General features: G+C 66.4%; 94 protein-coding genes (1 of these 94 running past the window's edge). 64 read left to right on the forward strand and 30 right to left on the reverse strand.

The window, feature by feature from the left end; translation table 11 throughout:
- The 6 genes in view from J2P76_RS17695 to J2P76_RS17720 are tightly spaced (at most 36 nt apart) and all read left to right on the forward strand, a layout consistent with a single transcriptional unit that may run on beyond the window.
- On the forward strand, positions 1 to 42 hold the 3' portion of the coding sequence (locus J2P76_RS17695; RefSeq protein ID WP_207408976.1) for a glycosyltransferase. It extends 936 nt beyond the left edge of the window; 42 of the gene's 978 nt are visible here — the last part of the coding sequence; the start codon falls outside the window, past its left edge; it ends in the stop codon at positions 40 to 42.
- A complete protein-coding gene (locus J2P76_RS17700) occupies positions 39 to 1,034 on the forward strand; it encodes a UDP-glucuronic acid decarboxylase family protein (RefSeq protein ID WP_207408977.1) in 996 nt (331 codons plus the stop codon). Before J2P76_RS17695 ends, J2P76_RS17700 begins: the two co-directional genes overlap by 4 nt.
- 16 nt (positions 1,035 to 1,050) lie before the next feature.
- Entirely contained in the window at positions 1,051 to 1,749 is a 699-nt protein-coding gene (locus tag J2P76_RS17705) for a PIG-L family deacetylase (protein ID WP_207408978.1), read from the forward strand.
- Positions 1,746 to 2,624: a glycosyltransferase family 2 protein gene (locus J2P76_RS17710; protein WP_207408979.1), complete on the forward strand. Its 879-nt coding sequence runs from the start codon at positions 1,746 to 1,748 to the stop codon at positions 2,622 to 2,624. Before J2P76_RS17705 ends, J2P76_RS17710 begins: the two co-directional genes overlap by 4 nt.
- Complete coding sequence (locus J2P76_RS17715) at positions 2,624 to 3,211, forward strand: hypothetical protein (protein WP_207408980.1); 588 nt, start codon at positions 2,624 to 2,626, stop codon at positions 3,209 to 3,211. Before J2P76_RS17710 ends, J2P76_RS17715 begins: the two co-directional genes overlap by 1 nt.
- Before the next feature lie 36 nt (positions 3,212 to 3,247).
- Positions 3,248 to 3,523, forward strand: a complete 276-nt coding sequence (locus J2P76_RS17720; protein ID WP_207408981.1) for a hypothetical protein — start codon at positions 3,248 to 3,250, stop codon at positions 3,521 to 3,523.
- 9 nt (positions 3,524 to 3,532) lie between these two features.
- Here J2P76_RS17720 and J2P76_RS17725 read toward each other — a convergent pair whose 3' ends face one another.
- A complete protein-coding gene (locus tag J2P76_RS17725; protein WP_347565331.1) occupies positions 3,533 to 4,525 on the reverse strand; it encodes a DNA topoisomerase IB in 993 nt (330 codons plus the stop codon).
- A gap of 82 nt (positions 4,526 to 4,607) precedes the next feature.
- On the opposite strand from J2P76_RS17725, the gene J2P76_RS17730 reads away from it, so the two are divergent.
- Entirely contained in the window at positions 4,608 to 5,180 is a 573-nt protein-coding gene (locus J2P76_RS17730) for a type 1 glutamine amidotransferase domain-containing protein (RefSeq protein ID WP_207408983.1), read from the forward strand.
- Here J2P76_RS17730 and J2P76_RS17735 read toward each other — a convergent pair.
- From J2P76_RS17735 to J2P76_RS17745, 3 genes are read right to left on the reverse strand one after another with little or no spacing between them, the layout of a single operon-like run.
- The gene (locus J2P76_RS17735) at positions 5,177 to 5,884 is read right to left on the reverse strand and encodes a nicotinamide-nucleotide amidohydrolase family protein (protein WP_207408984.1); all 708 of its coding nucleotides are present in this window, start codon (positions 5,882 to 5,884) and stop codon (positions 5,177 to 5,179) included. The two genes, J2P76_RS17730 and J2P76_RS17735, sit on opposite strands and share 4 nt — an antisense overlap.
- 56 nt (positions 5,885 to 5,940) lie before the next feature.
- Positions 5,941 to 6,699 (reverse strand): alpha/beta hydrolase family protein, encoded by a 759-nt coding sequence (locus J2P76_RS17740; protein WP_207408985.1) that lies wholly within the window; start codon positions 6,697 to 6,699, stop codon positions 5,941 to 5,943.
- Positions 6,686 to 7,831, reverse strand: coding sequence for a DUF3182 family protein (locus J2P76_RS17745; protein WP_207408986.1), 1,146 nt, complete (start codon positions 7,829 to 7,831; stop codon positions 6,686 to 6,688). Before J2P76_RS17745 ends, J2P76_RS17740 begins: the two co-directional genes overlap by 14 nt.
- A 347-nt stretch (positions 7,832 to 8,178) precedes the next feature.
- On the opposite strand from J2P76_RS17745, the gene J2P76_RS17750 reads away from it, so the two are divergent.
- From J2P76_RS17750 to J2P76_RS17760, 3 genes are all read left to right on the forward strand, one after another.
- Complete coding sequence (locus J2P76_RS17750; RefSeq protein ID WP_207408987.1) at positions 8,179 to 8,907, forward strand: TerC family protein; 729 nt, start codon at positions 8,179 to 8,181, stop codon at positions 8,905 to 8,907.
- Positions 8,908 to 9,167: 260 nt separating this feature from the next.
- The gene (locus J2P76_RS17755; RefSeq protein WP_207408988.1) at positions 9,168 to 11,594 is read left to right on the forward strand and encodes a mechanosensitive ion channel domain-containing protein; all 2,427 of its coding nucleotides are present in this window, start codon (positions 9,168 to 9,170) and stop codon (positions 11,592 to 11,594) included.
- Positions 11,595 to 11,650: 56 nt separating this feature from the next.
- Positions 11,651 to 12,127 carry a DUF411 domain-containing protein gene (locus J2P76_RS17760; RefSeq protein ID WP_207408989.1) on the forward strand — a complete coding sequence of 159 codons (477 nt, stop codon included), beginning with the start codon at positions 11,651 to 11,653 and terminating at the stop codon, positions 12,125 to 12,127.
- A 92-nt stretch (positions 12,128 to 12,219) separates the two neighbouring features.
- Here the strand turns inward: J2P76_RS17760 and J2P76_RS17765 are convergent, their stop codons facing one another.
- From J2P76_RS17765 to J2P76_RS17795, 7 genes are read right to left on the reverse strand one after another with little or no spacing between them, the layout of a single operon-like run.
- Positions 12,220 to 13,608 carry a M20 family metallopeptidase gene (locus J2P76_RS17765; protein WP_207408990.1) on the reverse strand — a complete coding sequence of 463 codons (1,389 nt, stop codon included), beginning with the start codon at positions 13,606 to 13,608 and terminating at the stop codon, positions 12,220 to 12,222.
- Positions 13,605 to 14,576: an ABC transporter ATP-binding protein gene (locus J2P76_RS17770; RefSeq protein WP_207408991.1), complete on the reverse strand. Its 972-nt coding sequence runs from the start codon at positions 14,574 to 14,576 to the stop codon at positions 13,605 to 13,607. Before J2P76_RS17770 ends, J2P76_RS17765 begins: the two co-directional genes overlap by 4 nt.
- A complete protein-coding gene (locus J2P76_RS17775) occupies positions 14,576 to 15,553 on the reverse strand; it encodes an ABC transporter ATP-binding protein (RefSeq protein ID WP_207408992.1) in 978 nt (325 codons plus the stop codon). Before J2P76_RS17775 ends, J2P76_RS17770 begins: the two co-directional genes overlap by 1 nt.
- A gap of 28 nt (positions 15,554 to 15,581) precedes the next feature.
- On the reverse strand, positions 15,582 to 16,496 hold the full coding sequence (locus J2P76_RS17780; protein ID WP_207408993.1) for an ABC transporter permease: 915 nt from the start codon (positions 16,494 to 16,496) through the stop codon (positions 15,582 to 15,584).
- Positions 16,497 to 16,499: 3 nt separating this feature from the next.
- Positions 16,500 to 17,417 carry an ABC transporter permease gene (locus J2P76_RS17785; protein WP_207408994.1) on the reverse strand — a complete coding sequence of 306 codons (918 nt, stop codon included), beginning with the start codon at positions 17,415 to 17,417 and terminating at the stop codon, positions 16,500 to 16,502.
- 34 nt (positions 17,418 to 17,451) lie between these two features.
- Complete coding sequence (locus J2P76_RS17790) at positions 17,452 to 19,005, reverse strand: ABC transporter substrate-binding protein (RefSeq protein WP_207408995.1); 1,554 nt, start codon at positions 19,003 to 19,005, stop codon at positions 17,452 to 17,454.
- The gene (locus J2P76_RS17795) at positions 18,998 to 19,822 is read right to left on the reverse strand and encodes a GntR family transcriptional regulator (RefSeq protein WP_431603423.1); all 825 of its coding nucleotides are present in this window, start codon (positions 19,820 to 19,822) and stop codon (positions 18,998 to 19,000) included. The genes J2P76_RS17790 and J2P76_RS17795 overlap by 8 nt, the downstream gene beginning before the upstream one ends.
- Before the next feature lie 239 nt (positions 19,823 to 20,061).
- Here J2P76_RS17795 and J2P76_RS17800 point away from each other — a divergent pair, with 239 nt between their 5' ends.
- Both J2P76_RS17800 and J2P76_RS17805 read left to right on the forward strand, forming a co-directional pair.
- On the forward strand, positions 20,062 to 21,264 hold the full coding sequence (locus J2P76_RS17800) for a pyridoxal-phosphate-dependent aminotransferase family protein (RefSeq protein ID WP_207408997.1): 1,203 nt from the start codon (positions 20,062 to 20,064) through the stop codon (positions 21,262 to 21,264).
- 32 nt (positions 21,265 to 21,296) lie between these two features.
- Complete coding sequence (locus J2P76_RS17805; RefSeq protein WP_207408998.1) at positions 21,297 to 22,346, forward strand: serine hydrolase domain-containing protein; 1,050 nt, start codon at positions 21,297 to 21,299, stop codon at positions 22,344 to 22,346.
- Here J2P76_RS17805 and J2P76_RS17810 read toward each other — a convergent pair whose 3' ends face one another.
- Positions 22,347 to 23,072: a phosphatase PAP2 family protein gene (locus J2P76_RS17810; RefSeq protein WP_207408999.1), complete on the reverse strand. Its 726-nt coding sequence runs from the start codon at positions 23,070 to 23,072 to the stop codon at positions 22,347 to 22,349.
- 189 nt (positions 23,073 to 23,261) lie between these two features.
- On the opposite strand from J2P76_RS17810, the gene J2P76_RS17815 reads away from it, so the two are divergent.
- From J2P76_RS17815 to J2P76_RS17835, 5 genes are all read left to right on the forward strand, one after another.
- Positions 23,262 to 23,699 carry a universal stress protein gene (locus J2P76_RS17815; protein ID WP_207409000.1) on the forward strand — a complete coding sequence of 146 codons (438 nt, stop codon included), beginning with the start codon at positions 23,262 to 23,264 and terminating at the stop codon, positions 23,697 to 23,699.
- 134 nt (positions 23,700 to 23,833) lie between these two features.
- Positions 23,834 to 24,625 carry an amino acid ABC transporter substrate-binding protein gene (locus J2P76_RS17820; protein ID WP_207409001.1) on the forward strand — a complete coding sequence of 264 codons (792 nt, stop codon included), beginning with the start codon at positions 23,834 to 23,836 and terminating at the stop codon, positions 24,623 to 24,625.
- Between the two features lie 29 nt (positions 24,626 to 24,654).
- Positions 24,655 to 25,308 carry an amino acid ABC transporter permease gene (locus tag J2P76_RS17825; RefSeq protein ID WP_207409002.1) on the forward strand — a complete coding sequence of 218 codons (654 nt, stop codon included), beginning with the start codon at positions 24,655 to 24,657 and terminating at the stop codon, positions 25,306 to 25,308.
- Positions 25,309 to 25,339: 31 nt separating this feature from the next.
- Entirely contained in the window at positions 25,340 to 26,092 is a 753-nt protein-coding gene (locus J2P76_RS17830) for an amino acid ABC transporter ATP-binding protein (RefSeq protein ID WP_207409251.1), read from the forward strand.
- Between the two features lie 197 nt (positions 26,093 to 26,289).
- Positions 26,290 to 28,698 carry a penicillin acylase family protein gene (locus J2P76_RS17835; protein WP_242697602.1) on the forward strand — a complete coding sequence of 803 codons (2,409 nt, stop codon included), beginning with the start codon at positions 26,290 to 26,292 and terminating at the stop codon, positions 28,696 to 28,698.
- A 164-nt stretch (positions 28,699 to 28,862) separates the two neighbouring features.
- On the opposite strand, the gene J2P76_RS17840 is transcribed toward J2P76_RS17835, so the two are convergent.
- The gene (locus tag J2P76_RS17840) at positions 28,863 to 29,888 is read right to left on the reverse strand and encodes an amidohydrolase family protein (RefSeq protein WP_207409004.1); all 1,026 of its coding nucleotides are present in this window, start codon (positions 29,886 to 29,888) and stop codon (positions 28,863 to 28,865) included.
- A gap of 17 nt (positions 29,889 to 29,905) precedes the next feature.
- Complete coding sequence (locus tag J2P76_RS17845) at positions 29,906 to 30,910, reverse strand: Bug family tripartite tricarboxylate transporter substrate binding protein (protein ID WP_207409005.1); 1,005 nt, start codon at positions 30,908 to 30,910, stop codon at positions 29,906 to 29,908.
- 154 nt (positions 30,911 to 31,064) lie between these two features.
- Here J2P76_RS17845 and J2P76_RS17850 point away from each other — a divergent pair, with 154 nt between their 5' ends.
- Complete coding sequence (locus J2P76_RS17850; RefSeq protein ID WP_207409006.1) at positions 31,065 to 32,000, forward strand: LysR substrate-binding domain-containing protein; 936 nt, start codon at positions 31,065 to 31,067, stop codon at positions 31,998 to 32,000.
- Here the strand turns inward: J2P76_RS17850 and nhaA are convergent.
- The 8 genes from nhaA to J2P76_RS17890 all read right to left on the reverse strand — a co-directional run bounded on the left by nhaA (position 31,993) and on the right by J2P76_RS17890 (position 38,790).
- Complete coding sequence (gene nhaA, locus J2P76_RS17855) at positions 31,993 to 33,372, reverse strand: Na+/H+ antiporter NhaA (RefSeq protein WP_207409007.1); 1,380 nt, start codon at positions 33,370 to 33,372, stop codon at positions 31,993 to 31,995. The two genes, J2P76_RS17850 and nhaA, sit on opposite strands and share 8 nt — an antisense overlap.
- A 117-nt stretch (positions 33,373 to 33,489) precedes the next feature.
- Positions 33,490 to 34,140: a LysE family translocator gene (locus tag J2P76_RS17860; protein ID WP_207409008.1), complete on the reverse strand. Its 651-nt coding sequence runs from the start codon at positions 34,138 to 34,140 to the stop codon at positions 33,490 to 33,492.
- A 25-nt stretch (positions 34,141 to 34,165) separates the two neighbouring features.
- Positions 34,166 to 34,357 (reverse strand): YqaE/Pmp3 family membrane protein, encoded by a 192-nt coding sequence (locus J2P76_RS17865; protein ID WP_012249333.1) that lies wholly within the window; start codon positions 34,355 to 34,357, stop codon positions 34,166 to 34,168.
- A 70-nt stretch (positions 34,358 to 34,427) separates the two neighbouring features.
- A complete protein-coding gene (locus J2P76_RS17870) occupies positions 34,428 to 35,165 on the reverse strand; it encodes an ABC transporter ATP-binding protein (protein ID WP_207409009.1) in 738 nt (245 codons plus the stop codon).
- Between the two features lie 4 nt (positions 35,166 to 35,169).
- A complete protein-coding gene (locus J2P76_RS17875; RefSeq protein WP_207409010.1) occupies positions 35,170 to 35,877 on the reverse strand; it encodes an ATP-binding cassette domain-containing protein in 708 nt (235 codons plus the stop codon).
- Positions 35,878 to 35,889: 12 nt separating this feature from the next.
- Complete coding sequence (locus tag J2P76_RS17880) at positions 35,890 to 36,771, reverse strand: branched-chain amino acid ABC transporter permease (RefSeq protein ID WP_207409011.1); 882 nt, start codon at positions 36,769 to 36,771, stop codon at positions 35,890 to 35,892.
- A gap of 9 nt (positions 36,772 to 36,780) precedes the next feature.
- Positions 36,781 to 37,770, reverse strand: a complete 990-nt coding sequence (locus J2P76_RS17885) for a branched-chain amino acid ABC transporter permease (protein ID WP_207409012.1) — start codon at positions 37,768 to 37,770, stop codon at positions 36,781 to 36,783.
- Between the two features lie 120 nt (positions 37,771 to 37,890).
- Complete coding sequence (locus tag J2P76_RS17890; RefSeq protein WP_207409013.1) at positions 37,891 to 38,790, reverse strand: LysR family transcriptional regulator; 900 nt, start codon at positions 38,788 to 38,790, stop codon at positions 37,891 to 37,893.
- A gap of 133 nt (positions 38,791 to 38,923) precedes the next feature.
- Here J2P76_RS17890 and J2P76_RS17895 point away from each other — a divergent pair, with 133 nt between their 5' ends.
- From J2P76_RS17895 to J2P76_RS17975, 18 genes are all read left to right on the forward strand, one after another.
- Positions 38,924 to 40,153, forward strand: coding sequence for an amino acid ABC transporter substrate-binding protein (locus J2P76_RS17895; protein ID WP_242697404.1), 1,230 nt, complete (start codon positions 38,924 to 38,926; stop codon positions 40,151 to 40,153).
- A gap of 22 nt (positions 40,154 to 40,175) precedes the next feature.
- Complete coding sequence (locus J2P76_RS17900) at positions 40,176 to 41,585, forward strand: amidase (protein WP_207409015.1); 1,410 nt, start codon at positions 40,176 to 40,178, stop codon at positions 41,583 to 41,585.
- Positions 41,586 to 41,941: 356 nt separating this feature from the next.
- Positions 41,942 to 42,493, forward strand: a complete 552-nt coding sequence (pagP, locus tag J2P76_RS17905) for a lipid IV(A) palmitoyltransferase PagP (RefSeq protein WP_207409016.1) — start codon at positions 41,942 to 41,944, stop codon at positions 42,491 to 42,493.
- Between the two features lie 113 nt (positions 42,494 to 42,606).
- Positions 42,607 to 43,713, forward strand: a complete 1,107-nt coding sequence (locus tag J2P76_RS17910) for an efflux RND transporter periplasmic adaptor subunit (RefSeq protein WP_242697405.1) — start codon at positions 42,607 to 42,609, stop codon at positions 43,711 to 43,713.
- A 12-nt stretch (positions 43,714 to 43,725) separates the two neighbouring features.
- On the forward strand, positions 43,726 to 46,929 hold the full coding sequence (locus J2P76_RS17915) for a multidrug efflux RND transporter permease subunit (RefSeq protein WP_207409017.1): 3,204 nt from the start codon (positions 43,726 to 43,728) through the stop codon (positions 46,927 to 46,929).
- Positions 46,930 to 46,931: 2 nt separating this feature from the next.
- Positions 46,932 to 48,341 (forward strand): efflux transporter outer membrane subunit, encoded by a 1,410-nt coding sequence (locus J2P76_RS17920; protein WP_207409253.1) that lies wholly within the window; start codon positions 46,932 to 46,934, stop codon positions 48,339 to 48,341.
- A complete protein-coding gene (locus J2P76_RS23680; RefSeq protein ID WP_242697406.1) occupies positions 48,334 to 49,104 on the forward strand; it encodes an alpha/beta hydrolase in 771 nt (256 codons plus the stop codon). Before J2P76_RS17920 ends, J2P76_RS23680 begins: the two co-directional genes overlap by 8 nt.
- Before the next feature lie 144 nt (positions 49,105 to 49,248).
- Positions 49,249 to 49,785, forward strand: coding sequence for a hypothetical protein (locus tag J2P76_RS23685; RefSeq protein ID WP_242697407.1), 537 nt, complete (start codon positions 49,249 to 49,251; stop codon positions 49,783 to 49,785).
- Positions 49,782 to 50,840 carry an AI-2E family transporter gene (locus J2P76_RS17930; RefSeq protein ID WP_207409018.1) on the forward strand — a complete coding sequence of 353 codons (1,059 nt, stop codon included), beginning with the start codon at positions 49,782 to 49,784 and terminating at the stop codon, positions 50,838 to 50,840. Before J2P76_RS23685 ends, J2P76_RS17930 begins: the two co-directional genes overlap by 4 nt.
- Positions 50,841 to 50,908: 68 nt before the next feature.
- Entirely contained in the window at positions 50,909 to 52,336 is a 1,428-nt protein-coding gene (locus J2P76_RS17935) for a basic amino acid/polyamine antiporter (RefSeq protein ID WP_207409019.1), read from the forward strand.
- A gap of 16 nt (positions 52,337 to 52,352) precedes the next feature.
- Positions 52,353 to 53,597 carry an arginine deiminase gene (arcA, locus tag J2P76_RS17940; RefSeq protein ID WP_207409020.1) on the forward strand — a complete coding sequence of 415 codons (1,245 nt, stop codon included), beginning with the start codon at positions 52,353 to 52,355 and terminating at the stop codon, positions 53,595 to 53,597.
- 1 nt (position 53,598) lies between these two features.
- Entirely contained in the window at positions 53,599 to 55,020 is a 1,422-nt protein-coding gene (locus tag J2P76_RS17945) for a basic amino acid/polyamine antiporter (protein ID WP_207409021.1), read from the forward strand.
- A gap of 25 nt (positions 55,021 to 55,045) precedes the next feature.
- Complete coding sequence (locus tag J2P76_RS17950; RefSeq protein ID WP_207409022.1) at positions 55,046 to 56,593, forward strand: SLC13 family permease; 1,548 nt, start codon at positions 55,046 to 55,048, stop codon at positions 56,591 to 56,593.
- A 30-nt stretch (positions 56,594 to 56,623) separates the two neighbouring features.
- The gene (locus J2P76_RS17955) at positions 56,624 to 57,073 is read left to right on the forward strand and encodes a hypothetical protein (protein WP_207409023.1); all 450 of its coding nucleotides are present in this window, start codon (positions 56,624 to 56,626) and stop codon (positions 57,071 to 57,073) included.
- 48 nt (positions 57,074 to 57,121) lie between these two features.
- Positions 57,122 to 57,619 carry a glycine zipper 2TM domain-containing protein gene (locus J2P76_RS17960; protein ID WP_207409024.1) on the forward strand — a complete coding sequence of 166 codons (498 nt, stop codon included), beginning with the start codon at positions 57,122 to 57,124 and terminating at the stop codon, positions 57,617 to 57,619.
- Between the two features lie 46 nt (positions 57,620 to 57,665).
- Positions 57,666 to 59,021 (forward strand): metal-dependent hydrolase family protein, encoded by a 1,356-nt coding sequence (locus J2P76_RS17965; RefSeq protein ID WP_242697408.1) that lies wholly within the window; start codon positions 57,666 to 57,668, stop codon positions 59,019 to 59,021.
- Positions 59,022 to 59,073: 52 nt separating this feature from the next.
- Positions 59,074 to 59,988, forward strand: a complete 915-nt coding sequence (locus J2P76_RS17970) for an aldo/keto reductase (RefSeq protein ID WP_207409025.1) — start codon at positions 59,074 to 59,076, stop codon at positions 59,986 to 59,988.
- 10 nt (positions 59,989 to 59,998) lie between these two features.
- A complete protein-coding gene (locus tag J2P76_RS17975) occupies positions 59,999 to 61,348 on the forward strand; it encodes an NTP/NDP exchange transporter (protein WP_207409026.1) in 1,350 nt (449 codons plus the stop codon).
- Here J2P76_RS17975 and J2P76_RS17980 read toward each other — a convergent pair.
- The 6 genes from J2P76_RS17980 to J2P76_RS18005 form a co-directional block, all read right to left on the reverse strand.
- A complete protein-coding gene (locus J2P76_RS17980) occupies positions 61,345 to 62,826 on the reverse strand; it encodes an aldehyde dehydrogenase family protein (protein ID WP_207409027.1) in 1,482 nt (493 codons plus the stop codon). The two genes, J2P76_RS17975 and J2P76_RS17980, sit on opposite strands and share 4 nt — an antisense overlap.
- Positions 62,827 to 62,863: 37 nt before the next feature.
- On the reverse strand, positions 62,864 to 64,657 hold the full coding sequence (locus J2P76_RS17985; protein WP_207409028.1) for a thiamine pyrophosphate-binding protein: 1,794 nt from the start codon (positions 64,655 to 64,657) through the stop codon (positions 62,864 to 62,866).
- 18 nt (positions 64,658 to 64,675) lie between these two features.
- Positions 64,676 to 65,656, reverse strand: a complete 981-nt coding sequence (locus tag J2P76_RS17990) for a tripartite tricarboxylate transporter substrate-binding protein (RefSeq protein WP_207409029.1) — start codon at positions 65,654 to 65,656, stop codon at positions 64,676 to 64,678.
- A gap of 126 nt (positions 65,657 to 65,782) precedes the next feature.
- A complete protein-coding gene (locus J2P76_RS17995; protein WP_347565332.1) occupies positions 65,783 to 67,051 on the reverse strand; it encodes a citrate/2-methylcitrate synthase in 1,269 nt (422 codons plus the stop codon).
- A gap of 8 nt (positions 67,052 to 67,059) precedes the next feature.
- Positions 67,060 to 67,635 (reverse strand): YSC84-related protein, encoded by a 576-nt coding sequence (locus J2P76_RS18000; protein WP_207409030.1) that lies wholly within the window; start codon positions 67,633 to 67,635, stop codon positions 67,060 to 67,062.
- 103 nt (positions 67,636 to 67,738) lie between these two features.
- Positions 67,739 to 68,386, reverse strand: a complete 648-nt coding sequence (locus J2P76_RS18005) for a DsbA family protein (RefSeq protein WP_207409031.1) — start codon at positions 68,384 to 68,386, stop codon at positions 67,739 to 67,741.
- A 129-nt stretch (positions 68,387 to 68,515) separates the two neighbouring features.
- On the opposite strand from J2P76_RS18005, the gene J2P76_RS18010 reads away from it, so the two are divergent.
- The 6 genes from J2P76_RS18010 to J2P76_RS18035 all read left to right on the forward strand — a co-directional run bounded on the left by J2P76_RS18010 (position 68,516) and on the right by J2P76_RS18035 (position 75,827).
- Positions 68,516 to 69,460 (forward strand): LysR substrate-binding domain-containing protein, encoded by a 945-nt coding sequence (locus J2P76_RS18010; RefSeq protein ID WP_207409032.1) that lies wholly within the window; start codon positions 68,516 to 68,518, stop codon positions 69,458 to 69,460.
- A gap of 195 nt (positions 69,461 to 69,655) precedes the next feature.
- Positions 69,656 to 70,513, forward strand: coding sequence for a hypothetical protein (locus tag J2P76_RS18015; RefSeq protein ID WP_207409033.1), 858 nt, complete (start codon positions 69,656 to 69,658; stop codon positions 70,511 to 70,513).
- 91 nt (positions 70,514 to 70,604) lie between these two features.
- Positions 70,605 to 72,200: a sulfatase family protein gene (locus J2P76_RS18020; RefSeq protein ID WP_207409034.1), complete on the forward strand. Its 1,596-nt coding sequence runs from the start codon at positions 70,605 to 70,607 to the stop codon at positions 72,198 to 72,200.
- Positions 72,201 to 72,235: 35 nt separating this feature from the next.
- Positions 72,236 to 73,696: an NAD-dependent succinate-semialdehyde dehydrogenase gene (locus J2P76_RS18025; protein WP_207409035.1), complete on the forward strand. Its 1,461-nt coding sequence runs from the start codon at positions 72,236 to 72,238 to the stop codon at positions 73,694 to 73,696.
- Between the two features lie 71 nt (positions 73,697 to 73,767).
- The gene (locus tag J2P76_RS18030; protein ID WP_207409036.1) at positions 73,768 to 74,712 is read left to right on the forward strand and encodes a tripartite tricarboxylate transporter substrate binding protein; all 945 of its coding nucleotides are present in this window, start codon (positions 73,768 to 73,770) and stop codon (positions 74,710 to 74,712) included.
- Between the two features lie 131 nt (positions 74,713 to 74,843).
- Entirely contained in the window at positions 74,844 to 75,827 is a 984-nt protein-coding gene (locus J2P76_RS18035) for an autotransporter domain-containing protein (protein WP_207409037.1), read from the forward strand.
- Between the two features lie 36 nt (positions 75,828 to 75,863).
- Here the strand turns inward: J2P76_RS18035 and J2P76_RS18040 are convergent, their stop codons facing one another.
- Positions 75,864 to 76,844 carry a helix-turn-helix domain-containing protein gene (locus tag J2P76_RS18040; protein WP_207409038.1) on the reverse strand — a complete coding sequence of 327 codons (981 nt, stop codon included), beginning with the start codon at positions 76,842 to 76,844 and terminating at the stop codon, positions 75,864 to 75,866.
- 341 nt (positions 76,845 to 77,185) lie between these two features.
- On the opposite strand from J2P76_RS18040, the gene J2P76_RS18045 reads away from it, so the two are divergent.
- From J2P76_RS18045 to J2P76_RS18065, 5 genes are all read left to right on the forward strand, one after another.
- Positions 77,186 to 79,135 (forward strand): alkyl/aryl-sulfatase, encoded by a 1,950-nt coding sequence (locus J2P76_RS18045; RefSeq protein WP_207409039.1) that lies wholly within the window; start codon positions 77,186 to 77,188, stop codon positions 79,133 to 79,135.
- 248 nt (positions 79,136 to 79,383) lie between these two features.
- On the forward strand, positions 79,384 to 79,743 hold the full coding sequence (locus J2P76_RS18050; RefSeq protein ID WP_207409040.1) for a hypothetical protein: 360 nt from the start codon (positions 79,384 to 79,386) through the stop codon (positions 79,741 to 79,743).
- Between the two features lie 70 nt (positions 79,744 to 79,813).
- The gene (locus J2P76_RS18055; RefSeq protein ID WP_347565333.1) at positions 79,814 to 80,461 is read left to right on the forward strand and encodes a glutathione S-transferase family protein; all 648 of its coding nucleotides are present in this window, start codon (positions 79,814 to 79,816) and stop codon (positions 80,459 to 80,461) included.
- A 164-nt stretch (positions 80,462 to 80,625) separates the two neighbouring features.
- A complete protein-coding gene (locus J2P76_RS18060) occupies positions 80,626 to 81,624 on the forward strand; it encodes a SphA family protein (RefSeq protein WP_207409042.1) in 999 nt (332 codons plus the stop codon).
- Between the two features lie 16 nt (positions 81,625 to 81,640).
- Positions 81,641 to 82,768, forward strand: a complete 1,128-nt coding sequence (locus J2P76_RS18065; protein WP_207409043.1) for a BamA/TamA family outer membrane protein — start codon at positions 81,641 to 81,643, stop codon at positions 82,766 to 82,768.
- A 12-nt stretch (positions 82,769 to 82,780) separates the two neighbouring features.
- On the opposite strand, the gene J2P76_RS18070 is transcribed toward J2P76_RS18065, so the two are convergent.
- Positions 82,781 to 83,761, reverse strand: a complete 981-nt coding sequence (locus tag J2P76_RS18070) for a helix-turn-helix domain-containing protein (RefSeq protein ID WP_207409044.1) — start codon at positions 83,759 to 83,761, stop codon at positions 82,781 to 82,783.
- 97 nt (positions 83,762 to 83,858) lie between these two features.
- On the opposite strand from J2P76_RS18070, the gene J2P76_RS18075 reads away from it, so the two are divergent.
- From J2P76_RS18075 to J2P76_RS18155, 17 genes are all read left to right on the forward strand, one after another.
- Complete coding sequence (locus J2P76_RS18075; RefSeq protein WP_207409045.1) at positions 83,859 to 84,128, forward strand: H-NS family nucleoid-associated regulatory protein; 270 nt, start codon at positions 83,859 to 83,861, stop codon at positions 84,126 to 84,128.
- A gap of 208 nt (positions 84,129 to 84,336) precedes the next feature.
- Positions 84,337 to 85,479: an SUMF1/EgtB/PvdO family nonheme iron enzyme gene (locus J2P76_RS18080; RefSeq protein WP_207409046.1), complete on the forward strand. Its 1,143-nt coding sequence runs from the start codon at positions 84,337 to 84,339 to the stop codon at positions 85,477 to 85,479.
- A 56-nt stretch (positions 85,480 to 85,535) separates the two neighbouring features.
- On the forward strand, positions 85,536 to 86,504 hold the full coding sequence (locus tag J2P76_RS18085) for an AAA family ATPase (RefSeq protein ID WP_207409047.1): 969 nt from the start codon (positions 85,536 to 85,538) through the stop codon (positions 86,502 to 86,504).
- Positions 86,505 to 86,512: 8 nt separating this feature from the next.
- Positions 86,513 to 87,454 carry a DUF58 domain-containing protein gene (locus J2P76_RS18090; protein ID WP_207409048.1) on the forward strand — a complete coding sequence of 314 codons (942 nt, stop codon included), beginning with the start codon at positions 86,513 to 86,515 and terminating at the stop codon, positions 87,452 to 87,454.
- Complete coding sequence (locus J2P76_RS18095; protein WP_207409049.1) at positions 87,451 to 87,954, forward strand: DUF4381 domain-containing protein; 504 nt, start codon at positions 87,451 to 87,453, stop codon at positions 87,952 to 87,954. Before J2P76_RS18090 ends, J2P76_RS18095 begins: the two co-directional genes overlap by 4 nt.
- Positions 87,941 to 88,969 (forward strand): vWA domain-containing protein, encoded by a 1,029-nt coding sequence (locus tag J2P76_RS18100; protein ID WP_207409050.1) that lies wholly within the window; start codon positions 87,941 to 87,943, stop codon positions 88,967 to 88,969. Before J2P76_RS18095 ends, J2P76_RS18100 begins: the two co-directional genes overlap by 14 nt.
- On the forward strand, positions 88,954 to 90,462 hold the full coding sequence (locus J2P76_RS18105) for a VWA domain-containing protein (protein WP_207409051.1): 1,509 nt from the start codon (positions 88,954 to 88,956) through the stop codon (positions 90,460 to 90,462). Before J2P76_RS18100 ends, J2P76_RS18105 begins: the two co-directional genes overlap by 16 nt.
- Positions 90,459 to 91,835 carry a BatD family protein gene (locus tag J2P76_RS18110; RefSeq protein WP_207409052.1) on the forward strand — a complete coding sequence of 459 codons (1,377 nt, stop codon included), beginning with the start codon at positions 90,459 to 90,461 and terminating at the stop codon, positions 91,833 to 91,835. The genes J2P76_RS18105 and J2P76_RS18110 overlap by 4 nt, the downstream gene beginning before the upstream one ends.
- Positions 91,835 to 92,869: an HAD family hydrolase gene (locus J2P76_RS18115; RefSeq protein ID WP_207409256.1), complete on the forward strand. Its 1,035-nt coding sequence runs from the start codon at positions 91,835 to 91,837 to the stop codon at positions 92,867 to 92,869. The genes J2P76_RS18110 and J2P76_RS18115 overlap by 1 nt, the downstream gene beginning before the upstream one ends.
- Before the next feature lie 45 nt (positions 92,870 to 92,914).
- Positions 92,915 to 94,543 (forward strand): arylsulfatase, encoded by a 1,629-nt coding sequence (locus J2P76_RS18120; protein WP_207409257.1) that lies wholly within the window; start codon positions 92,915 to 92,917, stop codon positions 94,541 to 94,543.
- Positions 94,544 to 94,621: 78 nt separating this feature from the next.
- Positions 94,622 to 97,150: a fused MFS/spermidine synthase gene (locus tag J2P76_RS18125; RefSeq protein WP_207409053.1), complete on the forward strand. Its 2,529-nt coding sequence runs from the start codon at positions 94,622 to 94,624 to the stop codon at positions 97,148 to 97,150.
- A gap of 10 nt (positions 97,151 to 97,160) precedes the next feature.
- A complete protein-coding gene (locus J2P76_RS18130; protein ID WP_207409054.1) occupies positions 97,161 to 97,955 on the forward strand; it encodes a hypothetical protein in 795 nt (264 codons plus the stop codon).
- Positions 97,956 to 98,015: 60 nt separating this feature from the next.
- Positions 98,016 to 98,999, forward strand: a complete 984-nt coding sequence (locus J2P76_RS18135) for an autotransporter domain-containing protein (RefSeq protein ID WP_207409055.1) — start codon at positions 98,016 to 98,018, stop codon at positions 98,997 to 98,999.
- A gap of 76 nt (positions 99,000 to 99,075) precedes the next feature.
- Positions 99,076 to 100,260, forward strand: a complete 1,185-nt coding sequence (locus J2P76_RS18140; RefSeq protein ID WP_207409056.1) for a hypothetical protein — start codon at positions 99,076 to 99,078, stop codon at positions 100,258 to 100,260.
- A 97-nt stretch (positions 100,261 to 100,357) separates the two neighbouring features.
- The gene (locus J2P76_RS18145) at positions 100,358 to 101,653 is read left to right on the forward strand and encodes a DUF3300 domain-containing protein (protein WP_207409057.1); all 1,296 of its coding nucleotides are present in this window, start codon (positions 100,358 to 100,360) and stop codon (positions 101,651 to 101,653) included.
- Positions 101,650 to 102,501 (forward strand): DUF2950 family protein, encoded by an 852-nt coding sequence (locus tag J2P76_RS18150; RefSeq protein ID WP_207409058.1) that lies wholly within the window; start codon positions 101,650 to 101,652, stop codon positions 102,499 to 102,501. Before J2P76_RS18145 ends, J2P76_RS18150 begins: the two co-directional genes overlap by 4 nt.
- A 572-nt stretch (positions 102,502 to 103,073) precedes the next feature.
- On the forward strand, positions 103,074 to 114,231 hold an 11,158-nt coding region (locus J2P76_RS18155), incomplete at its 3' end, for a VCBS domain-containing protein (protein ID WP_207409059.1).

The following is a 114,231-nucleotide window of genomic DNA, read 5'->3' on the forward strand; positions in this document are numbered from 1 at the left end:
GACTGGAACCGGATATTTGCCACGTTGACGGAGGCATCATGAAAGACAGTACGACGATATCGCCGCGGGCCCTGGTGGCCGGCGGAGCCGGGTTCCTGGGTTCGCACCTGTGCCGCAAGCTGCTGCTGCAGGGCTGGGAGGTGATCTGCGTGGACAATTTCCACACCGGGCGCAGCGAAAACCTGGCCGGGCTGGCGGCGCATCCCGGCCTGACCGTGGTGCGCCAGGATATCGCGCTGCCGCTGCCGGCCGAACTGCGCATCGACCGCATCTACAACCTGGCCTGCCCGGCGTCGCCCGTGCATTACCAGGCCGACCCGGTGGCCACCTTGCAGACCTGCGTGCAGGGCGCCGCCCAATTGCTGGAACTGGCGGCCCGCACCGGCGCCCGCATCCTGCAGGCATCGACCAGCGAAGTGTATGGCGACCCGCTAGAACATCCGCAGCGCGAAGGCTATTGGGGGCACGTGAACCCGGTGGGGCCCCGTTCGTGCTACGACGAGGGCAAGCGCTGCGCCGAAACCCTGTTCACCGAATACGGACATCGCCGGGGCGTGGTGGTGAAGATCGCGCGCATCTTCAATACCTACGGTCCGGGCATGGCCGCCGACGACGGCCGGGTGGTGTCGAACTTCATCGTGCAGGCCCTGGCCGGCCGGCCGCTTACGGTGTATGGCGACGGCAGCCAGACGCGTTCATTCTGCTACGTGGACGACCTGGTGGAAGGGCTGGTGCGCCTGATGGAAAGCCCCGCGCAGTTCAGCGGGCCCGTCAACCTGGGCAACCCGGCCGAGATCACCGTCTTGCGCATGGCGCAGCTGGTGCGCGAACTGACGGGGTCCCGGGCGCCCCTGCAATTCCGCGACCTGCCGCGCGACGACCCCACGCATCGCTGTCCCGATATCGCGCTGGCGCGCGACCGATTGCGCTGGCGCCCCGCGACGCCGCTGCCCGCCGGCCTGGCGCGCACCATCGACTACTTCCGCTGGCATCCGCGGCGAGCCCCGGCGCCCGCCGCCATGGCCGCGCAGTGAATGGCGAGGATATGAGATGGATCCGAAAGGCAGGCTGGTGGTGATCTCGCCGCATTTCGACGATGCCGTGTTCAGCTGCGGCGACTGGCTGGCCGCGTGTCCCGGCGGCACTGTCCTGACGGTGTATTCGGGGGTGCCGCCCAGCACCGCGCCCCTGCCTGACTGGGACCGCCGCTGCGGGTTCGCGCGCGCCGACCAGGCCGTGCTGGCGCGCCATGAAGAAAACCGCGCGGCCATGGCGGTGCTGGGCGCGCGCGGGCTCGGGTTGGGGCTGCTGGACGATCAGTATCAAGGGGCCGCCACCGTGGCCGGGCGGATCACCGGCATGCTGGCCTCGGCGTTGACCACTTTGCAGCCGGCCGTGGTGCTGATGCCGCTGGGATTGTTCCACCGCGATCACCTGCGCGTGTCGGACGCGGCCCTGACGGTGTGGCGGCTGTTCCGGCAGGCCATGAACAATACCTGGCTGGCGTATGAAGAAGCCTTGTACCGCCGCAAGCCCGGCCTGCTGCAGCAGCGCCTGGCCGAGCTGCGGGCGCAGCATGTGCTGGCCACCCCCGAAGCGGGGCCGCAATACCGCGGCGATCGCAAGACGCGCGCGGTCGCCGCCTATGCCAGCCAGCTCGGCGCGCTGGGACTCACGCCCGGACAGGGCGATGATGCCGCCCCGGAACGTTACTGGCTGCTGGCGCCTGAAAGCGGGGGGCAGGAATGATACTGGCCCGCCTTTCCATTGTGGTCCTGACACACAATCGCCGCGCTGAATTGATGCGCACCCTGCACGGCCTGGCCCGGCTGCCCGGCCGGCATCCGATCATCGTGGTGGACAACGGCAGCACCGACGGCACGGCCGAAGCGGTGCGCCGCGAATTTCCGGGGCTGGCCCTGGTGCGCGCGCCGGCCAACCTGGGCGCGGCGGGGCGCAACCTGGGAGTGCGGGCCGCGCAGACCGAATACGTGGCGTTCTGCGATGACGACACATGCTGGGAACCGCGCGCACTGGAAACCGCCGTGGGCATCCTGGACGCGGCTCCGGAAATCGGCGTGCTGACCGCCCGCGTCCTGGTGGGCGCGGAAGGCCGGCTGGACCATGCCTGCGCGGCCATGCAGGAAAGCCCCTTGCCCGAGCAGCCGGGGGTCGGGCCCTGCCTGCTCGGTTTCATGGCGGGCGCATGCGTCATGCGCACGGAAGTGTTCCGCGGCGCCGGCGGCTATTGGCCGCCGCTGCTGATCGGCGGCGAGGAAGAGCTGCTTGCGCTGGATGTCATGGAGCAGGGCTGGCGCATTGTGTACGCGCCGGCCGTGTGCATCCGCCACTGGCCGTCGCCGGCCCGCGATGCGCCGCTGCGGCGGCGCCTGCTGGCCCGCAATGCGGTCTGGACGGCCTGGATGCGGCTGCCGGCCGGCATGGCCTGGCACGCCACGGCCCGCGAATTCCGCCTGCAGCGCTCGGCCCGAGAGCGGCTGCGCCTGGCCCGCGACGTGGGGCGCGGCATGGCGGCCGTGCTGGCGCGCCGGCGGGTGGTGTCGCCCCAGGTACGCGAATTGCTGGCCTGCGAAGAACGTCAACGCCACAGCAGGAGGCCGTGATGTCCCTGATTGTCGCAGCCCGCTTCCAGACCTTCGAGCAGGCCGAGAGCGCCGCGCGCAACCTGTATGCCACAGGGTTCCGCGACGAAGACATGCATACCTTCTACGTCAACACCGCGGGCGAGCACGCCCGCTATCCTTTGGGCGGCGACCGGAAGGCCGATCCCGATTCGCGCGGGGCCTCGGTGGGCGCGCTGGTGGGGGCCGCGTCGCTGGGCATTCTGTTTGCCCTGGTGTGCGCCGTGATCGCCTGGCAGATCAACCCGTCGGCCGTCGCCGTGACCGCGGCCGGCGGGGTAGGGGCCTATATCGGCGCCCTGGCGGGCGCCCTGTGGGTCACCGGCCAGGGGCGGCGCCTGAGCCGGGGCACCTGGACCGAAGATATCCACCCGGAAGTGCGGCAAGCGGGCGTCCTGCTGGCGCTGCACATCCAGCCCGACCAGGAGGCCCGCGCCGTGGCCATTCTGCGTGAAGCCGGCGGCATGGACGTGGAACGGGCGAATGGCCGCTGGGCCAACGGCAACTGGCAGGATTTCGACCCGCTGACACCGCCCCAGCGCGAACCCGAGCCGGCGACTCATTCCTGACCCGGGCGCCGGATGCCGGCCCGAAGGAGCATGCTCATGCCGAACACACCGAAATCCGCGCCGCCGCCCGCGGCGGGCAGCCCCGGCGGGCGGCGCAAGACGGACCGGCCGGATGCCGCCGCCAAGGGCAAGATGCTGCCGCCGCGCGATACCGTCGAAGTGCCGCGCCAGCCGCCCAAGCCCATCGCCGGCACGCCCGACGAGGCGGCCAAAGACAGCCGGCCGGCGCGCGACAACCAGGACGAATCCAACTGGGCCGACGGCTCCAGGCCCCGGCCGCACGCCAAGAACGCGCGCTCGCACCTGCTGTAGCGCGCGGCCTCAGGCGCGCGGCGCGTGATGGCAGGCGCGCAGGAAATGCCACAGGCGCCGTTCATCGGCCAGCAAGCCGCGCGGCGCGGCCGCCGGCGCTTTGCGGGCGGGCAGGGCGCCGCGCCGATAGGCCTGCAGGATCGCCGGATGGATGTAGCACTGGCGGCAGACCGCCGGCGTATTGCTCAGCCGCGTCGCAACCTGTTTCACGACCTCGGCCAGGATGCGCCCGGCTTGGGCTTCGTCGTCCGCCGGCCGGGCCTGCAGCAGCGAGAAAGCCATCACCGAGCCCGCCCAGGTGCGGTAGTGCTTGGCGGTGAACCCGCCGCCGCCGGCCGCTTTCAGGTAGGTATTGACCATGTCCGAATCGATCGGCCGGGCCTGGCCGTCGGCGTCGCGATAGTGGAACAGCTGCTGGCCGGGCAGGTCCATGCAGCGCTTGACGGTGCGGGCGATCCGCGCGTCGTTCACGGTCACGTCGTGCGCCACGCCGCTCTTGCCGGTGAAGCGCAGCCGCAGGCGGTCGCCCGCCACGGCGGTGTGGCGGCGCTTCAGCGTGGTCAGCCCATACGAATGATTGGCGCGCGCATACTCGCGCGTGCCGATGCGGATCAGGGTGATTTCCAGCAATCGCACCAGCACGGCCAGCACCTTGTCCTGCGACAGGGCTTGCTGCCGCATGTCGCGCGCCACGCGGCGGCGGATGCGCGGCAGGCTGGCCGCGAATTCCAGCAGCTGGTCGTACTTGCCGGCGTTGCGCACGGCCTTCCAGTCCGCATGGTAGCGATACTGCTTGCGGCCGCGCGCATCGCGCCCGGTGGCCTGCAGGTGGCCGTTGGGCGACGGGCATATCCACACCTCGGTATAGGCTGGCGGAATGGCCAGCGCCTCGATGCGCGCGATCACCTGCGCATCGACAATCGCCTTGCCGCGTGTATCCAGATAGCGGAACTTGCCCGACCGGGTGCGCCTGCGCGTATAGCCCGGACGGCCATCGTCCACGTACGCCAGGCCGGCTTGCGCCAGCGGGAACGCGGGTTGCTGCCGTACGGCGTGTTCAAGCGATCTGGAAACGGAGGTGGTTATGGAAGGCTCCTTGAAAGATATCAGCGTGGCCATGCTGGTGGTGGACGGCTTCGAGCAGGCCGAGCTGACCGGGCCGCGCGACGCGCTGGCGGACCAGGGCGCGCGCACGGTGCTGGTTTCGGCCAGGCGCGAGCCGGTGCAGGGCATGCATCACGACCAGAAAGGCAATACATTCGAGGTCGACCTGACCTTTGCCGAGGCGCAGCCCGCCGAATTCGATGCCGTGCTGCTGCCGGGCGGGGTCGTCAACGCCGACGAGATCCGCATGCACCCCAAGGCGCGCGAGTTCGTGCGGGCCATGTGGGAGCAGCACAAACCCGTTGCCGTCATTTGCCACGGGCCATGGCTGCTGGCCTCGGCGGGCCTGCTGAAGGGGCGCACGCTGACCAGCTGGCCTTCGCTGCAGGACGACCTGCGCAACGCCGGGGCGACATGGGTGGACCAGGAAGTCGTGGTCGACGGCATGCTGGTCAGCAGCCGCAAGCCCGGCGATATTCCCGCCTTCAATCGCGAGATGCTGCGGGTCATCCGGGCGGCCGCCGGCGCGGCGGGCGGGGGCCAGGCGCACTAGGCGCGCCGCGCCCCCGCGCCGCGATTGCGCTGGCTCTGCTGGTCCTGGCCCGAGCCGACCTGGGTGGCGTGGCCGTCTTTCTTCGAGCGGCGCTGCGTGTCTCCATGGCTTTTCTGCATCTCGCGCGGCGTGTCGTCTTTCGAGGCGGCGGGGTGAGGTTGCGGTTTCATGGCGGGCTCCTTGGCTGGCGGACTGGCGGCCGGCGGCTCGCCGGCCAGCCAGGCCTGGTAGTAATGGGGCAGGCGGGACAGCGCATAACGGGCGCTGGCCTGCCGGATGGCATTGCGCGCACCGGAAAAGCGCTGCGTTTCGGTATAGACCACCGGGCGCGCATCGGCGGCGCCGGCCCGGAACAGCCACGCATAACACTGCGTGCCGGGTTCGATGCCATCGTCCGTGTCGTCGGTGACGCCGGTATTGGCGATGGCCACCGACGCCGGGCTGCGGCGGCTGGCGCCCAGCGCCATGGCGCGGGCCACGGGCTCGCTGGTCAGATTGCAGCGTTGCAGCAGGCCGGCATCCAGGCCCAGGCAGCGCAGCTTGGCTTCGGGCGCGTATGTCACGAACGCGCAGTCCAGCAGGCTGCCGGCGCCGGGTACGTCGGCCAGGGTGGCGGCGATCAGGCCGGCCGTGCAGGATTCGGCGGTGACCAGCACCAGCGACTGCTCCGACATAAAACGCGCCACGCGCTCGACTTCGTTCATGCTGCGATCTCCCATGGCCTGCCGCGTTCCCGCAAATGGCGTGCCCGCACCATGGCCTAATGCTCGACGGGCTCGCCGCCGACCCGGGCCCCGACGATCATCTCGGTGGTCCAGTTCAGCAGAATCGACGTGTAGGCCTGCTGGGCCGCCTTGTCGGTCAGGCCGTGGTCGGCGCCGTCGACGATGCGGTGGGTCATCGAGTGCGCGCGCAGGAAGGCCGAGCGGTAATTCATGATGGTGGAATGGGGAATGAAGGTGTCGTGCTCGGACTCCACGATCAGCACATCCCCGGTAAAAGCCTCGCAGGCCGCCAGGGCGCGGTTCTCGTCCGGGCCTACCCGCGTCAGGCGGTACGCCGCCAGGCTTTCGCGGCTGAGCGAACCCTTGGGCAGGTCCCATTCCTCGTCGCGGTACAGCGCCGGCACATGCAGCGCCAGCCATTTCACGGGGCGCATCGTCGACAAAATGGCCGCCAGGTAGCCGCCATAGCTGCTGCCCACCACCGCGATCTCGCTGCTGTCGATGGACGGGTGGTCCAGCAATTGGTCGTAGGCCGCCACCACGTCGCGCAGATTGTCGCCGCGCGAGACGCGCGAGCGCTGCGCCTCGGTGGCGGCGTGGCCGCGCAAGTCGAAGGTCAGGCAGATGCACCCCAGCCCGGCAATGCTGCGCGCGCGCATCAGGTCGAACCGCTGGCTGCCGCCCCAGCCATGGATGAACAGCACGCCGGGAATGCGGGTCTCGGGCGACAGGAACGTGCCCGACAGGTCTTGCCCTTCTACCGGAATAGAGGTGGCCTGGCTATGCGTCGCCATGCTGCACGACTCCCGCGGATTTGCTGATGCGCCCCACCTGGGGGTCGTCATCGTCATACACGATTGTGGCTTCGGGCAGCCGCGCGTCGTCGTCGCCGTAGCTTTCGTTGGTGCGCGCGCGCACTCTCGAACGGCCGGCGTCGCGGCTGAATGCCTCCAGCGCGCAGACTTCCGCCATGCTGGCGCCGCCGGCCCGCCATGATTGTTCCAGCACGCCGCGCCGGCAGTCGCCCGCGCGGCCCCGGCCTTCGGCCACGTCATAATTGCGGCGCGAAGCGAAGAAATCCGGGTAGCACTCCTGCACGGCGGCGTCGTAGCGCCGCGCCAGGTCGATGGCAGCCTGCAGCGCGGCCGGCCAGTGCTGCGCGGCCAGCGCGTCGAAGCCGCCGCGCACGAACAGGATGTCCGAGCCGCCATAAACAGCGTTGCCGTCGTTGTCGCGCGTCAGTTGCTGCGTGCCGACGTAGCTGGCCGTCATGCCGGGCAGGCGCACTGTGCCGACGCTGTAGGTCGTGACATCGTCAAGATGCTCTTCCAGCACCAGCCCGAACTGGGCCATTTCGTCCTTGTCTTGCGCGCGCAGCGCGTCGCGCAGCTCTGCTTCGTCGCAAACCCTGGCCTGGCCGCGCCCGGCCGTGGCCTGCACCGGCTTGACGCGCACCGCGCCGTGGCGCAGCAGCAGCGCGCCGGCGCGCAGCGCGTCTTCGGCCGAGAACACGGTGTACCCGGCCAGCACGGCATCCTGCAGCCGCGCGCCCATGCGCGCCGACCAGCCCGCGGGCGCCGGGGCCCGCGCGCCGTCGAGCAGGGGGTGCGTGATGGCCTTGCTGGCGACGAAATCGTGGGGCACCACGCCGCCATACAGGTCTGATTCCTGGCGGATGCCCAGGCGCGCCGCGGCCGGGCTGCCCAGCGTCATGGCGGGCACGTAATAGATGCGGCGCCCCGCCAGGCTGGCGGAGCCCGGCGCGGGGTCATAGTCGGCCGAGCAGGGGCAGCCCAGCAGGGCGGCGAGCCTGGCGGCCAGTGTGCGATGGCTGGCGGTGTCATGGGCCGAGGCGCCCAGGCGGCGGGGGTAGGCCACCACCAGGTCGGGGCGTGGTTCGGGGTTGCTGCGGGGCAGGGTCGGCATGGGCAGGCCTTGTCGTGATCGGCGGCCGTCAGCTACGCACATAACGTGCCTGAAGCCTTTCAGCCATTCAGCCAGCGCATGACCAGGGCCAGGGCGGTCAGCAGCAGGGCCGCGCCGATCCAGGCGGCGGCAATCCGCGCCAGGCGTTTCAATCCCTGGTTCTGCATCTTCAACTCCTTGATTTAAATGGGTTTTGTTTTAACGGTTGGGGGGTGGCATGGCATCGCAGCCGCAGTTTTCATGCCCGCGTGCGGGGCGGGGAACTGTAATTTGGCTGTCAGGTCTATTCAGGTTGTTGTAAGAAATGCTAAAACACCGTTTTCGTCCCTTATTCACTCGGAGATTGCATGCTTGAGTTTTTCCAGACCCTCAGCTGGGCCGCCGTGTTCCAGATCATTCTTATCGACATCCTGCTGGGCGGCGACAACGCTGTGGTCATTGCGCTGGCCTGCCGCAACCTGCCGGCCAAGCAGCGCATGCAGGGCATCCTGTGGGGGACGGCGGGCGCCATCGGCCTGCGCGTGGTGCTGATCGCGTTCGCGCTCACACTGCTGGCCATTCCCTACCTGAAAATCGTCGGCGCGCTGCTGCTGCTGTGGGTGGGCGTGAAGCTGCTCATCCCCGAAGGCGACGGGCACGGCAACATCAAGGGCGGGGCATCGGTGTGGGCCGCCGTCAAGACCATCATCGTGGCCGACTTCGTCATGAGCCTGGACAACGTCATCGCCATTGCCGGCGCCGCGCAAACGGCCGACCCGTCGCATCAGATCGGCCTGGTGGTGTTCGGCCTGGTGGTCAGCGTGCCCATCATCATCTGGGGCAGCACGCTGGTGCTGAAGCTGATCGACCGCTACCCGCTGGTGGTTACCTTCGGCGCGGCGCTGCTGGGCTGGATCGCGGGCGGCATGCTGGTTACCGATGTGGCCATCGTGGAACGCACGGGCGAAGTGTCCGGCGCGATGAAAATCGGCGCCGAGGTGCTGGGCGCGCTGCTGGTGGTGGGCCTGGGCCGCTGGTTCGCCGCGCGCAAGAAGGCTGCCGCGCCTGCGCTGGAAACCAGCAACCAAGAGGGCTGAAGCCGGCCCGCGCGCCACGGCGCCTGACGCCGGCACGGCGCCGCGCAATGCCTGCGGGCAGGCGCGGCCCGTGCCGGCGTTTTTCATTGCGCGTTGCAGCCGGTCCGGGCGGTTTGTCGCACTGCGGCAACGGGCTTTATCATGGCAGCGGCTCCCCGCCCGCGGGGCGCCGCGTTGCCGCGGCCCGCGCACCAGTGGCCGCCCGTCTCTCAGGAGGCCGCCACGTGGCTCGGCAAGCACGTCACACCAGACCCTTGGGCATGTATCTCGAATCGGCGCTGCCGCGTGCGTGGTCAGCCGTACCCTGGGCCTTGCAGGCGTGCTGCGCGCTGCTGTTGCTGGCGGCGCTGTGCCTGGGCGGCGCGGCGCGCGCGGCCGCCGCGCCCCAGCCCGCGCCCGAGGCGGCCGCCGAACTCACGCCCGCGCGCCTGGCAGACCTGCTCGACGATCCCGCCACCCGGCAGCAACTGATCGAGCGGCTGCGCAGCCAGGCTCCCGCGCCGGATGACGGCGCCGCGCCGGCCCAGGCAGCCGAGGCCCATCCGTCATTGCCGACCCGCATCGCGCGCAGCACGCAGCTGTTCCTGGCCGGCATGGCCACTGATGCCGGCCGCGCCGCAGACGAACTGAGCGCGCTGGCCAGCGGCACAGGCATGCCGCCGCAGCGGCGCGACGCACTGGTCGCCGAGCTGCTGGGCCTGGCCGCGGTCGCCGCGGCCACCATCGCCGCGTTCCTGTTGCTGCGTGCCCTGGCGTCGCGCGCCTATGCGCGCATCGACCGCTGGGTGGCCAATCCGCCGCCAGCCGCCGGCACGGCGGCGCGGCACGGCGCCGCCACGGCAGCCATGCTGCGGCGCGCCGCCGCCATGCTGGGAGCCCTGGCCATCGATGTCGCCATCGTGCTGCTGGCGGGCCTGGCCGGCTACCTGGTGGGGCTGTACGGATCGGGGCAGCGTGGCGTCATCAGCACCGCGCAGTCGCTGTTCGTCAATGCTTTCGTCGCCGTGGAAATCGCCAAGGCGCTGATCCGCGGGGTATTCGCCACGCGTTATCCCATGCTGCGCCTGTTCACCATGGCCGACGACGTGGCGCATTACTGGAACAGCCATCTGGGGCGGGTGGCGGCTGTCGTCGGCTACGGCCTGCTGCTGGCCGAGCCGCTGGCCAAGTCGCTGCTGTCGCCGTCCATCGGCGAACTGCTGGGCCTGGTCATCATGGTGGTGGCCTATGTCTACGCGGTGCGCATCATCTGGCGCAACCGCGTGGTGCTGCGCCAGCGGCTGGAACAGCGCGCCGCGAGCGCGTCGTCGTACTTCGGCACCTGGTTCCGCCTGCTGGCCCGCACCTGGCACGTGCTGGCGCTGGGCTATTTCACGGTGCTGCTGGTGGTCAGCCAGGTAGACACCGAAAGGGCGCTGCCTTTCATGGTCGAGGCCACGGTCCAGTCGCTGGTGGCGCTGGGCGTGGGCGCGCTGCTGATCGCGGCAATGGCCGGCGTGCTGGCGCGCCGCATCAGGCTGCCCGAAGACGTGCGCCGCAAGCTGCCCATGCTCGAAGCCCGGATCAATGCCTACGTGCCGGCGGCGCTGCGCGGCCTGGGCGTGCTGATCCGCATCGTGGTCGCCCTGTTCGTGCTGGACGCCTGGCGGGTCTTCGACCTGTCCAGCTGGATCGTGTCGGACGCCGGCGCGGCCGCGGTGCGCATGGTGGTCAACGTGGCCATCATCCTGCTGATCGCCGCGGTGGCCTGGACAGTGATCGCCAGCATCATCGAGCACCGCCTCAGCCTCAGCGAAGGCAACGGCATGCCCACCGCGCGCGAACGCACCCTGCTGGCGCTGTTCCGCAACGCCGCGCTGATCGTCATCGTCACGCTGACGGTGCTGGTGGTGCTGTCGCAGATCGGCGTGGACATCGCGCCGCTGATCGCCGGGGCGGGGGTGGTGGGCCTGGCCATCGGCTTCGGCTCGCAGAAGCTGGTGCAGGACATCATCACGGGCGTGTTCATCCAGCTGGAAAACGGCATGAACCAGAACGACGTGGTGCAGGTGGCCGGCATTTTCGGCACCGTGGAAAAAATCACCATCCGCTCGGTCGGGATACGCACGCTCGACGGCGGCTATCACCTGATCCCGTTCTCGTCGGTGGATGTGGTGTCCAACCACATGCGCGACTTCTCGTACCACCTGGGCGAATACACCATCGCTCACCGCGAGAGCGTCGACGACGCCATACAGCACCTGCGCCACGCTTATGAAGAGCTGATGCAGGACGAGCTGCTGGCGCCCGAGGTGCTGGAAGAAATCAGCATTCCGGGCGTTACCGCGCTCAGCGACAAGGGCGTGACCATCCGCGTGCTGATCAAGACCACGCCGGGCATGCAGTGGGCCGTGCAGCGCGGCTACAACCGCCTGGTCAAGAAGCACTTCAACGCCGCCGGCATCGAGCTTCCGTACCCGCACACCGTGGTCTATTTCGGCCAGGACAAGAACGGCTACGCGCCGCCGGCCAACCTGTTCATGCAGACCGACCGTCCCGACGAGCACGGCAATGCGCGGGCCGCCGGGCAGATGCGCCGCCGCCTGTCCAAAGAACAGGGCACGGCGGGCGAAGATGTGCTGGGCAACGAGCTCGACCGGGTGGCAGAGGACGCCGACGCGCCCGACGCGCCGCGGCCCGCAACCTGAGCCGCGCCATCCGCTATAGTCCGACAACCTTCCATCACGCCCTGATACGCACCGCCATGTCATCGACCATACGCCTGCCTTCCTTCACGCGCCGCCGCCTGCTGGCGGGCCTGGCATTGGCGCCCGCCGCCGCATGGGCCGCGCCGTCGACGCCCGTGATCCAGGTCTGGAAATCGCCCACCTGCGGCTGCTGCACCGACTGGATCGCACATCTGCGCGACCACGGCTTCCGGGTCGAGGTGCAGGAAGTGCAAAGCACGGCCGAGGTGCGCAGCCGGCTCGGCATCCCGGCGGAATACGGTTCGTGCCATACCGGGCTGGTCGACGGCTATGCCCTGGAAGGCCACGTGCCCGCCGGCGACATCCAGCGCATGCTGCGCGAGCGGCCGGCGGCCATCGGCCTGGCCGTGCCCGGCATGCCGCTGGGCGCGCCGGGCATGGACGGCCCCGAATACGAAGGCCGCAAGCATCCGTACGAGGTGCTGCTGGTCCGGCGCTGGGGGCTGACCCGCGTTTATCAGGCGTATTCGTGACGGCGCGATGGTAAGCAGGTGTCTGGCGCTCTGCGGGAGCCAGACACCTGGGGTGCCGGCCTGGCCCCTGGCGGCGCTGCGGCGATCGCCGCTCAGCGGGCCGGCGTGTCGCCGGCGCCCAGGTCCCAGTACAGCCCTGTCATCAGGGTCAGGCCCTCGCGCAGCAGTTCCGGCGGCAGGTGTTCGTTGGGCGCGTGCTGCGAGCATCCCGGGTACGAATGCGGCACCCAGACCGTGCGCAGGCCCAGCACTTCTGTGAAAATGTCGTTCGGCAGCGAGCCGCCCAGGTTGGGCAGGATCGCCGCCTTCTTGCCGCTGGTCTGTTCCAGCGATGCCACCGCCCAGCGCACCCAGGGGTCGTCCGGATCGATGCGGGTGGCGCGGAACATGGTTTCGCGCGTGGTCTGCACCTTCACCATCGGGAAGCCCTGGCGGTCCAGGTGGCGGCGCAGCGCGGGCAGCAGGTCGTCCGGATCCACGCCCACCACGAAGCGCAGCTGGCAGCGCGCCCAGGCGCGCGGCGGAATCGCATTGACGGGGGTTTCCGGGTTGCCGGTCTTGTAGGCCAGCACTTCGAAAGAGCACCAGCCGAATACCCGCTCGGCCGGCGACAGGCCGGGCTCTCCCCAGTCCGGTTCAATGACCGGCCCGTCGGCGCCGCCGTCGACCTGGCAGTCGGCCAGCGCGCGGCGCACGCCGGCCGGCAGCTCGGACGGCACCCATTCGGGCACGCGGATCTGGCCGGTGGGCGATACCAGGGTGGAAATGGCATGGGCCAGCTGGATGCCGGGATTCGAGATCAGCCCACCCCAGTTGCCCGAATGGTGGCCGCCGGCGCGGGCCTCGATGCTCAGGTCGAAATTCAGGCTGCCGCGCGCGCCCAGGAACACCGTGGGGCGCTGCGGGCTCAGGCGCGGCCCGTCAGAGGCGATCAGCAGATCGGCCGAGAAGCGGTCTTTGTGCTCGGCGCACAGCTCGCGCAGGCCCATCGAGCCGGTTTCCTCGCCCATCTCGATCAGGTACTTCACGTTGAAGCCCAGCTTGCCGCGCGTTTCCAGCACCAGGCGCAGCGCCTCCATGTTGACGCTGTGCTGGCCCTTGTTGTCGGCAATGCCGCGCCCGTACCAGCGGCCGTCCTGCTCGGTCAGTTTCCAGGGCGACAGCCCGGGATGCCATTCCGGCTCCAGGCCGCGGATGACGTCGCCGTGGCCGTAGCCGAACACCGTGGGCAGGGCCGGGTCTTCGATGCGCTCGGCATACAGGAAAGGGGCGCGCGCCTTGTCGTGGGTCAGGGTGCTGCAGGTGAAGCCCATGGCCTCGAACGCGGGCCGCATCTCCGATTCCAGGTAGGCCGCCAGTTCGCCGGCGCGCTCCGGGTTCTGGCTTTCGGTCGGCACGGCCAGCCGGCGGGCCAGCAGCGCGCGGAAGGCGCCGGAATCAAAACATTGTTCGGCATTGGCGATGGCGAGGGCGCGGCTCATGGCTGGAGGGTTCCTTGGGAAGACGGCGGATAAAGATGGCAGGCCACCAGCGCCTGTTCCTGCCGCAGCAGGCCGGGGCGGGCCTGCCGGCACTGCGGCATGGCATGCTTGCAGCGCGGGTGGAACGGGCAGCCCGGCGGCGGGTTGATCGGGTCGGGAAACGACAGCCCCAGCCCCATGTCGGGTATGCCCAGCCCCGGCTCGGGCGTCAGGACCGAAGCCAGCAAGGCTTGAGTATAAGGATGGCGCGGCTGGCGGAACAGTTCGGCGGCGGGCGCCGCCTCGACCACCCGGCCCAGGTACATCACCGCCACGCGGGTGGCGATATGTTCCACCACGGCCAGGTTGTGGCTGATGAACACGTAGGTCAGGTTGAATTCCTGGCGCAGCGCCATCAGCAGGTTCATGATCTGCGCCTGCACCGAGACATCCAGCGCCGACGTGGGCTCATCGCAAATGACGATCTCGGGGTTCATCACCAGCGCCCGCGCAATCGCCACGCGTTGCCGCTGGCCGCCCGACAGCTGGCCGGGCGTGTTGCCGGCCAGGCGCGCCGGCAGGCCCACCCGCTCGAGCATCTCGATAGCCTTGTGGCGGCGCGGGTTGGCAATGCCATGCACTTCCAGCGGCAGCGATACGATCGAGGCGATGTCGCGGCGCGGGTTCAGCGAAGAATAGGGGTCCTGGAACACCGGCTGCACGCGGCGCGCCAGGCTGCGCCGCGACATGCCGCGGATGTCCTGGCCGTCGATGCTGATCGTGCCGCCGGTGGTGGGGATCAGCCCCAGCAGCAGGCGCGCCAGGGTCGATTTGCCGCAGCCCGATTCGCCCACCACGCCCAGCACGCCGCCGCGCTCGACGCCCAGGTCCACGCCATTGACGGCGTGCAGGGTGCGGCGCGGCTGGAACATGCCGGTCTTGACGACGAAGCTGCGGCTGACATCGTGGGCCTGGATCAGCGCGTCCATCAGGCGGCCTCCCGTATGCAGCGCCATTGCCTGCCGGGCGGGGCCTGGTGCACCGGCACGTCCTGCCGGCACACCGGCTGCGCGTGGCGGCAGCGGTCGTGGAAGGCGCAGCCCCGCAGCTCGCCGGTCAGCGCGGGCACCACGCCCGGGATAGTGCCCAGCGGCGTGCCCGGCGGCGTGCGGCCCGGCACCGGAATACAGGCCAGCAGGCCCTCGGTATACGGATGGCGCGGCGCGGCGAACAGCTCGGCCACCGGCCCCTGTTCGACGATCTGGCCGGCGTACATCACCGCCACCTGGCGGGCGATGCGCGCCACCACGCCCAGGTCGTGGGTGATCAGCACCATGGCAATGCCCAGTTCGGCCTGCAGGTCGGCCAGCAGGCGCAGTATCTGCGCCTGTATCGTCACGTCCAGCGCGGTGCTGGGCTCGTCGGCGATCAGCAGCTCGGGGCCGCACATCAGGGCCATGGCGATCATCACGCGCTGGCGCAGGCCGCCGGACAGCTGGTGCGGATACTGGCCCAGGCGCTGCCCGGCCGAGGCGATGCCGACCTTCTCCAGCAGCTCCACGGCGCGCTCGCGCGCCTGCGCGGCGCTGGCGCGGCGATGGTGGCGGTAGTGCTCGGCCAGCTGCTCGCCGATGTTGTAGGCCGGGTTCAGCGCGGTCATGGGTTCCTGGAAGATCATGGCCATCTTGTTGCCGCGCAGCGTGTTGATGCGCCGCCGGCCGGCCCGCGACAGGTCTTCGCCCAGCACCGCCAGGCGCGTGGTGCTGCGCCGCGCCGCGCGCGGCAGCAGGCCCATGATGGCCAGCGATGTCATCGACTTGCCGCAGCCGGACTCGCCCACCAGGCACAGGGTTTCGCCGCGCCGCACCTGGAACGACACGCCGCGCACGGCATGCACGGGGCCGCGCGGCGTGTCGATGTCGACCCGCAGGTCCTGTACGTCCAACACGATATCGGAAGCGTTCATGCGTGGCTCTCTGTAGTGTTGAAAGACGCTAGGCTTTGTCTTCGGGCGTCAGCCATTGATGCAGGCCGTCGCCGGCCAGGTTGATGGCGAAGATCAGCAGCGCCAGCGCGCTGCCGGGAATGGCGATCAGCCAGAACGAAAAGAACATGTAGGCCTTGGCTTCCGAAATCATCAACCCCCACGAGGGCAGCGGCGGCTGCACGCCCAGCCCCAGGAACGACAGGGCGGCTTCCAGCAGGATGGCGCTGGCCGCCTCGAGCGTGGCGATGACGATCAGGTGCGGCACGACGTTGGGCAGCACTTCGCTGCGCACGATGCGCCAGGTTGACGCGCCCGCCGCCTGCGCGGCCGAGACGTATTCCAGCGAGCGCACCTGCTGGGTGGCGCTGCGCATCACGACGGCGAAGCGATCCCATTTGAGCAGGCCCAGCACCATGATCACTACCCACAGCGAACCGCCCACGATGGCCACGGTGGCCAGCGCCACCAGGATCACCGGCATCGACAGCCGGGTGGTGACCAGGAACGACACCACCATGTCGATGCGGCCGCCGAAGTAGCCGGCCGCCATGCCCAGCGCGGTGCCGATCAGGCCGGATATCAGCGCCACGCTGGCGCCGATCAGCAGCGAAATCCGCGCGCCGTAGAACAGGCGCGACATGTAGTCGCGGCCCAGCTGGTCGGTGCCCAGCGGATGCAGCCAGGTGCCCTTGTCATACCAGACCGGCGGGGCGGTGCGATGGGTCAGGTCCTGGAAGTAAGGGTCGTGCGGCGACAGCCAGGGCGCGAACAGCGCCACCAGGATGATCAGCAGCAGGATCGCGCCGCCCACCAGCAGCGCCTTGTTGTGGCGCAGCCGCCGCCAGGTCAGCCGGGCCGGCGTGGCGGCGGCGGGAACGGGAACAGGCGCTTCGGCTAGCACGGGGGGAATCGGCGCGGCCATGGATCAGGACACCCGGATGCGCGGATCGAGCCACGCGTTGGCCACGTCGGCCGCCAGGGTCAGCAGCACGTACAGCACCGACAACAACAGCACGATCAGCTGCATGACAGGGTAGTCCTTGAAGGTGATGCTCTGGTAGGCCAGATAGCCCAGCCCGTCCAGCGCGAAGATGGTCTCGATCACCACCGAGCCGCCCAGCAGGTAGCCCAGCTGCACGGCGGCCAGCGCCACGACCGGCACGATGGCGTTGCGCAGCGCATGCTTGAAAATCACCTTGCCGGCGGGCAGGCCCTTGGCGCGGGCGGTGCGGATGTAGTCGGCGCCCAGCACTTCGATCATGCCGGCGCGGATCAGGCGCATGAAGGCGGGCGCCACGTAATAGCCCAGCGCGATGGCCGGCATGACGAAGTGCTGCCAGGTGCCGCTGCCCGACACGGGCAGCACGCGCCAGGTGATCGAGAACAGCATGATCAGCAGCAGCGCGAAGAAGAAATTGGGCAGCGCCTGGCCCAGCACCGCAACGGCCAGGCACAGGCGGTCGGCCAGGCTGCCCTTGTACAGCGCCGCCAGCACGCCCAGCGGAATGGAGATCAGCAGGGCCACGCCCAGCGCCGCCAGGCCCAGCACCAGGGTGGTCTGCAGCTTCGAGAAAATCAGCGGCCCCGCATCCGTCTTGAAGTACACCGAGGTGCCGAAATGGCCGTTCAGGATGTTCCACAGCCAGTCGGCATACTGCACGGCAATGGGGCGGTCCAGCCCGTACGCCTTGCGGATCATGTCGATGTCGGCCTGGCGCGCGCCTTCGCCGGCCAGCGCCACGGCCGGGTCGCCCGACAGATGCAGCAGCAGGAAGGCCAGGATGGAAACCGTCAGCGCCACCAGCACCGCCAGTCCCAGCCGCCGGATCATGAATGCAAGCATGCCTGTCCTCCGTGTTGCCGCCGCATCGTCCGGCTTACTTCCAGCTCATTTCCCAGAAGCGCACCAGCTCGTCGGGGTACGGCTTGAAATTGACGTCTTTACTGGCCACGTAGTACACCGGCAGCGACCACAGCGGCGCGGCATAGGCGTGTTCGGCGATCATCGTCAGGGCCTGCTTGTAGGCGGCGTTGCGCGCCGCGCTGTCGATGGTGTGGTCGCCCTTGTCGAGCAGGTCGCGCACTTTCGGGTCGCGCGTGATGTCGTCTTTGCCGAAGGCGAAATACACCGGCGTCGAGGCGGACACGTCGTTGACCAGGTTCGAGCCCCAGGTCTGGTGCGTCAGCGAAGCCTTGCCGCCCCGGATCATGTCGCGCATGGCCGCATACTGCAGGAAATTCAGTTTTGCGTGTATGCCCACCGCCTGCAGGTAGTTGATCAGGGCCTCGGTCTGGTTGCGCTCGCGGTAGGCCACGATGTCGATGTCGAAGCCGTTGGGGTAGCCGGCCTCGGCCAGCAGCTTCTTCGACAGCGCGGGGTCGTATTTATAGACCGGCGCGCCTTCGTCGGTGCAGCCCACCTGCGACGGCGTGCAGATGGTGTTGAGCACTTCGGCGCCTTCGCCCACGATATTCTTGATGATGGCCTCGCGGTCGATGGCATGCAGAATCGCCTTGCGCACCCGTTCGTCTTTCAGCTGCGGGGCCGGCGTGTTGTCCAGGGTGTTCATCTGCATGAACACGATGCGCATCGTGTTGCCGCTTTTGACCTGCAGCTGGGGCAGGGTCTTGAGCTGCTCGGCCTGGTCCTTGGGCACGTGCATGATGAAATCCTCGCCGCCCGAGATCACCTCGGCCATCTGGGTCTGGCGGTCGGGAATGAAGCGGATCACCACCTTGCCGATCTTGGGCTGCGACTTGGGCGAGTCCTTGAAATAGTCTTTATTGGCTTGCAGGGTGATGGATTTGCCGGGCACGTACTCTGTCACCTTGTACGGGCCGGTGCCCACCGGCTTGGCGTTCATGCCCTGCGGGCCGACCTTGGCGTAGTACTTGGCCGGGTGGATGGCCACAGTGGTCGACAGGTATTCCTTGGCGGCGGGAAAGGGCTCCTTGGTGGTCAGGCGCACCTTGTATTTGCCCAGCTTCTCCACCTTGTCGATCCAGCGCACATTCTGCTGCGTGGTGGCCTTGTTCTTCGGGTCGGCCACAAAGTTCAGCGTGTACACCACCGAGTCGGCGTCGAACTCTTCGCCGTTGTGGAACTTCACGCCTTGGCGCAGCTCGAATTCCAGCGTCTTGTCGTCGATCTGCTTCCAGCTCTTGGCCAGCTGGCCCTTGTATTCGTTGGTCAGCGGGTCGCGGTACAGCAGCGTGTCCCACACGTTGGCGGCGATGATCACGCCGATGCGCACGTTGTTGAAATACGGGTCCACGCTTTCGGGGGCCTGGTCGTAGGCCATGCGCAGCGTGTCGTCCTGCTTGCCGGCCCAGGCCGGCTGCGCGGACAGCGCGGCGCCGGCCAGCAGCAGCGCGGCGGCGGGAAATCGAAAAGACAGCGGTGCAACGAAACTAACGCGACGTTCAGCCATGATTGGCTCCTGTAGACCGTACCGGTTGAGCGGAATACTGCGGTGTTGCGTGGATCGTTCCCTGACTCGCCGATGCCTCCTGGGCGGGATCCGGGTCTGGAAGCTGTAGCGGCGCCTTGGCATGCGCCAGGGTCCTCAGCGCGGCGTCGCATTTGCGCTGCAAGTGCGCGCGCATGATCGCCGCCAGCCGCTCGGCATCGCGCGCGGCCAGCGCTTCGGCCATGTCGATATGCTCGCGCATGGCCTGGTCCCATTTCGCGCGGTTTTCGTTCGACACGGACCGCAGATTCTGGATACAGGCGTTCTGGGTTTCGTACAGCCGCGCCAGCAGGCCGTTGTGGGCCGCCTGGCTGATGCGGGCATGGATTTCGCGGTTGGCGCGGTAGTAGGCGGGCAGGTCGCGGCGCGCGTGGCTGGCCATCATTTCGTAGGTCAGCGCGCGGATCTCGGCGATTTCCTGCTCGGTGGCGCGTTCGCAGGCGTAGCGGCAAGACAGCGCTTCCAGCCCGCCGATGACTTCGAAGGCTTCGCGGATGTCGGTCTCGGACAGGGCCACCACCTGGGCGCCGCGGTTGGGCTCGATGCGCACCAGCCCGTCGGCGGCCAGCAGCCGGAACGCCTCGCGCAGCGGCGTGCGCGACACGCCCAGCAGGCTGCCCAGCGCGCGTTCATTCAGGCGCACGCCCGGCGGAAACTCACCCTTGACGATGCGTTCGCGCAACTGCCCGGCAATGGCCGCGGGCAGGGTGGCGCCGTCGCCGGACGGCCGCACCGGGCGGGCCGGGGGAGCCGCGCCGGGGCCGGATTCGTCGGGCATCAGTGCGGGATTGCTGCGCATTGGTATACCAAATTGTCTTGGTCTTTTGGCGACTATAAAGCAGCTGGCAAGCCCGCCATCATGGGGGAATACCCTGAATTTTCAATACAAAACAAGGGTATAGGGGTTAATCATGATAGGGCAGGTACGGATACGGATTGCCTGGCAGAAGTGCCTTGCGTATGATGCTTCCACACGTTTTTTGGTTGTATACCAATTTATCCGGCCAGAGGCCCATCATGATTCCGCTGTACGCACACCCCTCGGGCCGCCATTTCCTGCAGATTCCGGGGCCGACCAATGTGCCGGATCGCGTGCTGCGCGCCATCGACCACGCCACCGTCGATCACCGCGGTCCCGAATTCGGCCGGCTGGGCCTGGCCGTGCTGCAGGGCATGCAATGGGTGTTCCAGACTCGCTCCCCGGTGATCATCTATCCGTCATCCGGCACGGGCGCCTGGGAAGCCGCGCTGGTCAATACCCTGTCGCCCGGCGACCGGGTGCTCATGGCCGAAACCGGGCATTTCGCCACGCTGTGGCACCGCCTGGCCATGCGCCTGGGGCTGGATGTCGAGCTTATCGAAGGCGACTGGCGCCACGGCGCCGATCCCCTGCAGATCCAGGCGCGGCTGGCGGCCGACACCGGGCATCGCATCAAGGCGGTGTGCGTGGTGCACAACGAAACCTCCACCGGCGCCGTCACCGACATCGCGCAGGTGCGCCAGGCCATCGACCGCAGCGGCCATCCGGCGCTGCTGATGGTGGACGCCATTTCGTCGCTGGGGGCCATGGATTACCGGCACGATGAATGGGGTGTGGACGTGGGGGTGGCCGGCTCGCAGAAAGGCCTGATGATGCCGCCCGGCCTGTCGTTCAACGCGCTCAGCGAACGCGCGCTGGCCGCCGCGCAAAGCGCGCGCCTGCCGCGCTCGTACTGGGACTGGGGCGCCATGCTGCCGCTCAACGCCAGCGGCTATTTTCCCTACACGCCGGCCACCAATCTGCTGTACGGGCTGCACGAGGCGCTGGACATGCTGCGCGCCGAGGGCTTGCCGCGCGTCCAGGCGCGCCACCAGCGCCTGGCGGCCGCCACGCGCGCCGCCGTGCGGGCCTGGGGGCTCGAAATCGTCTGCCAGGATCCGGCCGCGCACAGCAGCGCGTTGACGGCGGTGCTGACGCCGGACGGGCATAGCGCCGACGCCCTGCGCAAAGTTATTCTCGACCGCTACGACATGTCGCTGGGCCAGGGGCTGGGGCGGCTGTCCGGCAAGGCGTTCCGCATCGGCCACCTGGGCGACCTGAACGACCTGTCGCTGTGCGGCGCGCTGGCCGGCGTCGAGATGGGCCTGTCTGCCGCCGGCGTGCCGCACCGCCGCGGCGGCCTGCAGGCCGCCGTCGACTATCTGGCGCAGGCCGCCGCCGACGCCGCGCCGGCGGCCTGATGCCGCCGGCTTTCACGAAAAGAGGTAGCAACATGCAAGAAGCATTGATGCAGCAGGCGATCCAGTTCGCCCAGGAACACGAAACCGCCTGGGACCGCGAGGTCGACGGCGTATGGGGCGTGCACCAGCAGGACCCGCCCCCCTGGAACCGCCTGCTGGGCCCGGTGCACGACCGCGGCCCGGTAACCGGGCTGGTGGTGGTCGACGGCCGCACGGTGGCGTCGTGGGGCGAGCCGCAGCGCGCCGACCTGACGTTCAGCGTGGCCAAGCTGTACCTGGCCCTGGTGGCGGGCGTGGCGCACGACCGCGGCCTGCTGCCCGATGTCGACGAGCCGGTGCGCGCGCGCGTGCCGGGCATCGGCTTCGACACGGGCCGCAACGCGGCCATCACCTGGCGCCACCTGCTGCAGCAGACCAGCGAATGGGAAGGCGAGCGGTTCGGCGTGCCCGACCAGGTCGACCGCTACCGCGCGGTCACGTTCGGCGCGCCGCCGGCGGGCAAGAAGGGCGATCCCCGGCCGCTGCAAGAACCCGGCACTTACTGGGAATACAACGACGTACGCATCAACCAGCTGTCGTACGCGCTGCTGCACCTGTTCCGCAAGCCGCTGCCCGAGATCTTCCGCGAGGCCGTCATGCGCCCGCTGGGCGCCAGCGACGACTGGCATTGGGCCTGCTACGACAACGCCTGGGTCGAGATCGACGGCGAATTGATGCCGTCGGTGCCGGGCGGTTCCCACTGGGGCGGCGGCATGTCCATCAGCAGCGCCGACCAGGCCCTGATCGGCCGCATGCTGCTCGACGAAGGCCGCGCCAACGGCCACCAGATCATTTCGTCCGAATGGGTGCGCGCCATGCGCACGCCCAGCGCGCTGGCGCCGTACTACGGCTTCCTGATCTGGCTGAACGAGGGCCGGCGCATTTTTCCCAGCGTGACCGCATCCAGCTTTTTCGGCATCGGGGCGGGCAGCTCGTTCACCTGGGTCGAGCCCGAGCGCCGCATGGTGGTCATTGTGCGCTGGCTCGACTCGGCGCACGCCGATGCGCTGTTCGGCAAGATCCTGGCCGCCGTCGACGCCTGATCAGGCCGGCCGGGCGCGCGCGCCCGCCGCGGCGCGGCGCCGCGCCAGCAGCGGGCAGAACACCAGGCTGGCGACCAGCCACATTACCGCGGCCGACCACAGGGTCTGGCTCAGGAAGTGCGCGCCCTGCAGAATGCGCACCAGCGAAAACGCCAGCCCCGCCGCCGCGCCCAGGCCCAGGCCCCACCAGCGCCACCGGGCCTTGCCCAGCGCGCGCCCGGCGAAATACAGCGAAAGCAGGGCGTAGCCCGCGCCGGCATGCGCGCTGGGCAGGGCGTTGCCGGCCGCGGCGCGGCTCAGCGCCCACCAGTGCGCCGGCCAGGCGGTGTCGCCGCCGAACTCCAGCAGGTTATAGGGGCGGGGCATGGCCGTATGGTGCTTGAGCTGGCCGACCGCCAATTGCCCGACCAGGCAGGTCAGCACAATGGCCCACAGCGCGCCGCGCGCCGGCCGCCACCGCGCGTAGCGATAGCTGGCCAGCGCGCCCGCCAGCGCCAGCAGGGCCACGCCCACCGGCAGCGCCAGCAGCAGCCGGTGGCCGGCGAATTCGAGCAGCGCGGCGTGCCGCAGCGGGAACTGGCCGCTGCGCGGGTCGTACAGGGCGCGCGCAATGGCCATGTCCAGGCCGCTGTGCTGCGCCAGCCAGGCCGTCAGGCCCAGCAGCAGCGTGCCCGCCACGACATGGCTGAGCGTATAGGCGGCGGGCGGGGAAAGGCGATGCGTCATGGGTGCGCGAAGAAAAATCGAACCGCAGCATGCTAGGCCGCGCCGCGTCGAATTTGCGTGGAATGCGCGGCCGGCGGGCCGCGGCGTTGCGCGAGGGGCCGCTTGACCGCCGTCAACCGGCGCCGGGCCGGGCGGCACTACCCTGGGCGGCAGGCCGGGCGTCCGCCCGCCATTTTCAAGAGCATCGCCATGTATCAACACCTTCTCATCCCCATCGACGGTTCCGAGCTGTCCCATATCGGCCTTGCGCAAGGCCTGGCGCTGGCCCGCGCGCTGCAGGCCCGCGCCACCATCATGACCGTGCTCGACCCGGTCCATATCCCGCAGTCCGAAGGCGTGCGGCTGGCCGGCGTGCAGCAGCAGCTGCAGCGCCAGGTGCGCGAGCGCGCCCAGGGCTGGCTCGATGCCGCCGCGGCCCAGGCCCGGGACGCCGGCGTGTCCTGCGACACCCGCCTGCACGACGCCGGCCAGCCCTATGCCGCCATTGTCGAATGCGCCGAGCAGCTCGGCTGCGACCTGATCGCCATGTGCTCGCACGGCCGCAGCGGCATGGCCGCCATGGTGCTGGGCAGCCAGACCCAGAAAGTGCTGGCCAAATCGCGCATTCCCGTGCTGGTGTACCGCTAGGGGCGGGGCGCATGGCGGCGGGGGCCGCCATGCGCCGCCTGGGCCCGGGCCGGACTGGATATAATCATCAGTTCGGCCTTTTTCATGGCCTCTCGATGTTCCTTCCTTTGCGCGCCGCAGCGCGCCACCTCTATATGAAAAAACTGACCGCTGTCTTCCTGGCCTGCGCCACGTCGCTGCTCGCAGCTTGCGGCCAGGGCGACGACCCGGCGCCGCAGGCCAGCGCGCCTGCCGCCCCCCAGAAAATCGTCGTGGGCCTGGACGACAACTTCCCGCCCATGGGTTTCCGCGACGAAAACAACCAGCTCGTCGGCTTCGATATCGACATGGCGCGCGAGGCCGCGCGCCGCATGGGCATCGAAGTCGAATTCAAGCCCATCGACTGGAGCGCCAAAGAAGCCGAACTGAACGGCAAGCGCGTCGATGCGCTCTGGAACGGCCTGACCATCACCGAAGAACGCAAGAAGAACATCGCCTTCACTGCGCCCTACATGGCCAACCACCAGATCATTCTGGTGGCCCAGGCCTCGCCGGTGCAGGCCAAGGCCGACCTGGCCGGCCGCGTGGTGGGCGCGCAAGACGGCAGCAGCGCCGTCGACGCCATCAAGAAAGACGCCCAGGTGGCCGCCAGCCTGAAAGAGCTGAAGTTGTTCGGCGACAATGTCACCGCGCTGATGGACCTGTCGGCCGGCCGCCTGGACGCCGTCGTGGTCGACGAAGTCGTGGGCCGCTACCTGGCCGCCAAGCGGGCAGGGCAGTACCGCGTGCTGGACGAGAACTTCGGCACCGAAGACTACGGCGTGGGCGTGCGCAAAGACGATACCGAGCTGCTGGCCAGGCTCGACCAGACTCTCGACGCCATGAAAAAAGACGGCAGCGCCGCCCGCATCGCGCAGCAATGGTTCGGCGCCGACATCATCAAATAACCGGCCTGGCCGGCTGACGGGGTCGCCGCATGGATTACGTCATCTCCCTGCTGGGGCCGATGGCGCAGGGGGCCAAGACCACCCTGACGCTGTTCTTCGTGACCTTCGCGCTGGCGGTACCCCTGGGGCTGCTGCTGGCGCTGGCGCGCATTTCGCATTGGCGCCTGCTCAGCCAGGCGGTCAACGGCTACATCTGGCTGATGCGCGGCACGCCGCTGATGCTGCAGATGCTGTTCATCTATTTCGCGCTGCCGTTCGTGCCGGTGGTGGGCGTGCGGCTGCCCGATTTCCCGGCCGCGGTGGTGGCCTTCGCGCTGAACTACGCGGCCTATTTCGCCGAGATCTTCCGCGCCGGCATCCTGTCGGTGGACCGCGGCCAGTACGAGGGCAGCAAGGTGCTGGGCATGACCTACCTGCAAACCCTGCGGCGCATCGTGCTGCCGCAGATGGTGCAGCGCGTGCTGCCGCCCATGAGCAACGAGACCATCACGCTGGTCAAAGACACCTCGCTTATTTACGTGCTGGCGCTGAACGACATCCTGCGCACGGCGCGCGGCATCGTGCAGCGCGACTTCACCACCACGCCGTTCCTGGTCGCGGGCGCGTTCTACCTGATCATGACGCTGCTGCTGACCTGGCTGTTCCAGCACATGGAAAAACGCTATGCCAAGTACGACCAATAGCGCGCCGGCCCGGGCCGATGCCCGCCCCGTGATGATCGCCGCGCGCGATATCGGCAAGTCGTTCGGTTCGGCGCGGGTGCTGGACCAGGTGTCGCTGACCCTGCGCAAGGGCGAAGTGGTGGCCGTCATCGGCCCGTCGGGCTCGGGCAAGAGCACGTTCCTGCGCTGCCTGATCCACCTGGAAACCATCGACCAGGGCAGCATCGAGATCGAAGGCGAGGCCCTGGCCACCGCCTCGCCCGACGGCCCCAGCCGCTACGCGCGCGACGCCGACGTGCGGCGCATCTGCCGCAAAATGGGCATGGTGTTCCAGTCGTTCAATCTGTTTCCGCACATGACGGTGCTGCAGAACATCATCGAGGCGCCCGTCACGGTGCAGGGCGTGCCGCGCGACGTGGCCATTCCCAAGGCCGAGGCGCTGCTGCGCAAGGTGGGGCTGCTGAACAAGCGCGACAACTATCCGGCGCGCCTGTCCGGCGGGCAGAAGCAGCGTGTGGCCATCGCCCGCGCGCTGGCGCTGGAACCCGACATCATGCTGTTCGACGAGCCCACTTCGGCGCTCGATCCCGAACTCACCGGCGAAGTGCTGCGCACCATGCGGCAGCTGGCCGACGAGCACATGACCATGCTGGTGGTCACCCACGAAATGGGTTTCGCGCGCGAAGCCGCCCATCGCGTCGTCTTCATGGATGAAGGCCGCATCGTCGAAGAGGCGCCCGCTCAAGACTTTTTCCGGGCGCCGCGGCAGGCGCGCGCCAGGGCCTTCCTGGGCCAGATGCTGTAGCAGGGCGCCGCGTTTGCCACATTGTTACGTTCATTGAAAGAATTCATAAAATAAAACAGCATTTCTCCATGATCTGACTACCTTAGTAACGTTGCGCCGAATACAGAACCTTAACGGCGCTTACCGGCGGGCAGACAGGGAGAGAGGAGATGCGCACCTATCGACGCAGGATCGCCGCGTGGCTGGCATGCGGCGCCATGGCGCTGCTGGCGGGTTGCGCCGCGCCAGGCGGCAAGAAAGACACGATCGACATGGCCGGGCTGTCGCAGCCCGTGGAGATCCTGCGCGACAAGTATGGCGTGTCGCACATTTATGCCCAGAACCAGCACGACCTGTTCTTCGCCCAGGGCTTCAATGCCGCGCGCGACCGGATGTGGCAGCTGGACCTGTGGCGCCGCCAGGGCGAAGGCAAGATGGCCGAACAGTTCGGGCCGCGCTTCGTCGAACAGGACCGCGCGGCGCGCCTGTTCCTGTACCGCGGCGACCCGCAGGCCGAATTCGCCAGCTACCACCCCGAAGGGCAGGCCATCCTGACGGCATTCGCCGAAGGCATCAACGCCTACGTCGACTGGGTGAAAGCCAACCCCGGGCAGATGCCGCCCGAGTTCAAGCTGACGGGCACCGAGCCCGGCTACTGGAGCCCGCAGACCTCGCTGATCCGCATCTACGGCCTGACCCGCAACGTGGCCAGCGAAGTCAAGCTGTCGCAGCAGATCGCCGCGCTGGGGCTGAACGCCGTGCAGGACCTGGGCACATACGAGCCGCCCATTGCGCTGCAGGTGCCGGCCGGCCTGAATGTCAGCCAGATCACCACGGCCGTGCTGGCCGATTACACCCTGGCCCGCAAAGGGCAGAAATTCGTGGCGGCCGATTTTCCGCGCAGCCCGCTGGCCGCGGCCGGGCGCGCGGAACTGGCGCGCAGCCTGTCGGCCCACCTGCAGGCGTCGCTGGATCCGGGTTTCGACCCGCTGGCGCCCCGCTACGAAAGCAACAACTGGAGCATCGCGGGGCAGCACACCGCTACCGGCCGGCCCATCCTGGCGGGCGACCCGCACCGCGCCATCGCCATGCCCTCGCTGCGCTACATGGTGCACTTGAACGCGCCCGGCTGGAATGTGATCGGCGCCGGCGAGCCCGCGCTGCCCGGCGTGTCGATGGGGCACAACGACCGCATCGCGTTCGGGCTGACCATCTTCTCGTTCGCCGATGAAGAAGACCTGTACGTGTACGACACCAACCCGGCCAATCCCGCCCAATACCGCTATCGCGGCGGCTGGGAGAACATGCGCACGGTGGACGAGACGATCCCGGTGCGCGGGCAGCCCGCGGTTACCCGGCAGCTCAAGTTCACCCGGCACGGGCCGGTCATTCATGAAGACCCCGTGCGCCACAAGGCCTATGCGCTGCGCGCCGCCTACCTGGAATTTCCCGGCACGGCCGCCTACCTGGCCAGCCTGCGCCTGAACCAGGCGCAGAACTGGGACCAGTTCGTGGCCGGCATGGAAAAGCACTACACGCCCAGCGAGAACATGGTGTATGCCGATGTGGACGGCAATATCGGCTGGTTCGGCGGCAGCATCGCGCCGATCCGCCCGCGCAAGGACTGGTCGGGCATGCTGCCGGTGCCGGGCAACGGCGATTTCGAATGGAAGGGTTTCCTGCCGACCAGCTCGCTGCCCAAGTCGCTGAACCCGCCCGAAGGCTACGTGGCGACCGCCAACGAATACAACCTGCCGTTCGATTATCCGTACAAGGACATGGCGGCCCGCACCTGGTCGGAGCCTTACCGCGTGCAGCGCATCCGCGAGGTGCTGGCCGGCAAGAGCGGGCTCAGCCTGGAAACCTCGCAGCACCTGCAATTCGACAACCTGTCGATTCCGGCGCGCACCCTGACGGGCTATGTGAAACAACTGAATTCGGCGCAGCCCGGCGTGGGCGAGGCGCTGCGCCTGTTGCAGGAGTGGGACTACCGCACCGAGATCGATTCCTCGGCCGCCACGGTATATGAGTTCTGGCTGCCCGAAGTGATCAAGCGCGTGTCCGACCTGTATATCCCGCCCCAGGGGCGGGCGGCGTTCGGCGACCTGCCGACCCGCAAGGTGCTGGAAAAGCTGGCGACGCCGGACTCGGCGTTCGGGCCCCGCCCCGAGCAGGGCCGCGACGCGCTGCTGCTGGCCGCGCTGGACGACGGCGTGCGCAAGCTGACGGCCACCATGGGCACGGATTCCCGGCAGTGGGGCTGGGGCCGGCTGCACCATATCCAGTTCGAGCATGCGCTGGCCGGCCTGATGTCGCCGGAAACGGCCAAGGCCTATGGCACGCCGCGCTATCCGGTCAGCGGCGACAACGACACCGTGCACCGGGCCACGTTCCGCAAGTCCGACTACCGCCAGATCAGCGGCGCCTCGTACCGGCAGGTGATCGACGTGGGCGCCTGGGACAACTCGCGCATGCAGAACATGCCGGGCCAGTCGGCCGACCCGCGCAGCCCGCACTACCGGGACCTGCTCGAGGGCTGGGCCACCGGAAAGTACATACCCATGGCATTCAGCCGCGAAAAGGTCGAAAGCGAGCTGGGCGACAGCCTGACCCTGCGGCCGCGCTGAGCTTCACTTCGCCAGCGCCAGGCGCCAGGTGTCTGACTCCCGCCAGGGTGTCAGACACCGTACGACTGAGACGGCTTCGGCGTACCGCGGTGTCAGGCACCTGGCGGAGCCTGACACCTGAGCACCCGCGGAGCCAGACACCCGGCGCCGTGCATGCCCGTGCATCACCGGCCTTGCGCCTTCAGCCGGGCATCCAGCCGCGGGTACACGCGGCGTGCGTTGCCTTCGAAGATCTGGTGGCGCGCCTGCGGCGACAGGCCGCCCGCGTCGATATAGCGCCGGGTGTCGTCGAAATGATGCCCGGTGTCGGGATCGATGCCGCGCACGGCGCCGATCATTTCGCTGGCGAACAGCAGGTTGTCCACCGGAATTACCCGGGTCAGCAGGTCGATGCCCGGCTGATGGTAGACACAGGTGTCGAAGAAAATATTGTTGAGCAGGTGTTCCTGCAGGCGCGGCTTGCGCAAGGCCTGCGCCAGCCCGCGAAAGCGCCCCCAGTGATACGGCACGGCGCCGCCGCCGTGCGGGATCACGAACCGCAGCGCCGGAAAATCGCGGAACAGTTCGGAATCCAGGCATTGCATGAACGCGGTGGTGTCGCCGTTCAGGTAATGCGCGCCGGTGGTATGGAAGCACGCGTTGCAGCTCTGGCTGACGTGGATCATGGCCGGCACGTCGTATTCCACCAGTTTCTCGTACAGCGGATACCAATGCCGGTCGCTCAAGGGCGGGCTGGTCCAGTGCCCGCCGGAAGGATCGGGATTCAGGTTGACGGCCACGTTGCCGTATTGCTCGACGCAGCGCTGCAACTCCGCCGCGCAGGTGGCCGGATCCACGCCGGGGCTCTGCGGCAGCATGGCCGCCGGCACGAAATGATCGGGAAACAGGGCCGACACCCGGTGGCACAGCTCGTTGCAGATGGCCGCCCAGGTCGACGACACCTGGAAATCGCCGATGTGGTGCGCCATGAAAATGGCGCGCGGGCTGAAGATGGTGAGGTCGTGCCCGCGCTCGCGCATCACGCGCAGCTGGTTGCGCTCGATGGCTTCGCGGATCTCGTCGTCGCTGATGCGCAGCTCGGACACCCGCGGCATGGGCGTGCCGTCGGCAAGCGCCCCGATCTGGCGCGCGCGCCACTGCTCCAGCGCCGCGGGCGCCGTGGTGAAGTGTCCATGGCAATCGATGATCATGTCGTGCTTCCGGTGATTCAGTTGCTGGTGATGCCCGCGCTTTTGATGACCTCGCCCCAGCGCCGGGTTTCGGTTTCGAGAAACTTGCCGAACCCGGCCGGCGGCTGCGGGTCCACAATCGCGCCCACGCCGGCCAGGCGCTGCTGCACTTTCTGGTCTTTCAGCACCGCCAGCAGGTTCCTGCTCAGTGTATCGATCGCCGCGGCCGGCGTTCTGGCGGGCACCAGGAAGCCCCACCACACAGTGGCCTCGAAGCCCGGCACGCCGGCCTCGTCAAAAGTGGGCACGTCGGGCAGGGTGGCGATGCGCTGTTTCGATGCTACCGCCAGCGCGCGGATATTGCCGGCCGCCACGCGCGGCGCGGCCTCCAGCGGGTTGACCATCATGAAGTCCAGTCGCCCGCCGATCAGGTCGGTAAGGGCCGGCACGCCGCCCTTGTAGCCGATGTGCATGGCCTGGATGCCGGCCGTGCGCTTGAGCATTTCCACGGCCAGGTGCCCCGAGCCGCCCACGCCGGACGAGCCATAGTTCATCTTGCCCTGCCTGTCGTGCGCGGCCTGCAGCAGTTGCTTCAGTGTGCGGTACGGCGACTCGGCATCCACCACCAGCACCAGCGGGGCATAGCCCACGCGCGCAACCGGCATCAGGTCTTTCAGCGGGTCGAAGGGCAGGTTCTTGTCCAGCCAGGGGTTGGTGGCCAGCCCGTTGGCGCCCAGCAGCATGGTGTAGCCGTCGGGCTGCGCGCGCACGACTTCGTGCGTGCCGATGTTGGCGTGGTTGCCCGGCTTGTTCTCGACAATGACGGGCTGGCCCAGCCGGGCCGCCAGCGGGTCGCCGATGATGCGGGCCACGCTGTCGACCGCGCCGCCCGCGGCGAACGGCACCACGATGCGCACCGGGTGCGCGGGAAATGTCTGGGCGCGGGCAGGGGCGCTGCCCGCCCAGGCGCCGAAAGCCGCGCCGGCCAGGGCCAGGATGGCCCGCCAATGCCCGCGCCCGTGGTTGATCGAGTGGATACCCATGCTTGTCTCCTCCTTGGGGTTTCATATGAACGGGCTCTGCCGGCCCGGGGGGCTGGTACGCCAGGATTGCGTCCTCCCTCGATCTATGGTGCTATGCACGAATACTCGGGTCAAATATATATTTCTACCGGTTTTCCATATAAAAAACGAATACATGGACTTGCGCCAGCTACGCTATTTCGTGGCGGTGGCCGAAGAAGCCAGCTTCACCGCCGCCGCGCGCCGCCTGAATATCAGCCAGCCGCCCCTGAGCATGCAGATCAAGGCGCTGGAAGAAGCGCTGGGCGCTCCGCTGTTCGAGCGCGCGCATCGCAGCCTGCGGCTGACCGACGCGGGCCTTGTGTTTCTGGAACAGGCGCGCCTGACACTCAGCCAGATGGCCAGCGCGGTGCAATTGGCCCAGCTGGCCGGCCGCGGCGAGGCCGGCTTGCTGCGCATCGCGTTCACCGGCTCGGTGCCGCTGGTGCCGGGCTTCGCCCGCCTGGTCAAGACTTTCCGCCGTGAACGGCCGCTGGCCCGGCTGGAAATCGCCCACATGCCCACCGGCCAGCAATTGCAGGCGCTGCAGGAGCGCCGCATCGACATCGGACTGCTGCGGCCGGCGCCGCAATTCCAGCCGCCGCCGCACCTGGCGTTCATGCCATTCTGGAAAGACGAGCTGCGCGTGGCGGTGCCCAGCGACCACCCGCTGGCGGCGCACCCGGGCCGCATTTCCGTCAAGGCGCTGGCGCCTTATCCGCTGATCCTGTTTCCGCGCGAGATCAGCTGCGGGCTGCACGACCAGATCATCCAGCTGTTCAACCGCGCCGGGCTGGTGCCGCAGGTTGCCCAGGAAGCGCGCGAAGGCACCACGATAGTGGGCCTGGTGGCGGCCGGGGTGGGCATTTCATTGCTGCCCGATGCTTATGCCAGCCTGCGCACCGAGGGCGTGCATTACGCGCGGCTCGAAGCGGATGCCGCCCATTGCCCGTTGCTGCTGGCTTGCTGGAAAGACGGCCCCAGCGACCTGGTGCAGCGGTTCGTGAAGCTGGCGCGCAGCATCGTGGCCGACGAGCCGGCCGCGGGCGCGGCGGACGGCGGCCTCAGGTAGCAGCCGGGCCTGCTGCGTCGGCGGAGGGCGGGGCGGCGCGGGCCCGCACGCGGCGCGCATATAGCGCGCCCCACGCCAGGCCCAGCAGCGCCGTGGCCAGCGATCCCAGCAGCACGCCCAGCTTGGCCGCGCCCAACAGGTTTTCATTGCCGGCGAAGGCCAGCATGGCAATGAAAATGGACATGGTGAAGCCCACGCCCGCCAGCAGGCCGATCAGCACGATGCCGTCCCAGCCGACGCCGGGCGGCAGCCGGCACCAGCCCAGGCGCACCATCAGCCAGCTGATGCCGATGACGCCGGCCGGCTTGCCGGCGATCAGCGCGATGGCCACGCCGGCCATCACCCATTGCGAGCCGCCGGCCGCGAGATCGACGCCGCCCAGGGTGACGCCCGCGTTGGCCAGGGCGAACAGGGGCATGATGGCATAGGCCACCCACGGGTGCAGGGCCGTCTGCACGCGCACCACCGGCGGCAGCATTTCGCGCTGCGCCAGGCGCAGCCGCCGCAGCGGCTGCGCCTGGCCGCCGGACGCGGCCGCCAGGTCGCTGGCCGCGCGCGCCACCATGTCCAGTGGCCGCTCGCGCATGCGCCGCGACACCACGGGGGTCATCAGGCCCAGCACCACGCCGGCCAGCGTCGGATGCGCGCCGGTCATCAGCAGGCCGGTCCAGACGATGGCGCCGGGCAGCACGTACGCATAGGCCGAGCCGACGCCGATGTGCTGCAGCCCGAGCACCAGCGCGATGCCCAGCGCGGCCACCGCGAAGCCGCTGTAATCGAGCCCGCCGGAATAGAAAAAGGCGATGATCAGCACCGCGATGATGTCGTCGATGATGGCCAGCGCCAGCAGGAAGACCCGCACATTGCCGGGAATGGAGCGGCCCAGCAGGGCCAGCACGCCCACGGCGAAGGCAATGTCGGTGGCGGTGGGCACGGCCCAGCCGGCGCGCTGCACGGCCTCGCCATTGAAGGCCAGGTAGATCAGCGCCGGCACGGCAACCCCGCCCAGGGCGGCGGCCAGGGGCAGCGCGGCCTGCCTGAAATCGCTGAGCGCGCCTTCGTGGATTTCGCGGCGGATTTCCATGCCGACCACCAGGAAAAAGACGGTCATCAGCGCGTCGTTGATCCAGAAATGCAGCGGCTGCGCGAATTCGTGGCTGCCCAGCCGGAACGACAGGGGCGTGTGCCACAGGGCGTGATAGGAAGGGGAAAAGGCGGAATTGGCCCAGATCAGCGCGATGGCTGCGGCGGCCAGCAGCACGGCGCCGCCAACGGCCTCGATGTGCAGGAAACGTTCCAGGGTGGCCAGGGCGCGTTCGGCGAACAATTGCGCGCGCGGCGGATTCCGCAGGGCGGAGGGGTGTCGGGTCATGACGCAGGTATCCCGCGCGGCGGCCCGACCAGCGCATTGAACCTGCCGTGCCGCACGATGCGGCCGACACCCAGCCGCCATTCTACACAGCCCGCGCCGGCAGCGCGCGGCGCGCGGCTATTTCTTGTGGTTGCCGGCCAACGCCGCCGTGATGCCCAGGCCGATCAGCATGGCGCCGCCCACGTAGCGCTCGAACTGCAGGTAGCCGCGGCTGCGCCGCAGCCAGCGGCCGGCCGCGCTGGCCGCGAAGGCATAGCAGGCGTCGCTGGCCAGGCCCAGCAGCGTGAAAAGCAGGCCCAGGAAGACCACTTGCGAGGCTACGTGGCCGCGGCTGACATCGACGAACTGCGGCAGGAAGGCCAGGAAGAACAGCGCCGTCTTGGGGTTGAGCAGGTTGACGATGAAACCGTCGCGAAACAGCCGGCCATAGCGGAGCCGGGCGCGCGGCGCGTCGATGGCGGCGGCCGCCGGGCGCGTGCAGATTTTCTTCAGGCCCAGCCAGATCAGGTAGGCGGCCCCGGCGTACTTCACGATGCTGAACGCCAGCGCCGACGAGGCCAGCAGGGCGGACAGCCCCAGCGCGGCCGCCAGCACGTGCACCAGCGTGGCCGTATGGATGCCCAGGTCGGACACCAGGCCGGCCTTGCGCCCTTGTTCGACCGACTGGGTAATGATGTAAAGCACGGCCGGGCCGGGAATGACGAGCAGCACCAGCGCCGCGCTGATGAACAGCGCCAGGCTGGCGGTGCCGGGAATCACGAATTCCATGCTGCTCTCCTGGTGCGGCCGCGTGTCAGCGGGACTGCAGGGCTTCTTTGATTTTCTTGTCGGTGTTGTATTGGCTCAGGGCGTACACGGCCCAGATCGCCGCGGGAATCCAGCCGATGAGGGTGATCTGCAGGATCAGGCAGATGATGCCGGCGATGGGGCGGCCGATGGTGAAAAAGCCCAGCCAGGGCAGCAGCAAAGCAATGAGCAGGCGCATGGGTTGCCTATACGGAAAAACAGTCGGGCCAGTGTACACCGCGCCTGCGGCGCCCATCCGCCGCCGCGGCTCAATCGATTTTGTAGTCCATCCAGGTGGCCACCATGTCGCGCAGCCCGGAGCCCTGCTCGAATGCCTGCCTTGCGCCCTCGGCCTTGTTGCGGCCCAGCTCCAGGATATACAGGTAATCGGATACCTCGACGCAGCGGCGCACGTTCTGGTCGACCAGCACCACCGTCAGGCCCTCGTCGGCCAGGCCGCGCACGAACGCGTAGATTTCCTTGGATATCTTGGGGGCCAGCATGGCGGTGGGTTCGTCGAGCAGGATCACCGACGGCTCGATGAGCAGGGCCCGGCCGAATTCGACAAAGCGCTGCTGCCCGCCGCTCATGCTCGAGACCGGATCGCGCCGCTTTTCGGCCAGAATGGGAAACCGGGCATAGACCGAGTCGATCTGCCGCCGCACCCGGGCGCGGTCTTTGCGAAACGTCCAGCATCCCAGCAGCAGGTTGTCTTCGACGGAAAGATCGGCGAACAGGCTGCGGTTCTGCGGCACGTAGGCCACGCCTTGCCCGGCCCGCCGGTTGGCGGGGTCGCGGCTGACGTCGCGCCCCTGCAGCGAAATGCTGCCGCCGCGCAGCGGCAAGAAGCCGAACATGGTTTTCAGCACGGTGGACTTGCCCGCGCCGTTCGGGCCGATGATGCCGGTGACGCAGCCTTTGCGCGCCGCGACAGAGACGCCGTTCAGGATGGTGATGTCTCCGTGATAGGCAACGGTCACGTCGTTCAGGCTCAGGACGGCATCCATGCTGCTAGGCTCCCAGGTAGGCTTCGATGACGGCGGGGTCGGATCGCACCGTATCGGCGCTGCCCTGTGTCAGGATGGCGCCTTCGTTCATGACCACGATATGGTGGGACAGCTGGTAGATCGAGGTGAGGTCGTGCGACACCAGCACGACCGAGCAGTCATGCTGGACCGGGATCTCGGCGATCAGGTTGATGAGCTGCAGGGCCAATTGCGGATTGACGCCGGCGAAGGGCTCGTCCAGCAGGATGAGCTTGGGCCGCGCCACCATGATGCGCGCCAGTTCCACCAGCTTTTGCTGGCCGCCCGACAGCTCTTCGGCGTAGTTGTGCCGCAGCGCCAGCAGCCCTACCTTTTCCAGCCAGTAGGCCGACTGCTCGTCGCGCTCGGCGTCGCTGGCCTGCGAGGCCACCTGGGCGACATCCATGTTGTCCAGCAGCGTCATGTGCTGGAATACCCGCGGCACCTGGAACGTGCGGCCGATTCCCAGCGCGGCGACCTCGTGGATGGGGCGCCCGGCCAGCGACTGCCCGTCGAGCTCGATAGAGCCGGAGTCGGCCCGGTAGATGCCGTTGATGCAGTTCAGCATCGTGGTCTTGCCCGAGCCGTTCATGCCGATCACGCCCAGTATGGCGCGGGCCGGCACGTCGAGGTCGATGCCGCGCAGGGCCTGCAGCCCGCCGAAGCGCTTTTTCAGATTCCGCACCTTGAGCACGCCGCGCCTCTCTCAGCTTAATTGACGCTGGCCCAGCAGGCCAGACGGGCGAACGAAGATCACGGCGATCATCAGGGAGAACCCCAGCGCGGTCGCCATGGATGGATTCAGGTAGACGACCGCCACCTGCTCGGTAATGCCGTATATCAGCGCGCCCAGCAGCGCGCCCACGGGGTGGCCCAGCCCGCCCAGCACGATGATCACGAAGCCGATCAGCGTGTAATCGTTGCCCATGAAGGGGCTGAACGCAGGAAACACCATGCTGACGATGACGCCCGTGGCGGCCGCCAGGCCGATGCCCAGGCCGAACGCGAAAGCCGACAGGCGTTTCGCGTTGATGCCGACCAGGCTGACCGCATCGCGGTTCATGATGAAGGCGCGCAATGCCTTGCCGACCTGCGTGCGGTACAGGAACCACGCCAGCACGGCGACCAGCGCCACGGCGATGCCCAATGCGATCAGCCGGATGGTGGGCAGCACGATGTCGCCGAAGGTCAGGAACACCGGCTCGACCGGCACATCGAGGGTGCGCGCATCCGCGTCGAACACCAGCAGCATGGCCGCGCCCAGCGCGATGGACACGCCGAACATCAGCAGCAGCGAGCTGGTTTCGGGGTCGTCGGAACGGGCCAGCCGCGGCACCAGCAGGAAATACAGGCCATAACCGATCGCGAAAAACGCGATGAAGGCCAGCGGCAGGGCAATGAAGGGGTTGATGCCGAAAACCGACAGCATCACCCAGGCGAAATAGGCGCCCAGCACCAGGAACTCGCCGTGGGCGAAGTTCACCACCCGCAGCACGCCGTAGATGATGTTCAGGCCCAGGCCCACCAGCCCGTAGATCGCGCCCAGGATCAGGCCGTTCAGCAGGCCCTGTATCAGCAATGCATTCATGGCCTTTCCTTACGCGATGTAGCGGCGCAGCTGCGGCTTGCGCTTGAGCAGGCTGCCCACCACGCCGCGCGGCAGGAACAGCATCAGCGCGATGATGACCAGCCCCAGCAAGAGCAGGTTGAGCAGGGGGAAGCGTTCCCAGATCAGGTGGTCGATGCCGTACAGCGCCATGGTGCCGACCACGGGGCCGATGATGGTGCCGAAACCGCCGGCCATGCCGTAGATGATGCTCTTGGCGGTAACGAGCACGTGGAAGGAATATTCGGGGTCGACCACGTTGGTGTACCAGGCCTCGACGCCGCCGGCCAGCGCCGGGATCAGCGCGGCCAGCAGCCACGCCTTCAGACGCACGCGCGGCACGTTGATGCCGACGCAGGCCGCCGCGCCCGGGTCGTCTTTGATGGCCCGCAGCTGCCGCCCCAGCCGCGAGCGCGACAGCCACAGCACCACCGACAGCGCCAGCGCCATGACGGCCAGCATGGCGTAGAAGCTTTGCACGGGGTTGTTGGCGCCGGAAAGAATCAGCCCCATGCTGCCGCCGGTGTAGTGGTCGGGCAGGTTGGCGATGCCCAGGCGCACGATCGTGGCCAGGCCCAGGCTGACAATGCCGAAGTACACGCCCTTCAGGCGCAGGGTGGGGGCCATCAGCAGGGCGATGAGCAGGCCCGCCGCGCCGGCCGCCAGCAGGGACGGCAGAATGGGCAGGCCGGCGATCCGGTAGCAGATGCCGGTGGCGTAGGCGCCTATGCCATAGAACACCACATAGCCAAAGGGCAGGTAGCCCGTGAAGCCCACGCAGATGTTCATGCCGGTGGCCATGGCGATCCACAGCATCAGATAGAACGCGAAACTGATCTGGCCGGTTGCCAGAGGCAGCGCGGCCATGGCGGCGACCAGGGAAAGAAACAGCAATGCCGCGACGCGGTATCGCAGGCGATCGACGCCTTGATCTTGCTGGCGATGGCGGACGTGGGCGGCCTCGCTTGCGTGGACTTGCATCTGCCTGGCTCCGGAATCGGTTGACCACTGATGTCGGGAGGCTAGTATGCCTTTGCGAAACCTATAATTTCAAGTTAATTGTCATCAGTAAAAACCCTGAACCACGGCTGAACGCGCGCCTTATTCGGCGCGATACATCGCGCGCAGAACCTGCGCGAAGCGCCGCGACACATCGGACTGCGGGCGGTCGGCAGCATGGACCAGCAGCATGCGCAGCGGCAGCTCGGCGTCGATGGGCACGATGCGCACGTTGGGCCAGATGTTTTCCATGACCGAGAACTCGTCGACGATGGCGTAGCCCACGCCCGTGTTGACCATGGCGCAGGCCAGGTGCGAGGTGGGCACGTCGGCGAACACCTGGGGCGAGAGGCCGGCGCGGGCAAAGGCGTTGGCGGCCACCATGCCGAAATGCAGCCGCTCGCCCACCACGATCTGCGGCAGCGCGGCCAGGTCCTGCAGCGACACCCTGCGCCTGGACGATATCTCGTATCCGACCGGCAGCGCCGCCACCAGCCGGCCCTCGCACAAGACCTGGCTGGACAGGAAGGGGTGCTCGGCGGGAATCGACAGCACGGCCGTATCCACCTCGCCGCTGAGCAGTTTTTCCGCCACTTCCTGGATGGTCGTTTCCGTCTGGAAGCGCAGGAATGTTCCGGGATGGCGCGCCCGGAAAGCGGCCAGCGCCCTGGGCATCACGTGCGTGCTGAGGCTGGGGTTGGAGGCCACTTTGAGCACGCCGCCGCGGGAATCCGCGATGGCGCGGGTCATGTCGTTGACCCGCTGCAGCGCCTTCTGGGCGCGCTCGATTTCCGGCAGCAGGTCATTCAGCGCCTTGGTGGGCCGCAGCCGCCCGCGTATGCGCTCGAACAGCTCGATGCCCACCTGCGCCTCGGTCTGGGCGAGCATCCGGCTGATCGCGGGCTGCGTGACGTCGAGCTGCTTGGCCGCGGCGCTGATCGAGCCGGAGGTGACCACCGTCCACAGCATCTCGACTTGCTTGAAGTTCAGTTTTCGGCTCATGGCCAACCTATAAGTTTTTGGTATATATTATTTAGTAAATGAACCTGAAGTGCGTCGTAATGGTAGCAGTACCCACACCCGTCGATACCCTTTCACCCACATAAATGGGGAGACAAAAATGCTAGGACAAGGCTTGAACTTCGGAAAACTGGGCACGCAACTCGCCGCGCTGGCGCTGGGGGCCAGCGCGCTGGGCGCTTCGCCGGCCCGGGCCGACGCGCCGCCGGTGCGCATCGGAATGACCGTGTCGTCCACCGGCACCTTCGCGCTGGCCTCGCAGTCGGGCGAGCGGGGCGTCGAGATCTGGGTCGACGACGTCAACCGCCGCGGCGGCATCGAGATCGACGGGCAAAAGCGCCGCGTCGAGCTGGTCAAGCGCGACGACCGTAGCGACAAGCAGATGGTCGCGCGGGTTTATGAAGACCTGATCAACAATGAAAAGGTCGACATGGTGTTCGCGCCGTTCGGCTCGACCCTGACCGCCGCGGCCGCCACCGTCACCGAGCGCCTGGGCAAGTTCATGATGGTCTGGTCGGCGTCCAGCGACCCGATCTACGAGCAGGGCTTCAAGTATGTGGTGTCCGGCACGCAGATGCCCGCGTCGCTGCAGCTGCGCCTGCCCATGGAGTACGTCAGCAAGCTGGGCGGCAAGAAGGTGGCGCTGATCTACTCGGACGAGCCTTTTCCCACGGCGCTGGCCACCGGGGGCAAGGCCCAGGCCGAAAAGAACGGCCTGGACGTGGTGTTGTACGAGCGCTACCCCAAGGGCCAGAAAGACTTCAGCACCTTGCTGCAGAAAGTCCGCGCATCGGGCGCCGACGTGTTCTTCCCGACTTCGTATGAAGGCGACCTGATCAGCATCGCCCGCCAGATGAAGCAGTTGAATATCAACTTCCCGTTCACGTTCATGTTCTACGCGTCCACGCCGCAATTCCAGGCCATCGGCAAAGACGGCGACTACATTTTCAGCAATACCAACTACGATCCCGCCATCAACTGGAAGGTCAATGCCGGCCTGGACCGGGAACAGTTCGCCCAGGCCTATGCGCGGCTGTTTCCCAAGGCCGAGTTCGCGGCCGATTTCCAGACGGCGCTGGCCTACGGCTCGGGCGTCATTGCTGAAGAAATCATCAAGAAAGCGCAGTCCACCGACCCCGCCGGCCTGAAGCAGGCGGCGCTGGACCTGTCGGGCAAGCTGACCGTCATGGCCGGCCCCTATGAAATCAACGAGCAGGGCAAGCAGCTGCAGATGCCTTTCCCCGTGGTCCAGCTGCAGCCGGGCAAGGGAATGGTGGCGCTGTATCCCGAAGACGTGGCCACCGGCAAGCCCATTTATCCCATTCCGGCCTGGAACAAGCGCTAGCAACGGGGCCGCGAGAAGGCACATGGACGATTTCGTATTTCTTACCATCGAAGAGTTGTCGGCCCTGCTGGACCGGGGCGAGCTCAGCGCCGAGGCCCTGACGCGGGCCTACCTGGAGCGCATCGAGCGCTTCAACGGCACGCTCAATGCCTACGTCGAGGTCTTTGCCGAGCAGGCGCTGGCGCAGGCGCGCTGCTCGGATGCCAGAAGGCGCCAGGGCCTGGCGCTCGGCCCGCTGGACGGCATCCCCATCGCCGTCAAAGACCTGTGCGGCATGGCGGGCCGCCCCATGACCGCCGGCTCGCGCACCCTGGAAGGGCGCAAGGCGGCAAGCACCGCCACGGCGCTGCACAAACTGCTGCAGGCGGGCGCCGTGATTCTGGGGCGGGCCCAGATGGTGGAATACGCGTTCGGCGCGTGGGGGGTCAACCCGCTGCTGGGCACGCCCAGGAACCCCTGGGACAGCGCGGTGCACCGCGTGCCGGGCGGCTCTTCCAGCGGCAGCGGGGTCGCCGTGGCTGCCGGCCTGGCTGCCGCGGCCATCGGATCGGACACCGGCGGCTCGATCCGCACGCCGTCCATGCTGAACGGCATTACCGGCATGAAAGTCAGCGCGGGGCGCATCAGCCTGGCCGGCTGCATCGACCTGTGCCACACACTCGACACGTTGGGGCCGATGGCGCGCTCGGCCTGGGACGCGGCGCTGCTCACGGGCATCATGGCCGGCCCCGATCCGCTGGACCCGCGCACCTTGCACCGCCCCCATCCCGCCGTGCAGCTGCGGCGCGGCGTGGCGCCGGCCGGGCCGCTGGCCGGCAAGCTCATTGCCACGCTGCCGGCCGAGCGGCTGCCGCACGCCCTGGCTCCCGCCTGCGCGCAAGCCTACGCGGCGGCCGCGGGGCAGCTGCAGGCGCTGGGCGCCACGCTGGTCGAACCGGACATTCCTTTCGATTTCAGGCAGATGATGGAGCAGGTCGGCCAGATCATTGCCTGCGAGGGCTATGCCCTGTATGAAGCCGTCGCGCAGGACCCGGGCTCGCCCATGGGCGAGGCGGTGCGCCAGCGCATGCTGGGCGGCGCGGCGCCCAGCGCCCGCGATTATCTGCGGCTGCGCGCCGCGCACCGCGAGGCAGGCGCGCTGTGGCAGGCCTGGATGCAGGGCATCGACGCGCTGCTGATGCCGGGCCTGCCCATTACCGCCTTGCCGGTGCAAGGGCTGGACGAAAGCTCCACCGCGCTGTCCATCTACACCCGGCCGGCCAATTTCCTGGGCGCGTGCGCGCTGGCCTTGCCCGCCGGCTTCGACGAGGCCGGCCTGCCGCTGGGCATACAGCTTTATGGCAAGCCTTCGGACGAGGCGACCCTGCTGGAAGTAGGGCGGGCATTCCAGCAGGCCACGGACTGGCATCGCCGGCATCCCGAACTGGGGTGATTTTTATTTTTACTTATTAGCGCCTGTGGCGCCCGCCGGTGCGTAGCCCGGCGGTTTTTTTTGCCGCTGTAAATTGAAAATAAATCAATAAAAACAAATAATTAAATGATTTATTTAACATAAAATATCTAAAGTAAATTCTAAGTAAAAGCAGGGCGCAGGGGGGCGGTAAAAAAATGTAGAAAAACGCCGCAAGACTTGCATGAGCGCAATGCGGTACTTAAAGTGGTCACACAGTGATGCATTGTTGCATGCATCGCGGGTAATCCCGCGGGGCCGAATGAGCAAGTCTTGAGGCGCAGGCCAGGGCGTGTTTCACGTCCGCCCGCGATGTCGAATCTTCCCATCGGGTGCTCATGCGCAAGTCGATTGTCTCGATTGTTTTGTGCTGGAGCGTGCTCCTGCCCGGGGCGGCGTGGGCTTGCGATATGCGGGCCTCCTGGATGCAGCGGGCCTGCGATCGCGTGGAAGAAATCTGGACCACGGGCAGCAACGACCTCTATGTAACGGGGTGGGCCTGGCACAACCGCTCGATGTACAGCGCGAGCAAGATCCGCGAATTCAATGAGGGCGCGTGGGGCGGCGGGTACGGCCGCAGCATCTACGACGAAGACGGCGACTGGCAGGGCCTGTATGCCATGTCGTTCCTGGATTCGCACGCGCGGGTCCAGGCGATGGCCGGATACGGCTTCCTGAAAATGGCTCGCGTGTCCTCCCACTGGCGGCTGGGCGCCGGCTATACGCTGTTTCTGATGTCGCGCAAAGACATCATGAACTATGTCCCTTTTCCCGGCATTCTGCCCCTGGTGTCGGTGCAATACCGCAAAGCAAGCGTCAATGCCACGTATATCCCCGGCAAGGAAGGGACGGGCAATGTGCTGTTCGTATTCGGCAAGTGGTCATTTTGACCGGCCCGTCCCTGGGGATGGGCCGGCATCCGTGAATTCGGCGCTCCTTTACCAGGAGAGAGTGGATGGCGCGTATGAATGGCGTGTCTGGCCATGCGGGACGGATCGCGATCTTGTTGCTGACCACGGCGGCCGCCGGCTGCGATCGGCGCGCGGACGCGCCGGCCGCCGCTATTGCCCCGGTCGCGGTGTCGGTCATTACCGTCGCGCGCGCGCCGCTCGACTTCGATTTCGATGTGCCCGGCCGCATCGAGCCGCAGCGCACGGCCGAGATCCGCGCGCGGGTCGACGGCATTGTCGAGAAACTGCTTTATACCGAAGGCAGCGACGTGGCCGCGGGCACGCCGCTGTTCCAGATCGATGACAGCGACTACAAGGCCCAGCTGGCGCAGGCCCAGGCCATGCTGCAGCGCGCGCAGGCGGTGCAGAAAAATGCCGCATCGGTAGCGCAGCGGTTTCGCCCGCTGGTAAGCAGGCAGGCCGTCAGCGCGCAGGAATACGACGCGGCGCTGGCGGCGCTGGGCCAGGCCCAGGCCAACGTGGCCGATGCGCGGGCGGCGGTGACGCTGGCCCGGCTGAGGCTCGAGCGCTGCACGGTGCGCGCGCCGATAGACGGGCGCGTTGGACGGGCGCTGGTGACCGAAGGGGCGCTGGTCAGCGCCGCGTCGGCCACCTTGCTGGCGCAGGTCAACCAGCTGTCGCCGATCACCGCCACGTTCACCAAGTCGAATGCCGCCATGCTGGACTTGGCCGAGTATGTGAGTTCCGGCGCGCTGACCCTGCCGGCGGACAACAAGTTTCCCGTGCGCATCACGCTGCCCAATGGCCGGGAATATCCCGAAGTGGGCCGGCTCGACTTTGCCGATCTGGCGGTGGACCGGACCTCGGGCGCGCAGACGGTGCGGGCCCTGTTCGACAACGCCGACCGGGCGCTGCTGCCGGGGCAGTTTGTCCGGGGGCGCATCCATGTGGGGCTGCGGCAGGACGGCATGCTGGTGCCGGCGCGGGCGGTGCAGCTGAACAACGGCATCGCCAGCGTACTGGTGTTGGGGCCGGACGACACGGTGCAGCCCAGGCAGATCGAGATCGGCGAGCAGCGGGGGGGCAATTGGGTGGTGCGGCGGGGCCTCGACAATGGCGAGCGCGTGGTGGTCGACGGCTGGCACAAGGTCAGGCCGGGGCAGCAGGTCAGCCCGGCCGAGGACAGCGCGAGCCGATAGCGGAAGCCAGCCATGAACTCATTCTTCGTGTTCCGGCCGGTATTCGCCTGGGTTGTCGCGCTGTTCATCCTGCTGTTCGGCGCCATTGCCCTGCTGTTGCTGCCCGTCGAGCAGTATCCCAACATCGCGCCGCCGTCGATCTCGATCTCGACCAACTATCGGGGCGCGGACGCCGCCACCATCGACCGCAACGTCACCTCGATCATCGAAGAAGAGATGAACGGGCTCGACGACTTTCTGTACATGTCGTCGGTCAGCCGCGCCAACGGCTCGGCCCAGATCACCGTCACCTTCACGCCGGGCACCGATCTCGATGTGGCGCGCGGCCAGGTCCAGGACCGCCTCAGCCGGGTCGAATCGCGATTGCCGCAGGAAGTGCGGCAATTGGGCATCGCGGTGACCAAGGCATCGTCCGGATTTCTGATGCTGATTGCGCTGCAGTCCGACCGTCCGGATGTCACGACGGTAGAGATGGGCAATTTCGCGTCGAACAACATCTTGAACGAACTGCGGCGCATTCCCGGCGTGGGCGATGTGCAGCTGTTCGGCTCGCCCTACGCCATGCGCATCTGGATGGACGAGAGCAAACTGGCCAGCTACCAGATGTCGGCCGGCGACGCGCTGCGGGCAGTGCAGGAGCAGAACACCCAGGTGGCCAGCGGCGCGCTGGGCGACCAGCCGCTGCCGCAAGGCGCCCAGTTCCATGCGCAGATCGTCACGCAAAGCCGTTTTTCCACGCCTGAACAGTTTCGCCAGATCATTCTGCGGGTCAATACCGACGGCTCGGTGGTGCGGCTGGGCGACGTGGCGCGCGTCGAGCTGGGCAACGACAATTACGGCTTCCGGCTGCGTGTCAATGGCCGGCCGGCCGCCGGCATCGCCATCCAGCTGTCCAGCGACGCCAACGCGCTCAACGTCGCGCAGCGGATACGCGCGCGCATGGGCGAGCTCGAGGCGATTTTTCCCGCCGGGGTGCGCTGGTCGGTGCCGTTCGACATCACGCCGTTCATCGAGACTTCAATCCGCTCGGTCGTGGTGACCATGGCCGAGGTGCTGCTGCTGGTGACCGCCATGGTGTTCATCTTCCTGCAAAGCTGGCGCAGCACGCTGATTCCCACGCTGGTGGTGCCGATGGCGCTGGTAGGCACCTGCGCCGGCCTGTACCTGTTCGGCGCGTCCCTGAACCTGCTGTCGCTGTTCGGCATGGTGGTGGCTATCGGCATATTGAACGACGATGCCATCGTCATATCCGAGAACGTCTCGCGCATCATGGCAGAGGAAAAGCTGGGCGCGCGCGAGGCCACCCGCAAGGCGATCGGGCAGGTGTGGGGCCCCATCATCGCCAGCACGCTGGTGCTGGTGGCCGTATTCGTGCCCATGGCGATGTTCCCGGGATCCAGCGGCGCGATCTACCGGCAGTTTTCCATCACCCTGACGGTATCCATCGTGATATCGACCATACTTGCCCTGTCGCTGGGGGCGGCCCTGTGCGCCACGCTGCTGAAGCCGCCCGCGCCCGGCGGCGCCCCGGCCGCCAGTCCGGCGGCACGGCGGCTCGATTGGCTGCGGCGCGGCAGGCAATGGGGGTTCGGCAAGTTCAATGCGGGTTTCGACGCCCTGACGCGGGGCTATGTGCGCGGCGTGCAGCGCATGCTGGCGCATCCCGTGCGGTGGATGCTGGCGTTCTTGCTGGTGTGCGGAATCGCCATCCTGCTGTTCGCGCGGCTGCCCGGAGGATACCTGCCGCCGGAAGACCAGGGGTATTTCTTCGTGGCCTATACCGGGCCGCCCGGCGGCACGGCCGACGGCACCGAGCGGGCGGTGAGCCAGGTCGAGCAGATGCTGCGCCAGCAGGGCGCGGTGCGCAACGTCGCGTCGGTGGTGGGCTTCAGCTTCTTCGGGCAGGGGCAGACGGCCGCGATGTCGTTCGTCGACATGTATCCGTGGTCGAAGCGGCCCGATGCCGGCGATTCGGTCGACAGCCTGGTCGCGCGCGGCAATCTGGCCTTCCGGTCGGTGCCCCAGGCGCTTGTTTTCGCGCTCAATCCGCCGCCGATCCCGGCGCTGGGCAATGCATCGGGCTTTACGATGAAAGTGCAAGACCGCAGCGGCCTTGGGGGCGCCAGCCTGGAGCAGGCCGGCGCCGCCATCCTGGCGGCCGCGGCCCGCGACCCGGTGCTGGCGGGCGTGCGCATCGACGGCATGCCGCCGGCGCCGCAGCTGTACGTGGAAATCGACCGCGTGCATGCCCGCGCGCTCGGGCTGCAGGTGGCGCAGGTCAACCAGGCGCTGTCGCTGGCTTTCGGCTCGAACTATGTCAACGACTTCGTGCATGAAGGCAGCGTGCTGCGCGTGTTCATGCAGGCCGATGCGGCCCAGCGGGTGCGGCCGGAAGACATCGCCGCGCTGCAATTGCGCAACGACCGGGGGCAGATGGTGCCGTTCTCGGCGTTCACGCGCATGCGCTGGATCAGCGGCCCGCAGCAGCTGGAGCGCTATAACGGCTTCCCGGCCATTACCATTTCCGGCCAGGCGGCGCCGGGCCAGGCCAGCGGCGCCGCGCTGCGCGCCATGGAAACCATCGCAGCCGCCACGCTGGGCAGCGGCATGACCTACGAATGGACCGGCACGGCGTTCGAAGAAACCCAGGCCGGCAACCAGGTGGCGCTGCTGCTGGGATTGTCGCTGGTGGTGGTGTTCCTGCTGCTGTCGGCGCTGTATGAAAGCTGGTCGGTGCCGGTGGTGGTGCTGCTGATATTGCCGTTCGGGCTGCTGGGCGCGGCGGGATTCACACTGGCGCGGGGCATGTCGGCCGATGTCTATTTCAACATCGGGCTGGTCACCATCATCGGCCTGGCGGCGAAAAACGGCATATTGATCGTCGAATTCGCCATCAAGGAAGAAGCGCAGGGGCGCGGCCGCATCGAGGCCGTGGTCGACGCCGCGCGGCAGCGCCTGCGGCCCATCGTGATGACCAGTCTGACCTTCGTGCTGGGCATGCTGCCGCTGGTGTTCGCCTCGGGCGCGGGCGTGGCCAGCCGGCGCGCGGTAGGCACCAGCGTCATGGGCAGCATGCTCACCGCCACGATTTTCGGCGTGTTTTTCACGCCGCTGTTCTATGTGGTGGTGCGCCAATGGACCGGGCGGCGCGCCAGGCCGGACCAGCCCCAGGCGGCCGATGAGCCGGGCATGCCGTCCGGCGAGAAGGGGGCGTGACCATGCGGCGCGCCTGGCTGGCCATGCTGTTGTGCACCGGGTTGTCCGCCTGCGACCTGGCGCCCACCTATCAGGCTCCGGATCCGGTAATGCCGGACCGCTATGCCGACCCCGGTCCGGCGGCCGCGCCGGGCGCCGCCGCGCAGACACTGGCCTGGCAGCATTTCTTCGGCGACGAACAGCTGAAGTTCCTGTTGGCCCGCGGCCTGGCGTTCAACCAGGACCTGGCGGCCGCGGTGGCGCGCATCGAGCAGGCCCGGGCGTTCTACCGCATCGAGCAGGCGAACCGGCTGCCGGGCGTCGACGCCGGGGCCGGGGCCGGCCGCAGCCAGGCGCCGTTGTCCAGCCTGGACCCGGTGTTCTCCGACAGCCGCCGCACTATCCAGTTCAACCAGTACAACGTGCAGGTCGGCATCAGCGCGTTCGAGCTCGATTTCTGGGGCCGGGTGCGCAATCTTGGTGAAGCCGCGCGCCACCAGTACCTGGCCACCGTGGAAGGCAAGCGCGCCTTCCGCCTGTCGCTGATCGCCAATATCGCCGCCACTTATTACGCCGCGCGCGCGGGCGAAGAGGGCGTCGAGCTGGCCCGCCGCACTATCCAGACGCGCAGCTACGCGCTGCGGGTGGCCAAAGACCGCCTGGACGCGGGCGTGACCTCGCTGGTGGATTACGAACAGGCGGCCATCCTGCTGACCCAGGCGCAGACCCAGCTGGCGGAACTGCGGCGCACCACCGCCGAGCACTGGAACCAGCTGTGGGTGCTGGTGGGCGGCAAGGTCGAGGCGGCCCTGCCCATGGCCCGCCCCATCGAAAGCGCCGGGCAGTTCGAGAACCTGGACGCCGGGCTGCCGTCGTTCCTGCTGGCATTGCGGCCCGACATCCGGCGGGCGGAAGACATGCTGCGCAGCGCCAACGCCAACATCGGCGTGGCGCGGGCGGCGTTTTTTCCGCGCATCGCGCTGACCGGCACGTACGGCTATGCCTCGCCCGAACTGTCGGAACTGCTGTCTTCGCCCAGCGAGATATGGACCCTGGGCGCCACGCTGGGCCTGCCCATTTTCGACTGGGGGCGGCGGCGGGCCGGCCTGGACCTGGCCCGGGCCCAGCGCGACGAAATGGTGGCCAACTACCAGAAAACCGTGCAAACCGCATTCAGCGAGGTGGCCACGGCGCTGGAGCGGCGCGCCCGCTACCGCGAGCAGCTGGCGGCCCAGGCGCTCGCGGTGCGCTCGCAGCGCCGCCTGGCCGAAACGGCCGACCTGCGCTATCAGAACGGCATTTCCATTTACCTGGAGGTAATGGACGCGCGCCGCGGCCTGTTCGATGCCGAGCAGCGCATGCTGCTGCTGCGGGCCGCGCAATTGCAGAACGGGGTATCGCTATACGTTGCGCTGGGAGGAGGAGATGAATAAGGCGTTCAAGAAGACCCTCAAGATTTTAGGGTTGACGCTGGCCACCGCGGCAATCACATTGCTGGCCATCCGCATCTACGATGTCCGGCAGAGCCCGCCGCTGGCGCCCTGGCATACCTATGTGCCCGACGAGTGGCATGCCGACACGCTCGACCGGAGCGACTGGCGGCAATACCTGGCGCAAGAAGAGAAACTGTTTGCCCTGGTGCGCCAGAACGTCAACGCTAAGCTCAGCCAGGACGAAAAGGTCGAAAGCAACCGCTACTTCGAGGGCGCCCGGGTCAACCCCGGGCATTTCGCGCACGACTGGAACCGCTCTTACGTGCTGACGCCGGCGGGCGATCCGCTGGGCGCGGTGGTGCTGCTGCACGGCCTGACCGATTCGCCCTACAGCCTGAGGCACATCGCCGCGCATTATCAGTCGGTGGGATACGTGGTGGTGGCGATCCGGCTGCCGGGCCACGGCACCGTGCCCGCTTCGCTGACCGACACGGCCTGGCAGGACTGGGCGGCCGCCACCCGGCTGGCCGTGCGCGAGGCGCGCCGCAGGGTGCCGGCGCCCAAGCCGCTGCACATGGTGGGGTTTTCGAACGGCGGAGCGCTGGCCCTGATGTATGCCCTGGATGCCCTCGGCAACACCGAGCTGGCGCCGCCCGACCGGCTGATCCTGATCTCGCCCATGATCGGCATCACGCGTTTCGCGCGCTTTGCCGGGCTGGCCGGGCTGCCCGCCATCCTGCCGGCCTTCGCCAAAGCGGCCTAGCTGAGCATCGTTCCCGAATTCAATCCTTTCAAGTACAACTCGTTTCCCATCAATGCGGCCAGGCAGTCGTACGAGCTGACGCAGGCGCTGCAGAGTGAACTGGCAGCGCGCCAGCAGGACGGCAGCCTGGCCCGGCTGGCGCCCGTGATCAGTTTCCATTCGGTGCTGGATTTCACGGTCAGCACCCGGGCGCTGATCAACGCGCTGTATGCCAGGCTGCCCCAGAACGGCAGCGAACTGGTGTTGTTCGACCTGAACCGGGCCACCAAGCTGGGGCCGCTGTTCCGCCGAGGCATCGAATGGGCCATGGCGGGCACGCTGCCCGGCGAGCGCCGCAACTACCGGCTGACGGTCATCACCAACGCCAGCTCTTCGTCCAGCGACATGATCGAGCGGGTGACCGAAGCCGGCACGACCGAGGTGACCGACCGGCCCATCGGCATGCGCTATCCGCGCGAGATCTATTCGCTGTCGCACGTGGCCCTGCCGTTTCCCCCCAACGATGCGCTGTACGGGCAGCATCCCGACAACATCGAGGAATTCGGCATCAGCCTGGGCGCGATGTCGATGCGCGGCGAGGTCGGCGCCTTCGTGATCGGGATAGATTCGCTGGCCCGCCTGACTTCCAACCCGTTCTACGCCTATATGCTGGAACGGATCGACGGAGTGATCCCAAGATGAGACGGCTGCCTGGCGGGCTCCTGGATCCGTGCGGCGCCGCCGAGCTGCGGCTGTCGCTGCGCGTTATTGCCGGCATTCTGGTGCTGGGCCTGCTGTACCTGGCGCGCCCAGTGTTCATTCCGCTGGCTTTCGCCCTGTTCACCATCGCGCTGGTGGCGCCGGTGCGGCGCGCGCTCAGCCGGCGCATGCCGGCGCCGCTGGCATCGATAGTGACCCTGCTGGTCACCGCCGTGGCAGCGGCGATCTTCCTGTTCCTGGCGGGCTGGGGCTTCGGCCTGATCGCCCAGTGGATCATCGGCAACGCGGCCCGGTTCCAGCGGCTGTTCAGCCTGGAAACGGAAGGCATGCATCCTCACGGCGCCATGGTGCTGCGCCTGTTCATGGACAACGTCAATGCCTCATGGCTGCTGCGGGCCGTGCAGGAAATCGCGCTCAGAATCAACAGCATGCTGGGGCTGGCGTTCCTGACCATCATTTTCGTGGCGCTGGGCCTGTTCGAGTTCGACGAGGCGCCCGGCCGGGTGGAGCGGCTGCTGGGCGCGCGCAGCGCGCGCCGATGGATCGCGGTGGCCGAAGAGGTCGCGGGCAAGCTGCGGCGCTACATGATTATCCGCACCGTGGCCAGCGTGCTGACCGGCCTGACCGTGTGGCTGTTCACCATCTACGCCGGCCTGGAACTGGCTTCGGCATGGGGCGGGCTTGCGTTCCTGCTGAATTACATCCCGTTCCTGGGGCCGCTGGTCGCCACGGTCTTTCCCGCGCTGTTCGCCTACGTGCAGTACGAGTCGTTGCAGGCCAGCCTGGCCGTGTTCTTCGTCCTGAATTTCATCCAGGTGATCTACGGGTGCTATCTCGAGCCCAGGCTGGCGGGCAGTGCATTTTCGCTGTCGCCATTGATGGTGATGGCGGCGGTTTTCTTCTGGGGGCTGGTGTGGGGAATTCCCGGCACCTTTATCGGCGTGCCTTTGCTGATTGCCGCGACGGCCGCCTTCGGCGCGCGCCCCCGCGCCGCGGCAGAGCGCGAAATGCCGGCGGACAGCCTGGGCCGGCAATAGGAAAGGGAAAAGGGCGGGCGCGCATGGGGCGCCCATATCTGTGTTGACTTCTTCAGCCGAGGTGGACGATGGAACGCAGTACAGAAAAGAAGTTCGGGCTCATGGCCCTGACAGGGATGGTGGTGGGGTCGATGATAGGGGCCGGGATATTCTCGCTGCCCCGCACCTTCGGCGGCGCGACGGGCGTTGTCGGCGCGATTATCGCGTGGGCTATCGCGGGCGCCGGAATGTACACCCTGGCCCGGGTGTTCCAGAGCCTGGCCGAACGCAAGCCCGACCTGGACGCGGGCGTCTTCGCCTACGCGAAGGCGGGGTTCGGCGACTATCTGGGCTTTCTGTCCGCGTTCGGATACTGGATAGGTAGCTGCATCGGCAACGTGTCCTACTGGGTGCTGATCAAATCGACCCTGGGCGCGTTCTTTCCGGTGTTCGGCGATGGCAATACCGTCATCGCCATCGTCGCCGCGTCGGCCGGGATCTGGCTGTTCCACTTCCTGATCCTGCGCGGCGTGCAGCAGGCGGCGTTCATCAATGCCGTGGTCACCGTGGCCAAGGTGATTCCCATCCTGCTGTTCATCGTCATCCTGATATTCGCCTTCAAGCTCGACCTGTTCCGCTCGAATCTGTGGGGCGCGCAGGGCGGCGGCGGCGTCAGCCTGTTCGAGCAGGTGCGGCTGACCATGCTGGTCACCGTGTTCGTCTTCCTGGGGATCGAAGGGGCCAGCGTTTACTCGCGCTACGCCTCGCAGCGCTCGCACGTGGGGGTGGCGACCCTGATCGGCTTTGTCTGCGCCCTGGTGCTGATGGTGCTGGTATCGCTGCTGCCCTACGCCGTGATGGCGCAGGGCGACATCGCGGGCCTGCGCCAGCCGTCCATGGCCGGCGTGCTGTCGTCGGTGGTCGGACCCTGGGGGGCGATATTCGTCAGCGTGGGGCTGCTGATATCGGTGCTGGGCGCCTATCTGGCCTGGTCGCTGATTTGCGCGGAAGTGCTGTTCGCCGCCTCGAAGAACGAAGACATGCCGCGGGTCTTCGCCCGCGAGAACAAGAACGGCGTGCCGGCCGCCGCGCTGTGGCTGACCAACATCATCGTGCAGTTGTTCGTGATCAGCACGTACTGGTCGAACGACGCCTTCGCGCTGATGCTGAGCCTGACCAGCGCCATGTCGCTGATCCCGTATTTCCTGGTGGCGGCGTTCGGCTTCATGCTGGCCAGGCGGGGCGAAACCTATGAAAACGGCGTGGGCCGCAACCGCGACCTGGTATTGGCCGGCATCGCGGCCATCTATACCGCCTTCATGATTTATGCGGGCGGGCTGAAGTTCGTCCTGCTCGCGGCGCTGCTGTATGCGCCCGGATCGGCCCTGTATTACTGGGCCCGCCGTGAGCAGGGCCGGCGCCTGTTCACCGGATTCGAACTGGCAGTGTTCATCGTGGCATGGGTCGGCTGCATCGCAGCCATCATTGGATTAGTTCGCGGCTGGATCGCGATTTAACTTGCAGGAGTTGATCATGTCTGAAACCGTAGAATTCGGCGTCCATTCTGAAGTCGGGCAGCTGCGCACCGTGATGGTGTGCGCGCCTGGGCACGCGCACGAGCGCCTCACGCCGTCCAATTGCGACGCGCTGCTCTTCGACGACGTGATGTGGGTGGACAACGCCAAGCGCGATCATTTCGACTTCATGACCAAGATGCGGGACCGTGGCGTCGAAGTGCTGGAAATGCACAACCTGCTGGCCGAGACAGTGGCCATTCCGGAAGCCAAAAAATGGATCCTGGACCACCAGGTGGTGGCCGACCAGGTCGGCCTGGGGCTGCTGAATGAAATCCGCAGCTATCTCGACGGGCTGCCGGCGCGCAAACTGGCCGAAACCCTGATAGGCGGCCTGTCCACCGAAGAGTTTCCCGAATCGATCGGCGGCGAGCAGCTGCAGCTGATCAAAGAAGCGGCCGGCGTCACCGAATACCTGCTGCCGCCGCTGCCCAACACCCTGTATACGCGCGACACCACCTGCTGGATCTATGGCGGCGTCACGCTGAACGCGCTGTACTGGCCGGCCCGCCACGAAGAAACCATCCTGACCACTTCAATCTACAAGTTCCATCCGACCTTCGCCGGCAAAGTGAACGTGTGGTGGGGCGACCCCCTGGTCGACCATGGGCTGGCCACGCTGGAAGGCGGCGATGTCATGCCCATCGGCAACCGCACCGTGCTGATCGGCATGAGCGAGCGGACCTCGCGCCAGGCCATCAGCCAGCTCGCGGCGGCCCTGTTCGAGCGCGGCGCGGCCGACCGGGTCATCGTGGCCGCGATGCCCAAGCTGCGCGCGGCCATGCACCTGGATACCGTGCTGACCTTCGCCGACCGCGACTGCCTGCTGGTGTATCCGGACATCGTCGACCACATCCAGGCTTTCTCGTACCGCCCCGGCAGCAAGCCCGGCGAACTGGAACTGCACAAAGACAAGGGTTCGCTGACCGAGGTCATCGGCCAGGCGCTGGGCGTGCCGAAGATGCGCATCGTACAGACCGGGGGCAGCGCCTACATGCGCGAACGCACGCAATGGGACAGCGGGGCCAACCTGGTCTGCGTGTCGCCGGGCGTGGTGCTGGCCTATGACCGCAATGTCTATGCCAATACGCTGCTGCGCAAGGCGGGCATCGAGGTCATTACCATTGTCGGGGCCGAGCTGGGAAGAGGGCGGGGCGGCGGGCATTGCATGACATGCCCGATTGCGCGCGATGCCTGCGAATAGCATGGAACCGGCAAAGCTGTCGCGCATGGCCCTGGCGGCCATGGTGGTGGGGTCGATGGTGGGCGCCGGAATATTCTCGCTGCCCGGGGTGTTCTCGCGCTATACCGGCCCGCAGGGCGGGCTGGTGGCGTGGGCGATCGCCGGCACCGGCATGCTGACACTGGCGATGGTGTTCCAGTTCCTGGCGCGCCGGCGCCCCGACCTGGACTCCGGCATATTTGCCTACGCCAAGGCCGGCTTCGGGCCGTACATCGGCTTTCTGGCCGCGCTGGGCTACTGGACTGCGGCCTGTCTGGGCAACGTCAGCTACTTCGTGGTGTTCAAGGCCACGCTGGGCGCGGTGTTTCCGTTTTTCGGCGACGGCGACACCGTGCCCGCCGTGCTCGTGTCGTCGATGCTGCTGTGGGCCACGCACTTCGCCATTCTGCGCGGCATCCGGCAGGCGGCCGGGATGAACATGGTGGTGACCTTCGCCAAGATCGTGCCCATTGTCATTTTCATTGTCTGCGTGGCCTTCGCCCTGGACATGGACGTGCTCAGGGAAAACCTGCGCGAAGGCGCCAGCGCGGCAAACGGCAGCCTGCTCGCGCAGGTCCGCGGCACGATGCTGGTGACGGTGTTCGTGTTCCTGGGGGTCGAAGGCGCCAGCGTCTATTCGCGCTACGCCAGGCGCCGCGATGACGTGGCGGTGGCCACGGTGGCCGGGTTCCTGCTGGTGTTGTTGCTGCTGGTCTCGGTCACCCTGCTGTCGTACGGGATATTGCCGCGCGCGGAGCTCGCCAGCCTGCGCAACCCGTCGATGGCGGGCGTGCTGCGGGCCGCGGTGGGCCCCTGGGGAGCCGTGCTGGTCAGCGTGGGCCTGATGGTGTCGGTGGCCGGCGCCTACCTGTCATGGATACTGCTGGCTGCCGAGGTGCTGCATGCGGCGGCCCGCGCCGGCACCATGCCGGCGTTCCTGAGCCGCCAGAACCGGCATGGCGTGCCCGGCCGCGCGCTGTGGCTCAGCAACGGCATCGTCCAGCTCTTCCTGCTCGGCACGCTGTTCACCCAGGACACCTTCCTGCTGGTCAAGAACATGGCCAGTTCCATGAGCCTGGTGCCGTACTGCTTCGTGGCGGGATTCGGCCTGCTGCTGGCATGGCGCGGCGAAACCTACGGCGGCTGGAGCCCGCGCCGCAAGTTCGAACTGGCCATCGCCGCCGTGGCCACGATGTATGCAATCGGCATGATCCTGGTGGCCGGTTTCGATTATTTCGTGCTGTCGTCGCTGCTTTACGCGCCGGGCACCATCCTGTTCATTATTGCGCGGCGCGAGCAGCGGGGCACGCTGTTCAGGCCTGTTGAATGGTTCATCTTCGGCATCGTCGTCCTGGGCGGCGCGGCCGGGCTATGGGGGCTTGCCAGCGGAGGCATGCGGCTCTAGCCATTGCACACCGGGTGAGGCACACATGGTGATAACTGCCGAGCTTGCCGTCGTCCTGGCCATCCTGGGCGGGGCCATCGTGCTGTTCCTGGCGGGGCGCCCGCGCGCGGACGCCGTGGCCCTGCTGGTGCTGCTGCTCTTGCCGCTGAGCGGTAGCGTCACGCTGCGCGAGGCTCTGGAGGGGTTTTCCAATCCCAATGTCATCCTGATCGCCTGCCTGTTCGTCATTGGCGAGGGCCTGGTCCGCACCGGCGTCGCGCAACGGGTCGGCGACTGGCTCATCCGCCATGGCGGCTCCAGCGAGACCCGCCTGATCGTCATGCTGATGGCGGCGGTGGGGTTGATGGGATCCATCATGAGCTCCACCGCCGTGGTGGCCATATTCATTCCCATCGTGCTGCGCATCGCCCGGCAGTCGGCCATGGCCAGCCGCAAGATGCTGATGCCCATGGGCATGGCCGCGGCGATCAGCGGCATGCTGACCCTGGTGGCCACCACGCCCAACCTCATCATCAACAGCACGCTGGTCTATGGCGGGTACCAGGGCTTCTATTTCTTCGACTTCACGCCTATCGGGCTGGCGATCATGGCGGCGGGCATCGCCTACATGCTGGCGGCGCGCCATCTTTTGGGCGCGGAACCCGGCGCGGGAGTTCGGAGCCGGCCCGGCATGAGCGACGGGCCCGCCCGGCACGCGCTGCAGGCCCGCGACGTGGGCATGGTGGAAGTGATCATCCCGCCCGAATCGGGCCTGGTGGGCGATCCGGTGCGCCATTCGGCCGCCCTGCGGCTGCACGGCCTGTCGGTGGTGGGCGCCTGGCGCGGCCGCAAGGCGCTGGAGCAGTTGCGGGGCGCGCGGATCCATGAGGGCGACACGCTGCTGGTGGTGGGCCCCTGGAAGGGCATACTGTCGCTGCAGGCCGACGAGCACGACCTGGTCAGCCTGGCCCTGCCGGCCGAGGCCGAAGCCCTGGCACCGGCGCCCGGAAAAGCCCCGCATGCCCTGTTTTCGCTGGCCGTGGTGGTGCTGCTGTTGCTGACCGGCTGGGTGCCGAATGTCATGGCGGGCCTGATCGGCTGCCTGCTGATGGGGCTGTCCGGCTGCATTACGCTGGACGCGGCCTATCGGGCCATCAATTGGCGCAGCCTGATCCTGATCGTGGGCATGCTGCCGTTCGCCGTGGCGCTGGAGCGCAGCGGCGGGGTCGACCTGGCGGCAGAGCTTTTGCTGCACCTGGCCGGCTCGTGGGGCACTTACGGGCAGTTGGGCGTGCTGTTCCTGGCTACCGTGATCCTGGGCATCGCCATTTCGGGCACCGCCACCGCGGTGCTGATGGGGCCCATTGCGATCGGCATCGCCGAAGACCTGCATGTGTCGCCCCATGCCTTTGCCATGACGGTGGCCATCGCGGCCTCGGCGGCGTTCATGTCGCCTGTCTCGACGCCGGCCAATGCGCTGGTCAGCGTGGCCGCCGGCTACCGGTTCAGCGATTACCTGAAGCTAGGCACGCCATTGATGGTGATCGCCATGGTGATCAGCGTGCTGCTGATCCCGTTGTTGTTTCCCTTGTAGCAAAGACTGTGTTTTCGAGGAGCATTGCCCATGAAAAGCGTCCCCATTCTATTGACGGCGGCCTTGCTGGCAGGCTGCGCCTCGACGGCCGGTTCCCCTGACGACCTGGCGCGCTACGGAACGCCTCCCAGCGAGCAGGACCTGTACCAGCTGATGTCGCAGTATCGCGACACACTGCCGGCGACCCGCTACGTTTCCTATCGCGACAAGGGCTACCGGGATTCAGTGAAGAAGGCCAGCTACACCAACGAACAGGGGCAGCCGCAGTATGGCTGGGAATACGACTTCGAGGTCGCCACCTACGATTCGGTGGACCAGCGCCCCGTTGCCTGGAGCTCGCGGCGGGCCATTTTCTTCAATGGCCGCCCCATACGCATCGAAGACGGCTCGGGCAATCCGGTGCAACTGGGCAGCCCGGCCGCGCCGGCGCCGGCCACGGTGCCAACTCCCACGCCTTCCACCACCCGGCCCAGCCGCTAGCCGCGCGCCGGCCAGGGCGCGGTTTTCCTATTTTCCGGAGCGAACCTCATGTACAAGCACAGCAATGTCAGAACAGCGGGCGGCCATCGAGCGCTGGCGGCCGCCGTGGCGCTGGCCGCGGCGGCCGGCCTGGCCGGGTGCGCGAATCACCAGGCGTCTTCACGGGTCTACACCTTCGAGCAGACACAGCGGGCCCAGACGGTGGTGCTGGCGCAGGTCACTGGCGTGCGTCCGGTGTTGATACAGGCCGACAGCACCAGCGGGCTGGGCGCGGCGGCCGGCGGTGTATTGGGCGCGGTGGCCGGCAATGCGGTGGGCGGCGGGTCGGGCCGGCGCCTGACCACCGTCGGCGGCGCGATTGGCGGCGCCATGGCGGGCAACGCGGCGGAAAACGCCCGCAACCGCAGGCAGGGGGTGGAAATCACCTTGCGGCTCGACAGCGGGGAAACCCGCGTCATTGTGCAGGAAGCAGATGTGCCGGTGTTCGTGGGCCAGCGCGTGCAAGTCATCACGCAGGGCGGACGCACCCGGGTAGCGCCGGTATAGCCAGGAGAATCTCGTGCACGCAACGTCCATATTCACATCCGTTCTTTTGAGCACGCTCCTGGCCGGCGGCCCGGCCGCGGTGGCGCACGGCCCGCCCGGCCCCGCGGCCGGCGCCGGCGCCGGCCATGCTCCGGCCGCCGAGCCTATCCTGTTGCAGAACGTGCGGATTTTCGACGGCACTTCCGCGCGCCTGTCCGGCCCGAGCAGCGTGCTGGTGCGCGGCGGGGTCATCGAGAAAATATCCGGGCAGCCTCTGTCCGCCGAGGGCGCGCGCGTGATAGATGGCGGCGGGCGCACCCTGATGCCCGGCCTGATCGACATGCACTGGCACAGCATGTTCGTCGGCGTGCCCGTGGCGGTGGCCATGACAGCCGATGCCGGCTACCTGAACATCGTGGCCGGGATCGAGGCCGGGCGCACGCTGATGCGCGGCTTCACCACTGTGCGCGATGTGGGCGGGGCGGTATTCGGGCTGAAGCGCGCCATCGACAGCGGCGCGATTGCCGGGCCGCGCATTCATCCGTCGGGCGCCATGATCAGCGTCACCGGCGGCCACGGCGATTTCCGCAGCCCGGTCGATCTGCCGCGCGCGCTGGGCCAACCCGCCTCGCGGCATGATATCGCCGGCGACAGCGCCATTGCCGACAGCCCGGACGAGGTGCGCCTGCGCGTGCGCGAACAGCTGATGCACGGCGCCAGCCAGGTCAAGCTGACCGCGGGCGGCGGGGTCTCGTCGCCGCACAGCCCGCTGGACGTGGTGACCTTCAGCGAAGCCGAATTGCGCGCGGCCGTGCAGGCCGCCAGCGACAGGGGCACCTACGTCACCGTGCATGCTTATACGCCCGAGGCGATCCAGCGGTCCATCAAGGCCGGCGCGCAATGCATTGAACACGCCAGCCTGATGGACGACACCACCGCCCGGATGATGGCCGATTCCGGAACCTGGCTCAGCACCCAGCCGCTTCCGGAAGAGCTGGCCAACGCCTTTCCACGCGATTCCGACGAATGGCAGAAGGCCCAGCAGGTGTTCGCCGGCACCGACCGGACCTACCGGCTCGCCATCAAGTACCAACTGAAAACCGCGTTCGGCACCGACATTCTGTTTTCCAGCCAGCTGGCGCGCCAGCAGGGCCGCCTGCTGGCCAGCCTGACGCGCTGGTATACGCCCGCCGAAGCGCTGATCATGGCCACGGGAACCAACGGGCAGCTGCTGCGCCTGTCCGGCAAGCGCAACCCTTACCCCGGCGACGTGGGCGTGGTGCGCGAAGGCGCGCTGGCGGATTTGTTGCTGGTGGACGGAAATCCGCTGGAAAACATTGCGCTGATCGGCGATCCGGACAAGAATTTCATACTGATCATGAAGAGCGGCACCATCGTCAAGAACACGCTGCAGGCCCCATGACCACGCCAGCGGTACGGGCCCGCCCGCGCCGCTTTCCCGCTCCGGAGGCCCCATGCCGACTCGCCGCCGTTTTCTCGCCGGACTGCCCGCGCTGGGCCTGGCCCCCCGCATGGCTTGCGGCGCCCTGGCCGATGGCACCGCGCCCGCCTTGCAGGCTCGCCGCGTTCCGGCCTCGGGCCAGCCCGTGCCCGTCATCGGCATGGGCACGGCCGACAGTTTCGACGTCGGCGATGCCGAGGCCGAGCGCGCGCCGCTGCGCGAGGTCATGCGGCGCTTTTTTGCCGCCGGCGCCACGCTGATCGACACCGCGCCCAGCTACGGGCAGTCGGAAACCGTAGTGGGCGACCTGCTGGCCGAGCTGGGCCTGCGCCAGCGCGCCTTCCTGTGCACCAAGATCGGCGCGTCGGGCCGCGACGCCGGCCTGGCGCAATTCCAGCAGTCGCTGCGGCGCCTGAAAACCGACCGCATAGAACTGCTGCAGGTCCACAACCTGATCGACTGGCGCACCCAGATCGCGTTGATCAATGAACTGAAGGCGCAGGGCAGGGTGCGCTACTCGGGCCTGACCCACTACACCGAAGGCAGCCAGGACGAACTTGCCGACGCGGTGCGGGCAGCCCGGCCCGACTTCCTGCAGATCAACTATTCGGTCATTTCCACCGCCGCCGAAAAGCGGCTGTTCCCGATGGCGCAAGAGCTGGGCGTGGCGGTGCTGGTCAACCGCGCTTTCGATGACGGCCGGCTGTTTCGCCGGGTGGCCGGCAAGCCGCTGCCCGCCTGGGCCGCCGAGGCGGGCATCACGTCCTGGGCGCAGGCCTTCCTGCGCTTCGCGCTCAGCCATCCGGCCGTCACCGCCGTCATCCCGGCCACCAGCCGGCCCGACCGCCAGAGCGACAACCTGCAAGCCGGCACGGGGCCGGCGCTGACGGCGCAGCAGCGCCAGTCGCTGCAGGCGCTGGCGGGCTGAGCGCCGCACGATGCCCAGCGCCTGCCGCCAGCCGGATTTCCTGTCGCGCCTGCTCAACCTGCGCCCGGGCGAATCGCCCGCGGTGGCGGCCGGCCTGGCCATGTTCTTCCTGCTGTTCACGGCCTATTTCATGTTGCGGCCGGTGCGCGAGACCATGGGCGTGGCCGGCGGCGTGGAAAACCTGCAGTGGCTGTTCACCGGCACCTTCATCGCCACGCTGGCGGCTTTGCCGCTGTTCGGCTGGGTGGCTTCGGCGGCGCCGCGCCGGCATATCGTGTCATGGGCATACGGCTTTTTCGCGCTGAACCTGCTGGGATTCGCGGCGGTGCTGTGGGCCCGGCCCGACAGCGTCTGGGCGGGGCGGGCCTTCTACATCTGGGTGTCGGTGTTCAACCTGATGGCGATTTCGCTGGCCTGGAGCGTGCTGGCCGACTTGTTCGCCGGCGAGCAGGCGCGCCGGCTGTTTGCCCTGATTGCCGGCGGCGCCAGCCTGGGCGGGCTGGCGGGGCCGGTGCTGGGCGCGCTGCTGGTCGTGCCGCTGGGCCATGGCGGCCTGCTGCTGCTGGCCGCCGCATTGCTGGCCGCCAGCGCCGCGGCGGCGGCGTGGCTGCACCGCTGGCGCGACCGCCACCCCTTTGCAGGCGCCGACGCGCATGCCGGCGCCGCATCGGCCGACGCGGCGCAGCGCCAGCGGCCGCTGGGCGGCAACCCGCTGGCCGGCGTGGCCGAGCTGCTTCGCTCGCCTTACCTGCTGGGCATCGCGCTGTTCGTCACGCTGCTGGCCAGCGTCAACACGTTCATGTACTTCGAGCAGGCGCGCATCGTGGCCGAGCATTTTCCCGACCGTGCGCGCCAGACCCAGGTGTTCGGCCTGATCGATGCCGTGGTGCAGGCCCTGGCCATTCTCACCCAGGTATTCCTGACGGGCCGCATCGCGCAGCGCCTGGGCGTCGGCGTGCTGCTGACGGCCGTGCCGCTGCTGCTGGTGGCCGGGTTTCTGTGGCTGGCGCTGGCGCCGGTGTTCGCCGTGTTCGCGGTGGTCATGGTGGCGCGCCGCGCCGGCGAATACGCGCTGGTGCGGCCCGGCCGCGAAATGCTTTATACCGTGTTGCCGGCCGAGCAGAAATACAAGGCCAAGAACTTCAACGACACGGTGGTGTATCGCGGCGGCGACGCGATAAGCGGCTGGGTCAAGCGCGGCGTGGACATGATCGCCGACCAGCCCGCGCTGGCGCTGTGCATCGGCGCCGGCATCGCCCTGGCGTGGGCCGCCACCGGCGCGTGGCTGGCGCGCTGGCAGCGCCGGATCGAAGCGGGGCGGGCCGGGGCCGGCCCCACCGAGGCCGGCGCGGGCGGCTAGGCGGCCACGGGGCCGAACTTCAGGTTCACGTTCTTGCAGTAGGTGAATTCCAGCAGCTCGGCGAAGCATTCTTCGCGGCCGATGCCGGAATGCTTGACGCCGCCGAATGGCGCGCCCATGAAGTGCTGGCTGGAATTGTTGATCCAGACATACCCGGTCTGCATGCGCCTGGCGGCCCGATGCGCGGTATCCAGGTCGCGGGTCCAGATCGAGCCGGTAAGGCCGAAATCCACGCCATTGACCTGTTCGAACAATGTCTGTTCGTCGCTCCATTTGAACACCGACATGACCGGCCCGAAGACTTCTTCGCGCGCCAGGCGCATATGGGGCTGCATATCGGCGAAAACCGTGGCTTCGTAGAAGAAGCCGTTCTGCAATGCGCGATCGGCGGGCCGCCTGCCGCCGCACACCAGCCTGCCGCCGTCCTCCAGGCCGATCCGCACATAGTGCTCGACTTTTTCCAGCTGCGCACGGCTGACCAGCGAGCCCATGGTGGTGGCCGGGTCGGTGGGCATGCCGGGCCGGTGGCGCTGCGGCAGCAGGCGGGCCACCTGGTCCAGTACCCGGTCGTGAATGGATTCGTGCAGAAAGACGCGGCTTGTGGAACCGCAACTCTGCCCGGACCAGGTGAAGTTCATGCCGCCGATGATGCCATCCACCAGGCGCTCGAGATCGGCATCGGGATAGGCGATCAACGCATTCTTGCCGCCGAGCTCCAGCAGCACGGGCTTGAGATGGTCAGAAGCCGTTTTCATTACCGCCTTGCCGGTGGGCACGCCGCCGATCAGGGTGATCTTGCGCACCAGCGGATGCCGGCCCATGGCGCTGCCGCACTCCGCTGTGCCGCACAGGAAATTCACCACACCCGGAGGAAATATCGGCCCCACCAGTTCGGCCAGCTTCAGAATCGACAGCGGCGCCTGGTCGGGCGCCTTGATGACCACGGTATTGCCGGCGGCCAACGGAGCCGCCAGGCGGGCGGCGGCAAACATCAGCGGATGGTTGTATGCCACGATGCGGGCGATGACGCCCAGCGGCTCCTGGATCGTGTAATTGAAGTTGCCATCCCCCATGGGAATGGTCTCGCCCTTGATTTCAGTGGCCAGGCCGGCGAAATACTCCAGGCAATCGGCTGCAAAGTCCGCGTCGTTCGCCAGGGCAGAGACAGGGTTGCCGTTGTTGAGCGCGTCGAGCAGGGCCAGCGGCATGGCATGCTCGCGCAGTACGGCGGCGGCGCGGCGCAGATAGCGCGCACGCGTGGCCGGCGGCGTCGCCGCCCAGTCGGGAAAAGCCCGGTGGGCCGCCAGCACCGCCGCGTCGACGTCGGCGGCGTTCGCGACCGGCGCGCTGGCGATGACCTCGTTGCGGGCCGGGTTGATGGTGTCGGCATGGCCAGCGCCCGGCTCATGCCAGGCGCCGCCATAGTAAAGGCCGCGCCGGGTTGGCAGCGTGCCGTCGGGAATGTCGCAGGTCTGCATGGCTCATGTCCTTGTCACAGGGTCCGCTGCGCGGGCTTCAGTCGTCCGATCGGGTCAGGCCGGCCGTCATGGCGGGGCTGTAGCCCGTCTGCACCACGGCGTCGATCACCACCGCGGCGCCGTTTTTCACGGCCTGCACCGCCTCTGACAGCACGCTTTCCAGCGCTTGCGCGTCTTCGACAGGCCCGTAGGCGGCAAGGCCCTGGGCGCGCGCCATCGATGCCAGGTCGGGAGCCGGGTTCGCGATGCGCTGGCCTATCCAGCGGTTCTCGACCGGGCGCTGGCGCTGGCGGGCGACCTTCTCCTGGTGTACTTCGTCGTTGAAAAAAGAACGGTTGTTGCACACCACCATCAGCAGCGGAATCCGAGCATTGGCCGCGGTCCACAAAGCGTTGACCCCCATCAGGTAGTCTCCGTCGCCGATCACCGCGACGGGCAGGCGGTCGGAACCCTTCAGCGCCAGCGCCGAACCGATTGCCATGCCGGGGCCCGAGCCGATGCCGCCGCCGCCGTCGTAGCCCAGGAAATCCAATGGGTGGCGGAAATCCCACATGTCGCCGCTCCAGCTCAGGGGCAGCCGCATCAGGCAGGTTTTCTGGCCGTCCAGAACCCGGCGCAGCACGGCTGCCACGATGGGCACGGTCAGGGGGCCATGCGGGGCCGCCGCTGTCGCCGCCGTCGCGGGCCTTGCGGTGGAATGGGGCCGCGCCGGTGCTCGCGGCCTGACTTCCTGGTTGAGCAGATCCACCGCCGCCTCGGGTTCGCTGAGCAGGAACAGGTCGACAGGCGGCAGGCCCTGGTGGTCCATGCTCCAGCCATTGTGGCTGTACTGGTCTACCGACACCTGGATGATCTTGCTGGCCACGGTGTCGCCTTCCCAGGCCTGCTTCAGGGTGCCGGCCAGATCCAGCCAGTCCAGGCTGAGCACCACGTCCGCGTCGCGCAAGACCTGCCTGGCCGTCGGGTTAAGGAAGTGCCCGCTGGGCGCCGCGTGCAGCGGATGGTCGGTGGGGAAGGCGCATCCGACCTTCAAGTCGGTCAGCACTTCGGCGTTCAGGGTCTCGGCCAGCCGGACGCGTTGCCGCCAGCCGTGCTCGTCGCGGCTGACCCGTCCCGCCAGGATGACCGGCCGCCGCGCCGCGCAAAGCAGGGCGGCAGCCTGGCGAATCAGCTCGCCCCTGGGCTGCGCGGGCGGCGGCGCGGCATAGCGGGCCGGATCCGGAACGGAGGGGCGTCCGGCCAGCCTGGATTCCTGCAATGCGGCATCGAAGCATACATAGACCGGGCCCTGCGGCGCCGTGGTGGCAATCTGCCTGGCGCGCAGCAAGGCTTCCTGGGCGGCGGGCACCGATGCCGGCTGGGCATCCCATTTGATGAAGTGGCGCACCAGCGCGCCCTGGTCCTGCGCGGTGTGGATCCAGTCTATCCATGGCCGGCGCTTGGCGGCGTCGACCGGCCCCGTGGCGCCCAGCACAATGACAGGGACACGGTCGACCCAGGCGTCGAAAATCGCCATCGAACCGTGCATCAGGCCGACATTGCTGTGCAGGATGGCGGCCAGGGGCTTGCCCGCGACCTTGGCAAAGCCATGCGCGATGGCAACTGCATGTTCTTCATGCAGCACCACCATCATCTGGGGCTTTTCGTTGCCCAGGTGGTTGACGATGCTGTCATGCAGGCCGCGAAAGCTCGCTCCGGGATTCAACAGCACATACGGAATGTCCATCGCGCGCAGCATGTCGGCCAGCGCATCGCTGCCCCAGATGGTGGTGTCCGCCACATTGGGCGAGGGAATGTCGCGGCGCACCGGGACGACGGGAGAATCGGCCATGAAAGCTCCAGCTGGGGTTCAATCGGGTTTGATATGGGCGGCCTCGATGACGCCGGCCCAGCGCTTTTGATCGCTGGCGATCAGCTTGTTGAAGTCGGCCGCCGTGCTGCTTTCGGCAACAATGCCTTGTTCGGCCAATGTCTGGCGCACCTCGGGCAGTTCGAGCGCGCGCCGCAGTTCGGCATTGAGCCGCTGTATGACGCCCGCCGGCGTTCCGGCTGGCGCAATCATGCCTATCCAGATGTCGCTTTCAAAACCGGGCACCGTCTCGGCGATAGTGGGCACATCGGGCAGCAAGGCGATGCGCGTCAGGCCGGTGGCGCCCAGGGCGCGCAATTTGCCGTCGCGGATATGCGGCAACGCGGAATTGAGCGGGCAGAACATGATGTCCACTCTGCCGGCAAGCACATCGACCAGCGCCGGGGCCGTTCCCTTGTACGGGATATGCGTCAGTTCGATGTCCGTCATCGACTTGAAGACTTCCGCCGCCATATGCTGCGGGCTGCCCGAGCCCGCGGAAGCATAAGACAGGCTTTGCTGGCGCTGTCCGGCCAGCGCGATCAGCTCGCTGACGGAAGCCGCCGGAATCTTGGGCGACACCACCAGCACCATGGGCACACGGCCCAGCATGGTGATGCCTTGTATATCCGTCAGTACATCGAACGGCAGATCGGCATACAGCACCGGATTGACCGCAACGGTCTGATTGGGCGCGACGGCGATTGTGTAGCCATCGGCTTCGGACTTGGCCAGATAGTCGGTGGCGATGTTGCCCGCCGCGCCCGGCTTGTTCTCGACAAGCACCGGCTGCCCGAACGATTCCGACATTTTCTGGCCGAGGATGCGCGCCAGCACGTCGTTGGAGCCGCCCGGCGGCAAGGGCACGATGATGCGAATCGGCCTGGAGGGAAAATCCTGCGCGCGGGCCGCGCGGGGAAGCGCAGCAACGGCGCCCGCGGCGCAGAGGAAAGCCAATACTGAACGACGCTGGTATTTCACGATTGTCTCCCTTGTTGTTATGCGGACAGCCGCATCCTAGGGAGAATCCGCCGCCCCTTCAATCTTGAACATTGAATCAATATGAAGGTCCCGCACTACGCGGCGCGCGCGGCAAAGCGGCCGTCTTCAGGGCGCTTGCGGGCCCTGTTGGCCGGTCGACGTGAACTTCGCGCGCGGCCGCAGCATGGTGCCTTCGGCGTGTTGTTCGCGCACATGCGCCACCCAGCCTGCCAGGCGGCTCAGCGCGAACAGGGCAGCCGCCGCCTGGCGCGGCAGGTCCATCGCACGGGACAGCACGACCAGCGCCAGTTCCTGCCTGGGATGCAGGCCGGCCGTTGCCTGCATGTCTTCGAGAAAGCGGAAAATCGCCCGCAGTTCGCGCGTCAGCGCGCGGCGACGCACGATGTCCAGCAGCTGGGCGGCCCGCGGGTCGCCGTCCGGATACAGCGGATGATGAAATCCGGGCACGCCCAGGCCCTGGGCATGCAATTTCCAGGCGCGCCGTATCAGCTCGGGCCGGGTCCTGCCGTGCCCCAGGAAATCCTGGACGCGTTCGTACATGCGCCCCACTTGCAGGCCGGAAGTGGCGCACAGCGCAGAGGCCACGCAACTGTGCAGCGAGCCGCCCGCAGAGGCCACCACGCGCGCGTTGAATGTGCCGGGCGGCAGCTCATGATCCGCCATGAGTATCAGCAGGGCGCGCAACGCTTCCGCGTTTTCGAGTGTGGCGGCCACGCCCAGGGAGTGCAGCAGCGCCTGCACCACGGTTTCACCGCGCCGCATTGGCCGATAAGCGTGCTGCGGCCCGAGAAACCCGCAGCATGCCACCATCGCCTGCACAATTTCGCGCGCGTTGCAAAGGGTGCTGTCGCCGGCCAGCCGCTCTGCCGTGGCGCCCCGGTTCATTCCCTGCATCAGCACCACGGCGGCAAGAACCTCCAGCACATTGCTGCGGGGACGGCTTTCCGACATGGCCTGCGCCAGGACCAGCAGCTCGCGGGACGGCCGCTGCACCGGCCAGGCGGGAGAATGCGCCGGCAGCCGGGCTGTCCACAGCAGCTCGGCAACTGCTTCAAACGAGATGCCGTCGCGCACCAGGTCGCATGCCAGCAGGCCTCGGTAGCGCGGGCCGCGCGGCGTGATTTCGGTGATCGATGTCGGAAAGATCGGCTCTCCCCAGTTCATCGCCGATGCCGCCACCGCGCCGTGGCCGGCGCGCGCCGCGGAGCGTTTCCGTACGCGTTCTACGTCATCGCGGCTGTAGAGTTTGGTTTTCTGGCCCGGCTGGGCGATGCTGCGTATCCAGCCGCGGCTGACATAGGCATACAGCGTCTGCTGGCGTACATCGAGCAGCGCCATGGCCTCGGCCGCGTCGATGTAATCGCCATGGGCCACAGGGCCGCTTATTCCGGATGGATGCGGGTGACCTTGGTGCCTTCCAGGCCGATTCCGGCCATCAGGCCCTCCTGGCCGAACGGGATGGCATAAACATCCTGCGTGAGCGTGGTGGTGCTCATGCTGGCGGCGGCGCCTTTGTTCACCACCACCACGTTGGGCGCGGCGCCCAGCGACCAGCCGTCGCTGCGGTCCAGGTATTGCAGCGCCTTTTCGTTCATGAAGAAGAGGGCGTAGCTGAAAGTCTGGATGCCCGCCTGCAGCCCGAACGATGCGCCGGAAAGGTCGTAATAGGCTTCGGCGCGGCCCTTCCTGAGCAGCGCGCCGTCGCCGTTTTCACCGCCCACCAGCATGCCGGCCTTGACGATCTTGGGAAAGACCAGCACCGCCACCGCCTTTTCGGCCAGCGCGCGGGCCCTGGGTTCTTTTTCTTGCAGCTGCTTCAGCGCCTGGGCGGAATCGCGCGAGATTTCGGCGGCCGAAGCCGCCGACGCGCCGGGAGACCAGGCGGCTGCCGCGCCGGCCAGCAGCGCGGCGGCAAATAGCGCGGGCCGCGCGATTGAAGCTAACCGTGTGTCTTTCATTGCAGTGGCTCCGGAATTTCGCGGGACTGGCGCGACAAAAGGTCGTGCTGAGTATCGGTACTGCCCTGCGGATTGTCAACCAGCGCCCCCGCGTCCGGCATTACTATGCCTGCTTTTCCTGCGCAATGCGCCAGGCTAGGTGGTCCAGGCGGTCCTGCCCGAAGTACGGCTCGCCGTCGTACACGAACATGGGCACGCCCCAGTGGCGGGCGGCGCGCTGGTCGCTTTCGTGCCGCGCGATGATGGCGTCGAAGGCGGCCGGATCGGCGGCGATCTCTGCTTCCAGTTCGTGCAGGTCCAGCCCGGCGCGGCGCACCGCCTGTTCCAGGTGGTCGCCCTGGTCCCAACCGTCCACGCTGCCATCCCACAGCATGCGGCCGACTTGCTCGGCCAGTTCAAAGGCGCGGCCATGCCGGGTTGCGGCCGCGCCCAGCCGGGTCAGGCGATGGATGTGCGGCTGCTCTTGGGCGATTTCCAGGGTGTCCGGATCCTGCACGATGGGATCGGGGCGCGGCCGGCCGAACGGCACGCCCAGATAGCGCGCGGCGCGCGCCGAATCCAGCAACAGATACGGCCGCGCCATCTTGTCCTGGCGGGTGAAGTGCACCGGCAGCCGGACGGCCAGCGGCGACACGATCTTGAAGTTCCAGTCGATGTTCATGTCTTCGCGCATCGCGCGCATCCTGGGCAGGGCGATGTAGCTGTAAGGGCTGCGGAACGACCAATAAGCATCCACAACATGTTTGCGCACGGATTCTCTCCTTTGATTTTCCTGGCCGCGGGGATCCGGGGCCGCCAGTCGTTGCCGATGGTAGGCAAGACTTTCCATGCGGAAAAGCAGATAATTGGCAACACATCCATCACATATTGATATCTCTGCATGGATAGCCGGCAACTGCGGTATTTCGTCAAGACACTCGAGATCGGCAGCCTTACGCATGCCGCCCAGGCGCTGCATATTGCCCAGTCGGCGCTCAGCCGGCACATGCGCAACCTGGAAGACGAACTCGGGGTGCGTCTGCTCAATCGCAGCAAGCAGGGCGTGGAAGCCACGCCGCAAGGGGCGCTGCTGCTGGAGCACGGCCGCAATATCCTGCGGCAGTTCGAGCAGGCCAGACAGGAAGTCATGTCGCTGGGCGCCGAGCCCTTCGGCCAGGTGGTGCTGGGCATTCCCGCCACGGTCAGCCCCATTCTCATCCGCCCGCTGCTGGAAGCGGTAGGCCAGGCCATGCCCAAGGTGGTGCTGCGCATTATCGAAGGCATGAGCGGCCACTTGCTGGAATGGCTGCATTCGGGCCGCCTGGATATCGCGGTGTTGTTCGACGTCATGCCCAAGGCCGGCCTCAATACCGCGGTTATCGGGCAAGAGGCCATTTACCTGGTCGGGGCGGCGGGCAAGTTCAAAGACGGAGCCGAAGTCCCCTTGCGCGAACTGGGAAGATATCCCCTGATCACGCCCGGCGGCAAACACGGCATCAGCATGCTGATCCGCCAGGCGGCCGCGCGCGAAAACGTCGATCTGCAGATCCGTGTCGAGGTCGACGCCTTTGCCGAAATGATCGACCTGGTGCGCGAAGGCCTGGGCTACACCATGCTGGCCCGCATGGGCTTTCACCGCGAACTGAAGGCGGGCGCCGTGTCCCTGGCCCATATCGTGGATCCGCCCATTCTGCGCACGCTGGTCGTGGCCACGCCCAAGGCGCGGCCGCTGTCGCCGGCCGCCCAGTTCGTCATCGACAGCACCACGCAGCTGCTGCAGGCATTCATCGCCGCCGAGCCGGCCGGCAAGCGCCGGACGCTCAGGCCGCGCAGGCCGCCCGCCTAGCGCCGTTCACGCCGCATGCGCCTGTGCGCGCAGACTGCCCCCGCGCCTGCCGCGCGGAATGCCTGCGCCCCGCAAACCCCTCATCGATCTCAATTTGCGATGAATGCGATGCTTAATATCTGCTTTTCCGCTTGAAAGGCCTTTCCTAGAATTCACTCAAACAAAGGCGCGGCCCCCGCGCCAGGGAGAGACACCATGATGGCGCTGGCAGAAGTTCCGGAAGCAGGCGCGCGCGGCAGGGTCGGCGACATTTACGCCGACATTCGCGCCACATTGCGCGTACCGGTGGTGAACACCATTTATCGCCAGCTGGCGGTCATGCCGGAAGCCCTGGAATGGGCCTGGCTGTCGGTGCGGCCGCATCTGCTGTCGGGCGCGGTGGCGCGCCAGGCCGAGGTACTGCGGCGCGACGTGCAGCGCGTGCTGGATGTGTCCAGGCCGGCCGCGCTGCCGGCCAATGTGGTGGTTCCGCTCAGGCAGAAAAGGGATGCGGCGAACGTGGTGCAGGGCTACGAACTTGCCAACCGCATGAACCTGGTCTGCTTTACGCACTTGCTGCGCCAGCCCGGGGTGGGCCGCTCGGCGGCGAACCAGCCCTGGGCCATCAAAGACCACACCCAGGCCGCAAGCGGCGCCGCCATGCTGCCCGCCGCCTTGCCGCCCATGCCCGAGCTGGCCGACCTGGCGCCCGAGGTGCTGGCGCGGGTGCAGCGCCTGAACCGCCTGGGCGAGTATGCCGAGCCCAGGGCCGTGGCCGGGCTGTATCGCCATCTTGCGGTCTGGCCGCAGTTCCTGGAAGCGGTTGAAGCCTGGCTGACGCCGTGGAACCAGAGCGGCGTCCTGCTCAAGCTGCGCGAGACCGCGCTGGATTCGGTGGCCAGGCAGGCGCGTCTGCATCCGCTGCGCATGCAGGCGCCCGATGCGCGCGTCGAATTGCAGTTCCGCGGGCAGCTGCAATTGTTTTCGGGCGTTGTGATTCCGAAGATGATTCCGGTGGGCCTGCTGCTGGACAACTGGCTGCATCGCAGCGAGGCCGGCAAGATCGCCTGCTGACGCGGCAGCGCCAGCATCCTCTTTACTGTCCGTCACTCAGGACCGGCGCCGGCGCCGGCCCAGGGGTGCGCTGTTTCCGAATGGAACGACCATGCAGCCGAATTTCCTGTTCATCATCACCGACCAGCATCGCGCCGATCATCTCGGGTGCTACGGCAACCCCATCGTGCGCACGCCTCATATCGATTCGCTGGCGCGCCGCGGCTGGCGCTCGGAACGGTTCTACGTGGCGAATCCGGCCTGCATGCCGAACCGCGCCACCCTGATGACCGGGCGCATGCCGTCCTTGCACAAGGTGCGCTCCAACGGCATTCCTCTGCCGCTGCAGGCCACGACCTTCGTCGAGATCCTGCGCGTAGCGGGGTACCAGACGGCCTGCAGCGGAAAAATCCACCTGCAGCCCATGACGGGCGACCTGCCCATCCTGAAGCCCGCCGACGGCGCGGGTGCGCCGCCGCCCGAGCGGCTGGCCGATGCCTGGCATGGCGACGGCGGCCGCTACGACCAGGAAAGCATCCTGAAATGGCAGCAAGACCCCGGCCACGACCTGACGCTGCCTTATTACGGCTTCGAGGAAGTGCACCTGACCATGATGCACGCCGATGGCGCGCATGGCCATTATGGACGCTGGCTCGAGCAGCGGCATGCCCACGCCGACCGGCTGGTCGGGCCGCGCAACGCGCTGCCGCAAGAGGGCATTTCGGCCCTGCAGGCGTGGCGCACCGCGGTGCCCGAGGCCTTGTATTCCACCACCTACATCAAGGAACAGGCGATCGGTTTCCTGGAACGCCATGCCGACGCGGGGCAGGGCGCTCGGCCGTTTTTCCTGCAGTGTTCTTTCAATGATCCGCACCATCCCTTCACCCCGCCGGGCAAGTACTGGGACATGTACGATCCCGGCCAGATGCCGCTGCCGGCCGCCTACCGCCCGAATATCGGCGAACCGCCGCCGCCGCTGCGGCACTTGCTGAAAGAACGAGACGAGGGCCGCGCCAACCGCGAATCGTGGATGCTGCAGGCCGTCAGCGAAACCGATGTGCGCCAGGCCCTGGCGCTTACCTATGGTTCGATCACCATGATCGACGACGCGGTGGGCGAGATCCTGGCCACGCTCGAGCGGCGCAACCTGCTGCACAACACCGTAGTCGTATTCACCAGCGACCATGGCGAGTACATGGGCGACCACCAGCTGATGTTCAAGGGGCCCATTCATTACGACGGCCTGATCCGCGTGCCGTTCATCTGGTGCGACCCGCAGCGCAACGTGCGCGGCGGGTCGTCCTCGCCGGCGCTGGCCGGCACCATCGACATCGCCCGCACCATCCTGGCGCGGGCCGGCCTGCAGGGCTTCCATGGCATGCAGGGCTGCGACCTGATGCCGCTGATGGAAGGCCAGGTGGCGGACCTGCGGCCCGCCGTCATCGTGGAAGAAGACAACCAGCGCGCCTTCATGGGATTCGACCGGCCGGTGCGGATGCGCACCCTGGTTACCGACCGGTGGCGGCTGACGGTGTACCGCGGCGTGGAGTGGGGCGAGCTGTACGACCTGCACGCCGATCCGCTGGAACTGCACAACCGCTGGTCGGATCCGGATGTCGCCGATGTGCGCGCCGGCCTGCTGCTGCAGCTGGTGCAATCCATGCAAGAGCTGGCCGACGACAGCCCGCTGCCGAAGGCCCGCGCCTGAACGGACATGATTCATCAATAAACAGGGAGACTGGGATGACAGTGTTGAACGAGGCCGCGGCGCGGTTTGGCGAGCTGCGCATGCTGATCGACGGAGAATGGCTGGCCAGGGGCGCGGGCGGCGCGCAGCCGGTGACCGACCCCGCGACGCTGCAGGTGCTGGGCGAGCTGCCCCTGGCCGCCGGCGGCGAACTCGACCGGGCCGTGCACGCCGCGCATGCCGCGTTCGGGGCGTGGTCGCGCACGCCGGCCATCGAGCGCTGCCGCCTGCTGGCGCAGGCGGCGCAGCTGGTGCGCGAGCGCGCCGAGCTGATCGCGCACATACTGACGCTGGAGCAGGGCAAGCCGCTGGCGGAATCGCGCGGTGAAGTCATGGGCGCGGCGGAAATCTTCGAATGGTATGCGCAAGAGTCGCGCCGCCTGTATGGGCGGGTGATCCCGGCGCGCCAGGCCCATACCCGGCACTGGGTCACGCACGAGCCGGTCGGCCCGGTGGCCGCATTCACGCCCTGGAATTTTCCCGCGCTGACGCCCGCCCGCAAGATCGCGGGCGCGCTGGCCGCCGGCTGCACCTGCGTGATCAAGCCCGCCGAGGAAACCCCCGCCACCGCGCTCGAGCTGGCGCGGGCCTGCATGGACGCGGGCCTGCCCGTCGGCGTGCTGAATGTGGTGTTCGGCCATCCGGCGGATGTATCCGGGCACCTGATCCGCGCCCCGCAGATACGCAAGATCACTTTCACCGGATCCACCGCGGTGGGCAAGCAGCTGGCGGCGCTGGCCGCGCTGCACGGCGCCAAGCGCTGCACCATGGAGCTGGGCGGGCTGGCCCCCGCCATCGTGTTCGACGATGCCGACATCGGCGAAGCCGCGGCGGTGTGCGCGGCATCGCGCTTTCGCAACGCCGGCCAGGTCTGCGTGGCCGCCTCGCGCTTCTACGTGCAGCGCCAGGCCTATCCGCGCTTCATGGAGCAGTTCCGCGCCCACGTCGCGGGCCTGAAGGTCGGCAACGGCCTGGCCGCCGACACCCGGATGGGGCCGCTGGCCAACGGGCGCCGCCTGGACGCCATGCCCGGCTTCATCGACGATGCGCTGCAGCACGGCGGGCAGGTGGCCGCCGGCGGCGCGCGCCACGAAGGGGCCGGCTACTTCTGGCAGCCGACCATCCTGGCCGACATGCCCGACCAGGCGCGCGCCATGTCCGAAGAAACCTTCGGGCCGGTGGCTTCGGTGGCGGCTTTCGATACGCTGGACGAGGTCATCGAGCGGGCCAACGGCGTGCCTTACGGGCTGGCGGCGTACGCCTTCACGCGGTCCGCCGCCACGGCCATGGCGGTGGCCGACGGCCTGCAGGCCGGCATGGTGGGCATCAATACACCGGCGATTTCTCTTGCGGAAGCGCCGTTCGGTGGAGTAAAGGAAAGCGGGTATGGCAGCGAAGGCGGCACCGAGGGGCTGGAGGCCTATCTTTGCACCAAGTTCGTGGCCCACCGCGCATAGGGCGGCGGCGGGCGCCAGCCCGCCATACTGATCGACAACACAACGAAACAAGGGGTCCCAGCATGCGTAACATGGCAAAAATACTGCCTTTACTGGCAATTGCCGCGGCCGCCGTACACCCGCAGGCACAGGCTGACGCGTATCCGCGCCAGCCGATCAACCTGATCGTCAATTTCCCGCCGGGCGGGGCCACCGACCTGACCGCGCGCGCGCTGGGCCAGGCGATGACAGAATCGCTGAAGCAGCCGGTCATCATCGAAAACCGCGCCGGCGCCGGCGGCGCCATCGGCATAGGCGCCATATCCAGCGCCAGGCCCGACGGCTACCACGTGGGCTTTGTATCCGTGGCGGGCCTGACCACGCTGCCGCAGATGCGGCGGGTGCCGTACAGCATGGAAACGGTCACGTACCTGTGCCGGGCCTACGATGCGCCGGTCTTCATGCTGGTGACCCAGGACTCGAAATTCAAGAGCGCCCAGGAACTGGTGGCCTACGCAAAGGGCAACCCGGGCCGCCTGAATTACGCGACGGTGGGCCCCGGCTCGCTGCCGCACCTGGCCGCCCTGGACTTCGCCGCCGCCGCGAAAATCGACATCAGCCATATTCCGTACCAGGGCGAGGCGCCGGCCATTACGGACCTGCTGGGCGGGCACGTGGATCTTTATTTCGGCACCAACGCCGTGGCCACCGCGCACAACCTGCGCCGCCTGGCCGTGGCCGCCGAGGCGCGCCAGGACGATGCGCCCGATACCCCCACGCTGGCCGAGCTGGGCTATCCGGTGCGCCGCTCGATCGGCGGCGGCCTGATCGCGCCCGCCGGGCTCGACAGCCAGGCCGAACAGGCGCTGGGCCAGGCCTGCAAGACGGCGGTGCTCAGCCAGGGGTTCAAGCAGGCGCTGGGCAGCCTGAAGCTGGTTCCGGCCTACCTGGACGGCGCCGCGTTCAAGCGCGAACTGCAGGCCGAAGCCGGCGGCAACCGGAAACTGCTGGAGCGGGAAGGGCTGTTGGCGAAGTAAGACGCTTACCCGCGCCGCTGCGCCATCGCAGCGGCGCTTTACATTATCATCACGGACTGACAGCCTTATTTTCAGGGCAGCGTTTACCCAAGCACGACCGTGTTTTGCGCAATGCCATTGCGGGGTATGACATGTCAGGCCAGGAAACTGCAGGCGCCCGGGCGGGCAAGTTCCTTTCGGGCTGGGCGTTGGCCGTGCTGGCGTGCGCGCTGGCCACGGCCGCCTCGGCGCAGTCGGGCATCCGGCTGACCAAAGACGACCTGCAAAAGCGCGCCAATGGCGTGCTGGCCCTGATGTCGTTCTCGATTGTTCCCGACATCACCACCAGTTCGCTGTCCATCGGCGGCGGCGGGGCGGGGACGCAGGGGTCGAGCGACTTCTTCATGACCCAGCTCGGCGGCGGCGACACCCTTTCCGACAGCGTGCCCATCTATCTGGAAGGCGTGCTGGCGTACAGCCGGTACGACCCGACCTTTATTGCGACGCAAGGCGCGCAAAGGCGCAGCATTCCCACCAAATGGAACAGCCTGTCCGCCACGGGCGGCATCGGCTGGGACTTCAAGCTGACCGACGAATTGAAGCTGCGGCCCATCTTCAATTTCGCCCTGGGCAACGTCACCAGCGACCTGCGCGGCGCCAGCTGGTACGTCGGCCGCAAGACCGGGCGGGACGTGGAATTCCTGGACAGGGGCTCGCTGAATGCCTACGGCCTGGGCGGGTCCTTGATGCTGGACTGGGAACACTACCGTCCGGGCTATGAGGTGGATGTGGAGCTGCGGTATTCCGACATCCGGCTGCAGAGTTTCGAAAGCTCGGCGGCAGTGCAGGGCAAGGCGGCTGCCCGCTCGGCCAACCTGTGGGCCCGCTACCGGGCGCCCACCGGCATCACGTTGCTGCAACGGCCGCTGCGCTATGTGCTGGAACTGACGCATTCCGAGTTCCTGGGCGACCAGCGCGGCGTGCTGGGATTCGACCGCCTGACTGCCCTAGGCGCGGGCCTGGAGCTGGACTCCAGCGCCTATAACGTCATTGTCACCCGGACGCGATTGGTCGGGCGCTATGTGTTCGGCACCAATGTCCGCGGTTTTTCGGTCGGGCTCGCCGTCAGTTTCTGACGGGCCTGGTGCGATGCCATGGCCCCGAAACCTGGATTACAGACGCGCACGCGAGCGGTTCAACGTATCGCTCGGCAGTTCCCCGAAGGCCCTGCGGTAGTATTCGGCGAACCGCGACATATGCCGAAAGCCCCATTTGGTGGCCACATCCGAAACACTGGACGCCTGATCGCCGGTGAGCAAGTCGCGCAACGCGCCATTCAGGCGCGCGGTCATGAACCAACGGCTTGGTGTCATGCCGACGCCGCAGCGGAAAATCAGTTGCAGAGAGCGCAGGCTGTACCCGCTGCGCCTGGCGATCTCGGCCAGCGCAATATCGGCGTCGGTCCCGGACAGCACCAGCCGTTCGCATGCCGAGATCAGGCAATGGCGGCGTCGCTCGGCCGACAGAGTCCGCGCCTGGCGCGCGGATGCCGCGTCGAACAGCGCATCGACATAACCGGCCAGCAGCGACCCGCCAATCTCCGCAGCGAGTTCCGGCGCCATTCCGTTGCCACGCTGAAGCCCACGAGCGATACCCATTGCATCGTCGGCCAGGCATGTCAATGCAAACCTTCCGCCCGGCCGCAGACGTATCGACTGGACGGCGGATCTCGATATTCTCAGCGGCTGCCCCCTGCGCGCAAGAGCGGCTTTCTGGAGATGGTCTTCCGGTATGGTGAAGGTCACCCACCGGGAAGCATGCGAGGCGTGATAGAGCAGTTCGACCCCGGCCGGATAAATCTGGATTTCGTCCGCTTCGATCGCCGCCGTGTTGTACTTGGCCGTTTCACTGCCTTCCGCCACGAAGCCGATGCATAAAGCATCCCTGGGCATGCTGCCCTGGGCGGCCACCGGAAAGTCATAACGGCCCGTTTCCAGCCTGATATCGCCGAAATTCAGGCGCTGGTGCTCCATGGTTGCCCGCCTGGATGACAGCAGCCGATGTTCGAAAGTCCCGCCGTAAATGACATCGAAGGCCTGGGAAGGCTCAAAACCCGAATAAACGTGTCGCATGTAGCCAGGCTGGAACGACATGGCAAAAACTCCTTAGAGATTTCGCATTTCGGATAGTGTCCGTTTGAGATTAGCACTATTGTGCAATAAGTCGTAAGTTCGGGGCAGATTGTGTCGTTGATGATCGGTCGTTCCATGCGCGGACATGTTTTGAAAAATAACTATACAAACCGCGCGCCCATGCTTGGATGTGAATTTCTGCTGACACCTCAGTAGCGCCAATGTCCGTTGAGCACCGTTAGGAGTGGAAAGCCATGAAGACTGTATGCCATGATGATTTGGCCGCGTCCTTTCAGGGATGCGCGAAGAATCGATGCCCCAGCCCGTTTCCTGGCCCCGATCTACTGCACCTGGCACGGTCGATGGCGCTTGCCGGTCTCTGCCTGGCCGCGGCCTGGCCGGCCCTGGCCGCCGAAAGCCCGAAACCGGCCGAGCCGGCCACCAGGCAGGCCAATGCCGAACTGATGAAAGCGCTTCCGTTCTCGGACAAGACATCTTTCGAGCTGGCGCACAAAGGGTTCATTGCGCCATTGCCCCAGGCCATGATCAAGGGGGCCCAGGGCAACCTGGTGTGGGACCCGACCAAGTACAACTTCATCAAGGAGGGCTCCGAGGCGCCCGACACGGTCAACCCCAGCCTGTGGCGGCAGGCACAGCTGCTGAATATATCCGGCCTGTTCAAGGTCACCGACGGCATATACCAGGTACGCAACCAGGACTTGTCCAACATGACGATCGTCGAAGGCAAGGAAGGCCTGACGATCATGGATCCGCTCATCTCCACCGAAACCGCCAAGGCCGCGCTGGACCTGTACTACCAGCATCGCCCCAAAAAGCCGGTGGTGGCCGTGATTTATACGCACAGCCATGTCGACCATTACGGCGGCGTGCGCGGCGTGGTGGACGAAGCCGACGTCAAGTCCGGCAAGGTGAAAATCTACGCGCCCCTGGGATTCCTGGAGCACGCCGTGGCCGAGAACGTCATGGCCGGCACGGCGATGAGCCGCCGGGCCAGCTACATGTACGGCAACCTGCTGCCGCCCAGCGCCACCGGACAGGTCGGCGCGGGCCTGGGCACAACCACTTCGGCCGGCACGGTGACCCTGATCCCGCCCACCGACATCATCGAGAAAACCGGCGAAACCCGTACCATCGACGGGCTGACCTACCAGTTCCTGTATGCGCCCGGCAGTGAAGCGCCGGCCGAAATGCTGTACTACATCAAGGAAAAGAAGGCGCTGAACACGGCGGAGGACTCTACCCACACCCTGCACAATACCTATTCGCTGCGTGGCGCGAAGATCCGCGACCCGCTCGCATGGTCCAAGTACCTGAACGAAGCCCTGGCGCTGTGGGGCGATGATGTAGAGGTCATGTACGCCATGCACCACTGGCCGGTATGGGGCAACAAGGAAGTCGACGAGCAGCTGAGCCTGCAGCGCGATATGTACCGTTATATCAACGACGAGACGCTGCGGCTGGCCAACATGGGCTACAACAAGGAAGAGATTGCCGAGCAGATCCAGCTGCCCGAAGCCATTGCCACCAAGTTCTCGAACCGGGGCTATTACGGGTCGGTAAACCACAACGTGCGCGCCACGTACGTACTGTACCTGGGCTGGTTCAATGGCAACCCGGCCACACTGCATACGCTGCCCATTGAACAGGCGTCCAAGCATTATGTCGAAATGATGGGCGGCACGGACGCGCTGCTGAAGAAGGCTCGCGAATACTACGCCAAGGGCGAATACCGCTGGGTGGCCGAAGTGGTCAACTATGCGGTGTTCGCCGACCCCAAGAACCAGGCGGCGCGCGATCTGCAGGCGGATGCCCTGGAGCAGATGGGGTATCAGGCAGAAAGCGGCCCGTGGCGCAACTTCTACTTGACCGGCGCCAAAGAGCTGCGCGAAGGCGTCCAGAAGCTTCCTGTCCCGGATACCGCCAGCCCGGATACCGTGCGGGCAATGACGCTGGATATGCTGTTCGACTATTTCGCGGTTCGGCTGAACCGCGAAAAGGCCGCCGGCAAACACGTCGTGCTGAATCTGGACTTCACCGACACCAACCAGAAATACATGCTGGAAATGGGCAATAGCGTGCTCAACCACACGGAAGGCAAACAGGCCAAGGATCCGGACGCCAGCCTTTCGCTGACCCGCGAGACGCTCAACAACATCATGCTGAAGCAGACCACGCTGCAGGAGGCGCTGTCCAGAGGCGACGTGAAGCTCAGCGGCGATCAATCCAAGCTGAACGACATATTCGGGTCGCTCGACGATTTCGAATTCTGGTTCAACATTGTGACGCCCTGAACGCCGGGCAGGCGGATGCCTCAGGACCGGATCCTGGGGCATCGATTTCCTTTTTCGGGAGCATAATTGCCCTGTGCGCGCCGGGTCATGCAGCCGCCTGCGCACCGATGCCGCGGTGGTTCGCTCGATCCGGTGCTGGACCTCAAGGGCAGAACTGTAAATAATTGCCGGCAGAGCAGGGCTGTGAGATTTCCTACTGGGGTTGGAGAGTCATGATGGCGATATCGAGTCGATGCCTTGCCCGGTTTTTGCTGCCCGCGCTGCTTGGCGCCTCCGGAACGGCCTGGGCGCAGGCCTATAGCGCATTTTCAACAGATTCCATCTATGGCTCGTTGAAGCATGAGGAATCCGTGTCCTTCAATCAGGCCGCCGCCAAGGTGTTCGCCAATCCGAAGGATAAGGAAATACTGCTATGGACCAGCCCGCTTGCCGGCCGCACGCCAGTGTCGGGCAAACTGTATGCCGACGGTTCGCGGCAGCATGATGGGCTGCCGTGCCGCATGCTGCATGCCAGGCTCGAACGCGGCCCCAATCGCGAAGACTGGGAATTCTGGTTCTGCCGCCAGGCCGACGGCCAATGGAAGGCGATATCGCAAAGCCGGCGCTGAGGCCCGGCCATACATCAACCCACGGGCGCGTCCAGCTGCGGCCCGTACTTACATCCGATGGACCCAATCCGTGACGAAGCTTTTCTACTATCCCGGCAACGCCAGCATGGCGCCGCACTGCCTGCTCGAAGAAATCGGGCAACCCTTCGAACTCGTTCTTGTCGATCGCACGCAGAACGCCCACAAGTCGGCGGACTATCTCAAGCTCAATCCCAACGGCCTCATTCCCGTGCTGGCCGACGGCGACTTGGTGCTGTACGAAAGCGCGGCCATCTGCCTGCACCTGGCCGACACGCATCCCGAAAAGGGATTGGCGCCCGAGCTGGGCACGCCGGAACGTGCGCAGCTCTATAAATGGCTGATGTGGTTCACCAACACCATGCAATCGAGCCTGCTGGCCTATTTTTATCCCGAGCGGTGGGTTGACGCGGACAACGCATCGGGAGCAGGGCAGGTGAAGGCCCATGCCGAGTCGAAGATCGCGGGCCTGCTGGATCAGATGGAAGACCACTTGCGGAAATCCGGCGGCCCCTGGTTCCTGGGCGAGCGCTACACCGTGCTGGACCCGTTCGCCATGATGCTTTGCCGCTGGACCCGGGGCCAGTCCAGGCCCGCGCGCAGCATGCCCGAACTCGGCCGCTATTTGCCGCGCGTGCTGGCTCGTCCTGCCGTGCAACGCGCGTTGCGCACGGAAGGCCTGGAGCAGCCCTGGGTGTAATGTCGTTCATGTACCCGCACGGTGGAGATTTCTCGGAGATTTCGTATTTCGGATAGCGCAGGCCGTTGGTTGGCACTATTTTTACTGTAGCGTGCAGCCGGTGGGCCTAATGCCAGCCTGGCTGGCATGCAGTGTGGGTGTCTGCTGGTCAACGGAGTCAGGGAATGCGCTTCAAAACGGTTGCGTCGCACACCGACATTCCGCGCAGGACGATCCGGCCTGCCGCCAAAGCAGGGGTGGTGTTCATCGCAACGCTGTGGTCGGTGTCCTGCGGGGCCACCGAAGGCGGGTTGGGCCGGCAGATCGCCGGCACCAATGTCTTGCCCAATGCGGGTATCGTCGCTCCGACGCCCATTACGGTGGTTAACCTGACCCAGATCTATTTCGACGGAACAATCAGCGCCGGACGGGATGTGCCGATTGCCGGACAGACGTCGCTGGGACTGGATGGAAAAATATCCTTTACCCTGGCTTCGTTGCTCAAAACCTGGGATACCGGTACCGGCAGGTGGAATTTCGCTTCGGGCATCACCGTGCCCTATATTTGGACGAAAGTCGAGGCCAGGCTGAGCGGCCCGCGGCGCGGCGTGGCGGCCAGCGATACCGCGTCAAATCTGTACGATCTGTACGTAACGCCGATCACGGCGGGGTATCACTTTTCCGAGACCTCGCATATTGCGCTGAGCCTCAACGTATGGATGCCGACCGGAAGGTATGACGAAGACGACTTGGCCAACCCCAGTTTGAATACCTGGACGTTTGTGCCACAAGTCGCTTATACGAAAATTTTCCCGGAATCGAAATGGCAGCTCGATATGGTGGCGGGCCTGCAGCTGTACACGCGCAATTCGGCCACGGACTATCGCAATGCGCCGCTTTTCAGCCTGGATGTCATGGGGCGCCGGAAGTTCGACAATGGCGTCAGTGTCGGGTTGATTGTTGGAACGATACAGCAATTGGGCAGCGACAACGGGCCGACGGCCGATCGCCTGAGCGGATTCAAGGGGCGAGACTGGGCTCTGGGCCCGGTCCTGACTTATGACCGGAAGTTGGCCCATGACCGATCCCTGTCTCTCGGCCTTCGGTGGGTTCCCACGATCAGCAGCAAGAATCGGCTCGACAGCAACGATACCGTCATGGCGACGGCGGCGCTGATTTTTTAGCCATTCATCGGCGCAAATGGCAATTCCATTGATCCGTGTCTGCCTGCTGGCTGCAACCCTGGCCGCTGGCAGTCCGGCCATGGCCCAGCCTGGCTCGTTCACCGACCCCGACGATGGCGCCTTCGATGTCAGCGACTACCTGCTGAACCGGAAAGGTGTTTTTCCGGTTCCCATTATCATCACCGAGCCTGCGGTAGGATACGGCGGCGGGGCGATGCTGATGTATTTTTCGGAATCGCTGGCCGAAGCCGATCAGAAAGCCCGGCAAGCCGGCGAACCCGCGGCGCCGCCCAATTTCACGGGGATAGGCGCGTTGGCAACCGAGAATGGCTCGCGTGGAGCGGGATTGTTCCATTTTCATACCTGGGGTGGCGACCGGTTCCGCTATATGGGTGCGCTGGCGCGCGCCAAGTTCAACCTTGATTACTACGGCCCGCTCAATCATGGGCGCAGCTATGAACTGAAAGGCACTTTCCTGGTGCAGCAGCTGCTTGCACGGGTTGGCGATACCCGCTGGTATGTCGGGCCGCGCTATACGTACTTCAAGTCGGACACGCGCTTCACCGGCGCGGCTGCCAGCAGGCCTGCTTTTGGCGATCAGGAACTCAGCATCGGCAAGATCGGGCTGGTTGTCGACTACGACAATCGGGACAATATGTTTTATCCCACCAAAGGCAGCTATGCCGAGCTGGAAGCCCAGTTCGCTCGAAGCTGGCTGGGCAGCTCAAAGTCGTTCGAGACTTACCGCGCGCGTGGCTATACCTGGCTGCCGATCCATCCCAAGTGGACGCTGGGCTTGCGCCTGGACGCCCAGACCACCAGCGGATCGGTGCCGTTCTATGCCCAGCCGTATGTGGATCTGCGCGGTGTATCGCGCGGCCGGTACCAGGACCGGACCGCGCTGGCCGCCGAAATGGAATTGCGCTGGAACGTAACACCGCGCTGGTCGCTGCTGGGATTCACCGGGGCAGGCAAAGCCTATGGCCGCTGGAAATCGTTCGGCGACGCGTCCAATGTGGCCAGCGTCGGCGCGGGGTTCCGCTACCTGATAGCCCGCAAACTGGGCCTGGCGGTGGGCATCGATGTGGCGCACAGCAAAGATCAGAACGCCTTCTATATCCAGGTGGGCAGCGCCTGGCGTTGAACTTCGCGCAGATCATGATCGTGCCCGCGAGCGCTTCAGGGTATCGCTGGGAGATTCGCCGAATGCTCCGTAGTAGTACTGCGCGAACCGCGACATATGACGAAACCCCCATTTCATGGCAACATCCGATACGCTGCTTTCTGCGTCGCAAGTGAGCAGGTCGCGCAGCGCGCCATTCAATCGCGCAGTCATGAACCATCTTCCGGGCGTCATCCCGACGCCGCGGCGAAAGATCAGCTGCAACGCGCGCAGGCTGTACCCACTGCGCCTTGCGATATCGGACAAGGCAACGTCGGCCTCTGTGCCGGAAAGCACCAGCCGTTCGCACGCCGTAATCAAATGGTGGTGCCGCCGCTCGGTTGCCGAGCGCTCCGACTGGCGCGCCGGTCCCGCATCGAAAAGTGCATCCACATAGCCAGCCAGCAGCGAGGCCTGAATCTCTTTGGCCAGCTCGGGGGCCATTCCGCCAACCGGTTGAAGGCGCCGCGCCAGGGTCAACGCATCGTCGGTGAGGCATGTCAGCGCGGACCTTCCTCCACTGGACAAGCGTACCGAATAGGCCTCAAACCTGGACATTTGCAGAGGTTGTCCCGTGCGCGTGGTGGCAACCTGCTGAAGCAGGTCTTCAGGAACGACAAAATTCACCCAGCGCGACGATCCCGAGGCGTGATAAAGAAGCTCTACGCCTGCCGGATAAATTTGTATTTCATCGGTCTCGATGGCCGTGGTGTTAAACCGCGTTACATCGCCGCCTTCTGCCATGAAGCCTATAGAGACCGCTTCTTTGGGCATGCTGCCCTGGGCAATCACCGGAAAATTGTACCAACCTGTTTCCAGTCTGACGTCACCCAGCATCAGACGTTGATGTTCCATGGCCGTACGCTTGGAAGACAGGATTCGATGTTCGAAGCTCGCGCCATAAACCACGTCGAAAGCCTGGGACGGTTCAAAGCCCGAATAGACATGGCGCAGGTAGATCGGCTGAAACAGCATGGCAACCCCTCTTCCCAGATTTCGCTTTTCGGATAGCGCCCCGCAAAGATTCGCCATATTCTAACCACAGGTTATTCGTAAGGCTGAGTCTGAGCTTATGGCGGAGAACTACCGACAGGTCAAGGCGCGCATACGTACGCTGGAAGCAGAGGCGGAGCGCTTGCGCCGGCAGGAATTGCGGGACGTTCTGGCCGATATGCGTCGGAAAATCCAGGAATACCAGATCATGCCCGAACAATTGTTCGGACCGAATCTGTCGGATCTGGTGCGCTACAGGCACCCGGAAACCGGGCAGACCTGGAACGGCATAGGACGGCCGCCGAACTGGATCAAAGGAAAAGATCGTGACCTTTTCCATGTCGACTGACTACGCTGAATTGAAGCACCAATAAACAGCGGAGCCTTGACGAAAACAATAGAACATCAAAGACAGGCTCCGAGTACAGATATGCCAACTGGAAAAGGCCGGCTCAAACAACTCCAGCACAGGGGGTGAATCCACGAACGGCGGTCTGCATTGCGTTGTTCCCGCGCCATGGAATGGCGCTCCGGTTGGCAGGATATGGAGTCGGAACGTGAAACAGCAACTGAAAGTCGGTTTGGCAGCAGTCGCGATTCTCGCAGGGGCAGGGGTCTTGGGGGCCTATGTGGCGCACACGCAGTCCGACCCTGGTGCTCCGGCGGTGACACTGGGAGACGGCAAGAACGGGCCTGCCGGCATGGCGTGGATCGCTGGCGCCGAATTCCTGATGGGAAATGAGCACAAGCTTTCGCAGCCCAACGAACGGCCGGCCCATGAGGTGCGCGTCAGCGGCTTCTGGATGGACGTGCACGATGTCACGAACGCAGAGTTCCGGCGGTTCGTGGAGGCCACGGGCTATGTCACCACCGCCGAACAGAAGCCCCGCTGGGAAGACTTGAAACCGCAACTGCCGCCCGGCACGCCGCGCCCGGACGACAGCCTGCTGGTGCCGGGCGCGATGGTGTTCGTCGGCACGGCTACAGAGGTTTCGCTGCGCGACTACACCCGCTGGTGGCGTTTCGTTCCCGGTGCCAGCTGGCGTCATCCGCAAGGCCCGGGCAGCGACATCGCGGGCAAAGACGACCACCCCGTGGTGCAGGTGTCATACGAAGACGCACAGGCCTATGCCAAGTGGGCCGGCAAGCGGCTGCCTACCGAGGCAGAATGGGAGTTCGCGGCGCGGGGCGGCCTGGACCAGGCCACCTACAGCTGGGGCAATGATCTCAGCCCACAGGGCAAGCCCATGGCCAATATCTGGGACACCCAGCAGCAACAGCCTTTTCCCGTGGTCAGGGACGAGAAGATCCAGGTGGGCACCACGCCGGTGGGCAGCTTTCCGCCGAACGGTTATGGCTTGTACGACATGGCGGGTAACGTGTGGCAATGGACGGCCGACTGGTACAGGGCCGATGCCTTCGCTATTCAGGCGCAGTTTCGCGAGCCGCCGCTGGATCCTGCCGGTCCCGCCGACAGCTTCGATCCCGACGATGGCAATGTGCCGGCTTCTGCCCCCAAGCGCGTGACACGCGGCGGTTCTTTTCTGTGCAGCGACACCTACTGCATCAGCTACCGCGCCAGCGCCCGCCGCGGTACGGATCCGCTCAACGGCATGTCCCATCTGGGTTTTCGCACCGTAATGACCCCAGAACAATGGAAGCTGGCCCAGGCCCGCAAGGGTAGCGTCGCCAGTCGATGATCCGGAAGGCCGCTTGGGGAAGAGTGGCGTGTAGTAATCAAATTCGGGGAACAGGAATGGCGAATCGCGACGGCATTCTGGCGTTGGAGCACGCGGTCTGCGCGGCGGTGCTGGGCCAATCGGCGGTCATCCGCCATGTATTGGTCGCCTTGCTGGCCGACGGCCATGTGCTGCTCGAAAGCCTGCCGGGGCTGGCCAAGACCCGCACCGTCAAGGCGCTGTCTTCCCACCTGGCGGCAACGATGAGCCGCATCCAGTTCACGCCCGACCTTCTGCCTTCGGATATTACCGGCGCAGCAGTTCTGCAACAGGACGCCGAGGGGCGCCACCGCATCGAGTTCCAGCAAGGGCCGCTGTTCGGCAACCTGATTCTGGCGGACGAGATCAACCGCGCTCCTGCGAAAGTGCAATCCGCCCTGCTCGAGGCCATGGAAGAGCGGCAGATTACGGTGGGCGGCGTCACCCGGCCGATGCCCGGACTGTTCATGGTGCTGGCCACCCAGAATCCCATTGAGCAGGAGGGCACTTATCCGCTGCCCGAGGCGCAGATGGATCGCTTTCTGATGAAGATCCGGCTGGATTACCCTGGCGTCGAAGACGAGGTGGCCATGCTGGCCTTGCTGCGCGACGCATCTCCGGCAGGCGAACAGGCTGCCGTAAGGCTCTCGCAGGAGGCGCTGTTTGCCTGCCGGGCCGAGGTAGAGGGTTTGCATGTGGCCCCGGCAGTGGATCGCTACATCGTGGACCTGGTCAACGCCACTCGCCGGCCCGCCGACTATGACAACGACCTGGAGCGCTGGATACAGATTGGCGCCAGCCCGCGCGGCGCCATCGCGCTGGATCGCGCCGCGCGTGCGCATGCCTGGCTGTCCGGCGCGGATTTCAGCTCGCCGGACGATGTGCGCGCCGTGGCTCATGCGGTACTGCGGCATCGCCTGCATTTGTCGTACGACGCGGTCGCCGATGGAATTACCGCGGAACAGGCCATCGATCGGTTGCTGGACGCTGTTGCGGTGCCCGCATAGGAATAGTCATGATCCGCGCCGCGCACCCCGTCCACCCCACGCTGCTTGAGCTGATGGCATTGGAGGCGGCCGTGGCGGGCTTGTCATTTATTGCGCGCCAGCCGCTGGGCAGTGTGCTTGCCGGCCAGCACGGTTCGCGCTTGCGCGGACGAGGCCTGGACTTTGCCGAACTGCGCCGTTATGTACCGGGGGATGATTTGCGGCTGCTGGACGCGCGGGCTTCGCTGCGCCACGGCAGGCCCTACGTGCGCGCATACACAGAAGAGCGCGACCGGCCGACGATGATCGTGGTCGACCAGCGTATGAGTATGTATTTCGGTTCGGTGCGCTATTTCAAGTGCGCCGTGGCCGCGCGGCTGGCCGCGCTGGCCGCGTGGATGGCGTACCGTGGCGGCGATCGGGTGGGCGGGCTGGTGTTCGACGATAGCGGTGTGCGGGCGTTCAAGCCGCTGCGCAGCCGCGATCGGGTGCGGGCCCTGCTGGCCGGCGTGGTGCGCGCCAATGCGGCGCTGTCGGCTGAACGCCCAGAGAGGCCAGCCGCGCAGACTCTGGATGAGGCGCTGCGTGGAGTGCTGGCGCACGCTCCTCACGATTGCCTGGTCTGCATCATCAGCGACTTCGCTGGCGCCGGGGATGACACGTTGCGTTCGCTGAGGCTGCTGGCCGCACACAACGATGTCATCGCCGCACTGGTCTACGACCCGATGGCACAGAATCTGCCGAGCCGCGGACGCCTGGTGGCCACGCAGGGCGAATTGCAGCTGGAGATCGCCGTGGGACGGCAGCGCGAACGCCAGCCGCTGGCGGATTTCTTCAGCGGACGCCTGCGCGAGGTGGCGGATCTTCTGCGGCATAGCCGCGTGCCGCTGTTGTCCGTCAATACGGCCGATGACACGCTGCCGCAGCTGCGCAGCGAACTGGGCCGGCAGCAGATCGGGGCACGGATATGAACGACACGCTGCCCGGCCTGGATCAACTTCGCGAGTTGCCTTTGCCGGCGGCCGTCCCTTATTGGCCGCAGACGTGGGGCTGGGCGGTCGTGGGGGTACTGTTGCTGGCTGGTGCCATGTGGGCGGCGCTGTCCTATCGACGCCGGTATCGCCGCAATCGATACCGGCGGCAGGCGCTGCGGGAACTGGCGCATCTGGCTGGCGCGGCGCAGACGGATCCGCTGGCGGCGCGCGCCCTGCCGGGCTTGCTCAAGCGTGCCGCGCTGGCGGCGCAGCCGGACGGCCAGCGCACGAGAGTGGCCGCGTTGAACGGCAGGGCCTGGCTGGCCTATCTGAACCGGGCCGGCTCGTCTCCAGCGTTCCCGGCCGGCAGCGCGAAGGTGCTGGCGACGCTGGCTTATGCGCCCGATGCAGCAGTGCGCGCACTGGACCCGGGTATCCTGGGGCAGCTCATCGCCGCCAGTCGCGACTGGCTGGAGCGCCATCATGTGGCGGCTTGAGTATCCCTGGCTGCTTGCGGCCGCGCTCCTGGGGCTGGCCGCGTATCGATGGCTGCCGCCGTATGTGCAGGGCAGGAGCGCGCTGCGGCTGCCATTCTTCGATACGATGGCGCGGCTTACCGGCAAGTCGCCGGCACGCCCTGGTGTGCGCGGCGGCGGTGCTCAACTATGGCTCAACGCCGTGGTGTGGCTGCTGCTGGTGCTGGCGCTGGCACGTCCGCAATGGGTCGAGCCACCCTTGACCCACACTGAGCCGATGCGCGACATTTTGCTGGCCGTGGATATCTCACAGTCAATGGACAGCGACGATTTCCGCGACTCGCAGGGCCGTCAGTTGTCGCGCTGGAGCGCGGTCAAGACTGTGCTGGCCGACTTCATCGCGCAGCGCCCGGACGACCGGCTGGGATTGATCGTGTTCGGTACCGGGGCCTATCCCCAAGCGCCTCTGACGCGCGACCATGCATCGCTGCAGCTGTTGCTGAGCCAGGCCGCGGTAGGCATGGCGGGGCCCAATACGGCAATCGGTGACGCCATCGGGCTGGGTATCCGCATGCTGGATGCGGCGAAGGAGCGCGACAAAGTGCTGATCCTGCTGACCGACGGCAATGACACGGGCAGCGCGGTACCGCCATCTCGCGCGGCCGCGCTGGCGGCGCAGCATGGCGTCACTGTGCATACGATAGGCATCGGCGATCCCGCGGCAAGCGGAGAAGACCGAGTCGATTTCAATGCTTTGCGCGAGATCGCGCGCACGGCCAATGGCCAGTTTTTCCTTGCCCAGGACGGTGCTGCGCTGCGGGATGTCTACGCCACGCTCGACCGCATTACGCCTCGGGAAATCAAGACGCTGCGGCACCAGCCCAGGCGCGATCATTTCTGGGTGCCGCTGGGCCTGGCACTGTGCCTGCTGGTCTTGTGGCATGGGATGGCGGCATTGCGCGCCTGGCGAGATGGCCGCGTCGGTGCCGCGGAGTCCGGGCCGGGCGAGAAGGACGAGGCATGGACATCGACCTGAGCGCCTTTCATTTCCTGCGGCCCTGGTGGCTGTTGGCCGCACCGGCAGCGCTGCTGTTCTGGTGGGCGCGGCGCAACGAACGTATGGCGGCCGGGCGCGACAGCCGGATTGCGCCTGGCCTGCTGCCGTACCTGAGCATACGGACACCGGGCAGCTACGGCCCCCGGCCCATTGATGCGCTGGCCCTGGTGCTGGCGCTGGGAGCGCTAGCCGCCGCAGGCCCGACCTGGCAGCGTGACGAGCCCGCGTTCCTGGATAATGTGGCACCGCTGATCGTAGCGGTTGATTTGTCGTCGTCGATGGACCGCACTGATGTGCCGCCGTCCCGGCTCGAAGCTGCCAAGCACACATTGCGCGACCTGGCCGCGCGGCGCGCCGGTGCCAGAACAGGGTTGATTGCATACAGCGGCAGCAGCCATCTGGTGCTGCCGCCGACCGACGATGCAAATCTGCTGGATTTGTTCACCCAGGCATTGTCCACCGGTCTTATCGAGCGCCGGGGCAGGGATTCGGCCGGCGCCATCGCGCTGGCGGTGCGTGTACTGGCGGCCGAGCGTGCCGGCGGCACTTTGTTGCTGCTGACGGACGGCGCAGACCGCCAACAGCTGGATTCGGTTCGCGAACAAGCGCGGGCCGCGCGCGGCCTCCAGGTGCTGGTGATGGCAGTCGGGCAAGCGGACATCGACACCGCGGCCCTGCGTGAGCTTGCGAGCGCAGCCGGCGCGCCGCTCGGCAGCCTGACCGGAGGCCCCGACGATCTGGACTGGATCGTGCTGCACGCACAGCAGCATTTCCGCGCCGTGCAGGATGCGCAATCCGGGCCTGTTCACTGGAAGGATGCCGGATATTGGTTGTGCTGGCCATTGGCCCTGGTGGCGCTGCTCGCGATCCGGCGCGGATGGAGCGTCGCCTGGACGGCGTGCCTGCTGGCCGCGGCCATGACGAGCGTGCCGCCGGATACGCGTGCGGGTGGACTGGCAGATGCGTTCCTGAGCGCCGACCAGCAGGGCCGTCTGGCATTTCAGCATGGCCGCTACGGCGCGGCCGCACAGCACTTTCAGGATCCGTACTGGAAGGGCAGGGCAGCTTACCAGGCAGGCGACTACCCGGCCGCGTTGGCGGCATTCTCAACTCTGGAAACACCCGAGGGCTACTTCTACGCAGGCAATACGCAGGCTCGTCTGCGGCACTACGATGCCGCGCTGGCGGCCTACGACCGGGCACTGGCGATCAGGCCGGGCTGGGACGCGGCCGCTGTCAATCGTGGAATCGTGGCACGGCTGCTGGCCGCCATGGAGCAGCAGCAAGATCAGCAAGCCCAGCCGCCGGACCGCGTCATCGCGGACAAGACCGCGCAGGCCGGGAAAATGGCTGAAACGCCCGTGGCGCAGGCCGCTTCCGAGGATATGTGGCTGCGCAACCTGACGATATCGCCAGCGCGCTTCCTGCGTGGAAAATTCGCCGCCGAGGACGCCGCGGGAGGGGGGCCATGATGAGTTGGCGCCGATTCTTCGCATGGGCCCAGGCATGCCTGGCCGTGGCTTGCGCGCAAGCTCTTGCCCAGGAAGCGCCCGCGCTGCGAGTTACCGCACACCTGCAGACGCCTGCTCAGGCACAGGTCGGCGCAACCCTGAAATTGGAGTTGGAGGTTGCCACACCCACCTGGTTCACGCAGCCGCCCCGGCTTCCCGCGCTGGAGCTGCCCGGCGTCATGGTGACGGCGCCCGCCGGGCAGGGAGCCATCGTGCGCGAGCAGCATGATGGCGTGACTTACAACGGGCTGCGCTATATCTATTTGCTGAGCCCGACCGTCGCGGGCACGCTGCGGGTTCCGGCATTGACGGTAAGCGCACAAATCGGGCCAGGCCGAACGGCCGTCACAGCCAGCAGCACGCCGTTTTCATTTGATGTAGCGGCGGGCACGAGCGCGGCCGGCGGGCGCGGCGTTGCTACCGGCAAATTTACGATATCGCAGGGTTTCGACTCGTCGCCTGACCCCCTGGTCAAGGGGGGGCGAGTAACGCGCAGCATTACGCAGCGAGCCGAAGGGGAGCAGGCGATGCTGCTGCCCGCCGCGCCGCTAGACGATGTGCCGGGCTTCAAGCGTTACCCGCGCGAGCCGGAAGTCACCACACTGACAGATGGCCGTGGCGGGTTCGTCGGCGGGCAACGCATCGATCGTGCCGACTACGTCGCCCAGCAAACGGGCCAGCTTAGTCTGCCCGGCCTGGTCTTGCACTGGCGCGACAGCACAACCGGGCTGCCACGCCGACAAGAATTGCCAGGGCGGACTTTCTCGGTTAGCGCCGGGCCGCCGGCCGATCCGCCATTTTCACTGGCGCAAGACCTGGCGCAGTTGCGGCACGATCTGCGCTGGGTGCTGCCGGGGGCGTGGCTGGCGTGGGGGGCAGGCTTGGCGGTTGTTGTGCTTGCGGTGTGGCTGGGGTGGCCCTGGTGGCGCTGCGGCATGCAGGCAATGCGGCTTCGGCTGCGGCAGGCACGCATGCGCCGGCGTGGTAGCGAGCCCTGGCACTGGCGTGCCTGGCGTCGCGAAGCGCGCCGGGAAGCCGAGCCGTGGACCGCGTTCTATCGATGGCTAAGGGTGGCTGCCGGCGTTGATGACTTGCGCGCGGCCGTGAGGCGGCTGGGCAAATCTGACGCCGCGGCAGCCGATCAGGCATTGCGCGGCGCATACGGAAAACCCGCTGCCGGCGCCTGGCGCGCCATATTGCTCCGGGCTTCACCCCAATGGCGGCGCACCTGGCTGGCGCAGCACACACCGGCCCGGCCTCACGCTCTGTCTGAAACGTTGAATCCAACAGGGGCCGCCGGCCCTGCCAGCTCATTCAAAGAAGGAACACGATGATGGAGAGAACGCCCTTGGGAGCGTTGCGGCGCTGGGTCGCCTGGGTGGGGATGTCGGCCATCGCGTTGCTGATGTCGGCCTGCGCGGGGCCGCATGCGGGGTCGCACTCCGCCGATCTGCCGTCCTGGAACGACGGCCCTTCGCGGCAGGCAATCGTCGCATTCGTACAGGCGGTGACAGCCCCCGGCAGTCCGGATTTCGTTCCGGCCGAGCAGCGCGTCGCGGTGTTCGACAACGACGGCACGCTATGGAGCGAGCAGCCCATGTACTTCCAGGTGTTGTATGCCCTGGACCGCATTAAGACCATGGCGCCCCAGCATCCCGAATGGGCACGGCGCCAACCGTTCAAGGCAGCCATCGAGGGCGATCAAGCTACGCTGGCCAGATCGGGCCAGGCCGGGCTGATGAAAATCGTGGCCGTGACGCAAACCGGTATGAGCGTCGACGATTTCACCCGGGATGCCGCCGCCTGGGCAGCTACGGCACGCCACCCGCGCTTCAACCAGCGTTACATCGACATGACCTATGCCCCCATGCGCGAGTTGCTGGGCTACCTGCGCGCAAGCGGGTTCCAGACTTACATCGTTTCCGGTGGCGAAGTCGAGTTCATGCGTGCCTGGGCGCCGGCCGTCTACGGAATCCCGCCCGAGCAGATTATCGGCACGACGTTCGTGACCACTTTTGACAATCGGCCGGGCGCGCCCGTGCTGTGGCGCGAAGGAAAGCTGGCATTCAACGACGACGGCCCGGGAAAACCAGTGGCCATACAACGCCATATCGGCCGCCGTCCGATCATGGCATTTGGCAATTCCGACGGGGACCTGCAGATGCTGCAGTGGACCGCAGCAGGCGAGGGACGGCGCTTTGCCGGGCTGGTGCATCACACCGACGCGCGGCGCGAATGGGCCTATGACCGGACCTCGCAGGTGGGCCGCCTGGACCAGGCGCTGGACGAGGCCCGGCGGCAAGGCTGGACCGTGGTGGACATGCAGGCCGAATGGAGCCGCGTGTACTCGTTCGAACATACGAAATAGAGCTTGATGTGGGACGTAACGCCCTTGCGGGCAAGGAGAGCAATGATGAAAACAAGGCGATGGTTAAGCGCGGCAGTGCTGGCCGCCAGCGGGCTTGCCGCAATGGGAGCCACGCAGGCGCTGGCCCAGAATGCGCAGTCTAAGCCCCAGGCCGAGGCTCCGGGAAAGAGACCCAATATCCTCGTGATCTTTGGTGATGATGTCGGTCAAACCAATGTCAGCGCCTACGGCAAAGGCGTCGTTGGATACACGACGCCAAACATTGATCGCATTGCCAAAGAAGGAACGATGTTCACGGACTACTACGCCGAGAACAGCTGCACGGCGGGACGATCGACCTTCATCACCGGTCAAGTACCGCGCCGCACCGGGCTGTCGAAAGTCGGGATGCCAGGCGTAGAGGTTGGCTTGCAGGACCGCGACATCACTATTGCCCAGGCGTTGAAATCGCACGGATACAACACGGCGCAGTTTGGCAAGAATCACTTGGGAGACCGTGACGAGTACTTGCCCACCAAACATGGATTCGATGTCTTCTTTGGAAACCTATATCACTTGAATGCGGAGGAAGAACCTGAGCGACCGTACTGGCCCACAGATTCCGCCGGGATTTCGGCCCCTAAACCACGTGGCGTCATCAAAGCTTCTGCGGATGGCAAGATCGAAGATACCGGTGCTTTGACAGCCAAACGAATGGAAACGATCGACGACGAAACCGTCGGTGCAGCGTTGGACTATCTGGACAAACATGGCAAGGACGACAAGCCGTTCTTCTTGTGGATGAACACTACCCGCATGCACATGTATACCCATATCCGTCCTGAGCATCAGGGCAAGAGCGGCATGCCCGGCAACGCGTACGCGGATGGCATGTGGGAGCATGACCAGGATGTCGGCAAACTGCTGAAGAAGCTGGACGATCTGGGTATTGCCGACAACACCATCGTGCTCTACACGACAGACAACGGCCCCAACCAGTTCAGTTGGCCTGATGCCGCCACCACGCCGTTCCGCAACGAGAAGAACTCGAACTGGGAAGGCGCTTTCCGTGTGCCGGCCATGATACGTTGGCCGGGCCATATTCCTGCCGGAGAGATCAAGACAGGCATCGTATCAGGGCTGGACTGGTTCCCGACCTTGCTGGCCGCGGCGGGCGACACCGACGTCAAGGCCAGACTGCTCAAGGGTTGGACGCCGCAAGGGGCCAACAGAAGCTACAAGGTCCACCTGGATGGCTACAACCAGCTGGATTACCTTACCGGCAAAAGCAAGGACAGTGCACGGGAGGATTTCTATTATTTCAACGATGACGGCTTGCTGGTGGCCATGCGATACCGCAACTGGAAAGCGGTCTTCTGCGAACAGCAATCGCCGGGCGGGTTCGCCGTGTGGAAAGACCCGTTCGTATGTCTGCGTGTGCCCAAACTGTTCAACCTGCGTATGGACCCGTACGAACGCGCCGACGTCGTTTCCGATCAGTACTATGACTGGGTCGTAAAGAACGATTATCTCGTGCTGATGGCCTCGATGAAGGCCGCGGAGTTCCTGCAGACCTTCATTGACTGGCCTCCCAGCCAGCGCCCGGCGTCTTTCAGCGTCGACCAGGTGCAGGCCGAAGTCGATCGCAAAATCGAGCAGTATTTCGAGGACCAGGCCAAAAAGCAGGGCAAGTAGGCAGGCTGAAGGCGGGCGAGACGCCGATCTCGCCCGCCGGCCGGAGTTTCCTGGAGTCGTTTGATGAGTAGCCCGAATATGAGTCTGAGCACGCGTGTGCCGGTGCATGTTCCCGACGCAAGCGAACGGTCATTGGGGCTTATCGCGCCATCCGTGCTGTTGGCGCTGTCGGGCGCGGCGGCATTAGTCTTTCAGATCATATGGATCAAGCAGCTGTCATTGATCGTGGGTGTAGAGGTACACGCCATTGCGATGGCCGTCAGCGCATTCTTTCTTGGCCTGGCCCTGGGCGGCTGGTGGCTGGGGCGCAAGGCAGACCGCGCACGGCGGCCGTTGCGGCTATACGCGCAAATAGAAGCCGGCATCGCGATCGTGGCCCTTTTCGTGACCCAGGTATTGGCGCATGGTGCCTGGGTATTCGCGCGTGGCGAACTGCATAGCCCGTTGCTGGCCTGGCTGGCAGTGTTCGTTGTGATAGGAGCTGCGCCATTCCTGATGGGCGGCACGTTGCCGATACTGCTGCGGGCCGCCGGGGCGGGCCGCGTCGGACGGGCCGGCGCGGCCCTGTATGCGGCCAACACTGCCGGAGCAGTCGCCGGTGCGCTATTGCCGGCGTTTGTGCTGATTCCTGCGTTGGGTGTGCAGGCAAGCGCATCGGTGGCGGCCAGCCTGAACCTCGCCGCCGCGCTGGGCGCCTGGATGCTGGACCGGCGCCACCGGGCCTTCGGGGTCGGGCCGGTACCGGCAGATGCCGGCGAGTCCTGCCCGCTACCTGCCAGGACATGGTTGGCGATAGGGCTGTACACAGCAGCCGGCGCCGTTGCGCTGGGCTACGAGGTGTTGTGGTCGCAAATGATCGTGCCGTTCATGAGCACGCGCGCCTTTGCGTTCTCTATTGTGCTGGCCGTTTACCTGGCCGGCCTGGCGATCGGTTCGGCGCTATATGCGCGCTGGGAGCACCGGCTGGGCGATCCCTGGCGTGTCTTCGGTCTGTTGATTGCATGCGCGGGCGTGTTCGCGCTGCTGGAAGCAGCCGTGCTGGGGCGCTGGTTGGTCAGCGCCCAGAGTCTGGCCGAAGCGGCTGTGCGCAGTTGGACGAATAATGGCCTGGCCGGCATGAGCGCGCGTTTCACGATTGCGGCCGGCAGCATCGTCTTGCTACCCACGCTGCTTCTGGGCGCTGCGTTCCCGGCGGTGTTGCGCATTGCCGTGCCTCCGGAGCGGCGGGGACAGGGGGCCGGGGCAGTGCTGGCCAGCAATACTCTCGGCGGCATCGTCGGCACGGCAATCACTGCATTCGTGCTGCTTCCCTACCTGGGTACCGTACGCAGTCTGGTCCTGCTGGCGTTGATCGCCTGCGGGGTGGGCAGCATCGCCGTCTGGCAGGCGCGGCCCGCCGCACCGATGGGGCGCGTGCTGACAATAGCCCTGGGCGGCGCGGTGTTGATTATCGGCTGGGCGCTGCCGGTCGATCATCTTGCGCGCTTGCTGCCAGGCGCGCAGGGCGGCAACCTGCTGTTCTACGAAGAGAACCATGGCGGCACCGTGGCTGTGGTGGAAAGCGGTCGGGGCGACCATCGCTTTCGCCGCCTTTACATCCAGGGAGTATCGAATTCGGGCGACGCGATGCCGTCATTGCGCTATATGCGGCTGCAGGCCTTGCTGCCGCTTATCGTGCATGCCGGAGAACCGCGTTCGGCGCTGGTAATTGGCTATGGAACCGGCATTACGGCAGGTGCTTTGTCGCGTTATCCCGGGCTGGAGCGCCGCGTCGTGGCGGAACTTCTGCCGGGCGTATTGCACGCCGCGGCCTTGTTCAAAGGCACTTATGGCGCCTTGCAGGATCCCGGGCTGGACGTGCGCCTGCGCGACGGCCGGCGCGAACTGCTGGCCAGCGATGAGCGCTACGATCTCATCACGCTCGAGCCGCCGCCTCCTTCCGCCGCTGGCGTGGTCAATCTGTATTCCCGCGATTTCTATGCCCTGGCGGCCACACGCCTGAACGCTCATGGCATCGTGGCCCAGTGGCTGCCACTACCGACCCAGAACCTGGACGATACCAGGGCGCTGGTCGCCAGCTTCATCGCCGTTTTTCCACATGCTTCGCTGTGGACCACCGAACTGCACGAAATGTTGATGGTGGGCTCGCGGGATCCGCTGCCGCTGAATGCCGCCAGCATCGGCGGGCGGTATGCGCAACCTACCGTGCGTGCAGCCCTGGCAGAGGTTGGGATCGCATCACCGGCGGCCCTGCTCGCGACTTGGGTCACCGACCGCGGCGGCCTGGCACGCTTTGCCGGCGAGACGCGGGCCGTCACCGACGACTTTCCGGCAATCGAATACGCCAGCTGGGTGCGTCCTCGCGAAGTGGCACGTACTTTACCCGAATTGCTGGCTTTGCGCGGCGATCCGCCAGTGCAGGGAGGCGACGCGGCTTTATTGGCCGATATCGCACGTGAGCGCGCCCGGCTCGATCTGTTCTACCGCAGCGCCTTGGCGGCCTACCGGGGGGATCGCGAGGGCTGGGCGCGCGATGCGGCCGCGCTGGCCCAGGCGGGGCAGGGCAACGCTTATCTACGCTGGTTCATCGGCAGCCAGGGCGAGTAAGGAGCGGGATATGGACTATTCCTTTGTTCTCGTTGGGCTGGCGGCACTGTTCTTTCTTTTATTGTTTGCCGCCATCCAGGTCGGGCGCAGCCTGGGGAAACGGCGCCGTGCGGATGAGAACGAATCCGCGGGGACCGGAGCGGCTGCCATCGAAGCGTCGGTTTTTGCCTTGCTGGGCTTGCTGGTTGCTTTCACCTTTTCAGGGGCGGCGCAGCGCATGGCTGAGCGACGCAACCTGCTGGTGCAGGAAGTCAATGCCATCGGAACGGCGTGGTTGCGCATCGACATGATCAATGCCGCCGATCAGCCTCTGTTGCGAAAACAGTTTCGCCGTTATGTGGACGAGCGCATCAATTACTACCGGCACGTGGCCGATCTGGACCGGCGCGGCGAGATCGCGAATACGGTGGCGAAAATCCAGAACGAGATCTGGGCGTCCTCGATGCAGGCGGCTGCGCGCAGTGTGCCGCCATTTGCGGCCTCATATGCCAACGCTGTCAACGAGATGTTCGATGTGGCTTCAGCCCTGACAGTGGCGCAGAAGGTACATCCGCCGGTCGTGACCTATCTGTTCCTTGGTTTCCTGGCACTGGTGTGCGGCTGCTTCGTCGGCATGAACCTCGCGAACACCAGGCAGGGCAGTCTGTTCCATCAGGCGCTCTACGCGCTGGTCATGACGGCCGCACTGTACATCATTATCGATTTCGAGTTTCCACGGATCGGGACGATCCGTATCGACCAAAGCGACGCGCTGCTGATATCCCAGCGCAACGCCATGGTGGATCCAGCCCCTGAAACCAGATAGCCACGGTACGGAATATTCAGTGGTGCATGGGTGTCTCATGTTTTGTATTGCGAGGGTGGTATGTCGGGCCGGCATGCAATCGCAGAAAGAACAGCAAAGCGGGTTTCTGGCTGGCTGATCGCCCTGCTGGCCACAGCATCTGCAACAGCGGCATTTGGGCAATCCGGCATCCGCCTGTCTCACGACGATCTGCAAAAGCGGGCAAATGGGGTGCTGGCATTGATGTCGCTTTCCATCGTTCCCGACATTACGACGAGTTCACTGTCCCTGGGCAGCGGCGGGGCAGGAACAGAGGGGTCGAGCGATTTCTTCATGACCCAGCTTGGTGGCGGAGACACCATTTCCGACAGCGTGCCTATTTACCTGGAAGGAGTGCTGGCTTACAGCCGCTACGATCCGACTTTCATTGCGACACAAGGCGCGCAACAGCGTAGCGTGCCGACCAAGTGGAACAGTTTGTCCGCCACAGGCGGCATCGGCTGGGATTTCAAACTGACCGACGAATTGAAACTGCGCCCCATTTTCAATTTCGCCCTGGGCAACGTCACCAGCGATTTGCGCGGCGCCAGTTGGTATGTCGGCCGGAAAACCGGGCGGGATGTGGAGTTCCTGGACAGAGGCTCGCTAAATGCCTATGGCCTCGGCGGATCGTTGATGCTGGATTGGGAGCACTATCGCCCGGGCTACGAAGTAGATGTGGAGCTGCGGTATTCCGACATCCGGCTTCAAAGTTTCGACAGTTCGGCTGCTGTAAAAGGCGAGGCGTCGGCGCGATCAGCCAATCTGTGGGCCCGCTACCGGGCCCCTACGGGAATCACATTGTTGCAACGGCCGTTGCGCTATGTGCTGGAGCTTACACATTCCGAGTTCCTGGGCGACCAGCGTGGCGTGCTGGGGTTCGATAGGTTGACATCGATAGGCGCAGGGCTGGAACTGGACTCCAGCGCCTATAACGTCGTCGTCACCCGTACCCGGCTGGTAGGCCGCTATGTATTCGGAACCAATGTTTCAGGTTTTTCAGTGGGATTGGCGGTGAGTTTCTGACCAACGTCAGCAGACTGAGCATGGCAACTGCGCTGCGAATTTATGTCGTGCAGGCTCATCAGGATAGAGGTGTTACATGAGATCGGAGCAATCTGAGGACATCGATTCCGGATCATTCTCGCTGGTACGCAATGACCCGTTCTATCGCCTGCAGCGCCGTCTGGGGCTGATACCGGCCAATGGAGGCGGATTTGTACGGCGCGCCTTGTTTTACGCGTTGGTGGCGTGGCTGCCTCTGGTCATTGCGTCGTGGCTGGCGGGTACCGTAGTGCAATCGGCGGGAATCGCCGAGCCGCTGCTCGGCCACATCGGCATCCACGTGCGCTGCCTGGTCGCCATTCCCGTGCTGGTCCTGGCAGAAGGCGTGGCACAGCAGACTATTCCCCTGTTCATGCGCGAATTCCGCCGCACAGGCCTGATCGGAGATGCCCAGAAGCCGCAATTCGAGCAGGTTATTGCCGGCGTATTGCGGTTACGCAACCGGGCCTTGCCATGGGTCGTCATCGTTGGCGTAGTCCTGGCTTGGACGGCGGCCTTCCTGCTGGCGCCCAATCCCGACGAGATCCAATGGGCCGGCGCTGACAGCCGCAGCCTGGCGTTCGGCGCGTGGTGGTTCCTGCTTGTCACGCGCCCGATATTCTCGGTGCTGCTGCTGGCCTGGATATGGCGCCTGATACTGCTGGGCATCCTGTTGCTCCGGATCGCGCGCCTGCCTCTGCAACTGGTGGTCATGCATCCCGACCGTGTCGGCGGGCTCGGCTTCCTGGATCGCGTGCCGCTGGTCTACAGCCCTTTCATTTTTTCGGTATCGGCGGTTATGGCCGGGGCATGGAGCCACAGTGTTTTCTACCATGAGGTGCCGGTGCCTTCGCTGTACGTCCAGATGGCCACGCTGCTGGCGGTGTTGGCCGCAATGGGACTGGCTCCCATGCTGGTGTTTTCTCCCATGCTGCTGCGGGCCAAGAAAAGGGCGCTGCTTGATTATGGCGTTCTGCTTGCGCAGCATGGCCGGGCAGTCGACGCCCGCTGGATCGCCAGGCAAAGCATCCCGGATACTCCGCTGCTGGATGCTCCTGAATTGGGGCCGGTGGCCGACATCCAGGCGATGTACCAATCCGTGGCCGCGATGCGGGTGGCCATCATCAGCAAATCGGTGTTGATCAAAATCGTCTTGCCTGCCGCACTGCCTTTGCTGGCGCTGGTGGCCACGCAGTGGCCGCTCAAGAGCACCTTGTCCAAATTGCTGTTCACGCTACTGTAATCAAAGGAGGCACATTCGATGCGAATGAGGGTTCGCAACACCATTCCGCTCAGGCGGAATCTTGCGGTGTGATTCGCTTTCCCGACAGGAGAGTTATATGAAATGGCTTCTAAGGTACTGCATGGCATTGGCTATGCTTCTTTGTTTAAGCCCGCCCAGCCATGGCCAGACCAAGCTGAGCAACGAGCGGCTGGACCAGTTGCTGGCGCCGGTTGCGCTTTATCCGGATGCGCTGCTGTCGCAGGTGCTGATGGCGTCGACCTATCCCGACGACGTCGCGGCGGCGGCGCAATGGTCCAAGCAGCACACCGACCTCAGCGGTGACGCGGCGGTGAAGGCCGTGCAGAACCAGCCCTGGGATCCCAGCGTGCTGTCGCTGGCGGGGTTTCCTTCGGTGCTGGACATGATGGGCCGCCAACCCGATTGGACTCGCTCGGTGGGCGACGCATTTCTGGATCAGCCGAATGACGTAATGGATTCGGTGCAGCGATTGAGACTGCAGGCCCAGAACGCGGGAAATCTGGCCAGCAACGCGCAGCAGACGGTAACGACGTCAACCCAGAGCGGTGCGACGGTGGTCAGCATCGAGCCCGCTACGCCCAGCGTGGTGTACGTGCCGACGTACAACCCTGCTACGGTCTATGGCACATGGCCTTATCCCGCTTATCCGCCTGCCTATTATCCTCCGCCGCCCGGCTCGGTCTTTGCGTCGGCCTTGGTAAGCGGGCTGGCATTCGGCACGGGCATCGCGATCGCCGACTCGCTATGGGGCGGCTTCGACTGGGACGATCACGACGTGGACATAGACGTCAATCGCTACAACAACATCAACGTCAACAAGAAACTGGATGCGAGCCGGACCAACGTACAGTGGAGTCACGACCCATCCAGGCGAGGGAGTACCCCTTACCGCAGCGCGGACACGCGCCAGCGCTTCGACGATCAGCGCGTCAGCGCGCAGCGAAGCCAGGCAGGTCGGGCGGCCGGCCGGCCCACATCCAGGCCGGTGACAGACCAGCAGGCCCGTCGTGACCATGCACAAGAGGTCATGCGGCAACGCGGCGGGGCGAGCCCGGCCGCACGGAGTGCGGGCGGGCAGGCGAATCGGGCCGGCGCGCGCGCGAATGGCAGCCGCGCGCACGCAGGCAGCGCCAATCGCCACCGCGGCGATGCGCAGGCGGCGGCCATTGCGCGGTCGCGGGACAACAATCGTGACAATGCACTGCGCGGCGTCAACGGCCCGGCGCATACGCGCAACGGGACACGCTCGCATGCCGGGCAGGCCCGGCCGGCAATACAGCACGAAAATCGGCGCATGTCGGCGCCGTCACGCCCGCAGAGTGGCGGCATGCATGGTGCGGGACAACACGGACGGGGGCACGGAAGACGATGAAACGAATCAGACAATCATGGATTCGCGGCGGCGCGCTGGGCTTGATTGCCGCCGGTATCCTTTGCACCGCGGGCCAGGCGTGGGCCCAGGCGGCGTATCCCAGCGCGGACGCGGCTGCCGAGGCGTTCGTGTCTGCTGTTGCCACGGGCGATGACGACAAACTCGAGCATGTCCTGGGCGCCGATTTCCGGCGCTATGTCCCGTCGGACGCCATATCGCGCGACGATGTCTACGCATTCCTGGCTGCCTGGTTCAAGCATCATGAAATTGCGGCCACGGGGCCGGCCTCGGCGGCGTTCATCGTTGGCGAGCATGGCTGGTCTTTCCCCGCGCCTATCGTAAAGAACGCGCGAGGATGGCATTTCGATGTGCGCGCGGGGGCTCGGGAAATGCAGCAAAGGCGTATCGGCCGCAATGAGAGCGCCGCCATGGAAACCCTGAAAATATTGTGCAAAGCGCAGCAGCAGTACCGGGCATCAGTGGGAAAAGGCATACCGGCACAGCGGATCGTCAGCCGCGACGGCCGGTACGACGGGCTGTATTGGCCGCCAGACAGTCAGGCGCCCGCATCGAGCCCGCTGTCGGATGACGCCCTGGTGATGGGCAGCGATGTACCGGTGGATGCCGCTTTGCATGGGTATCGGTACACCGTCTTGCGGCCGACCGATCAAACAGGATGTGCATTTGCTGCCTGGCCCGCCGCATATGGGGTATCGGGTAAATACAGCTTTGCCATTGGCCCGGCAGGCGAGGTGGTCGAGCGCGATTATGGCAGGCAGTCCAGGGCTGCCGACTATGCTCAAGTCGGGCCGGGCATGGACAGCGGATGGGGCAAGGCCCTGCCTTGACGTAATTGTTAAAACGATATGGCGAAGATTCGTAAGAATTTCGCTTTTTGGATAGCGTCGCTTTCCGGTTCGAGATACCTTAATCTCAAGGAGGGCGGCGCAATCCATGGCAACCGTTAGAAGCAATACGATGCGGTGCATATATGTTTTGCCAAACGTTTCATTATTTGTTTGTTAGTTGCCGTTTTTTGTGTCCTTTCTGTTTGTTTTTCGCTTGAGATTATCTGCTCCATCGAAATTGAACATCAGAAAATGCAGCAGCGGCCCCCACCGCTGACACATATTCTGCCTGCTGTGCATCACCAACGCGAGGTGCGGTATGCGGCAAGAAGATTTACTGCGGCGTTCATTCCATCGGCCCCGACCGCCATCGGTTGATCGACTCTTTCGTCGGCTTATTGACGCGGGTGTTTACCTACATCGACGAGCCTGACGCGACTCTGCCTGGCTCGAGCCAGGCGGGGAGCAGCAGTGCAATGGCCGCGGACTCTGCGGCCGTGTACCACAGCGAGTTGTGGCTCTCCAGCTAACGCATAGCCGCTGCGTGGAGAGCAAGCCGGGAGGCACGCATCATGAAGACTTGCCCTGGATTTCGGCCGATTTCCCGCACGTTGGCGCTTGAGCCCCGGCTTTTGTATGACGCCGCCGCGGCGGTCGCAGCAGACCGCCAACAGGCGGACTCGCAGCCCGATCACGGCGAGGTTGGCGCTTCGCATGATGGCCAGCCGCCGGCCGGCAAGGCGTTGCTGGTGATCGATGGCAGGCTGGCCGGCGCCCAGGCCCTGGCCGACAGCGCTACGCCCGGCACGCAGGTGCTGGTGGTAGCCCCTGCGCAGGATGGCGTCGCGGCGGTGCGCAAGGCGCTTGAGGCGCTGGGCCAGGTCGATTCCGTGCAGATTATCAGCCATGGTGCGCCCGGCCAGCTTACGCTGGGCAGCAGCGTGCTTACCGCGCAATCCGCCGATACGCTGCGCACGGCCGGCTGGGAAGCCCATCTCAGCAAGGACGCGGATATTCTGCTCTATGGCTGTGGCACGGCAAGCTCGGAAAGCGGCGAGGCGCTGCTGAGCGCCCTGGCGCAGTCCACCGGCGCCGATGTGGCCGCGTCCAGCAACGATACCGGCAGCGAACAGGCGGGCGGCGACTGGACGCTGGAAGTGCGCACCGGTTCGATCGAAAGCCAGCTGCATATTGCAGCCGGCGCGCTGGCGCAGTTCGACGGCCTGCTGGCCAACGCGGCGCCCACTCTGACCCTGGATGGCAGTTCGGCCGACATTCTGCTGGGCAGCGACGCCACCATACACGCCACGGTCACGAATCCTTCCAGCCAGGAAGGCTACGCCCCGTTCATCGACGTGCTGCTGCCGGCTACCGGCTACGACGGCGATGATGGCGTCAGTTTCGTGTCCGCCAGCACCATGGGTATCACGCTGAAAAGCCATACGGTGACCTTTGGCGCGGACGGAACCGCCGAGCATCCGGTTGCGCGCGACCAGAACGGCGACCCCGTGGTGCTGCAAGCCTCGGATTATGGATATAAGCCGGGTGACCAGTTGGTGGTGCTGGAGCTGCCATATGCCGGCTTCGGGCAGGAGCAGCCCCAGATCGACGTGGATATCGTGGTGCGCATGAGCCCGCTGGCGGATGTGAACCAGGATCACAATATCAGGCTGCGGGCCGGCTTCCAGTATGGCAACGATCCGCTGGACAATCCGCAGCAGGACCCCTCGCTGGTCGAGGCGCAGTGGGACGTTTATGCGCTGCGTTCGACGCCCCTGGACATTACCCAGTCGCTGGATATGGTGGAAGGCGAGACAACCACTGGCGAAAATTACCCGCACACGCTGACCGTCACGGCAACGCCTGCGCCCGGGCAGACACTGCAGAACGTCGTGGTCACGCAGCAATTGCCCGACAGCATCCGCGTGCTCAGTATCACGCCCGCCGGCGGCGGCGTGGTCACCCGCCTTACGCTGGCCGACGGCCGGGTGCTGGAAGACCCCGCCGCTATCAGCGCGGCGCTGGCGCTGAAGCCTTATGTCGACTCGTACGAAGTCAGCTATGACGCGTTGAGCGCGCCGAGCGACACGCAGGTACAGTTCTTCGTTGCCGAGCAGACGGCCGCCGGCGAAAACGTGCTGGATCCCGGCACGGGATCGCCGCGCCAGATCCAGATTGCGCGTGCGCTGGCGACGGGGGCCTGGGATCCCCTGGATCCGCGCGATGTGCCGGAACATCTGCCATGGGTACCGGTCATCGGACGGGGAGATGACGTGGATTTCGTAGCCAAGTCAGTCACGTTGCACAAGAGCGCGTCCCTGGACACCGACAATGGCACGGCCGGGTTGTCTCCTGGCGATACGCTGCAATACCGCTACGACGTCACGCTTTCGGATTATTTCGCCATCGGCAAATCCGTGCTGGGGCAGGGCAGCCTCACGGTCACCGACATGCTGGGCGACGGCTTGAGTTTCAATGGCACGCCGGTGATGACCTTTACCCAGGACGGGCAGCAGTATACGGTGGCGCTGGTCTATACCCTGGGCGACAAGACCGCCGACGGCACGCAAGTCGTCTTCGACCTGGCCGCAACGATCGAGCAGGCCGGGCTGAGCATGCTGGCACTGGTCGGCGATCTGGCCAGCGACGGCACGCGCCAGTCGGCCACCACCGCCACCATCGAGTATCTGGCGCAGGTCGACCAGGCCTATCAGGGCGACTATGGCCAGGCAGAGATCAACGAAGGCGACGTGCTCAGCAACAGCGCGCTGCTCGCGGGCACCATTGTGCAAAGCCGTCTGAATGTCGGCGCACTTCAGTCAGACGGCTCCGAATTCTCGATGACCGTGCCCACCGGGAATGTCGACATCGGCGTCTTTCAGGTCAACGGAAGCACCGTGCCGGCCAACTATGAGCTGCGGCCCGGCGACATCGTTACCTTCGCGCTGCGCTACGATTTGCAGACAGGTGATTACGAGAATCTCAAACTGACGGCCTACCTGCCCAGCCCCGTATTTCAGCCGGATGGCGAGTGGTCGATGGGGGTGGGCGACCATCGCTGGTCGTACGGGCCGGGCGATACGCATCCGGGCAGCCTGCAAAGCGTCACGCCAGGGGCTGGCGGCGCGCTGGTATTCGACTTCGGCGATTACGCAACGCAGGCCGATCCCAGCGGCCAGGCGCGCATCGAAGTCTTGTTCACGATGCGCGTCAGCGACCAGCCTTTCGCCGACCAGCGCTCCATCACGGTGCTCGGCCAATCCTCGCAGCAGACCACGATTGCCCACGATCCGATGGTGGACACCGACAATGTGCTGATCCAGTCCGTCGCCGAGCCGGTGCTGTCCATCGGGCATGGCGTAGTGTCTTCCAGCGGCGGCACGGTCAGCGGAGCCACTGGCGACTGGACGGCGGCCGGCAGCACCGGAGCGGGCTTCAACGGCACCATTACCGACCTGAGCGCGCTGGAAGGGGCTGTTTCGGGTATGGACGCCGGCGACATCATCCGGCTGGCCACGGGCATCGAGAACCTGGGCGGCGGCGGCGCTTACGATGCCGTCGTGGACTTGCAGATTCCGGCTGGCGTGGCGCTGCTGGGCGGCACGCTGGACAGCGCCAACCTGCGTGTGGCGCGCGGCGACGGCACACTGTTGGTGCAGGGGCGCGACTACAGCATTTCAGGCAATACCATCACCTTCCTGGACGCCGACGGCCAGCCGTCGCTGCTGGCAGGACGCGCGGGCTCGGCCAACGACGCCAGCGGCGCGAACATGGTGGTGATTACCTACGATGTGGAGGCTGACAGCGCACTGGCAGCCTCCAGTACGCTGCAGACGGCGGCAGTGCTGAGCCACTATGCCAGTGTCGAAGGCGGCGCCGATTTCACGCCGGTAGACCTTTCCGATACCGCGGACGCCCAGTCGGCCGCGCCGGTCGTCACGAAGGGCTTCGCCGACGGCAGCCTGAGCCCCGACGATTCCAGCGCCAGCCATACCAGCGGCAGCAGCCTGGTCATCGGCGAGCGCATGCTATATGACATTGTGGTGACCCTGCCAGAGGGCACCACCCAGAACCTGCGCCTGAATGACCTGATTCCCGATGGCTTTGCGCTGGACACCGGTTTTGGCCTGGGCGGCTATGAGCTGATTACTCAGATGGCGCAAAGCGGCGCATTGAGCGCGGATTTTGCCGGCACGGTCAGCGTGCAGGGCCTGGCAGGAATGGGCGGCGACGCGGGAACCAATGGCACCGATGTGAGGCTGACGTTCAACGCCAGCAGTGCCGCCGCCAACAATGGCCAGGCCGACAACCAGTTCGTCATCCGCCTGGGGCTGGTCGCCGCCAATGTGGCCACCAATCAGGCGGGCACTGTACTGACCAACGACGCATCGCTGGTCTATAGCGATCCTGACGGCGACAGCCCCAATGGCAGCACTGCGCTGGATCGCACGGTCGGTGCCAGCGGCGGGCTGCCGTCGGTGGCGATCGTCGAGCCGACGCTGTCGGTATCGCATACTTCGGTGAATGATGGCTCGCCGGTCGGCGTAGACCGGGGCGATACGATCACCTACACCATTACGGTCGGCAACGGCACGGCAGCCAGCGATGTCGACGCATTCGACGTGCGCCTGGCGGATGTATTGCCTACGGAACTCGGCGAGGCCGAGATCATCGGCGTAACGCTGTATGGCGGGGTAACACTGACCGGCGGCGATTTTGTCATCGACAACGGTGTGCTGCAGCTGGATCCGGACGCCAAGCTGGATATTCCCAAGGGCGGCAGCCTGGTGCTGCAGTTCCGCGGAGTGCTGAACGACAGCACAGGCACCAGCGGCAAGGTGGACAACCAGGTAACGGTGGCGTGGTCCAGCCTGGGCGGCGCCGCTACCGGCGAGCGTACCGGCGCGGACGGCGCGCTGAATTCCGGAGCCTTGAACGACTACCGGCTGGTCAGCGTGCATAGCGACAATGTGGCGGCATCGGGCACGATCAGCCATGTGGGCGGCCTGGCCGACACCGCCAACGGCAGCCCGACCACCGCGGATGCGCAAGATGTCGCGGTAGGCGAGATCATTCATTACCGCGTCGCCCTGCTGGTTCCGGAAGGCACACAGCCGGATGCGGCGATTCGCGTGCTGCTGCCCTCCGGGCTGACATTTATGAACGATGGGTCCGCCACGCTGGGATACCTGGCCAACGCGCTGGCCGACGGATCGGCCGGGCTGTGGACGGACCGCACCGACTTGATTGTGGGCGGCACTCCGAATATCGACGGCGGCGTGACCGACCAGGCCAGCACCTTGCTGGCGCCCGACCTGTCCGGCGTGCGCGCCGAAGGGGTGCTTAATACCCAGGCCATCGATACCAGCGATCCGCAGGCGGTTTTCCTGCAGCTGGGCAACCTGGTCAACGCGAACCAGGACTCGGATTTCGAAGGGCTGTACTTCGAATTCAACGTACGTGTCGACAACGCCGCCGGCGTAGCCGCGGGCAGCCAGCTGGCGGTGCGCTCGGAGTTTCTCAGCGGCGGCGAGGTGCGATTCGGCACGGACACCATCGTGGAACGGGTCGTCGAGCCTCGGATCGACAATATCGACAAGCACGTCGATACGTTCGATCCCGGCACGGGCACGGCGTTCGGCGCAGCGGGATATTCCGTCAGTTTCTCCAATACCGGCACGGCGGCCGCCTACAACGTCGTCCTGACCGATACATTGCCGGCGGGCGGACAGGGCCTGACGGTGGTTGGGCTGACCATCGACGGCGTCGCTTACGCGCCCGGCGAATATCCGGACGGGGTGTCCGTGGTGGCCAGCGGCGACACCGTTACGGTTTCCCTGGACAAGCTCGCGGCAGGCGCTTCGGTCGGCTTGGCCTATAGCGCCGAATTGCCCAATAGCACGCTGCTCGCGGATACCTCGGCCACGGTGACCTATACCAGCCTGCCCGACGACTTCCAAAGCTATGCCGGCACCGACGTCGGCGCCGCCGGCACGGTGGGCGGCGAACGCACCGGCGATGGCAGCGGCCCCAATCTGTACCGCGACAGCGATGCCGCCGGCGTGAGCCTGATGGCGGGCACCCTGTGGAACGATACCGACAGCGCCGACGGCTCTGTTGTGCCTGACGGACCGAGCCTGGAGGGGCAGTCCGTTACGCTGACCTGGGCGGGCGCGGATAACGACTTGTCTACCGCGGCCGATAACCGTAGCTGGACGACCACGACCGATGCCAGTGGCTATTACTACTTTGGCGTGCTGGGCGGCGGAACCTTCCGTATCGATGCGCCGCCCACCATTACGCTGGCTGCCCCGACCGGGGTCATCAATGCCCGCATCGATAGCGACGGCGCTTCGGCGCTGGGCGAGGTCGTTGCCCAGTTCGGCGATCTGGGCGCGGCTGCCGATGGCAGCGTGGGGTATGTGGAACGCAACGATGGGCCGGTCAATACCGTGCCGGCAGCGCAAAGCATGGATGAGGATACGCAGCTGGCGATCGACGGGCTGGCTATCCAGGACCCGGATGCCGGCACGGCGGACATGCTGGTCACCTTATCGGTAGAGCATGGCAGCCTGACGCTCACCCTGGGCGCCGCCGAAGTCGTGGCCGGGGCCCTGGGATCGAATTCCATGCAGTTGCGCGGCAGCCAGGCCGCCTTGAATGCGGCGCTGACAACCCTGACATACGCGTCCGATGCCAACTTCAATGGCGCCGATACGCTTACCATCACGACGGAAGACCAGGGCCAGCGAGGCGATGCCGACGGCGATGGCATTCCATTCGAAAGCGGCGACGACAATCTCGGCGATACCGACACCGTCTCGATTGCCATCCGGCCAGTCAACGATGTGCCGCAAGGCGTGGACGACGCCGCGCATGCCATCGAGGCGGGAGGCGTGGACAACGACATACCTGGCGTCGACCCGGCCGGCAACCTGCTGGACAACGATATCGACGTGGATATCCAGACCAACGGCGACGAGCTGTCTGTTACCCATGTCAGCTCCGATGTGGACGAGCTCACGCTGGATCCACTGGCCGCCGAGCAGGCGGTGGACGGCCGCTACGGGACGCTGTATATCAACAGCGCCGGCGGCTACCGGTACGAGGTCGACAATGCGGATCCGGCGATCCAGGCGCTGCTGGCCAGCAGCACACCGCTGCAGGAGACCTTCGCCTATACGCTGAAGGACACGGCGGACACGACGAGTTCGGCGCAGCTGGTCATTACGCTGAGCGGCGCCAACGATGCGCCGGCGGCACAGGATGACAGCGGGTCGGCCCAGGAGAAGGGAGGCATCGGCAATGCCAGTGGCGGCAGTCCCGCCCAGGGTAATGTGCTGGACAACGACAGCGATGTCGACGCCGGCGATACCCGCAGCGTCACGCAGGCCCGCGGCTACGACGGCAGCGGGCCCGGGCCGGCCCAGCCGATCGCCAGCGGCAGCACCTCTGCCAACGGCACGGCCATCGCGGGCCGATACGGCACCCTGACCCTCGGCGCCGACGGCAGCTATGTCTATGTGGTGGACGACGCCAATGCGGCCGTCCAGGCCCTGAATGACGGCGAAACACTGAGCGAGACCTTCGATTACGCAGTGACGGATGCCGGCGGCCTCAACGCGCTGGCATCGCTGGTCATCACCATAGACGGCAGCAACGACAATCCGGTTGCGGTGGATAACCTCGGCGAGGGATACACGGCAGCGGTGGACACTTCCACTAACACCGTGATCGGGGTGCCGCGCAACGCGCAGGGCAATGTCATTACCGACGCCTATCCGGACAGCGATCCGGCTGCGGTCGACAGCGACGTCGATAACGATATGTCGCAGTCCTCGGTCTACAGCATTGCCCCCGAAGGCGGCGGCGCGACCCTGGTGCCGCCGGGAGCGGGTGCCGATATCCTGGCTGCGTACGGCACGCTGCATATCAACAGCGATGGCACCTATGTCTACGAAATAGACAGCCTGAACCCAGCCCTTGTTGCCCTGGGCGCCGGAGAAAGTGTCCAGGAGCGTTTCGTCTATGCGCTGGAAGACGCGGCGGGCGCGCGGGCCGATGCCGTGCTGACGATCCAGATCTTCGGCGTGAGCGACCAGCCGGTGGCCAGCAATGTCGTGGGCGTGGCGCAGGAGCGCGGAGGGATTGGCAATGCCACGCCCGGCCGCACCGCCCAGGGCGATGTGACGGTGAATGACGTTGAACCGGACGGCGATGCGCTGACGGTAACCGGCGCGCGCGGCGGAGCTGAATCCGAGGGCGGGGCCTTGTTGCCGCTGGGCCAGCCCATACAGGGCATTTACGGCACATTGACGCTGTTGGCCGATGGCACCTATCAGTACGACCTGAACGAGAATGACGCCGACGTACAAGCGTTGCGCACCGAGCGGGATATGCTGGTGGATGTCTTTACCTACTCGGTGTCCGACAGTGGCGGCCTGAGCGACCAGGCGGAACTGCGCATCCGCATTCTGGGCCAGGACGACGCGCCCGAGGCGGGCGACGATAGCGGCACGGCGACGGAGGCTGGGGGCACGGACAATGCCGCCGGCGGCCAGCCGGCTATTGGCAATGTGCTGGCCAACGACCAGGATGTCGATTCGGCTGGCAACGGCGAGCAACTGGCGGTGGCGGGCGCCCGCGCGGGCGATGAATCGTCGGGCGCGGTGCCGGATTCGGCCGGGTCGATCATGGTGGTTAGCGGCAGCTATGGCACCCTGACGCTGCTGGCTGACGGCAGCTATGTGTACCGCGCAGACAACAGCAATCCCGCCGTGCAGGCACTGGCCAATGGCGATGTTCTGATCGATGACTTCAGCTACAAGGTGCGCGACGCAGCAGGGTTGACCGACACAGCGCTGCTGAGGATCACCATCCAGGGTGCCAATGATGCGCCGGTCGCGGCTCCGCAGGACCTGACGGCAGAGGAAAAGGGCGGTACCGGCAATGACAGCGGCGGGCTGGATCCAGCCGGCAACCTGTTGCCCGCCGCAGGCGCCGACCCCGATACAGGCGACACGCTGCATATTGCCGGCCTGCGCGCCGGGCAGCCGGACGACGGCTCGGCCATGCAGGACGCGGGCAGCACCATACAAGGGCTGTATGGCACGCTGCGCATCGACAGCGATGGCAGCTACGTCTACACCGTGGATAACGATCTGGCCGCCGTACAGGCGCTGCGCCAGCCTTCCGATACCCTGGTCGAATACTTCACTTTCCGGCTCAGTGACACTGCCGGCCTGGACAGCGACGGACTCGTCACCGTGACAATACGCGGCGCCGACGATGCCCCTGTCGCGCAAGCCGACAGCGGACAGGCGATAGAGGCCGGCGGCACGGATAACGCGGCCCCGGGCAGTCCGGCCGAGGGCAACGTGCTGGACAACGACAGCGACGTGGATGCGGGCGACCAGAGCGTGGTATCGGCCATCCAGAACCCGGACAGCACCGCCGGCATCGTGGGCGGCGAGGCTGTCGGCCAGTACGGCACGCTGATCCTGCAGGCCGACGGCTCGTACCGCTACGAGGTCGACGATACGCTGGCGGCGGTGCAGCAGCTGCGCGCGGGCGAGTCGCTGCAGGAAACCTATACCTACACCATCCAGGATCTGGCCGGGCTGACGCATACGGCCACGCTGACCATCACCATCGCCGGCAGCTACGACGCGCCGCAGGCGCAGGACGATACGGACGCGGCCACGCCGGCCACGGCGATCTCGCCGGCGGTCGATGCCACGGGCTCGGTGCTGGCCAACGATACCGATGTGGATGCGGGCGACACCCAGGCGGTCGACGGCATCCGGGCGGGTTCGGGCAGCGACGGATTCACGGAAATTGGCGATGGGGCCACGCAGCGTATCGATGGCCTGTACGGCTGGCTGGATATCGCCGCCGACGGCACCTATACCTACCATGCCGACGAAACCAATGCAGCGGTGGCAGCCTTGGCGGCCGGCGAGCAGCTGCAGGATGTCTTCACCTACCGCGTCATCGATGGCGGTGGACTGACGGACCAGGCCGAACTGCGAATCACCATCAATGGGGCCAACGATATCCCGACAGCCAACGATGATGCCGCCGATGCGGTCGAAGCCGGCGGGACAGGCAATGCCGACCCGGGTATCGACCCGGCCGGCAACGTGCTGGACAACGACAGCGATGTCGACAATGGCGACACGAAGACGGTAGTGGCCGTGGAGGTTTCGGGCGAGGCCGGCAGCGTGGGCGGCAACACCGTGGGACAGTACGGCACGTTGGTGCTGGCGGCCGATGGCAGCTATCAGTACCTGGTAGACAACGGCAACCCCCAGGTGCAGGCCCTGCGCACCGCCGGCGAGACCTTGACCGAGACCTTCACCTATACCATGCGTGACGCGGCTGGCGTCACCGCTCAGGCGCGCCTGTTGGTGACCATCGCGGGCAGCGACGACGCACCGGTGGCACAGGACGATACCGGCGCCGCCGTGGAAGCCGGCGGCACGGATAATGCGACCCCGGGCAGTCCGGCCGAGGGCAACGTACTGGACAACGACAGCGACGTGGATGCCGGCGACCAGAGCGTGGTGTCGGCCATCCAGAACCCGGACAGCACCGTCGGCATCGTGGGCGGCGAGGCTGTCGGCCAATACGGCACGCTGACGCTGCAGGCCGACGGCTCGTACCGCTACGAGGTCGACGATACGCTGGCAGCGGTGCAACAGCTGCGCGCGGGCCAGTCGCTGCAGGAAACCTATACCTACACCGTCCAGGATCTGGCCGGGCTGACGCATACGGCCACGCTGACCATCACCATCGCCGGCAGCTACGACGCGCCGCAGGCGCAGGACGATACGGACGCGGCCACGCCGGCCACGGCGATCTCGCCGGCGGTCGATGCCACGGGCTCGGTGCTGGCCAACGATACCGATGTGGATGCGGGCGACACCCAGGCGGTCGACGGCATCCGGGCGGGTTCGGGCAGCGACGGCTTTACCGAGATGGACAGCGATGGAACCCAACACATCGATGGCCTGTACGGCTGGCTGGATATCGCGGCTGATGGTACCTATACCTACCACGCCGACGAGACCAATGCAGCGGTCGCGGCGCTGGCCGTTGGCGAGCAGCTGCAAGACGTGTTCACCTACCGCGTCATCGATGGCGGCGGACTGACCGACCAGGCCGAACTGCGAATCACCATCAATGGGGCCAACGATATCCCGACAGCCAATGATGACAAAGCCGATGCGGTCGAGGCCGGCGGGACAAGCAACGCCGACCCAGGTTTCGACCCGGCGGGCAATGTGCTGGACAACGACAGCGATGTCGACAATGGCGACACGAAGACGGTGGTGGCCGTGGAGGTTTCGGGCGAGGCCGGCAGCGTGGGCGGCAACACCGTGGGACAGTACGGCACGCTGGTGCTGGCGGCCGATGGCAGCTATCAGTACCTGGTAGACAACGGCAACCCCCAGGTGCAGGCCCTGCGCACCGCCGGCGAGACCTTGACCGAGACCTTCACCTATACCATGCGTGACGCGGCTGGCGTCACCGCTCAGGCGCGCCTGTTGGTGATCATCGCGGGCAGCGACGACGCACCGGTGGCGCAGGACGACACGGGCGCCGCCGTGGAAGCCGGCGGCACGGATAATGCGACCCCGGGCAGTCCGGCCGAGGGCAACGTACTGGACAACGACAGCGACGTGGATGCCGGCGACCAGAGCGTGGTGTCGGCCATCCAGAACCCGG

The organism is Bordetella petrii (assembly GCF_017356245.1).
GTDB lineage: Bacteria > Pseudomonadota > Gammaproteobacteria > Burkholderiales > Burkholderiaceae_B > Bordetella_A > Bordetella_A petrii_D.

What these genes read in the sequence shown, in the direction of transcription:
- J2P76_RS17700 (WP_207408977.1), top strand. Translation starts at nt 39, where the DNA reads ATGAAAGACAGTACGACGATATCGCCGCGGGCCCTGGTGGCCGGCGGA.
- J2P76_RS17705 (WP_207408978.1), top strand. Translation starts at nt 1,051, where the DNA reads ATGGATCCGAAAGGCAGGCTGGTGGTGATCTCGCCGCATTTCGACGAT.
- J2P76_RS17710 (WP_207408979.1), top strand. Translation starts at nt 1,746, where the DNA reads ATGATACTGGCCCGCCTTTCCATTGTGGTCCTGACACACAATCGCCGC.
- J2P76_RS17715 (WP_207408980.1), top strand. Translation starts at nt 2,624, where the DNA reads ATGTCCCTGATTGTCGCAGCCCGCTTCCAGACCTTCGAGCAGGCCGAG.
- J2P76_RS17720 (WP_207408981.1), top strand. Translation starts at nt 3,248, where the DNA reads ATGCCGAACACACCGAAATCCGCGCCGCCGCCCGCGGCGGGCAGCCCC.
- J2P76_RS17730 (WP_207408983.1), top strand. Translation starts at nt 4,608, where the DNA reads ATGGAAGGCTCCTTGAAAGATATCAGCGTGGCCATGCTGGTGGTGGAC.
- J2P76_RS17735 (WP_207408984.1), bottom strand. Translation starts at nt 5,884, where the DNA reads ATGAACGAAGTCGAGCGCGTGGCGCGTTTTATGTCGGAGCAGTCGCTG.
- J2P76_RS17740 (WP_207408985.1), bottom strand. Translation starts at nt 6,699, where the DNA reads ATGGCGACGCATAGCCAGGCCACCTCTATTCCGGTAGAAGGGCAAGAC.
- J2P76_RS17745 (WP_207408986.1), bottom strand. Translation starts at nt 7,831, where the DNA reads ATGCCGACCCTGCCCCGCAGCAACCCCGAACCACGCCCCGACCTGGTG.
- J2P76_RS17750 (WP_207408987.1), top strand. Translation starts at nt 8,179, where the DNA reads ATGCTTGAGTTTTTCCAGACCCTCAGCTGGGCCGCCGTGTTCCAGATC.
- J2P76_RS17755 (WP_207408988.1), top strand. Translation starts at nt 9,168, where the DNA reads ATGTATCTCGAATCGGCGCTGCCGCGTGCGTGGTCAGCCGTACCCTGG.
- J2P76_RS17760 (WP_207408989.1), top strand. Translation starts at nt 11,651, where the DNA reads ATGTCATCGACCATACGCCTGCCTTCCTTCACGCGCCGCCGCCTGCTG.
- J2P76_RS17765 (WP_207408990.1), bottom strand. Translation starts at nt 13,608, where the DNA reads ATGAGCCGCGCCCTCGCCATCGCCAATGCCGAACAATGTTTTGATTCC.
- J2P76_RS17770 (WP_207408991.1), bottom strand. Translation starts at nt 14,576, where the DNA reads ATGGACGCGCTGATCCAGGCCCACGATGTCAGCCGCAGCTTCGTCGTC.
- J2P76_RS17775 (WP_207408992.1), bottom strand. Translation starts at nt 15,553, where the DNA reads ATGAACGCTTCCGATATCGTGTTGGACGTACAGGACCTGCGGGTCGAC.
- J2P76_RS17780 (WP_207408993.1), bottom strand. Translation starts at nt 16,496, where the DNA reads ATGGCCGCGCCGATTCCCCCCGTGCTAGCCGAAGCGCCTGTTCCCGTT.
- J2P76_RS17785 (WP_207408994.1), bottom strand. Translation starts at nt 17,417, where the DNA reads ATGCTTGCATTCATGATCCGGCGGCTGGGACTGGCGGTGCTGGTGGCG.
- J2P76_RS17790 (WP_207408995.1), bottom strand. Translation starts at nt 19,005, where the DNA reads ATGGCTGAACGTCGCGTTAGTTTCGTTGCACCGCTGTCTTTTCGATTT.
- J2P76_RS17795 (WP_431603423.1), bottom strand. Translation starts at nt 19,822, where the DNA reads ATGCCCGACGAATCCGGCCCCGGCGCGGCTCCCCCGGCCCGCCCGGTG.
- J2P76_RS17800 (WP_207408997.1), top strand. Translation starts at nt 20,062, where the DNA reads ATGATTCCGCTGTACGCACACCCCTCGGGCCGCCATTTCCTGCAGATT.
- J2P76_RS17805 (WP_207408998.1), top strand. Translation starts at nt 21,297, where the DNA reads ATGCAAGAAGCATTGATGCAGCAGGCGATCCAGTTCGCCCAGGAACAC.
- J2P76_RS17810 (WP_207408999.1), bottom strand. Translation starts at nt 23,072, where the DNA reads ATGACGCATCGCCTTTCCCCGCCCGCCGCCTATACGCTCAGCCATGTC.
- J2P76_RS17815 (WP_207409000.1), top strand. Translation starts at nt 23,262, where the DNA reads ATGTATCAACACCTTCTCATCCCCATCGACGGTTCCGAGCTGTCCCAT.
- J2P76_RS17820 (WP_207409001.1), top strand. Translation starts at nt 23,834, where the DNA reads ATGAAAAAACTGACCGCTGTCTTCCTGGCCTGCGCCACGTCGCTGCTC.
- J2P76_RS17825 (WP_207409002.1), top strand. Translation starts at nt 24,655, where the DNA reads ATGGATTACGTCATCTCCCTGCTGGGGCCGATGGCGCAGGGGGCCAAG.
- J2P76_RS17830 (WP_207409251.1), top strand. Translation starts at nt 25,340, where the DNA reads ATGATCGCCGCGCGCGATATCGGCAAGTCGTTCGGTTCGGCGCGGGTG.
- J2P76_RS17835 (WP_242697602.1), top strand. Translation starts at nt 26,290, where the DNA reads ATGGCGCTGCTGGCGGGTTGCGCCGCGCCAGGCGGCAAGAAAGACACG.
- J2P76_RS17840 (WP_207409004.1), bottom strand. Translation starts at nt 29,888, where the DNA reads ATGATCATCGATTGCCATGGACACTTCACCACGGCGCCCGCGGCGCTG.
- J2P76_RS17845 (WP_207409005.1), bottom strand. Translation starts at nt 30,910, where the DNA reads ATGGGTATCCACTCGATCAACCACGGGCGCGGGCATTGGCGGGCCATC.
- J2P76_RS17850 (WP_207409006.1), top strand. Translation starts at nt 31,065, where the DNA reads ATGGACTTGCGCCAGCTACGCTATTTCGTGGCGGTGGCCGAAGAAGCC.
- nhaA (WP_207409007.1), bottom strand. Translation starts at nt 33,372, where the DNA reads ATGACCCGACACCCCTCCGCCCTGCGGAATCCGCCGCGCGCGCAATTG.
- J2P76_RS17860 (WP_207409008.1), bottom strand. Translation starts at nt 34,140, where the DNA reads ATGGAATTCGTGATTCCCGGCACCGCCAGCCTGGCGCTGTTCATCAGC.
- J2P76_RS17865 (WP_012249333.1), bottom strand. Translation starts at nt 34,357, where the DNA reads ATGCGCCTGCTCATTGCTTTGCTGCTGCCCTGGCTGGGCTTTTTCACC.
- J2P76_RS17870 (WP_207409009.1), bottom strand. Translation starts at nt 35,165, where the DNA reads ATGGATGCCGTCCTGAGCCTGAACGACGTGACCGTTGCCTATCACGGA.
- J2P76_RS17880 (WP_207409011.1), bottom strand. Translation starts at nt 36,771, where the DNA reads ATGAATGCATTGCTGATACAGGGCCTGCTGAACGGCCTGATCCTGGGC.
- J2P76_RS17885 (WP_207409012.1), bottom strand. Translation starts at nt 37,770, where the DNA reads ATGCAAGTCCACGCAAGCGAGGCCGCCCACGTCCGCCATCGCCAGCAA.
- J2P76_RS17890 (WP_207409013.1), bottom strand. Translation starts at nt 38,790, where the DNA reads ATGAGCCGAAAACTGAACTTCAAGCAAGTCGAGATGCTGTGGACGGTG.
- J2P76_RS17900 (WP_207409015.1), top strand. Translation starts at nt 40,176, where the DNA reads ATGGACGATTTCGTATTTCTTACCATCGAAGAGTTGTCGGCCCTGCTG.
- pagP (WP_207409016.1), top strand. Translation starts at nt 41,942, where the DNA reads ATGCGCAAGTCGATTGTCTCGATTGTTTTGTGCTGGAGCGTGCTCCTG.
- J2P76_RS17915 (WP_207409017.1), top strand. Translation starts at nt 43,726, where the DNA reads ATGAACTCATTCTTCGTGTTCCGGCCGGTATTCGCCTGGGTTGTCGCG.
- J2P76_RS17920 (WP_207409253.1), top strand. Translation starts at nt 46,932, where the DNA reads ATGCGGCGCGCCTGGCTGGCCATGCTGTTGTGCACCGGGTTGTCCGCC.
- J2P76_RS23680 (WP_242697406.1), top strand. Translation starts at nt 48,334, where the DNA reads ATGAATAAGGCGTTCAAGAAGACCCTCAAGATTTTAGGGTTGACGCTG.
- J2P76_RS17930 (WP_207409018.1), top strand. Translation starts at nt 49,782, where the DNA reads ATGAGACGGCTGCCTGGCGGGCTCCTGGATCCGTGCGGCGCCGCCGAG.
- J2P76_RS17935 (WP_207409019.1), top strand. Translation starts at nt 50,909, where the DNA reads ATGGAACGCAGTACAGAAAAGAAGTTCGGGCTCATGGCCCTGACAGGG.
- arcA (WP_207409020.1), top strand. Translation starts at nt 52,353, where the DNA reads ATGTCTGAAACCGTAGAATTCGGCGTCCATTCTGAAGTCGGGCAGCTG.
- J2P76_RS17945 (WP_207409021.1), top strand. Translation starts at nt 53,599, where the DNA reads ATGGAACCGGCAAAGCTGTCGCGCATGGCCCTGGCGGCCATGGTGGTG.
- J2P76_RS17950 (WP_207409022.1), top strand. Translation starts at nt 55,046, where the DNA reads ATGGTGATAACTGCCGAGCTTGCCGTCGTCCTGGCCATCCTGGGCGGG.
- J2P76_RS17955 (WP_207409023.1), top strand. Translation starts at nt 56,624, where the DNA reads ATGAAAAGCGTCCCCATTCTATTGACGGCGGCCTTGCTGGCAGGCTGC.
- J2P76_RS17960 (WP_207409024.1), top strand. Translation starts at nt 57,122, where the DNA reads ATGTACAAGCACAGCAATGTCAGAACAGCGGGCGGCCATCGAGCGCTG.
- J2P76_RS17970 (WP_207409025.1), top strand. Translation starts at nt 59,074, where the DNA reads ATGCCGACTCGCCGCCGTTTTCTCGCCGGACTGCCCGCGCTGGGCCTG.
- J2P76_RS17975 (WP_207409026.1), top strand. Translation starts at nt 59,999, where the DNA reads ATGCCCAGCGCCTGCCGCCAGCCGGATTTCCTGTCGCGCCTGCTCAAC.
- J2P76_RS17980 (WP_207409027.1), bottom strand. Translation starts at nt 62,826, where the DNA reads ATGCAGACCTGCGACATTCCCGACGGCACGCTGCCAACCCGGCGCGGC.
- J2P76_RS17985 (WP_207409028.1), bottom strand. Translation starts at nt 64,657, where the DNA reads ATGGCCGATTCTCCCGTCGTCCCGGTGCGCCGCGACATTCCCTCGCCC.
- J2P76_RS18000 (WP_207409030.1), bottom strand. Translation starts at nt 67,635, where the DNA reads ATGAAAGACACACGGTTAGCTTCAATCGCGCGGCCCGCGCTATTTGCC.
- J2P76_RS18010 (WP_207409032.1), top strand. Translation starts at nt 68,516, where the DNA reads ATGGATAGCCGGCAACTGCGGTATTTCGTCAAGACACTCGAGATCGGC.
- J2P76_RS18015 (WP_207409033.1), top strand. Translation starts at nt 69,656, where the DNA reads ATGATGGCGCTGGCAGAAGTTCCGGAAGCAGGCGCGCGCGGCAGGGTC.
- J2P76_RS18020 (WP_207409034.1), top strand. Translation starts at nt 70,605, where the DNA reads ATGCAGCCGAATTTCCTGTTCATCATCACCGACCAGCATCGCGCCGAT.
- J2P76_RS18025 (WP_207409035.1), top strand. Translation starts at nt 72,236, where the DNA reads ATGACAGTGTTGAACGAGGCCGCGGCGCGGTTTGGCGAGCTGCGCATG.
- J2P76_RS18030 (WP_207409036.1), top strand. Translation starts at nt 73,768, where the DNA reads ATGGCAAAAATACTGCCTTTACTGGCAATTGCCGCGGCCGCCGTACAC.
- J2P76_RS18035 (WP_207409037.1), top strand. Translation starts at nt 74,844, where the DNA reads ATGTCAGGCCAGGAAACTGCAGGCGCCCGGGCGGGCAAGTTCCTTTCG.
- J2P76_RS18040 (WP_207409038.1), bottom strand. Translation starts at nt 76,844, where the DNA reads ATGTCGTTCCAGCCTGGCTACATGCGACACGTTTATTCGGGTTTTGAG.
- J2P76_RS18045 (WP_207409039.1), top strand. Translation starts at nt 77,186, where the DNA reads ATGGCGCTTGCCGGTCTCTGCCTGGCCGCGGCCTGGCCGGCCCTGGCC.
- J2P76_RS18060 (WP_207409042.1), top strand. Translation starts at nt 80,626, where the DNA reads ATGCGCTTCAAAACGGTTGCGTCGCACACCGACATTCCGCGCAGGACG.
- J2P76_RS18065 (WP_207409043.1), top strand. Translation starts at nt 81,641, where the DNA reads ATGGCAATTCCATTGATCCGTGTCTGCCTGCTGGCTGCAACCCTGGCC.
- J2P76_RS18070 (WP_207409044.1), bottom strand. Translation starts at nt 83,761, where the DNA reads ATGCTGTTTCAGCCGATCTACCTGCGCCATGTCTATTCGGGCTTTGAA.
- J2P76_RS18075 (WP_207409045.1), top strand. Translation starts at nt 83,859, where the DNA reads ATGGCGGAGAACTACCGACAGGTCAAGGCGCGCATACGTACGCTGGAA.
- J2P76_RS18085 (WP_207409047.1), top strand. Translation starts at nt 85,536, where the DNA reads ATGGCGAATCGCGACGGCATTCTGGCGTTGGAGCACGCGGTCTGCGCG.
- J2P76_RS18090 (WP_207409048.1), top strand. Translation starts at nt 86,513, where the DNA reads ATGATCCGCGCCGCGCACCCCGTCCACCCCACGCTGCTTGAGCTGATG.
- J2P76_RS18095 (WP_207409049.1), top strand. Translation starts at nt 87,451, where the DNA reads ATGAACGACACGCTGCCCGGCCTGGATCAACTTCGCGAGTTGCCTTTG.
- J2P76_RS18100 (WP_207409050.1), top strand. Translation starts at nt 87,941, where the DNA reads ATGTGGCGGCTTGAGTATCCCTGGCTGCTTGCGGCCGCGCTCCTGGGG.
- J2P76_RS18105 (WP_207409051.1), top strand. Translation starts at nt 88,954, where the DNA reads ATGGACATCGACCTGAGCGCCTTTCATTTCCTGCGGCCCTGGTGGCTG.
- J2P76_RS18110 (WP_207409052.1), top strand. Translation starts at nt 90,459, where the DNA reads ATGATGAGTTGGCGCCGATTCTTCGCATGGGCCCAGGCATGCCTGGCC.
- J2P76_RS18115 (WP_207409256.1), top strand. Translation starts at nt 91,835, where the DNA reads ATGGAGAGAACGCCCTTGGGAGCGTTGCGGCGCTGGGTCGCCTGGGTG.
- J2P76_RS18120 (WP_207409257.1), top strand. Translation starts at nt 92,915, where the DNA reads ATGAAAACAAGGCGATGGTTAAGCGCGGCAGTGCTGGCCGCCAGCGGG.
- J2P76_RS18125 (WP_207409053.1), top strand. Translation starts at nt 94,622, where the DNA reads ATGAGTCTGAGCACGCGTGTGCCGGTGCATGTTCCCGACGCAAGCGAA.
- J2P76_RS18130 (WP_207409054.1), top strand. Translation starts at nt 97,161, where the DNA reads ATGGACTATTCCTTTGTTCTCGTTGGGCTGGCGGCACTGTTCTTTCTT.
- J2P76_RS18135 (WP_207409055.1), top strand. Translation starts at nt 98,016, where the DNA reads ATGTCGGGCCGGCATGCAATCGCAGAAAGAACAGCAAAGCGGGTTTCT.
- J2P76_RS18140 (WP_207409056.1), top strand. Translation starts at nt 99,076, where the DNA reads ATGAGATCGGAGCAATCTGAGGACATCGATTCCGGATCATTCTCGCTG.
- J2P76_RS18145 (WP_207409057.1), top strand. Translation starts at nt 100,358, where the DNA reads ATGAAATGGCTTCTAAGGTACTGCATGGCATTGGCTATGCTTCTTTGT.
- J2P76_RS18150 (WP_207409058.1), top strand. Translation starts at nt 101,650, where the DNA reads ATGAAACGAATCAGACAATCATGGATTCGCGGCGGCGCGCTGGGCTTG.